Genomic DNA, 115,343 nt, shown 5'->3' with positions numbered 1-115,343 from the left:
TTTTTAATCTAGTCCAATGAAAAAACTAACCATTTTATTTTTAATAGGATAACTCCCTCCTTTTTAATCTGATATTTTAATATTATTTATTATAATTTTAATCCCATTTTCTCATCTCTAAATATTCTTGAATCCATTAATTTCAAATCATCTGCTACTATTGGAGCAAAATCCATCTGAGCTAATATATCCTTTTCTAAATCTACTCCAGGTGCTATCTCTACCAATGTAACTCCCTCTTTTCTCAATTCAAATACTGCTCTTTCAGTTACATAGGTTACTTTTTTACCATTTTCTTTTGCTAGATTTCCACTAAATGTTATTTGTTCTACATCTGATATAAATTTCTTTATTTTCCCTTCGTTTTTTATTACTAATTTTCTATCACTTACTGTAATATCCAATCCTCCTGCAGTAAATGTTCCACAAAATACAACCTCTTTAGCATTTTGAGTAATATTTATAAATCCACCACACCCTGCTATCTTAGGACCAAATTTTGATACATTTATATTTCCATATTTATCACATTGAGCTAATCCTAAAAATGCAGCATCAATTCCTCCACCATCATAAAAATCAAATTGATATGGCTGATCTACTATTGCTCTTGGATAAACTGAAGCTCCAAAATTAGCCCCACCTGCAGGTGTTCCTCCTATTGCTCCTGGTTCTACTGTTGGAACAAAGTATTCTTCTTGCCCTTCTTCATTTAAAACATCTGCAATTACTTCTGGCATCCCTATTCCATAATTTAAAATTTTCTTATCTCTAGTTAAAAGCATTGCACATCTTCTTGCAACAATTTTTCTCTCATCTAGTGCTACACTTTTTCCCTCATGACTTTCTACTTTTTTTCTAGTCACAAACTTTTCATTAAACTCCTCTACTAAAGTTTGTTTATGAAACTCTTTATTTTCTGCAACAACAACATAGTCAACCATTACCCCTGGGATTTTTACATCTTTTGGTTGAACATAACCATCTTCAAGCTTATTTTTTACTTGAACAATTACAATACCACCATTATTTCTTACAGCAGTAGCTATTGATAGCATCTCAAGTGATAATGGCTCCTCTTCTAGAGAGATATTTCCTTCACAATCTGCAGTTGTTCCTTTTAAGAGTGCTATATCTCCTTTTTGCCCTTTGAAAAATAATACATCTCTTCCATTTAAATGCAATTTTTCAACTAAATTCTCTGTTGTTATGCTGTTTATTTTTCCCCCTTGTAATTCTGGGTCTACAAATGTTCCCAATCCAACATGAGATATAGTTCCTGGTTTATTTGCTGCCATATCTCTAAACATTTGAGCTATTACTCCTTGTGGAAAATTATACCCTGTTAGCTCATTTGCATTAGCTAAATTTCCTAATTCTGGAGCTAATCCCCAATGTCCTCCTATTACTCTTCTTATCATTCCTTTATGAGCAAATCTATTTAATCCTGTTCCTGCTTTAGCATTTCCAAAACCTGCAGCAAACATAATTCTTAAATCTTTAGGACTTCCAGTTTCCAAAAAAGATTTTTCTATTTCATAATAGATTTCTTCTGGAACACCAATTGTTACAAATCCATCTAATAACACATCTGCCCCATCTTTTATTAACTTTGGTACTTCATTTGCTTTTATAAATTTAGCCATATTTCTCACTCCTTAATCATTTTTTGAGATTAAGTCTGGCATTTTGTCTTTATCCTTCTCTTTGTCCACAATTTTAGTTTTTTATTTTAGGAATGTCAAGTAAGTTTTTTTTCATTTTTTTTATCTTTTTTATTTTTAGGATTTGAAACTATTACATATTTTGTGATTTTTTTCATAGAATTAAGATTTTTACTTTTCTATAGTAATGTTCTTTTATTTTTTAATATGATTTTTTTTCATATAAAAAATGAGAAAAAAATATCTAAAATACTATCTTTTTTTGTTGTATAATATAATAAAAAATTCTTTTTAGTTGGGAGGGACTTTATGAATATTAAATCTCTAAATTATTTTATCGAAGTAGCAAAAGAAAAAAGTTTTACTAATGCTTCTAAAAATCTTTTTGTTTGTCAATCTGCCTTAAGTAAAGCAATTAAAACTTTTGAAAATGAGTTAGATATAACTTTAATTGATAGAACTTCAAAACACTTTAAACTCACTCCTGAAGGTCAGCTTCTTTATGAAAATGGGGTAATTGCTCTTAAAGTCATAAATGAACAACTTGAGATGCTATTAGATAGTGTTAGTATAGAAAAAGGAAAAATTAAGGTTGGGGTTCCTCCAGTTATAAGTACTATCTACTTTACTTCTATAATAAAAAGTTTTAAAGATAATTTTCATTCTATAAACTTACAAATTATAGAAGCTGGAGCCAATACTGTAAAAGATAAAGTACATAATGGAGAAATTGATATTGGTGTTGTTATTCTTCCTTTTTCTTCTGATGAATTTAATATTACACCTATTTTCTCTGCTGATGTAGTCGTTGTTGCTAATAAATCTCATCCTTTTGCTTCTAGGGAAGAGGTATCTTTACTAGAAATTAAAGATGAACCATTAATCTCATTAAATGAAACCTATATGCTTTACGATAGAATAAAAATCAGATGTAATGAAGCTGGTTTTGAACCTAATATTATTTGTACAAGCTCACAGTGGGACTTTATTGCTGAAATGGTAGCATTGAATCAAGGAATATCTATTTTACCTAAGCCAATTTTAAGCAAATTTCATTCTAAAAATATAAAGGCTATACATATCAAGGAAGGATTTCCTTGGAATATTGCTTTTATAGTTAGAAAAGATAAATATGTATCTAAAGCTATTAAACTTTTTATTGAATTTACTAAAAATTTTGAGCTTTAATATGAGTTAAATAAGATAGTATTCTTGCTACTTTTAACTATAATATGACTTTTTTTCATACTTTTTATGAAATACTAATATTTTACATTAATCTCTTTTTGAAATAAAATTTTATTGTAAGATGTCAATGCATTTTGAACTTTTTTCTTTTCTTTTTTAAAATTTTAATACTTAAGGAGGTTAATTGATGTTAGGTATACTAATTGGATTAATACTTTTAGTTTTTTTATCATATAGGGGATACTCTATTATATGGGTAGCTCCAGTTTCAGCCCTAGTTGTTGCATTATTAGGTTTTGGATTTGATGGAAATAAACTTTTAGATTCATATATTATCAACTATATGGGTTCGTTAGCTGCATTTACACAATCTTGGTTTCCTCTGTTTTTCTTAGGAGCAGTTTTTGGAAAGTTAATGGATGTTACTGGATCGGCTAAAGCTGTTGCCCATCTTCTAGTAAAACTTATCGGAGCAAAAAGAGCTTTATTATCAGTTATAGTAAGTTGTGCTGTTTTAACTTATGGTGGAGTTAGTTTATTCGTAGTTGTATTTGCTATCTATCCTCTTGCAATCTCTTTATTCAGAGAAGCTAATTTACCAAGAAGATTAATCCCTGGAGCTATAGCTCTTGGTGCATTTACTTTTACTATGACAGCTTTTCCTGGAAGTCCACAATTAAATAATATCATTGCTGGAAGATATTTTAACACAACTCCATATGCTGCACCTATATTAGGTATAGTTGGTGGATTAATCATGCTAGGATGTGGATATTTCTATCTTATTTGGCAGCAAAATAAATTAATAAAAAATGGAGAAACATTTACGGAACCTGAAGGAGAAATAGTTGAGCAAAATATAGAATTACCTAATGCTTATCTTTCAATTTTACCTCTTTTAGTAGTAGTAATCTCTTTATATATTTTAAGTAAAATAGGTATGGCTATTACTCCAGCTAGTATTTTATCTTTACTTTGTGGTAATATTGCTGTTGTTATTCTAAATTTAAAAAAATCTAATCTTTTTACAAAAGCTCTTAATGATGGAGCAAATGGAGCTGTTATTGCAATTTTAAATACTGCTGCTGCTGTTGGATTCGGTGGAGTAGTAAAAATAGTCCCTGGGTTCCAAACATTAACAGATTTACTTTTAGGTCTTAAAGCTAGTCCACTTATTTCAGAAGCTTTAGCAGTAACTTTACTTGCTGGAGCAACTGGTTCATCTTCGGGAGGAATGGGAATAGCTCTTGAAGCTCTAGCTCCTCAATATATACAAATAGCTGCTACTAGCGGAATGAATATAGAAGTCTTCCATAGAATAGCGACTATAGCATCTGGAGGATTAGATTCTTTACCACATTGTGGAGCAGTGTTAACATTACTAGCAGTTACTAAAATGACTCATAAAGATTCATATAATGATATTGGTATGGTTACTTGTGTAATCCCTATAATTGCACTAGTTGTTACTATTATTCTTGGTATGATTGGAGTTGTATAATTTTTAACTATTACATAACCTTATTCAAGGCTATTACAACTTTTAGTTGTAGTAGCCTCTTTTATTATTTTTTTAAATTTGATATAATATTTTAAGGAGGTATTTATTTTATGAATGATGGAAAACAATTTGAAACTATTATAAATCTTTTACAAAAAGATATGAAAATTATACAAAGAGCTGATCATTTTTCTTTTTCTATTGATTCTCTTCTTGTTTCAGAGTTTGCAACAATAACAAGAACAACAAAGAATATCATAGATTTAGGAACTGGTAATGGAGTTATTCCACTCTTTCTCTCTAAAAAAACTAAAGCTAAAATTACTGGGATAGAGATACAGAGTATATCTAGTGCTTTAGCTAAAAGAAATATTGAATTAAATAATTTACAAGAACAAATAGAAATAATTAATGACGATATGAAAAATTGGAATAAATATTTTAGAAAGGGATATTTTGATTTAGTTGTAACTAACCCACCTTTTTTTAGGTTTCATGGAGAAGAAAAACAATTAAATGATTTAGATCAACTTTCATTAGCCAGACATGAAATCTCTATAAACTTAAACTCTTTAATAGAAACAGCATCTAATCTTTTAAAGGATAAAGGATATTTTGTTATGGTTCATAGAGTTGATAGGCTTATCGATATTATTGAAACTATGAAAAAATACTCTCTTGAACCTAAAAGAATTCAATTTTGCTATACAAAACTAGAAAAAGAAGGAAAAATCCTCTTAATAGAAGGAGTTAAAAATGGAAACTCTGGACTTAGAGTATTATCTCCTCTCATTGCTCATGATGATGATGGTAATTATTCAAAAGTAGTTTTAGAAATGTTTAAATAAACTATTTTAATTTTGGGGGAAACATGGAAAATGAAAACAAGATTTTAACATTAGCTAATTTAACTGGTAAAATTGCCTTACAAAGCGGGGCTGAGACTTATAGAGTTGAGGATATTATCTCTAGAATATGCAAACATTACGGTCTTAATGCTCAATGTTTTGTATCTATTACTTGCATCATTACCTCTGTTAGAAATTACCAAGGTAAGATTTTCTGCTCTGTTGAAAGAGTCCAATCGAGAACTACAAATTTAAATAAAATACACTCTATAAATCAACTTGTTAGAGATATAAAAAAATATACCTTTGAAGAATTTAGTGAGAAATTACACTGTATAGAGCATGAAGTCCCTTATAAAAATTCTATATATTTCTCTGCTTACTGTGGAGGTGCTTTTTTCTTTGCTCTTTTGGGTGGTGGAAATTTACATGATGCTCTCAGTGCTTCTATTGGTGGAGGAATCATTTTTGTAATATCTAATCTTGCTAACAAGCTACAAGCTAATAACTTTTTTATTAATATATTAGGTGGATTTATTTGTACATTATCATCTTATATAAGCTTTAAGATAGGTTTTACTAATACTGTTTCCTATTCTACAATAGGTACTATTATGCTTCTAGTTCCTGGAATAGCCCTTACCAATGCTGTTAGGGATTTAGTTGCTGGAGATTTATTATCAGGTTTATCTAGAGCTGCTGAAGCTTTTCTAATAGGAGCTGCTCTTGCATCTGGAACAGGAATTGCTCTATTTATTATTTTAAAATTCGGAGGTGTATAATGAATAGAACTTTTATTGAAATATTAGCCTCTGCTGGAAGTACATTTGCTTTTGGAATACTTTTTAACTTAAAAGGGAAAAAATTAATAGCAGCTAGTATTGGTGGAGTTATTGGTTGGGTTATATTTATTTTCTTTAAAGCAAATGGTACTTCTGAACCTGGAGCTTTTTTCTTATCTTCTATTGGAATAACTATATACTCTGAGATAATGGCAAGAGTATTAAAAACTCCTGTTACTTCAACATTAATAGCTAGTCTTATTCCCCTTGTTCCTGGAAGTGGAATATATTTTACTATGTCATATTTTGTTGAAAATAAAATTCCTGAAGCTACTCAAAGAGGAATTGATACACTACTTGTAACTATAGCTATTACTTTAGGAATAGTTATGGTATCAACTTTTTCTCAAATTTATTATAAATTTAGACGTTATCAAAATATTAAAAAGAAAATTAAAATACGAAAAAAAAATTTTCATAGATTTTAGTCTTTTAGAGATAAAACTCCCTTTTAAATTAAAAAGGGAGTTTTTTATTCTTAAATAAATTTTTAAAATTTTTAGCACTCATCTATTGACTTTGCTAATAAAAAAGAGTATAATTAATTTGTAAATGAAGAGAAGGTATTAAAAACATATAATCAAAATTGAAAAATTTTAAATAATATTTATTAAGGAGATGGTATATATGTTAATGCCTAGTATTTTTAGAAAAGGATTTATTGATGATGTTTTTGAAGATGATTTTTTTGGAGATAATTTAAAAAAACAAAGTTCTTTTGGAAAAACTGATATAAAAGAACTTAAAGATAATTATCTTCTTGAAATTGAACTTCCAGGTTTTAATAAAGAAGATATTAAAGCTGAAATCAATAATGGTTACTTAATTGTCACAGCTGCACACAATGAAAATAAAGATGAAAAAGATAAAGAAGGTAAATATATAAGAAAAGAAAGATATACTGGTCAATTTACTAGAAGCTTCTATATTGGAGATAATATTACTCAAGAAGATATTAAAGGAAAATTTGAAAACGGACTACTTAAATTAGAAGTTCTTAAAAAAGAAGCTAAAGAATTAGCAGAAGAAAAAAAATATATTCAAATAGAAGGATAATAAATATTAAAAAATAGAATAAAAGTTTTAGTAAAAATAGGAGTTGACTTTAAATGAAAGAACATAAATATGTAAATTTTAACCAAGAAGCTGATGTACATTATATAATAAATAAATATCATAAAAAAGAGCATGAAGCTGTAAAAGAGTACCTTGAAACATTAAAAGGACAAAAAAATTTAACTCATGAAGCTGTATTTGCTTTAATTGAAAAAAATCTAAAATTTAAAAAAATAGAAAAATAACTCTTAGTAAAATAGCCAATAAATTTGGCTATTTTATTTTTATTAAATATTTAGATATAAAAAATACATCCTCTATAGATTAAAATTTTGGGTATAGTCTTTTTTAGATTTTAAATTTTTATTACTATTCTATTACTACAAGAATTTTTTACCTCTCACAGGTCTTTGGATTATCAAGAGAATACATTAATAAACTTTATCAACTTCAACCACAAGATAGATTATTTCCATATACTAAACATTTATTTGAACATGAAATGAAGAGAATAACTAAAGCTGAAAATATTGAAAAGATAAGATTACATAATCTAAAACATAATCATGTAATCTTACTAATACATTTAGGAATAAATCCAATTGTTATAAGTAAAGACTTGGTCATGAAAAAGTAGAAACTGCTCTAAATACCTATTTACATGTTTATCCTAATGCTAATATTAGTATGATGAACTTGCTCAATAGTGTATCAAATAATAAATAATTACTGGGAGAGATAAACTCTCCTAATACTTTTTTACCATTTATTAGTTAAAACTGGAGTATTGTTTTTAAAAAACTCTTCTTTACTAACATATAAATCAAAATTAAAATATTCTTTTAAAGGAATTCTTAAATGAACAGGATAACTATCAGGAGTATTTAGCAAATAACTTTCATTAAGGGACTATATTTATCATCATTTAAATATTTTATTAATTATTTATAGCTATGCTTTAAGCAATTTACTGTTATTTTAAATTCAGTAATCATAGTTAGCTCTTCAGTTTTAAAGAGAGAAATATTTAGTTTTAAATTAAAAGATATATTATCTGAGTATTTATAAATTAAGTATTTTTCTTATCTTTATAATTGCTAGTTAAATGAATTTGTAATATCTTTGAAAGTAAAAATCAAATGAAAAAGCAACCAATATATTAGTTGCTTTTTCAGAGTTTTGACTTATGAAATAAATTTATATGTAGTGACTTATTTAGCTAATTCTTCTAAAGCTAAGTTAAGTTCTAACACATTAACAATGCCTTTATGAGCTATTTTATTTATTAAAGTTACTACTTCATCTTTAGCAATTCCATTTTCTTTAGCTACTCTGTCAACTTGTATCATTGCCCCTTGTATTGTGATATGTGGGTCAAGTCCAGAACCAGAAGCTGTAAGCATTTCAACAGGAATATCCTCAACTTTTAATCCAGGATTTTCAACTAATAATTTCTCTATATTAGCTTTTATATTCTCTGTATAAGTAGGATTGCTAAGTCCTAAATTAGTACCTCCAGATGCTGGGAGCACTTGAGCTTCCTCCTCTGTGGTATAAGTGTTGTAGTTATATGCTGATGGCCTTCCATGGAAGTACTTAGCATCGGTAAAAATCTGTCCTATATGTTTACTTCCTATTGCTTGTCCATCTTTTATAATGATACTTCCATTAGCACTATGATTGAAAAATATTTGAGCAAAACCATTTATTGCACAAGTATAACCTATTGCTAATATAAATAGTGCAATTGTTATATATACACTTTTTTTCAAAATCTCAGATTTACTTTCCATTTATATATCCTCCTATTATTACATTCCTAAAGCTCTTAGCATTGGAGTAATAATCATATCTATTAATTTAATTCCTACGAATGGAGCTAAAATTCCTCCAACTCCATAGATAGCTAAGTTTTTAAGTAACATAATCTCAATTTTCATTGGTTTATAAGATACACCTCTTAAAGCAATTGGTACAAGTAATGGGATTATAATTGCGTTAAATATAAGAGCTGAAACAATAGCACTTACAGGTGATGAAAGTTTCATAATATTTAAAATTTCCATTTGAGGAATAGCAACTATAAACATAGCTGGAATAATAGCAAAGTATTTAGCTACATCGTTTGCTATACTAAATGTAGTTAAAGCTCCACGAGTTATTAATAACTGTTTTCCAATCTCTACAACTTCTAATATTTTAGTAGGGTCAGAATCTAAGTCGACCATATTAGCTGCCTCTTTAGCTGCTGTTGTACCACTATTCATTGCAATACCAACATCAGCTTGAGCTAGTGCAGGTGCGTCATTTGTTCCGTCCCCTGTCATAGCTATTAATTTACCTTGAGCTTGCTCTCTTTTGATAACTTCTATTTTTGTTCAGGAGTACATTCTGCTACAAACTCATCTATACCAGCTTCTCTAGCAATAGTTTCAGCTGTAAGTGGGTTATCTCCAGTACACATGATAGTTTTGATTCCCATTTTTCTAATGTTATCAAATCTTTCTTTTAAACCAGGTTTTACAGTATCTTTTAAGTAGATTACCCCAAGAACTTTATTGTTCACTGCAAGTACTAATGGAGTTCCTCCAAGTCTTGATACTCTATCTACAATCTCATCTAAGTCTTTTGGCACAGTTCCATTTTGTTCCTCTACAAATTTCTTAATAGATGAACCAGAACCCTTTCTAACTTTTCTACCATCAGTTAAATTAATTCCACTTGTTTTTGTTTGAGCAGAAAACTCTAAAAATTCAGCTTTTTCATAATCTTTCTCATCTAAAATACATTCAAATTTTTTTCCTAACTCTACAATTGAACGTCCCTCTGGAGTTAAATCTTTTAATGAAGAGATAACAGAGTATTCAATAATATCTTTTTTGCTTACTCCCTCAACAGGAATAAATTCACTTGCAAGTCTATTACCAAATGTAATAGTTCCTGTTTTGTCTAAAATAATTGTATTTATATCTCCACAAGTTTCAACAGCTTTACCTGACATAGCAATAACATTAAATTTATTAACTCTATCCATACCAGCTATACCTATTGCTGAAAGTAATCCACCAATTGTAGTAGGAATTAAACATACAAGTAAAGCTATAAGAGTTGATAATGGAAGTTGTACTCCTACATAAAGTCCCATAGGGAATAAAGTAACAATAACAACTAAGAATATCAATGTAAGTCCAACAAGTACTGTATTAAGAGCTATCTCATTAGGAGTTTTCTTTCTTTCAGCACCTTCTACTAAGTTAATCATCTTATCTAAGAATGACTCTCCAGCAGATACAGAAATTTTAACTTTAATTTTATCACTTACTACACGAGTACCACCTGTTACTGAAGAAAAATCTCCTCCTGCTTCTTTAACAACAGGAGCAGACTCCCCTGTGATTGCTGACTCATCAACAGAAGCAATCCCCTCAATTACCACACCATCGCTAGGAATTAATTCTCCAGTATTAACTATAACTATATCTCCCTTTTTAAGAGAACCAGCGTCTACTTGTGTGGTAGTTCCATCAGCTTTTAAAAGATTAGCTACTGTATTTTTTCTAGTCTTTTTTAAACTATCAGCTTGAGCCTTTCCTCTTCCTTCAGCTATTGCCTCAGCAAAGTTAGCAAATAATACTGTAACAAATAAAATAAAACAAATAATAGCATTAAACACTCTTAAATTCGTTTCAGCCTCGCTAAAAATAGCTGGATGAATAGTTAATAAAAGTGTTAAAAAGAATCCTATTTCAACTACAAAGATAACTGGATTTTTAATAAGTATCTTTGGATTTAATTTTTTAAAAGAATCTATAAATGCTTGATGTAAAATGGCACTATCTATACCTTTTACTTTATGTTTACTCATAATTGAATTACCTCCAAATGCTCAAATGTTCTGCAATAGGTCCTAGTGCTAAAGCAGGTAGGAATGTAAGAGCACCTATTATTAATATTATAAAGAATAAGATAAATGAAAATGTTAAGTTATCAGTTCTAAATGTAGTTTCTGTAACAGGTACAGATTTTTTCTTGTATAATGAATATCCAACTACAATCATTAATACCATACTGATATATCTTCCTAAAAACATTACTATACCTGTTGTGATATTCCAGAATGTAGTAGAATCTCCTAATCCTTCAAATCCAGAACCATTGTTAGCAGCACTTGAAGTATATTCATATAATACTTGTGATATTCCATGGAATCCAGGATTTGATAGTCCTCCATATCCTAACTCAGTAACTAATGAGATAGCACTTGGTACAAGTATAATAATTGGGTGTACTAGAATTAAAAAAGTAATAATTTGCATCTCTCTTGCTTCTAATTTTTTTCCAAAGAACTCTGGAGTTCTTCCAACCATTAACCCACATAAGAATACTCCTAAAATCATATACATGATTACATTCATAAATCCTACTCCCTTACCTCCAAAGATGCAGTTAAGCATCATATTCCATAATGGCATCATTCCAGCTATTGGAGTAAGCGAGTCATGCATATTATTTACACTTCCTGTTGTAAACGAAGTAGTTATATCAGTGAAAAGTGCAGAAGCTATTAGTCCAAATCTTACCTCTTTCCCTTCCATATTCATTCCTGTAATTCCAAACTCTTTAAATATAGGAGCACCTTGCTGTTCAAAGTAATATATCATAAAGAAAGAGATTAAGAATAATACAAATATTGATAAGAATACATACCAACCTTGTTTTTTATTCTTAGCAACTATACCAAAAGCAACAGTTGTAGCTCCAGGGAAAATCATCATAGACATCATCTCTATATAGTTAGACCATAATGAAATATTTTCAAAGGGGTGTGTAGAGTTTGATGAAAAAAGACCTCCTCCATTAGTTCCTAAGTGTTTGATTGCTTCCCAAGCTGCTGCTGGTCCTAAGGGTATAACTTGATATTTGTCTTCAACAGTTTTTACTATTATTTGTGTATCAAATGTTTGAGGTAAACCACAAAGTACAAGTCCTACACCCACTATGATAGAAGCTGGAAGTAATAATCTAGTTACAGATTTTACTATATCCTCATAGAAATTACCAAGTCTAATTCCCATAACTCCTCTAATAATTGCCATACATATAGCCATACCACTTGCTGCTGAAGTAAACATTAAGTTTATAAGAGCAAGTCTTGAAGCTATTCCATTTAACCACTCACCAGAGTAGTGTTGTAGATTTGTATTAGTAATAAAACTTATTGCTGTGTTGAAAGCAAGTGAAGGTGAATTCCCTTGCATAGTTAAAATTCCATAGGTTAAACAGTACATTACTAAGTTAACTACTAAGAATGATAGAATATAATTTTTTAAACTCATATTTTCACAAGTACATTTTATTGGTTTGAAAATAGGAGCTTCAATTACCGAGAAAATTTTTTCTCCTATAGTTTTCTCATACATAATTATTTTTGCAAGATGTTTACCAACTGGTATTATCAATAAGATAAATGCCAATAGATAAAGAAATAAATTAAATAAAGTCATAATAAATATTCCTCCTTAAAATTTATCTGGATTAAAAAGTACATAAAATAAATAGATAAATAATAAAAATACAATAGTTCCCAAAATATACATAATTCCTCCCTCAACAAATATCTGTCTCAATATAAATTTATTTTTAAATTTGCTACTAACAGAAAACAACAAATTTAATAATTAAAACTGATAGCAATATAGAAAAAGTTAAAATTTTCATGATAATTTCCTCCTTTGAACTAACTAGTATTAACAGAAAATATTAATTTTAAGAGCAGTAATAAAAATTGCTAAAATAAAACATATTAAAATTTTCATTAATCTCATCTCCTAAATGTTTATTTTTAAGTATTTTTTATATAAAAATACTATTTTTTAGAAAAAAAGGTAAAATAAAAACTGCTTTTCAATACTTTTATATAAAGTATCTAAAACAGTTTATTACTTAGGTATAAATTTTCAGAATAAATCCCCTTCATAAATTAACTCAGATAAATAAATATCAGAATAAACTTAAATTATAATTAATTAGTTTGATAAAATATATCTTAATTAGCTAGAGGTTTGTTTTATGATTTTGAATCCTATCACTTTTTTATATGAATGTCAAGAAAAAATAATTTTTTAAAATATTTTTAAAATAAAATTTATTTATCGTTAAAAAAATCTTGACTTTTTATTCGTTAGTAGTATAATCAGAATTGTAAAAAGAATATTACCATTTGCTTAATCTATTTTTAGGATAAAAATAGAGCGGGGGACCCAACCTTCTTGGGGCGTATTTCTCAATTGAGAATAGGATACTTTTCAATCCGAGCCCGACAGCTAACCTCGTCAGCGTTGAAAAGAGCCATGCATTGTGTATTAACACCATGACTTTTTGTTGTGGTGTTATTTTTTTTACAAGCTAGAGGGAATATTATAACTTAAAACTGTTTTAGAGGGAAGTAAATATGTATATTAAAAGTGTCAAATCTAGGATTTTTTTGATATTTATTGTCTTTTTATTTACTATAAGTATCAATAGTATTTGGTCTGTTATCAATTTTAGAAGACTTAATAATTCGATTGAAAGAATATTAGATTCTAATTATAAAAGTATTGTAGCAGCTCAAAAAATGATTGCATCTATTGAAAGACAAGATAGTTTACAGCTTTCATATTTATTTACTAAAGAAAGAGGGTATATAAAAAATTTTACAATTAATAAAAAAGAATTTTTAGTTGCTTTAAAAGATGCCCAAAATAATATAACTGAACAAGGAGAAAGTAAAATAGTAAATCAAATAGCTAAAGAATATGGGGATTATGTTGAAGAATTTAATAATTTTTTATTTTTAAAGGAAAAACAATCTGAATATTATTTTAAGAAAATTTTTCCAAAATTTGAAAATATAAAAAAATTATCTAAAGATTTAGTAAGTGTTAATCAAAATGCTATGTTAATTAAAAGAGATAAAGCTAGTATTACAGCTCAAAAAGCAGTAATATTTACATTTATAGCATCAATTTCTATAATAATTCTAGGTGTTTTTATAATAAGCTATCTTATTGCTAAAATATTAAAACAATTTGATATTTTTGTAGAAAAAATAGAAGGAGTATCTAGTGAAGATTACTCACAAAGAATCCCTGAAAATTTAGATAAAGAATTTAGTAAAATGGGATTAGCATTCAACCAAATGGCACAAAAGTTGGAAAAATATAAAACTATCAATATAAAAAGACTAATGACTGAAAAAAGAAAAGCTGAAGCTATTGTAGAAAGTATAAGTGATGGAATTATAGTAACTGATATGGAAAATAATATAATTTTAGTAAATAGAGCTGCAGAAGAACTTTTAAATATTGAAGAAAAAGAGCTTTTAAAACAACCTTTCTTACATGCTATAAATAATAAAAAAATTTATGATAGTGTACAGGAAATTCTTAATAATGATGAGATAAAATCTACAATGAAACAATTAGAAATATCTCTAAATAAAGGAGAATTAATTACATATTGTAAGGTATTTATTAATTCTATAATAAGTAAGAATGGAGAAAGACTAGGAATAGTAATTCTTCTTCAAGATATTACAAAAGCTAAAGAATTAGACCAAATGAAAGATAATTTTGTTTCTACTGTTTCTCATGAATTTAGAACTCCACTTACTTCAATAGGTATGGCTGTAGAGCTTTTATCTGATAAAAGTATTGGAGAATTAAATGATATACAAAAAGAACTTGTTACTGCAATTAAATTGGATAACGATAGATTAAAATTACTTATAAAAGATTTATTGGATTTATCAAGACTAGAGTCTAGAAAAACTCCTATGAATTTCCAAGAGTGTGATATTAAAAAAATTATAGATTTTGCTATAAAACCTTTAAGAAATCTTTGTGAAAATAAAAATGTCACTTTAGAATTAGGAAATATAGATAATTCTACACCAGTAATAGCAGATTTTAATAAGATTAGTGTAGTTTTAACTAATTTTATAGGGAATGCTATAAAATATGGAAAGGAAGGAGAACCTAATCATATATTAGTAGAAGCATTTAAAAAAGATGAGAATTTAGTAGTTGCTGTAAAAGATGAAGGAAGAGGTATTCCTCAAGACCAACTTGAAAAAATATTTAATAAATATATTCAAGTTAAAGTATCTAACGACGGTAAAATAGAAGGAACAGGACTTGGACTTTCTATAAGTAAAGAAATTATAAAAAATCATAACGGAGAAATTTGGGTAGATAGTAAATTAGGAAAAGGAAGTACTTTTTATTTTTCTCTTAAATGTAAAAAAAATTAATTTTTTAAATTTTAATATATAACTAATATAAAAAATTATAGAGGTGAAAAAAATGGAAAAGAAAAAAATATTAATAATAGATGATGAAAGAAATATAAGAATGACTCTTACTTATTGTCTTGAATCTGAAGGATATCAGGTAGATACAGCTATTAATGGAGAAGAAGGACTAGATATTCTTTTAAATCAAAAAAAAATATATGATTTAATTCTTTTAGACATTAAAATGCCTGGAAAAACAGGAATGGAAGTTTTAAAAGAATTGAGAGAAAATGAAAATAAAAGTAATGTAATAATGATGACAGCTTATGGAACTATAAAAGAAGCTGTTACTGCTATTAAATTAAATGCTATTGATTTTATTAGTAAACCTTTTACTCCAGACCAAATAAAAGCTTTAGTAGCTAAAGTTTTTTCAAGAGAAAATTTACAAGAGGATAAACTTAATACTTTTGAAGAATACATTGAGTTTGCTAAGCTTAATATTATAGAGAAAAAATTTGATAAAGCCATTGAAGCACTTAGAATAGCAATTAGTAAAGAACCTGGACTTCCAGATACCCATAACCTTTTAGGAGTAATTGAAGAATATAAAGGAAATGTTGATGAAGCACAAAAATATTATAGAGCAGCTTTAGCTTTAGACCCATCATATGAACCAGCTAATAGTAATCTTGATAGAATTACAGAATTAGAATCAATAATAAACGATATTAAATTGGGGTAGAAGAATATGAGTAAAATAGAAAATGATTATGTAATAATAATAGGGTGTGGTCGTTTTGGTTCTAATGTAGCTGAATATCTTTCAAGTAAAAGAAAAAGTGTAGTGATAATAGATAAAAATGAAGATAATTTTAATCTTCTCACTGAAAACTTTAGCGGTTTTACAATAGAAGCTGATGGAATGGATGAAGATACCTTAAAAAGTGCTAACATAGAAAAGGCTGCTATATTATTAGCTGCTACTAATAATGATAATACAAATATTATGATAGCTCAGATAGCTAAGAAAATATATAAAGTTCCAACAGTTATAGCTAGAGTATTTGACCCAACAAAACATAAGATTTATGAAAAATATGGAATAGAAACAATAAGTCCAACTCTTTTATCTGTAGAAAAATTTAAAAATTTAATATAAAAGATTTATAATAAGGAGTTTTGATATGAATATAATAATAGTTGGAGAAGGAAAGGAAGTACATTTTTTAATAAAATCTTTTATATCTAAAGGACATCATGTTACTTTAATTATAAATAATAAAGAAATTTGTAGAAAATTTTCTAAAGAACACGAAGAGATAGAAGTAGTTTACGGAGATGCTACTAAACCAACTATCTTAGAAGATGCTGGAGCAATATATGCAAATATAGTAATAGCTTTAACTCAACATGACCCTGATAATTTAATAATATGTCAAATGGCAAAAGAATTATATGGAGTAGCTAGAACTTTTGCTATAGTAAATGACCCTAAAAATGTAGAAATATTTAAAAAACTTGGACTTGATACAATTATAAGTACAGTTAATATAATCTCTTCTATGATAGAACAAAAGATCTCAATTGAAGAGATTACTAATCTTATTTCATTAGATGAAGGTAAATTATCTATATTTGAAATAAAAATTACAGAAACTTCTCCTGTAATTGGAAAAATGTTAAGTGAAATAAAAATTCCAAATAGTGCTATTATAGGTTGTATAATTAGAAAAGAAGAAGCTGTTATTCCTAGAGGAGATACTAAAATTTATTATGATGATAAATTAATTATTCTCTCATTACCTACTGAACAAAGAAAACTTTTTAGTATATTATCAGGTGATAAATAATGAAAGGAGTAGAGATTTTAAAGAGTAGATATAAATTGATATTAGGATATACAGGGGTAATACTTTTAGGAGTAAGCATAGCAATGCTTACTCCATTACTTACTATTCCTTTTTTTTCATATAAAAAGTTAGAGATTTTCGCCTTTATAGCTACTGCTTTTTTTACTGCTGTAATAGGATTTAATCTAAAAAGATTTGTTGCTAAAGAAACAAATGTTACTATGTCTATTCAAGAAGGAGGAATAGTAGTATTATTATCATGGATTACTACTTTAATTTTATCATCTCTTCCTTTTGTAATATCAGGACAACTTAATTTTGTACAAGCTATGTTTGAAGTGGTAAGTGGATATACTACAACAGGGCTATCAGTTGTGGATGTAAGAGAGACTACCCATATGGTTTTACTTTGGAGAAGTGTTATGCAGTTTCTTGGTGGAGTTGGTCTTGTGGTAATTATGCTCTCTGCTATCATTGGTCCACATGGGGTAGGGCTTTATAATGCAGAGGCTCGTTCAGATAAATTAGTACCAAATATAAGAAAAACTACTAAGATGATAATGATAATCTATGTAAGCTATATTATAGGTGGAATTATTTTATATGTTTTAGCTGGAATGCCTATATTTGATGCTATCAATCATTCTATTGCTGCTGTATCTACAGGAGGATTTTCAACTAAATATGAAAGTATTGGATATTACAATAGTACAACAATAGAGCTTATTACAATTATACTTATGGTGTTAGGAACTATTAACTTTGCTGCTCATGCTATACTTTGGAAAGGAAAAGTTAAAGAGTTTTTAAGAATAGGAGAGTTTAAAACTATGTTATTTATGTTTTCTTTATCTATTCCATTAACATTATTTTTTACTACTAAAGATATGTTTGAAAGTTTATCTAAAAGTATTAGAGTAGCTGTATTTGAAATTATCTCTGCTGTATCTACTACAGGATTTTCTACTGTCGGTTATACCGATTGGAATGATTTTGGAATATTTATATTAGTTTTAATGATGATAATAGGAGGAGGAACTGGTTCTACTGCTGGAGGTATTAAGCAATATAGAGTCTATATTTTATTTAAATCTTTATGGTGGAATATAAAAAGTTATGTGTTTCCTAGAAATGTTGTAAAAGAGTATTCAGTAAATAGAGCTGATGGAAAGTTTTATATTTCTGATAAACATATTATAGAAGTTTGTTCTATAACTACTATATATATGATTATGTTTATTATCTCTGTAATTATTCTTATGGCTCATGGCTATGGTATGAGAGAGAGTATATTTGAAATAGCTTCTTGTTTGAGTACAGTAGGGTTATCAATAGGAATTACGTCTCCAAATGCCCCTAATCTAGTTCTTATTATAGAAACTATAATGATGTTTTTAGGTAGACTTGAATTTATAGTAGTTTTTTATTCTATTTTAAGAATAATTAGAGATTTTAAATTTATTAAATCACAAAATTTAGAAAATTAATAAAAAATTATAACTCAAGAATAGCTTTTATTATATTGTTATTCTTGAGTTTTTATATATTGATTAATAAATTAAAAAATAAAAAAGGAGAAAGAGATATGTCAGAAGAAAAAAAGAGACTTACTCCAGAAGAGGCATTAAAAATCTATAACAAAGAAAAAAGAGGGAAATTAAAAATATATCTAGGATATTCTCCAGGAGTAGGTAAAACTTATACTATGCTTAGAGAAGCTAATATCAGAGTAAAAAGAGGAGAAGATATATGTATAGGTTATATTGAACCTCATGATAGAAAAGCTACTACTGAACAAATAGGTATTTTAGAACAAATTCCTACAAAAGACATTGAATATGCAGGAAAAATATATAGAGAGGTAAATGTAAAAAAAATAATTGAAAGACATCCAGATATTGTTTTAATAGATGAACTTGCCCATACTAATATGAAAGGAAGTAAGAATGAAAAAAGATATCAAGATGTTTTAGAAATTTTAGATGCAGGAATTAATGTACATACTACAGTAAATATTCAACATCTTGAAAGTTTGAATGATGTGGTACAAACTATTACAGGTATTGTAGTAAAAGAAACTATTCCTGATACAGTATTAACACAAGCTGATGAAGTAGAAGTTATAGATATATCTTTTGAAAGTTTAAAAGAAAGATTAGAGAGAGGAGAGATTTATAATCTAAATACTGTTTCACAAGCTTTAAAAAACTTCTTTAGAAAAGGAAATTTAAGTGCTTTAAGAGAAATTGCTCTTCGTCAAATAGCTCAAGAAGTAGATAATAATCTTAACGAATATATGAATAATAAAAATATCAAAACAAACTGGCACACAACAGAGAGAGTTTTAGTATCAATCTCATCAAGTCCTAAAGCTAGTAAAGTAATTAGATATGGAGCAAGAATTGCTCAAAGATATAGATGTGAATTTTATGTAATATGTGTAGAAGAAAAAAGTCTTTTATCAAAAGGTTATTCTTTAGAAGATTGGAAAATTATTGAAAAGCATGAGGAACTAGCTAGAAATTTAGGTGCAGAGACAATAAGATTGCAAGGAAAAAATATAGTAAAAGAAATATTAAAATTCTCAGAAGAGAAAAGAATTACTCAAATAGTTTTAGGACATAGTAAGAGAAATAAATTAACTACATTTTTTAAGGGATCGATTATAAACAAAATTATTGAACATTCAAAAGGAACTGAAATAAGAATTATTCCTTGGGATTTATAATTTATTTTTTCAAATTATTTTAAATTCTATTATAAATTAATAAAATAATTCAAAAATTTATCAATAAGTATATGTTTTGATTATAAATATAGTAATATTTTTTGAATATGGTATAATATAATCATAAAAAATAGAAAGGAGAGTTTATGAAAATAGGAATTTTACAAATAAATATTTGTAAGGATATAAATGAAAATATTATTAAAATTTCAAAAATAATTTCTAATAATAATGCTGATATATTTATTTTACCTGAACTCTCAGATAGGGGATATCTTTATAACAATAGAGAAGAACTTTTTTCTATAGCTACAGAATTAGAAAAAAATATCTTAATAAATAAGTTGAAAAATATAACATTAGAAAATAAAAAATCTGTAATAGTTGGAGTAGCTGAAAAAGATGGAGATAAAATATATAACTCTGCTATTGTAATAGATAAAGGATATTTAATTGGAACATATAGAAAGATTCATTTAACTGATTTTGAAAAGAATTTTTTTGAAACTGGAAAAGAAAATAAAGTTTTTGAAGTTCAAGGAGTAAGTATAGGTCTTCAAGTATGTTTTGATGTATGGTTCCCAGAGATATCAAGAGAACAAATAGACTTAGGAGCTAATTTAATTTTTATTTCGGGTAATTTTGGTGGAGTAACAACATATGAAATTTATAAAATAAGAGCTATTGAGAATTTAACTCCAATTATTCTTTGTAATCGTGTTGGGAAAGAAGTGAATAATAATTTATCGGCTACCTTTTTAGGAAATAGTACTATTTATAATTATGATGGAACTCAATTAATTTTTCCTTTAAAAGAAAAGGAAAGATATTTAGAATTTGATATACAAGAATTTAGAAAAAATTCAAATATAATGTGTAAAGATTTTAATTTTGAGAGAAAAAAAGAGTATTTTTGTAGAAAAGAAAGAAAAAATACTGAAATATCTAAAAAGCAAATATAATCCTATAAGTATATTTATCTATAACACTTTTGATAAAGAAATAAATAATCAAAACAATAATTTTAATTCATTAATTATAGTAAATAAAAAAAGCAGCTTTTTAGGGCTGCTTTTCTATTATACGGCCATTTTGCGGCCAATTTCTTATTTTCACTATCTGGAAGTAGCTATTTTAACTAGTTTCAGCTATTCTAGCTCCTATTCCCATTCGCTACGTTTAAATATATATCAGTTCACAACTTCTCATTTTTTCTACATTCCATTTTATCTATTTTATTTATTTTTAATAATTTTATAAGTTTTTTATGATTTTCATTGTCAAAATATTGTCAAACTTTATGTTATAATTTTAAATATTTAATAATAAAATAAAGTTATTATTTCCTAATTTTAACTCTTGAATAAATATAAGAAAAACTCCACTAAGACAAAGTATTATTGAAATAACTAGAACTTTCTTTTCTAATATTTTTATTTTTTTTTCATCTTCACTCAAACTAAAAAAAGATTTTATTAGCAAAATTAAACTGGATACTCCCATTAATACTACCCCATTTATTAATAAGACCCCTCCAAACTTTGAAAAAATTTTTTCTCCTTTTATTAACTCAAATACAGAAGTGGCATTAATACTAATTAAAGAAAAAATAGCTAAAAATATACCCATTGTAGATATGCTATATAAAGTTGAATCTTTATATTTCTTCTTTAACCCCTCATTTTCTTTCTTTAATTTTTCTAACTCTTCATATCTATTACTTAGCTCTACATTCAGCTCTTTTAAAGTTTGTTCACTTTTATTCAAAGATGTTATAATTTTTGAATGTTTATTATCAATTTTCTTTAAATATTCCATTTCTAAATTTTTCCCTATAACTTCAAGTAATACTTCTGTATCGTTTGATGAATTACAAATTATAGTAGGCTTAATTATTAGATAAACCTCTTCGCAATATTCTTTTAAAAAGTTTCTTAGTTTTAGCTTTTGAATTTTTTCTTCTTTGATAATTCCATCATATATTTTAAAAAGTTCATTTAGCTCTCTTGATAATAAGGAATATTGAAAAGGCTGGTCTAAAATTGGGAATCCAAATTTCTTAAAAAGAAAAATTATTTTAGCTTCATCACTATCAAACAAAATATAATCATTACTATTCCCATTATAAAGAGCTAACATCTTTTTATTTTTTAATACAGAAAATAAAAATTTTTTTAATCTCTCTTCTATAAAACTTTTATTATCATTATCTGGAATTAGTTTAAATTCTTTTATTACATCCTCAGAGAGAGAACTAATAAATTCATCCATTTTAAATATATTCCCATTTAAATCTGTTAAATATTTATCTATTTTAGTATATAATCCCATATTTTCCTCTTTAAAATATTTATTTTACTTTATCTCATATCCTCCAAAAACTTTGGGAGCTGCTACTTCATTTCCACTTTTACTCATAAAAAATACAACTACATTTTCATTATTAGCTGCTTGATAATTTTTTACAGCTAATTCTTTAAAAGCTAACGATAGTTGAGTTACTAATTTCTCTTTTTGAGATAAAGATAAATTATACCATCCATCTCCTACAACTATATTAATTCTTATTGAATAGTTTGTCAATTCTAGTATCTGTATATCATTTACAATACTTTTTGGAACATCTTTAAAAGTATTAATTATTATATAATTAAAATTATCTTTATTTTCAGCTCTTAAAACTTCATAGCTTGGATATGGTATTTGTTTGTATTTTAAAATACCATTATATCCTTTTAAATGATTTTCTTGAATAAAAACTCCTTCCATTTTTTCTCCATGTTCTCCATATAGAGCTTTTATATTTTTAGGCTGGATTATCTCATCAGAATTAAATCTAAACATTGCCATTGCTGAAAGGTAACCATGATTCCAATCACTAATATCTGCTATAAATTCTCCTTTACCATCTTTTATAACAATGTTTTGGACATTAAAAGTTGGCTCTTTTCCCTTGTAACCTACTAGTGTTGTTTCTAATATTGCTCCATCTGGAACATTAGCTGTTATCTCTAACTTTATCTTTCCATCTGATATTTGTGGAGCTATTTTTCCATCAAAACTAGTGCCATATTTCATTTCAAGAATTTTTTCATTACTATTTCTATTTATAAAGATACAACCTAAAAATACTACTAAAAAAGTTAAAATTATTAGCAACCATTTTTTCTTTACTTCTTTTTTGTATCCAGAATCTTTATTAAGTTTTTTTAATTTCTTTTCATCCAAATATTTAATTATACATTCACTTCCATTAAATATTTTTTCTTGATTATCTCCTATTTTATTTTTTAAATTTTTTAAAATTTCATAACATATAATAGTTTTATCTTTATTAGTTGAATCTATTTTTAAATATGTTGCAACATATTTAAGATTATAAGAAGGTATATTCTTATAAATATATCTTACTAGTGATAATAAATCTATAAACTCATGTGAAAAAATAGAGTTTTTATATCGTTTAAAATTAAAACCTATAAATTTACTTACAAATTCAGCATTATAGGCTACTAAAATATCTCCTTTTTTTCTAAAATTTTTAAATTTATCTAAAACATCTTCTATTGATGGGGAATTTTTAACATCTTCAAAAGTTATTCCATTTATTCTACTCGCCTCTTTTGGAATTTCAAACTTTGGTTTTATAAATTCTTTAAAAGTATCTACTATATTACCATTTTCTATTCTTATAGCTTCTATTTTTAAAATTTCATCTACTAAATGATTTAAACCTGTTGTTTCTAAACTAACAATTATATAATTTTCTAGTTTATCCATTACCAATCCCCTTTTATATTAATTACATATCATCTTCATTGATAACACTACCAATATATCTACCTACAATTATAAAATCATCATGTTCTCTTACTCTAATATCTGGGTACTCTCTATTATCACTTCTTAGGAATACACCATTATCAGTTATATAATATCTTTTTAAAAGAGCCTCATTATTCAATAAGAAAGCTCCAATTTTTTTATTCGCAACTTCCGAATCTCTTTTAATAAAAACAATAGAATGATTTTCTATTGTATGTTCCATACTATCTCCATTTACTCTTACGGCAAATACATCTCCAGAAAAAGCATTAACCATCGGTAATGCAATATAGTCAATTACATCTGATTCACAAGCTCCATATCCAGCACTGATAGAACTATATAATGGAACTTTTTTATATTCTAAGTTTAAATCAATATTTCCAATTATCTCATTTTTATCTTCATCCAAGTATCCCACTATTTTGTACAACTCCTTATAGTCAATTTTCAAACCTTCGCCTATTTTTTTTAATAAAAATGGATTTATTTTTAGAACTTTTCCATTTTCTAAACGTGACCACAACGAACTAGCAACACCTGTTTTAACAGATATTTGGTTTAATCCTATTGCTAACTCATCTCTTCTAGCTTTTATGTATGCTCCTAGTTTTTCTCTTATTTCAACTGGAACAACATAGTCATTTATTTTATCTTCCATTTTTCCACCTCTTATTATAATTATAATATCAATATTAACAACTGTAAATAGTTTTATTTTTTTCTATTGACAGATGATAACATTTGTGATATATTATCATTAACAAATGATAATAGTTTTTAGGAGGGATATTGTGAATTTGAAACAAATTAAAATTGAATGTTTAAATAGAAATATCACAATGACAGAATTAGCTAAAAAGTTAAATATTTCAAGAGTTTGGTTATATAATAGAATCCAAAAACAAGATGAAGAAACATTAATAAAAATTAAAAATATTTTTGATTCTGCCGTTATTAAATAATAACACACTTTTATCTATTTGTATCAATCTTTACAAATAATAATACTAGCGAGGTAGTTGACAGAACTCTAAAACTGTTTGTAGGCGAGAGATAGTTGAGCTGTGGAACTGTAAAAAAGATAGCATACCAAATAACGAAAGGAGAATTTTATGGCAAAACAAAGTATTCCTAGTATGGAACTAGAAAGAAGTATGAATCTAATGTGTCATGTTATGACTATTGAAGAAGCTCTAAGAAATAGTGAAGTGATTGATTCGTTAGACGATAAAAGAAGAGATGAACAATGGGAGATACAAGATTATCTTTTTGAGTTAAGAGTAAAACATGTAGAGGGATTATATGAATTTGCAAAAGAATTACCTGCTGATTATCAAGCAAAATTAGTTAAACTAGCTTCCGATTTTAATAAAAAATTTCATCAATATTTCCAAAAATATCATTCTTTAAAAAAGGAAGAAAAAAAATTAGAAGAAATAGATGATAAAAATAGAAACTATTTAATTAATTATGTAAAAGAATGTAGAGGAAAACTAGGAGATGAAAATAGTAAGATAGAAGCTGAAATTATAGCTAAAAGGATTACCAATGATTAGATGTCCAGAATGTAATAAAAAACTAAAGTCTTATTGTAGCAAAATTAAAAATAATAAAAGAATTAGATATTATAAATGTAATATTTGTGGAGCATCATTTAAGACAAGAGTATTTAAATATGAAGTAGAAAAAATAATAAGTGAGGAAATATGAAAAGAATAAAAAAAGAGGTTACTGGGAATAACCTCTCGAAAGAATTTGAAATGTCCATTTTCCAATTCCAATTTTATTTTATCATATTTCTCCAGATAATACAAGGAGGAATATTATGCCATATACAAGACTTACACAATTAATAGAAAAATATGGGAAATTAGCTAAGATACAAGAGGTTATGGAGAAAGAAGGGATAAAAAATAATGGCTAAAAAATACTTTTGGTTAAAGTTAAAAGATAATTTTTTTAAACAAAAGAGTATAAAAAAACTTAGGAAAATGGCTGGAGGAGATACATTTACCATCATCTATCTTAAAATGCAACTTTTATCTCTTACTAATGAAGGAAAGCTATATTATGAAGGGGTAGAAGATAATTTTGTAGAAGAGCTAGCTTTAGAACTAGATGAGAATGTTGAAGATATCCAAATGACAGTACTATATCTTCAAAAAAATAATCTCATAGAGTTTGGAGAGTTACCAGATGAATATATCCTACCAGAAGTAGTAGGAAGTATTGGTAGTGAAACAGCAGCAGCTGAAAGAAAAAGGCAACAAAGAGCAAGAGAAAGAGAAAAACTTTTACTTGAAAATAAAAAGTGTGACAATGTCACAACTAAGTCACAGCTTGTCACAAATAGTCACACAGAGATAGAGAAAGATATAGAGATAGATAAAGAGATAGATATAGAGAGAGAAAAGAAAAATCATCTCCTATCTCTCTCTTATAAAGAAAAACTTACTGAACTTAAAAAAATCATAATGAAAGCTACAAATAGTAATGAACATCAAGTAAATTTAGTTTTTCAGCCTAGTAGATATCAAAATATAATAGATGACTTACTTCTTAATATTTATAACTCTGATTATCTACAAGGAGAAACAGATAAAATCCCACCTTTATCTACTTATACAACGGAATCTCAAATTAATAAAATAATGGCTGGATTTTATAAAACTCATAATAAAGCTAAAGATAAAATAGGAATAGAAACACTTCAATATAAAACTAATAATAGTTTAGATGACATCCTATAAAGGAGAGTGATGAAATGAAATGTAAATATTGTGGAAAAGAGTATATTAAAAATCCAGTTACATTACCAGATTGGATGCCTCTCTCAATGAAAGAGCAAATTAAATTTATTCCAGCTTGCGATTGTTTAGAAAAGCAAAAAATCATTGAAATGGAACAAGCTGAAAAAGAAAGACAACATCAATGTATTTTGAATAAAGTTAAAAAATATAGAGATATTTCAGTAATAGACAATAAATTCTTAAAGAGTAAATTTGAGATAGCTGATATGAACTCTAGTATCATGTCTTTAGCTAATAAATACAGTAAATCATTTCTAAAGGAAAATATTAAGACTGGATTATTTTTATTTGGTAATGTCGGAACAGGAAAAACTTTTGCAAGTGCCTGTATTGCTAATAGACTTATGGAAAATGGAAAGACAGTATTAGTAATGAATTTAGGACTATATATAAATAAGCTCCAAAGAGAATGGGCAGAGGCAGAAAAAGATGTATTAGAATATGTGAAAAATTGTGATTTACTCATCATAGATGATATGGGAGTAGAAAATGTAAAAGAATGGACACAAGATAAGGTATTCTCATTAATTGATACTAGATACAGAGCTGAAAAACCTTTAATTATTACTACTAACTTAGTTTTATTTAATAAAGGATTACCTAAAGAACAGATAGAAGCTAAACTCTCTATTGAAAGTAGATTTAGTTCAAGAATAGCTGATAGGATTAATGAAATGTGTTACCAACATGCTGTCATTGGAGAAAGTAAGAGAAACTTTGATATAGATAATTTTAAAGAGATTTTGAAGAGAGCATAGGAGAATAATGGAAAGAGAAATATTTGATTTATTATTTTGCCTAATTGTATTAGGATTTGTATTTTGGATGTTAGATAGATAGGAGAACTTATGAGTAAAGTTATATTAGTAAAAGCAAATAAAGGGGGAGTAGGCAAAAGCTGGCTCACTCTCCAATTAGCTCATGCAACAGCTTTAAAAGATAAACAGGTATTAATCATCACTTCAGATTCTCAAAATAATATACCTCGTTTTGCTGGAATAAAAGAAAATAATTTTGAAAATGGTTTAGAGTACTGGATAACAAAGAAAAATGGAACATATTTAGAATTAAGAGATAATCTATACTACATACCATTAACTACTATGAATATTCCAGATAAAGATATAGATAATTTTAGAGATTTTATAAAAGTTATCAAAAAGTTATTTGACTACATCTACATAGATGCTACACCAGTTTTAAGCCTAGATGATATTTTCTTAGAAGTAGCAGACCAGATAGTAATACCTACATTCCTAGATTCAGTAACTACTTCAAGTATAACAAATATGTTGAGAAAAGCTGAATATAGTAAGATAAAAGCTATCATACCAAATAGAGCCACTAGATGCAAAGTGGAAAAGGAATATTACAAAAAATTAGTTGAAACTTTAGTAGATACAAGTATCTTTGTATCATGTCCTATATCTCAATCAGCTATTATATCTCGATTGATAGAAGAAGGAAATACACTATTTGATAAAACAAAGTATAATAGTTCAAAATTTAGAGCTATTATAGAGAGAGCTTTGGAGGTATTACTATAATGGCAGATATAGAAATATTTAAGCAATTAAAAAATCAATTAACTGAAAACCAAAATGAAGAAGAATACCATAGTGATTTTAAGTTTGGAGCTTATGTCATCACTGAAGAAGAAAAAAATTATATCATTGAAAGAGAAAAAATCTTATTTAAAGGATTTAAAGCTTATTCAGAAAATTTATATGAAATATGTAAAGCTTTGTATGATGTAAGACAAAAGTTAAAAAAATATGGAGATTATGGAGAAATGACATTTACTGATTGGTATAAGTTCAATGGACTTAATAAAGATAAAGTATCTGAATTGACTAAAAGATTTGAACTGTATATGTTAGCTCCAGATAAAAAAGTCCATATATCATCTTTATCTATTCCAGCAGTTAAATTATTAACTAAAAAAGCAGTTGATGTAGAAGTTAGAGAAAAAATATTAGAATTAGAGTTAAAAAAAGTAGAAGATATGGTTGAGATAATTGGAACTCCTGAAATAGTTGAAAAACCAAAAGAACTACAACCTCATATAAAAAAGACTTGTAATTTTTTTAAAAAAAGAATAGAAAAAGCTACTTCCTTAAAAGAACTAGTAAAAGAAAAAGAGAATATTTCAGTCTTAATAAAAGAGTTAAAGGAATTACAAAAAGAAATAGAACAGGAAGAGAAAGCAAGAGAGAATGAAAATAATTTACAATTACCTACAGATGCTGAGATTATAGAGGAGAAACCTATATCTCATTTTTATAAAGATGAGGATGGGAGTATCTATCTTATAGATTCATGTGATTATGAAGAAGGTTTTTGTATAGTTAGATATCCTAATTTAAAATCTTATTGGAATACCTCAGCTGGAGAGATAACAACTCTTATTCCTATTCAAAAAACATATGATGAAGCACATCAACTATTAATAAAATTGGCGAATGTATTAAATTATACCCCAGTTGATATAAAGGAGAAAACAAATGGGTTTTAATTATATTGTTAAAAGTACCTCTGGAATTGAAATAAATTCCAGAGGGGAGATATTTGAAAAAGCAGAAAAAGCTAGTTTAACCTATCCTCAAGATGCTGTTATTATTTATAATGAACATTTACAAAAAAATCTTTCTCCTATTATCTTAAAAAGAATAGATAAACATTGGGTTGAAATTACATTAGAACAGGCAAAAGCTGATTATAGACCTGTAGGAGTTAAAAAAGCTTATAAAGTGAAGGTGGTTTAATGAAAGTATTTATAGAAATAACTATTCATAAAGGTATTTTTACAAAAGCAATAGATACTATGTTTGAGCTAATAGAGGTGGAAGATGTATAAAGAGATAGATAGTTGTTACACTTGTAAATTTTGTAATAGCATTGGGAATGATGAAGTTCTAATTTGCTGTAATAAAAAAAGTGAGATGTATAATAAAGAAATTTCAAAATTCGGAACTTGCGAATTTTATAAAAAACAATTTTTAGGGGATGATACTAATGGATAAAATAATATACTATTTTAACCAATTAAATATAAAACTATCATTTAAAGAAAAAATGGAGAAACTTGGAATAAAAAAGGACAATTCATCAAGTAGTTCTATAATAAAGATGAGTTTTTATCAAATAGAAAACCATGATTATCTCCTTGGAATAAAAAGAAGTGGTAGACCACAATATATCTTATTTAATAAAAGTATGGAAGTCTTAGTTAATAAATCTAGTCAAACTTCTTTCATCCAAGAGTTAGAAAAGTTCTTTCCCAAGACTGAAGATAACAAAAATATTATAATTGGGCAAGTATTAAGAAAATTAAGACAAAAATTAAAAATACCACAAATAGAATTAAGTAAAAGAATCAATAAAAAATCTACAACTTTAAGAAAATATGAAAATGGACAGCTTAATATTTATCCAGAAAATTTAAAAAATATTTTAAAAAATTTAAATGTAACTCTTGATGAATATAAGAAATTCTTTTGTACATATCTAAAAAAAGAAAATTTGGGGTATAACTTTAATGATTTTATAGTAAATAAAGAAATTTTTTTCTCTAAAGAAAGTACTACTAACAATAATAAATTACTTGGGATTCATCAAGTAATAACTAAATATAAAATCAATATGACTTTAGCATACAGATATATGAAAATAGCTAATGAAGAATTAAGAGAAAATGGAAAAAATATTATTCCTGGAAAAGTAGATGAGAAAAAATTTGAAGAAATATATTGGAGGTTTAACAATGAAAGATAAAGATTTTTTAAGAGTAGAGGATGTTCAAGAAATACTTCAAGTAAAAGAAAATACAGCTTATGCTGTTATAAGAAAATTGAATAAACAATTAAAAGAAAAAGGATTTGAAACATTAAGAGGAAGAGTTAATAAAAAATACTTCTTTGAAAAGTATAATCTAGCATAAGGGGGATAATTATGCCAGCATTTAAAGATGGTAAAACTTGGAGAGCTGTATTTTATTATAGAGATTATACTGGAACTAATATTCAAACTACCAAAAGAGGATTTGCAACTAAAAGAGAAGCTTTAGATTATGAGAGAGAATTTATAATGAAAGCTACTTTCAATAATAGAATGACTTTCCAGAGCTTGTATGAATTATATATGGAAGATATGACACATAGATTAAGAAAACATACTATGATGACTAAGAAAAAAATTATTGAAGATAAAATTTTACCATTCTTTTCTAAACTAAAGCTAGATAGCATTACACCAGTAAAAGTAAGGCAATGGCAAAATACTTTAATAAGTGGGGTATCTATTAAAAATACCCCATACTCTCCTACATATTTAAAAACAATAAATAACCAACTAACAGCTATATTTAATTATGCTGTAAAATATCACAATATGAAAGAAAATCCATGTCATAAAGCAGGGAGCATGGGAAAGAAAAAAGCCGAAGAAATGATAATATGGACACCTGAAGAGTTTGAAAAATTTAGTCAATTTATAAAAAATAAGATGCCTAACTATGTTGGTTTTAATATTTTATTCTGGACTGGTATTAGAATAGGAGAACTACTAGCTTTAACTCTTAAAGATATAGATTTAAGAAATAAAACTATCTCTATATCTAAAAGTTATCAAAGATTAGAGGGAGAAGATGTAATAACAGCTCCTAAAACTACAAAATCAAAAAGAGTAGTAACTATTCCAGATAGTGTAGTAGAACTATTAGAAAGATATTTGAAAATGTTATATAAACCAAGCAAAACTATGAGATTATTCCCATATACTAAGCATCTATTTGAAAATGATTTAAGAATATATAGTGAAAAAGCTGGATTAAAAAAAATAAGAATCCATGATTTAAGACATAGTCATGCTTCTTATCTATTTAATAATGGAGTAGATATTCTAACTATTGCTAAAAGATTAGGACATGAGAATATAGAAACAACTTTAGGAATATATGCTCATACATATACTTCAGCTGATGAGAAATTATTAAAGATATTGAATAAAAAATAAAAATTTTGGAAGGAGGGATTTTTATAAAACTAAAGATAATATCCCAAGAAGTAGATAGCAAGATAATAAAAGATGACATCATAGATGTTGATGAAATAGTAGATAAATATACCTATATTCTAGGTAATTTTAGAATAGTTGGAGAAAAAGAAAAAAGATTTAGTAAAAAAAATAAAGACCTGGAAACACTAGCTACATGGTATATAAATATATTTCTTAACAAATATAATAGAGGTAAACAACCTAAAAGAAAATTTTTAAAGTTTGAGGTGGAAAATGAGAAAAATTAAATTAAAAGATTATGAAAATATAAGTTATTTTGTTTGTGCTGTAAGTAGATTTAAAGATGTTAAATATATACCATCTGATATGGTTGAAGATATAAAAGAATACAAAGAAATGGGATATACAATTTATGGGACTATTCCAGAAGAGGTATTTGATGAAACCTTTATAGAAAGAGATATACAAAGTACTTTTGAAACTCAAGCTGAGGATGAAGGATATGAGGATATGAATGATTTTATAGACTATGATGGAGAGGAATTTAAAAAGGTTAAAGATGCAGTGAGGGAATTTATAAAAAGCTTGGGCTCTACTAATCTAAGATATTGCTGTGATGAAAATACAATAATAGAGGTGGAATAGTGAAAAATAATCAAAAAGATCCAATAATTTTATTAATAATATTACTTACTTTTATATTTGCAATATCATATGGTATTGACTTATTAAACTTTATCATTAAAGTAAAATTATTTAAGTGGTTTATATAGGAGGCAGATAAAATATGTGGGCCTGTAAAGAATGTGGTGGAAAAGTTAAGTTTGAAAGGCATTATAAAGATAGCTTAGATGAAAATGGATTTATCATAGAAGAGGAAAGAGAAGCCGAAGAAATTTATAGATGTCAAGATTGTGGAGAAGAAAACTATTTAATACAACTTATAGCAGATTGGAGAGGATAAAATGGGAGCTTGGGAGTGTAAAAAATGTGGTGGAAAAATAAGAATATCATTAACTAGAGTTATGAGCAGCGATTACAATATAGATAAAAAAGGTAATCCTATTGGAAAGTGTTTAAGAAAATTAGAAGGAGAAACTATAGCTGACAATTTGTATTGCTCAAAGTGTGGGGCATGGTACGAAAGTGAAGAATTTGAACTTGAGGATATAGCAGAGTGGGAGGAATAATGCTTATTATAGTACCTATTAATTATGAAATTCCATTAAAATTTTTAATATTTCCAATTTTAGTATTTATTTTTATAATTTTGGTAGTTATAATTATAAAAATAAAAATTTTTATAGAAAAAAGAAAGAGGTAGAAAATGGAGAACAAATTATTAATAACTTTAGGAATAGCAGCCTTTAGTGTAGCAGTAGTATATTATTTTAAAGTAATCATTCCAGATAAAAAGAGATGTGAAGAAGAATTAAATAAAGAGTTAGAACAAGTTGGGAAAAAGTGTAATAATTGTAAATTTATGAATAGGTTTAAATTGACTTATGACCCTTGGGAATGTTATTGTTCTGATGGAAGCATACACAATAAATTTAATTATTTTTGTGGAAATCATGAGTTCAATGATGAAGAGATAGAAGAAGCTGAATGGAGAGTAAAATTTAGAAAGAGAGAGGAAAACAGATGACTAAAGAAGAATTTAAACAAAAAATTGAAAATAGTATAAAAAAAATAATGGCATATCATATGTTTGAACTCGAAAAAATTACAAAAAAAACTCCTAACAATTTATATGAATTACATCAACAACATAGAGAAATAGAAAAACTATCTTTTAAAACTATTAGTAAAATAACTAAAGAAAATAATGCTGAAATAACATTTGTAAGTCCTAAAACTATCATAGGAGTTGCTAAATTTAATGATTTTGAAAGCGTAGAATTTGAAATAAAATTCAACTAATAAAAAATTTATTTAAGAATAAAAGATAGATGAACTAAATATAATCCAGCAAAAAAAGTGTACTTTTAGAAGTACACTTTTTTATCACAACCCCTTGAAAAAATATTTTTTTATGCTAAACTATATATATCAAGGCAAAAGGGAGGATAGCATATAAAAAAGTGGTTGCTTTTTATTCTGATGTATGCTAATATTTTGATATGAGATTTAAGATTGATTCCAAAAATGACAAAGAATATTTTTGCGAGAAGTGTAATCAATTTTTACTCTCTACCAAGAATGGAGTTCTCAGTTTTCCAAGTCGTGTAAAAAACTTAAAACTAGATGGAGAAAAATGTTATTTTAACTGTTCCCGTTGTGGAGAGGAAATCCAGATTGATTTAAAATAAAATTGAATTTGAATTAGAGCTTGAGGAGCTGCGGTTTACAGAAATGTAAATCTCAGCTCTTTTATTTTTTGTAAAAATTTCAGGAGGTGGTTTAATGCAAGCTTTACTTCATGGAGCAGTTGGATTTGTAGTAGGAGTAGCAGCTACTATTATTGTTACAGCCTATTTTAAATTCAAAAATAATAAATAAAATTTGTAGCTAGTCATTTGGTTGAACTTATATGTGAACACGGGTAGGTTCGGGAAAGGGGATGGCAGATTAGCTCAAATAAAGGAGATGGTTATGAATATTGATTCTAGTAAGCTAGGAGTTATTGGAATAGATAGGATAGTTTTAAGTAATTTCAATATCAAAAACTTCGAGCAACTGGAAAGAAAAGAGATAACAAATAAATTTGAGTACATTGAAAGATTTGAAATCAAAGAGAAAGCATTTCATCTAGTATTTTCAAAAAATTTAAAAGATAGTGGAGAAATATATAGTTATGCCACTCTTGAATTTAATGCTAATAAAATTGTAAATGAACACAATATTTATAATTCCAGCCAAGCTGAAGTTTATAATTGTTTGAATCAAATATTAAAAGTATTGAAAGATGCTGGAGTAGATATAGATATATCAGAAGCAAAAATAAGAGAATTAGAAATTAATATTACTCTTGATAAATCTTATTCAGAATTGAATGAAGTAATCCTATTACTATTAAGAGCTAATTATAAAAAAGCTTTAGGTTTATATAGTGCAACTGATTCCAATATTCCAGATAAGATAAAAAGAGATAGAAGCATATATATTAATTCTAAATTAGATACTAAAAAAGATATTACAGGAAAAGTTATCAAAATATATGATAAAACTTTTGAGATGTTATATAGGAATAATCTTTTTTTAGATAGAGAACTAACTAGAGTAGAAGTTCTCTTTGGAAGAGATTATTATAGAAACATCATGGAAAAAATAAATTGTGATAACTCTCTTAAAACTTTTTTAGAAGTTGATATATTAAAAAAAATATTCTATGAAGCATTGGAGCAAGAATTAAAAGTAAAACCTATCAAGCAACTTGAAATAATTAAAGCTAATTTAACTAAAGATTTCAATAATTTTAGAAGAAATGAAAAAAATAAGAGAATTGAAAGAATGAAGCTGAAAAAACTCTCCAAAAATATTCCAGAGTATTTAAAAGAGGAAAGAGGAGTGTTTGAATACTTAAAAAGAGAGAGTTGGGTATTTGATTATTCCTTCCTACTAGACATAGTAAAGAATAATGTTATATCTAAACATCGGAAAGACTATGAAAATCAAATAAAAAAGAAATACTTATCAATTAAAAATAAACAAATTTATGAGAATTTTTTAAATTCTATTTTTTTTACTGATTAATCTGATATAGTCGGCTATTTTAAAAAGCTCTAAAGCATAAAATTATTAATACTTAAAAATAATTTTATATTAGTTTAAATCAAAGAATATTTCTAATACAGTTAATTACCTAGTTTTCACTCTTTATTATTCTTATCTTTTTTATATCTTTTTAAGAGGTGGTACAAATAGCAGCAATAACTAAGAGAAAAGAATTTGAAATAAGAATGAGATATGAGTTAGGAGAAGATTTAAAAACACTAGCATTTATTTATAAAGTATCATATAACACTTTGAAAAAAATAAAAAAAAGAAGTGAGATAAAAGGAGATGCTTGGATAAAAGGTAGTAGAACTAAAGTAGGATATGAGAGATTTACTGAAGAATCTGAAAAAGCAAAAAAAGAAATTGAAGAAAAAATAAATGAGATAGCTAGAAAAGAGATAAATCAAATTCAAGATTTAACTGATGATAGATATGCTGATGGAGAAGAAATTATAGATGCTGACTTTGAAATAGCAGCTGATACAAGATTAAATAGAATCCAAAAGATGATGACTATTAGAAAAGAGATAGAAAAAATATATCCAGATAAAGAAAAAGCTGAGATAGAAAAGATTAAAGTAGACACAGAATTGAAAAAAGTAGATTTGGAATTTAAAAAAATAGAGCTTGAATTGAAAAAGAAAGAAGCTGAGGAGTATTTGAAATGATAATGAAGTTTTGTCCTAAATGTAGGAGATTGCATCCAGTAGGACAAAAATGTCCAAATGGTTGTGATTCAAGAAAAGAAGAGAATAAGTTATATGATAAATATTTCAGAAAAAACAAAACATTCTATAACTCATCCCACTGGGATAAAGTAAGAAAAGAATGTATGAATAAATTCGATAATATTTGTGTATATACTTTATTTAAATATACTAAAGCTATTCCAGCTAAACTAGTACATCATATCATAGAACTTGAAGAAGATGAATCGCAAGCTTACGAATTAGCTAATCTAATTCCTGTAAGTGATATAGCTCATCGAGAAATACATAAAAGATATAGAGATGAAGATATCAAACTAGTACAGGCAGAGTTAAGAGAATATTTAAAACTATATACTACTCAATTCCTAGAAGGGTAGGGGGGTATAAAAAAGTTTTAGGAGAGAGCTTAAAGACCGCATCTTCCCCTTTCTTTTCACGAAATTCCCAATAGAAAATTTTTATAAAAAATTATGAAAGTAGGTGTAAATATGGGAGCTAGAAAATCATTAAGAGATACAACCAAGCATCTTACCGTTGTAGAAAGACAAGTAAAAGAGCTTGAGGAAGAGAGAGCAAAAACCTTTGTAGGAAGAGAACAGCTAAAGCATCCTCCAGATTGGTTAGTAGATGATGTTGCAATAGCTGAATGGAAAAGACTAGTAAAAGAACTAGAATCAACTCCTATTTTTAATAATTTAGATTATAACAACTTAGGAGCTTACTGTAATGCTGTAGCTAGATATAGTGAGATAGTTAAACAAGTAGGAACTAAATTCAGAATAGGAAAAGAGCTAAATAACTTGGTACAGCTTGAATTGAGATATTCAGATGAGATTAAAAAATATGCAAGTCTATTAGGCTTAACACTAGATGGGAAGCTTAAACTAATAACTGGAGATATTAAGATTGAATCAAATCAGACTAATGAAGAGTTTGGAGATATATGACTATATTAGAAGAACTTATAGATTATTCTAATAAATGTATCTCTGGAGAAATAGTAAGTGGTAAAAAGCATAAATGGGCTTGTATGAGATTTTTAAAGGACATTGAAAATGCTAAATATATTTGGAATGAGTTAGAAGCTGAAAAAATAGTGAAATGGTTTACTTATTTGAGGCACTCAAAAGGAGAGTTAGCTGGACAACCTATTATTTTAACTTCTTGGCAAAAATTCATACTATGTCAAGTATATGGATGGAAAACTAAAGAAGGGAAAAGGAGATTTAGAAAAGCTTTTGTTGAAGTTGCTAGAAAAAATGCTAAAACTCAAATGCAAGCTGGTTCAGTTCTCTATGAGATTTCAGTTATGTCTACTAAAAATCAAGAAACTTTAGAAACCTATTGTGCAGCAACTAAAAAAGACCAGTCAAAACTACTATTTGTAGAGGCTCAAAATATGTTAAGGGGAAGTGTTTTAGCTCCAAAATTCAAAATAATAAGAGATAAAATTATTCATATCAAATCTAATTCCTTTCTAAATCCTCTCAGTAAACAAGATGGGAAAAATGGGGATGGAACTAACCCAGCTGTTCTCATATTAGATGAATATCATCAACACCCTACTACAGAGTTTTATGACTTAGGATTGGGGGCAGCATCTAAAGAACCTTTATTATTTATTATTACCACAGCTGGAATGGATTTAAATGCTCCATGTTTTACTCAGGAATATGCTTATTGCTCTGATTTACTTAATCCAGATGTAGATTTAGATAATGATGAGTATTTTGTAGATATATGTGAAGCTGATGAGGGAGATGATAAAGGAAGTTTAGAAACTTGGAAAAAAGCTAATCCAATAAGAGCTTATTATCAAGAGGGGATAAATAAATTAGCATCTGATTATGAAGTAGCTAAGATGATTCCAGAAAAGATGATAGCCTTTATGACTAAGTGCTTAAATATTTGGGTACAAGCTACTGAGAATGGATATATGGACATAGCTAAATGGAAAGCTTGTGAAGTAAAAAAATTACCCTTTGAAATATCTAATAAAGATGTTTTTGTAGGTTTTGACATGTCAGCTAAGATTGACTTAACATCAGTAGGCTTTGTTATTCCAGTTAAAGATGAAAATGGAGTTACAAAGTATATTGTATTTAGCCATTCTTTTGTACCTAATATTGAAAAACTTAGAGAAAGAGAAATAGTTGATAAGATGCCATATCTTAGCTGGGCTAAGCAAGGATATATCACTATAACTAATTCTCAAGTAGTAGACCAAGGTGTAGTGTGGGAGTATGTAACAAAGTTCTGTACTGAAAATCAATTAAATATAGATACTCTTTGTTTTGACCCAGCAAACTCTTCAAAAATGATGATGGACTTATCTAATCAAGGACATAAATGTGTAGAAGTATATCAATCACATAAATCATTAAATGAGAGTACAGCTGGATTCAGAGAACAGGTATATGAGGGCAATATCATATACCTTCCTAATCCTGTATTAAACTTTGCCATGAAAAATGCAGTAGTAAGACAAAGTAATGGATTAATTAAAATTGATAAAGATGCCACTAGAAAGAGAATTGACCCAGTTGACTCTCTATTAGCAGCATTTAAACTAGCTCAATACTATGAATTTGTATTTGATTATAATAAATATTCAGATTTAATAGAAAGCATCTATGAATAGGAGGTGTTTGAGATTATAAAAAAAATATTAGCTAAGCTTTCAGGAGCTTCAAAGAGTGGTACACCTATAAATACAGATTCAAACTCTCTTTTTGACATCTTAGGACAACTTAATGAAGATACAGAGGTACAACAAGATATATCTGAAACTATATATTTTATTTGCTTAAAGCATCTATCTGAAAGTTTAGGGAAAATGCAATGGGAGAAAAGAGAGATTACTAAGAAAAAAGGAAGAGAAACCATATTTGATAATGATTTAGATTTACTATTAAATATAAGACCTAATCCATATATGAGTGCTATAACATTTTGGCAAACAGTAGAATTAAATCGTAATCATTATGGGAACTCTTATGTCTATATCGAAAGAGATGGGAAAAAAATTAAAAATCTCTGGCAATTACCCAGTAATGAAGTTGAAATTTGGATTGATAACAAAGGCTATTTTGGACTAAAAGATAGTATTTGGTATGTGTGGAATGACAGTAGAAGTGGAAAAAGATATTCATTTTTACAAGATGATATATTACATTTCAAAACTCATATGAGTTGGGATGGACTATCTGGAACAGCAGTTCGTGATATTTTAAAAACTCAACTAAATACTCAAAAGTCAGCTTTGAACTTTTTAAAGAGAATATATTCCAGTTCTACATTAGGAACTAAAGTAGTAGTTCATTATACTGGAGAATTAAATGATGCTAAAGCTAAAAATATGGTGGATAAGATAGCAAATTTTGCTAAAGCTAAAGAGAGTGGAGCTTTTATTCCTTTACCTATGGGATATCAAGCTCAGTTATTAGAAATGAAACTAGCTGATTCTCAGTTCTTTGAAAATAATAAGAATACAGCTCTTCAAATAGCTGCTGCCTTTGGAATAAAACCTAATGTCATAAATGATTATACCAAAAGTTCATATAGTAATAGCGAAACTCAACAGTTAGATTTTTATGTAAATACATTGCAACCTTTATTTTTAATCTACGAACAGGAATTGAGTTATAAGCTACTTCATCCAAGAGATTTAGAAAGAGGGCAAAGGTTAGTTATAAATGAAGATATTCTATTTAAAATGGATAACCAAACTAAAGCTAATGTATATTCAAACTATGTTCAAAACTTCATTATGACACCTAATGAAGTTCGAGAAGCACTAAATTTACCATATGTAAAGGGAGGGGATAAACTTGTAGGAAATGGAAATGCTATCAGCCTAGATAAAGCTGGAGAACAATATACGAAAGGAGGAGATGAAAATAAAAATACAATTACAGAATAATGGTAAAAACACTGGATACTTTGAAATAAAAGCTCAAGATAATATAGCAGAATTATCTATTTATGGAGAAATTAGTTCTGATAAATGGTGGGGAGATGAAGTAACCCCAACAGAAATAAAAGAACTCCTAGACACAGTAAAAAATAAAGATTTAAATATCTTTATTAACTCATCTGGTGGGAATGTATTTGCTGGATTAGCTATTTATCATATGTTAAAAAGACATGAAGGTAAAAAGAAAGTATATGTAGATGGAGTAGCTGCTAGTATTGCTTCAATAATAGCAATGGCTGGAGATGAAATCCATATTCCTAAAAATGCTTATCTTATGATTCATCGTTCTTGGATATGTACAGCTGGAAATAAAAATGATTTATTAGAAACAATTTCTATGTTAGAAAAAATGGATATAAATATGGCTGATATTTATAAGACAAAAGCATTAACTGATATAAGTAATGAAAAAATATTAGAATTAATGGATAATGAAACTTGGTTGACTGGGATAGAGGCTCAAAATTATTTTGATATAGTTGTAGATGGAGAAAATAGAACAGCTGCTTGTCTTGATGGATTAACTCCAAATGATAAGATGCCAGAAATATTTAAAGCAAAGTTAAATAAAATTGAAAAAAGTCAAAGTGAAAATAAAGAAGAATTAAAAAGAATTGAACTAGAAAAAGCAAAGTTAAAATTAAGATTAAAAATGGAGGATTGATTGAATGAAAAGGTCAGATTTAATAAAAGAAGATTTAAGAGCAGCTAAAGAAAATGCAAGAAAAGTACTAGCTAGTGGAACATCAACAATAGATGAAATCAATGCAACAACTTTAAATATTGAAACTTTAGAAGCAAAATTAAACCTAGCTTTAAAAGAAGAAGGAGAAATTCAAGCTAATTTAAAAGGAACTGTATTAGATAATAAAAATATATCTAATGGGATAGATTCGCAAGCTTACGAAAATGCCTTTGTTAGCTTTTTAAAAGGGAATGCTTCATTAGATGAAAAAATGACAATACAAGCAGCTCTATCATCTACTGCAGATGCTGATGGTGGACTATTAATTCCAAAAGACCAAGAAACACAAGTAATAGAATTAGCTAGAGATTATAGTTCTCTTAGAGATTTAGTATATGTAGAACCTGTATCTACTCTTACTGGAACAAGAGTTATAGAAGTTGATGGAGAATATACTCCTTTTGCTGAAGTCACTGAAGGTTCAAAAATTTCAGATATTGAAAATGGAGATTTTAAAGCAATTCCTTACTCTTGTAAAACTTATGGTGGTATTTTACCTATTCCTAATAATTTATTAAAAGATAATAAAGGAAATTTACTATATCATGTAAGTAAATGGTTTGCTAAGAAAAAAGTAGCTACTGAAAATAAATTAATAGGGGATTCATTAAGTACCTTTAGTAAAACAGCAATGAAAGGAATTGATGATATAAAAACAGTTCTTAATAAGACATTAGACCCAGCTATCTCAGCTAATGCTATTGTAGTTACTAACCAAACAGGATTTAATGAATTAGATAAGATGAAAGATACAGATGGGAACTATTTATTACAACCAGACCCTACTAAACCTACTCAAAAATTATTGAAAGGTAGACCAGTAAAAGTATATCCAGATAAAGTATTAGCAAATGATACTACTAAAGCTCCTGTAATAATTGGAGATTTCAAAAGAGCAATTACTCTATTTGATAGACAACTTTTAACTGTTGATTCTACAAATATAGGAGCTGGAGCTTTTGAAACTAATTCAACAAAAGTAAGAGGTTTATTAAGAATGGATGTTCAAAAATTTGATGAAAAAGCTATTGTATTTTTACAATATGATACAGCACCTATTGAATAATTAAAAGGAGTAATATGAGAGTATTAACTTTAGAGAATATAAAAGAATATTTGAGAGTTGATTCTGATGAAGATGATACTCTCATCAATCTCTTTACAGAATATGCTAAAGAGGAGATTGAAGATTCTACTGGAGTAAAATTTAATGAAGAAGGAAATTCTGAAACATATAATATGGCTATGCTTATAGTCATAGCTGATAGATATGAAAATAGAGCCTCTACCGATACAGAGTTTAAAGTAAATAATATATTAAGTAGTATCTATACTAGATTAAAGGCAGGGGTAATAGATGAGTGAGAAGGTATTAGCTAGTAGATTAAATAATAGAGTTGAGATTCATAGAGAGCAGATAGTAGAAGGGAACTTAGGAGATAAGAGGGAATATAAGCTATATAAAAAAGTTTGGGCTGATATCATACCTCTATCAGCTAATTCTATAACTACCTCAGAAGATTTTGAATATACAGATATAAAATTTAAAATTATTATGAGAAAAACTGATATTACTCAAGCTGATATTATCTATTATAAAGGAACTAAATATGAAATATCTCATATTATTCCAGCTTTTAATAAAAATAATTATATTGAAGTACATTGTACTTTAAAAAAGGAGTTCTATGGGGAGCTTTGATGATGTATGTAAAGAACTTAGTAAATTAGCTAGTAGTGCTGATGGAGAAACTAAAAAATTTGTAAAAAAACAAGCTAAAATTTTAAAGAAAAAAACTTTAGAAGTAGCTAAGAAAAGAGTAAAAAAAGATTCTGGATATTATCATAGAAGCATCAAAGATGGAAAACCTTATGAATTTAAAGGAGATTTTGCTTGTAGAGTGTATTCAGCTGCTCCACATGCTCATCTCATTGAAGAGGGGCATAGAATTGTTAGAGGTAAAAATGGAACAGAATTAGGAAGAGTAAAAGGGAAGTTTGTATTTAGAGATACAGCTAATGAATTTACAGAGGAATTTGAAGAAAATTCTCAAAAAATGTTAGAGGATTTATTTGAAAAAAATGGATTTTGAGGTATGAAATGATTAGTTCAAAAGATATTTTAACCATATTAGTAGCTAAATTAAGAAAGGAACTGAAAGATACTCCTATAGAGTGTAGAGATGTTAAAGAAGGATATAGGAGAGGCTCTATTCATATATATTTTGAAAATTTAAAAGCATCTGATTATATGAAAAAATTTAGGGAAACAACTTTAAATGTAAGAATAATCTATCATCCTAAAAAGGATGATGATATTGGAGAACTTTTAGGCATACAAGAAAAACTAATTGAAATATTCTCTGATAATCCAGTAATAGAGTTACTAGATGGACTAGTTACAGAAGTTTTAGAAGTTGATTCAACTGAATCAGATGGAGATTTACTATTCAATTTTGATTTATATGTATTTGAAGAGTATGAAGAAAAAGTATCGGAAATGATGGAAAATTTATATATAGGAGGGGTAGAAGAGTATGTCAACGACTAATACTATGCCACAATTGGATATTATATTTAAGGGGCTAGGAGTTACAGCTGTAAAAAGAGCTGAAAGAGGAGATGCTGTATTAATATTAAATGATACAACACCAGGAGAACCTAAAAAATATTATAAAACTATTGAAGATTTCACAAGTGAAGAGCAAGCAAAATTTACTAAAGATAATGTTAAATTAGTAAAGGATGCACTAGAAGGGATTCCTTTGAAATTATATGTATTTAAAGTAGGAGAAGAGGAGCTAATTACAGATAAGTTGAAAGTTATTGGAGGAGTTATCCCAAGAAACTGTTGGATAGGAACTCCAGATAATTCTTATGCTACTGAATTAGTTACTTGGGTAAAAGCAAAAAGAAAAAATGATAAAAAAAGATATAAGATGGTAGGACATAAACTAACAGCTCCAGATGATATGGGAATAGTAAACTTCACTAATGAAAAAGTTACTTTCTCTGATGATAGAGGAGAGGTTACAGGAAATCAAGCTGTTCCATACTTGCTTGGATTCTTAGCTGGTATTTCATTAAATATGTCTGCCATTGCCTTTGAACTTGGAAAATTCTCAAATGTAATTGAACCTGAAGAGTTAGATACAGCTATTGGGAATGGAGAGTTTGTATTATTCAATGATGAAGGAATAGTAAAAGTAGCTAGAGCTGTAAATAGTTTAAGTACTATTGGACAAGATGTAACAATAGAAATGACTCATATAAATACTGTTGAAAAGATGGATTTAATCTATTGTGATATTTATACAGCTTGGGATAAATCATACAAAGGAAAATATCCTAATATAACTAATAATCAAATGTTACTAATAAGTGCAATTAATAGCTATTTTAAAGGTTTAGCAATAGACTATATCTTAGACCCTAATTTTGAGAATATATCTTTTATTGATTTAGACCAGCAAAGACTTGCTAACTATGCTAAATATGGGCAAGAAGAAGTTGAAAGTTGGGATGATGAAAAAGTAAGACAAATGACAGTAGGAACTAATGTATTCTTAAAAGCTAATATAAAAGTTAGTGGAATTATGGAAGATTTCTTATTCAATATATACATGTAGGAGGAAGTAAATGGCACATAAAAGAAGTGGTTATCATAATGGTAATGCTGGAGAAGTATGGGTAGCTGGAGTTAAAATTGGTACTTGTAATAAGGGAGAAGTAAAAACTAAGTATAATTATGAAGAAGTAGATAATCCAGATGTTCCTGGTGGTAAAATAAGAGTTCTAGTCGGAGAAACTCATGAAATATCATTTACATATAAAAGTACTGGAACTGAAGAAGAAATAGATATGTTTAACCTAGATGAAGATATCACAGTTATTATGAATGATGCTAATATCAATGGTACTAAGAAACAAAGAACTAAATGTGATGGAGTAACTTTTGATGAAAGAACTAGAGCATCTTTTGAAAAAGGAAAAGTAAAGGAGATTCAACTAACTGGACAAGCTGAAACAGTAACAGAATTAAAATAAAAGAGAGGGAGTAATTCCCTCTCAAATAACAGGAGGAAAAATGGTAACATTCCAAGATTTTTTAAATAAAGTAAGAGAAAAAGAGGCTAAAAAAGTAAAAATAGCAAAAGTAGAAGTAGAGGGGATAGGAGAAATAGAATTTCAAAGACCTGATGAATCAGAGTTACTAAGATATAATAATGAAATGATGAGATGTTATAAGGGAACTCTCAAAGATAAAGATAATATCTCTATGGAAAATATGGATATGGAGGGAATGGCTTTAAATGCCTCTGAATTAATATATAATAGTTGCTCTTTCTTTAGAGAAAAAGAACTGAGAGATATGTATAAAGAATATAAATTTCCAGAAATTCCTTTAATAATATTAGGGACAACAGAAGTACTAAGAATAGCTCATAGTATAAATGCTATTTTTAAAGGTTTAAAAGTTAAAAAAGAAACCGAGGAAGAAATAAAAAACTCATAGGAGATAATGAGAATCCAGGAGAATTATATTGGGTATCTTATTATCTCCAAAAAGGACATAGTTTACAATATCTACTTAATTTAACAGAAGAAGAAAAATTATTCTTTATTGAAAGTATGGTAGTAAATAGACAGGAACAAATTGAGTATGACATAAAAAAGATTAAAGCTTCTATGGGAATTGGAGGGGAATAATGAGTAAAACAATAGGTGTAATACTTAGCTTGAAAAATGCTCTTAGTGAGCAAATAAAACCAGCTATTGCCTCTCTAAAAGAGGCTGAAAAGCAAAGTGAACAAGCAAAAGAGCAATTAGAAGTGTATAAACAAGCAGTAGAACAAGCTAAAGCTAATATAGCTCAGTATGTAACAGAGTTAGAAAACTTGAAAAAAAGTGTTGTTGAGCAAAATAGAGAATACCAAAGAGCTAAAGCTAATATTGATTCTCTTAAAAATTCTAATATAGAATTGCAAAATGAAATTACTAAACAAGCTATGGAACTTGATAGGCTTGGGCAAGAGTATGGAAGTAATTCTAAAGAATATAAAAATGCTGCCAAACAACTCCAAGCTTTGAGGCAGCAACATAGAAATAATAATATTTCTATAAAAGAGCAAACCGAAAATCTTAACAGATTGGAAGAAACCATTATTAAAAATAGTGATGCTGTAAATGATATGAAATCTCAGGAAAAAGCTTTAAAAGAAGCTTTAGAACAAGCTGAAAACTCTGTATCAGAACAGCGAAAAGAGATATTGAAACTCGGAAATAGTTTTAGACAGATTGAAAAAGAAGTAGAAGAATCAAAGAAAACTTTTAAAGAATGGGGTAAAACAGTAGGCTCATCTATTGATGGAGCTGTTAAATCAGCTCTAAAATGGGGAGCTTCTATCATAGGATTGACAGGAGGGCTTGGAGCTGGAGGAGCTATCAAAATGGGAATGGAAACTTCTATTAACTTAGAGGCTTATCGAACTATGTTAGAAACAGCTACTAAGGACTTTAAAAAAACAAATAAACTCATGGAAAATGCTGAACTACTATCTATATCTACTCCATTCAGTCCAGAAGAGGTTATTCAAGCTACAGCTACTCTTGAAAGTTATGGGATAGATAGTGAAAAATGGTTAGCTATGATAGCTGATGCTGCTGGAGCTACTAACACAACTATGGAACAAGCAACAGAAGCTGTAAAAGATATACTTTCAAAAAATGAGTTCCAAAGTATGGAAAACTTAGGAGTATCTAAGGAGATGATTATTGAAGCAGCTGAAAAGAAATATGGTAAAAATAAAGTGTTTAATAAGCAAGGGCAAGTAAAAGACCAAGAAAAGCTTCAAATAGTTTTAGAAGAAATCATGGTATCAAAGTTTGATGGAGGAGCTGAAAAATTATCTCAAACTGTAAGAGGATTATGGAGTACAATTACAGGTTCTGTTAATATGGGATTAGCTAAGATATTAGGTATGGAGAATGGACTTATCAAAACAGGTTCTATACTTGATATCATTAAACAAAAAATGACTTTATTAAGAGATATACTAATAAAATGGGAAGAAGATGGAACATTAGATGATTTAGCTAAAGAATTTACAATAGTTTTTACTGAAATAGCTAATTCAGTTATAAGTACCTATAACTTTATTAAAGAAAACCATGAAGTAATTATAGCTTTAACTAAATTTTTAGGAATAATTTATATACTCACAAAAGGAGTTTTTGCTCTAAAAGCAGCTTTTGAAGCTTATCAAATAGCTGTAACAGCCTTGTCAAATATAGGATTTTTAGTAACTATTTTTACAAAACTCAAATTAGCAATAGCATCTTTTAATTTAATGTTAGCATCTACTCCAGTCGGATGGGTAACAGCTGCCATTGGAGCTATAGCTTTTGCTCTGTACATGTTAATATTTGAATTTGACAAAGTCAAATCTTTTGTAGGAAGTCTATGGGATTCTTTGAAATCTTTTGCTGATAATATGCCATGGTGGGCTAGTATTATTGTAGGAGCTTTTATGCCTGTTATAACTATTATAAAAGGATTAGGAAAAGTATGGGAATGGGCTAAAAGTTTATTTAGTGATGAAGATATTGAAAAAAATATAGAGGTAACTGAAAAAACAAAAAAAGACATCCAGGAACTTGCAAAACCACAAGTAGAAAATAAAATACCAAGTCAAAATAAGGTATTTGAAGAAAGTTTTGCAAAAGTAGAAGCTCCTCAGAGTTTAAATTCAGTTAAATCTAATGCTATTACTAGAGCTACTATAAATAATCCAAGACCAGCAGTAACTAATTCTAATAATATATATATTCAAGGAGATATATATGGGTATGATGAGTTTAAAGAAAAAGTAGCTGGTGTAATTGTAGATATAAGTAAAAATAATATGGCTAATGTAACTTAGGAGGATATTATGACTAGAAGGGAAGTATTAAGAGGAGAAATTAAATATTTAAAGAATTTTCTTGGTATTGATACAAATACTGGGAAACTTGACAGTATTGAAGAATGTCGTGGAGCTATTATTAATATTATTAATGAAAAGGCAAGAGTTATTTCAGCTAATGAAAAAGCAGCAACAGATGATATAAAAGGAAAATATTATACATTACTTGCAGAACACAAAATATTACAACAAAACTATACTGATTTATTAGCTATCTTAAAAAATATCCAAGTTCAATCTAAAAAGAAAAGCTTTTTTAAAAGATTATTTGGAGGAAAATAAAATGGAGATATATTTATCTACACTTGATAGGAAAAATATCTTTAAATTTCCTTTTATCGAAAGTAAAAATGTATCATTTAACAATCCTCTAAATAGTGAAACTTTTGAAAATAGCTTAGGCAAAGAACTGACACTTATAGGAGAAGAGAAACTAAAAACAATTTCTATCAACAGTTTTTTCCCTCATAAAAGATATAGATGGCTGCCATTTTTATCATTTTTAGCTCCAGAGTGCTTAGCTTTTCTTACTAAATATAGAAAATCTATTTTAAAAGTTACTGTAATTTTATCAGAAACTTCATTCTCATATCCTTGTATAATTAAAGATTTTACCTGGAAGAAAAAATCTAATCAAGACATTGACTATTCCATCACTATTGAAGAGTATGTGAACAGGTGATTTTATGAATTTATATGTTATAAAAGGAGAAAGAGCAGTTGATATAACTGATATAAGTGGAGCTATTAGTTTAAGTACTTCTATGGATACTTTAGGAGCATCTTTAGCTTTTAACATAGCTAGAAATTATAATGATACTAGTTTTATTTTCTCTGACGAAATAGAAACTGGAGATATAATTATTTTAAATAATACCAAGGAATTATTTAGAGGAGTAATAGTAAATATAACAACTACTAAATTTAATAGGACTATTGAATGTTTAGATTATAGTTTTTATTTAAATAAAAATAAAGTAATTAAACAATTTGAAGATATTAGTGCTAGTGTAGCTATTAAACAACTATTACAGGAAATAGATGCTCCTATTGGAGATATTAGTAATATTTCAACTTCTATCAGTAAATTATATTACTCTAATACTATTGCTGAAATTATTAATGATATTCTCAAACAAGTTAATGAAGAGCTTGGAATTAAATATAAACTTGAATTTATAGATAGTAAATTTAATGTTAATCCTTTTAAAAAGGTAAATGTATCTTTTAGATATAGACAAACTGGGAATGAAAGTATAAGTGAAAGTATCTTAGAAATGAAAAATAGAATACTTGTAACTTCAAATGAACAAGAATCAACTGAAATATTAGCAGTAGCTGAAGATAACACTAATATTGAAAAATATGGGAGCTTACAAGAAATTATCAATGTAGAACCTGATAAAGATGAAGCTAAAGTTCGGAATGTTGCGAAAATGAAATTAAAAGAGTTGAATAAAGTTTTTAAAACTGTATCACTTGAAGGTTTTGGAGATGATGAGTTCAGAGCTGGAAGAGTTATCTACCTTAATAATCCTAAATTAAAACTTTACGGGGAATACTTAATTAATTCTTGTGTCCATACCTGGAGAAAGGGAGAACATATTGTGAACTTGGAGGTGGAATTATTTGAAGAATAGCGAAATAGCAGCTAAATTTTTAAAAGGATTAGAAACTCCTGAAAATTTTCAAGTCTGTATAGGAGAAGTAATTCAAGCTCCTCCAGAACTTACTATATCTATTTTAGATGGAAGATTTATTTTATACCCTCATATGTTATATATGAATGATAGATTATTTGCTGATTATACTAGAACTTATAAACTAGAAGGAATATTAGATGAAATAACTATTAATGCTACTTCGTCAAATAAGCCATGTGGATTAGGAGCAACAAATCCACATGGAACTATTGAAGGAAATGGGGAGTACAAAGCAAATGGAACTTTTATTAATACAGATACATTAAAAATAGGAGATTTAGTAAAAGTTACTCCTACTGAAAAAGGACAAAAATGGATAGTTGATTTTAAAATAAGAAAGATTAAATAAGGGGGAGATATATGAGCATCTTTCCAAAAAGTTTTAATACTATTAGTTCTGTTACAGTTACTAATAGTAAAACTTTAATTAATAAATATAAAGATTTATTATTTGATACCACTACTAAAAAAGTTATAGTAAAAGATGGAAAAACAGAATTTACAGATAAAAAAAAGCAAGTACAGCAATGGATATTTCTTTTACTTCATACAGAAATGGAGAAATATAAAGTATATCAAGATACTGAGTTTGGAATAAGATTTCTCTATGAAATGAGAGGGAATGAATTTTATAGTTCTGGATTTACTATTGCTCAAATAAAAGATGAGCTAGAAGAAAAATTATTACTTAACAAAAATATTCAAAGTGTTGAATCTATCAATATTACTAAAAATTTTAATTCTCTAGTATTTGATATTGTTGTAATTGTTAATGATGAATTAATTAAAAGCGAGGTGGAATTAAATGTCTAGTTACTATACAGCCAAAAGTGCTGATGAAATACTAGAAGAAATGTTAAATAATATTCCAGATGACTATATTAAATCAGTTGGAACATTTACACATGATTTAATTAAAACATATGCTTTAGAAGGAGCTGAATTAGAAAAAAAATTATCAGATATTTGGGATTTCTTTGATATACATAGGCTAACTGGAGAAGAGTTGGATAAAAGGGTATTTCAGCTTCAGGGATTAACTAGAAAACCAGCTACATATTCAATAGGAGAATTAACAGTTAATGGAACAGGAACTATAACAAAAGGAGATATATTTGAAACAATCAATGGAGTTCAATTTAAATCATTAGAAACTAAAAGTATAGTAAATACTGGGATTATAAAAATTCAAGCTGTTATTCCTGGAGATATTAGTAATGTTGGAGCTAAAACTATTACTCAAATGCCTGTTACTATTCAAGGTATAAAAAGTTGTAATAATGAGAAAGCTACCTATGATGGTTTTAATGCTGAAACTGATGAATCGTTATTAAGTAGATATGACATAAAAGTTCAGATGCCAGCAACCTCTGGAAATGTATATCACTATATGCAATGGGCTAGAGAAGTAGCTGGAGTTGGAGATAGTAAAATCTTTCCACTATGGAATGGGAAAAACACTGTAAAAACAGTTATTATAAATGATTTAAAGCAAGTAGCATCTAGCGAATTAGTCAAAAAAGTACAAGAATATATTGACCCAAAAGGAGAAGATGAATCTACTTGGGGATGTGGGTATGGAGAAGCACCTATAGGAGCTTACTGTACTGTGATATCAGCTAGTGCTAAAACTATTAATATTGAGGTTACTTTAACTAAAGAAGAGGGGGTAAATAGTGAAGTATTAAGTGAAAGAATAAAACAGAGCTTAACATCATTTTTACAATCAATAGCATTTAAAAAAAATTATGTATCTTATTCACTTATTTCTAATTCTATATTAGAAACACCTGGAGTAATAGAATGGAGCTCTTTAACATTAAATAATGGAACTAGCAATATTCAAATAGGAGATGAAGAAGTAGCTATATTAGGAGAGGTAACTATCCATGAAAACTAAAGATATTTTAATTAATAATTTACATAAAATAATTAGAAAAGATGAGTTTATTAATGCTATTTTAAATCCAGCTGGATTACATTTAGATGAAGTAAAAGATAAGATGACTTTACTTGGAAAAGAGTTCTTATTCTCTACTATGTCATTAGAGAGGATTCAAGAACTTGAAAAAGAATTAAATTATAAAACTAAATCTACCACTATTGAAGGAAAAAGAATTGAAATAGAAGCAAGATGGAAAACAACAGGTAAATGTGATTTAGAGTTACTCCAAACTATTGCTAATAGCTGGAGAAATGGAGAAATTGATGTTAAATTTATCGATGGAACTATTGAAATAGTTTTTATTTCTTTAATTGGTATTCCAGATGATATTGAAGTTTTAAAAGCATCACTAGGAGAAGCTAAGCCAGCTCATTTAGGAATAAATTTTCAATATAGATATAGATTATGGGGAGATTTACCCCCTAAAACTTGGGAATATTATAGCCAATTTACCTGGGAAGAAGTTATGAAAAAGGAGGGAATTTAATGCCAGAATTAACACCTAATCTTAATTTAAAAAAACCAAATTGGGATACTGAGGTAGCAGATATAAGAGTATTTAATGATAACATGGATATTCTTGATGAAGAGTTGATAAAAAAAGCAACTAAGACAGAATTAGGAAGAATAAAAATAGGAGAAACTATTTCTATTGATGAAAATGGTGTAATTAATATAAATCCTAAAATAACTACTCCTCAAGAAATGACAGCTTTAGTGGAAAAGTATAAGGTTAAGGAGGAGTGATATCTTGAAAGAAATGATTGTATATTGGGATATACTTAGAATTGCAAATTTTTCTCCCATATTTTTCCTCCAAGGCGACTACGGAATAGGAAATATAAAAATAGTTTTAAAAAATTTAAAAGATTTTCAAGGTAATATTAGAGCTGTATTTTGCAGTTCTAATAATCCTACTGAGCCTTATGTAGTTGAGAAGGAAATAGATAGTACAATAACTACTAATATAGATATTGCTATTCCTAATGAAATATTACAGGGATTTGGAAAAGTATTTTGTAGATTAGTATTAAGAAATTCTGATAGAGGAAAGATAGTAGGTAGTATTCAAGAAGTATATTTCCATGTTGTTGAAAAAAAAGATTGGGAATTTCTAGAGCCTTTATTACCTAGTGATGAAAAAGAATATGTAAAAGATATAGTAGATGAGTTATATGAGATTTTAAAAAATTCTAAAAATGAATTAAAAGAGTATGCGGACCAACTTAAAGATGATATGCAAAAGGATATCATTACTTTAGAAGAAGCACAAGCAATAATAAATAAGTATAAAAAATAGGAGTGATGAAATATGGAAAAATTAGTAAATATGCTAGCAAATGGAAAGAAAATAATAGATGAAGTAGCTTATGACCTTTTAGCTAAAGAGATTATAGCATTAATAAAAACAAAAGCAGAATCTTCACATACACATAGTGCTGACCAAGTAACAGAGACAGATAGCAAAAAGTTTGTAAGTCCTCAAGAGAAAAAAACTTGGGGTGATAAAGTATCACAAGAACAATTAACGGCAGCAATAAATACCTTTGCTAGTGGGCTAGCTTGGAAGGGAGTATATGAAACTTTGGAAGCTTTAAAATCTGCTATTCCAGCTCCAAAAGAAGGATACTATGTAATAGTAACTCAAGAACCAACTTATAAAAATAAGAATACTATGTTAATTTATGAAGCTGAAGAAGTTAATGATTGGCAAGCATTAGGAGATTTATTTTTACCTGGAAACGCTACTCAAAGTTCAGATGGTTTAATGAGTAAGGAAGACAAGAAAAAATTAGATGGTATCCAAGCTGGAGCTAATAATTATACTCATCCATCTAGTCATCCAGCTTCTATGATAACTGAGGATACAAGTCATAGATTTGTAACAGATGCAGAAAAAACTAAATGGAATAAAGCAGCTACTGATAGTGCCTCAGCTTTACAACAAGCTGGAACAGCTAGTCAAACAGCTAATACAGCTAAAAGTACAGCTGAGAGTGCTTTATCAAAAGCAACAACAGTAGAAACAGCCTTAAATAATACAATGACGGAAGAAGAAGCTCAAGCCATTATTGATAAATATAAAGGAGCTGGAGCTTAAGGAGTTGATAATATGAGTTTAAAAGAAAGAATAAACTTAGTTAAAGAACAACTTGGTATTAGTGAAGTATATACTCAAGCATTAGAAAAAGCTTTAAAGAAATTAGTAGACTATGAGAGCACTGAAGCTCTCGTAGCTGCTTTAATGGGATATTATAATGGAGAACTAAAGAAAAAAGCTAATACTTCTCATACACATGATTATGCTCCTAAAAGTCATACACATGATGATAGATACTTTACTGAAAGTGAAATTAATGAGAAATTTAAAAATTTCTGTCCATTTAAAGTGGGAGATATCTATTTAACTACTAATTCTACTAACCCATCTAGTATCTTTTTAGGTACCACTTGGCAGAAGATAGAAGGTCGTTTCTTACTTGGTACTTCAGGTAGTGGAGCTAGTAAAGCCACTGGTGGTAGTAATGCTAAAACTATTACTCAAGCTAATCTCCCAGCTGTAAAAATCCAACTTGATAGTTTCTCTCTTTCAAGAGGTACTATGGAAATTACTGGAGATTTTTATACATCAAATTATATAAAATATGCTGGAAGTGGAGCATTTTATACAAAGCAAACTGGATTAGGTGGACACGGTGGAGATAGTGGTTCTGGATATAAAATTGGCTTTCAAGCCTCACGTTCTTGGACAGGAACTACTAATACAGCTCAACCTCAAACAGTGAATTTAGGTAATGGACAAGCCTTGGATATCACACCAGCTTATTATACAGTTCACATGTGGCTAAGACTAACTTAGTCTTTTCCATATATTGACTACCAAGTAAGGTGGCATAATAGAGAAAGCTGTTCCACTTCCTGTTGCTCCTATTGAAGTTACTGGAGATGCACTTCCTGTTGTTTCTCCTCCAGCACTTTCTGTTATTGCATTTTTAGTAGTCTCCCATCCTCCAGCTCCAGCTAAATTAGGACCATCAGCTTGTTCATTATTATATCCTTTTATTTTATGAGTATGAGCTGGCTGAGTATGAGTATGAGCAGCAGTAGTGGCACTATGTGTATGACTAGGTAAGTTAGCAATAGTTAGTTTAACAGTACTAGCTCCTCCAGTAATTCCTAATCCATAAGATGAACTACTACCCAGTAAAAACCTACCTTCTTGCTTAGCCCATGTAGTACCTAACCATAAAGTTGAGGGATTTTCATTACCTAGTGAAAGATATAGTGAATTTACTGGGAAAGGACAGAAATTTTTAAATTACAAGCTATGTTAGAGAGTTATGAGAAAAGAAAACTAAATAGTTATATATATATAATTAATAAGAAAGGAGTTTATAAATGTTATTTTATTTAGATAAAGAGTTAGCAAAACAAGGTATAGCAAAATGTATTGCTGTATCTGAAAAAGAAATAAGCCAAGAAGAGCTTGAAGAAAGAAAAGTATGCTTTAATATTCAAGAAATACTAATTTATGAAGGGATAGATATTCCTCATAAATTCAAATATAATGAAACCTTAAATAATATTGAAGAACTTATTGAGATAGAAGAAATAGCACCTAGAATGTTATCAGAAGAAATTCAAGAAGTAGAAAGTGATTTTGATGAAGAAGTTGAGGTAGACCCTGAAAAACAATATTTTTATCTTGATAAAGCTTATGCTGATAAGTTCCATAAATCTCAAGTAATAGCAGTGTTTCCAAAACCTTTAAAAAATCCTAATCAATATTTTCAAAAAGAGGTATATAGTCATTTTGGAAAAGATATCCCTTTCTATATCTCAATAGATGAGGGAAATATAATTAGAGAAGCAACAGAGTATGAAAAATACCAAAGAGGACAAAGAAAACTCTCTGAAAATGAAGTAATATTCAAAGAAAATATCATTATACTAGAACCAGGACAATATATAGATGAAGAAAAGCAAGAACTTATTACAGTTCCTTGTCCTCCTAAATATCTTGTTAATGACTGGGATAAGGAAAATCATATTTGGATAGACTTAACTACTGATTATGATAGAGTTCAAGCTCAATATAGAGAGTATGAAGGAATGGATACTCCATCAACCATTAAAGAAATGGAATTACAAGACCCAGCTCTTTCAGAAGAGTATGTAACTATGATGATAGAGCTTAGAACTTTGATGTACTCATTACAAGAACAAAAACAAGTAAGAGCTAGAACTATAGCTTTAGTTGAAAAAGAAATAGATATACCACATGCAAGTAAAGCATTAGAAACTTTTAAAAATAAATTTAATTCAAAATAAAAAAAGGAGTGATTTATTATGTTAACAAAAGAAGAAATAAAAGTATTAAGAGGAATTGTAGAAAGAGAAGAAGGAATACAAGGTTTAAGAGAGCAATATGAAGAATATAAAAAACTAGATACTCCAAGAGGAAAAGATAAGATGGAAGATGCTCATGTTTTAGATGATTACAATGAATTTATGGACAATGCTGAAAAAGTATTATTCCCTGAAGAGCAAAAAGAAGAAGTTTTAAAAGTAGCTGCTTTAGAAGAAGTTGGGGAAGAGGAAATAGTTATTCCTAAGCCATCTGATGCCTTAGAAAAATTTAAAAATAGATTCAATAAATTTTTCTAATATCCTAGTCATACTTTAATACCTCTTTTACTTTTGATGTGCCTTAAAAACGATTTTGCGAGGTCGTTTTTTATAAGTTATCAAGTATAACTTATAAAATTACCTAAAATAATATTTTTGTCAGTTATATCTGATAAAAAAGGAGGAATATGATGAAAATAAAAGATATAATTCCTAAAATTAATCCTATCTCTGCTATGCAAGCAATAGCATTAAATGAGGTAGGAGATAATCCAAGAGCTCCATATCGCTTTTCTTATGCTGGAGGAAAGAGTGGTTACAGCTTTGGAAGAAGTCAATTTGATGTAACAGGTAATCCTGCTGCTAGAAATTTCTTAAAAGGAATAGGATTTAGTGATAAGGATATTGAAAGATTACTATCACTAGACCCATCTATAGATGATTTAACAATTAAGCTCCAGGAACACAAAAAAGAAATAGATGATTTAGATTTATCTCATATAAAGAGTAGTATAGAATATCTATCTACTCTCATTCTAGATATTGAAGTACAAGATAGTGAAACATTTATTCATCTACTGGATTACCATAATCAATTATTTTTAAGTTACAATGGCCAGATGCACAAATGGCTTAAAGAAAAAGGAGAGGTAATAACTCCAGAAATGATATTAAAATTTAAACTTAATCAAAAATGGGGACAAATAAATCCCCAAGATGTCAAAAGAAGATACAATAACATTAAAAGTTATTGGAATAAATAAAATAAGGAGGGATTATTTGTGAAAAATAAAAAAATTTAAGTGCTGTAAACATTGAGTTTATCTTGATAAAAAAATTGACAAATAAGGAGAAAATATATGTATAAATTTAGTAAAAGAAGTTTAAATAACTTAGAGGGATTACACCCAAAATTACAAGAATTTGCTACAGAATTAATAAAAGTAACTCCATATGATATCAGTATAACCTGTGGAGTTAGAACAGCAGAAGAGCAGAATAAAATATATCAACAAGGAAGAACTATACCAGGAAAAATTGTAACTAAATGTGATGGTTATAAAATAAAATCTAAACATCAAGTAAAAGCTGATGGATTAGGATATGCTTTTGATATAGCTGTAATTATTGATAATAAAAGTAATTGGAATAAAAAAGTATTTAAAGATGTAGCAGATTCAGCTAGAGAATTAATGAAAAAATATAATATCGAGTGGGGAGGAGATTGGAAAAACTTTAGTGATTATCCTCATTTTCAATATAAAAATTCGTAAGCTTGCGAAAAAGGAGATTAAATGATAAATACTTTGGTTAGTCTAGGAAGTAAATTATTAGATATTATTTTTAAAAGAAGCAAGGATGCAGAAAAACAACAAGATATTGAAATAAAAAAAATAGATGTATTTTCTAAAACATTAGCTTTTATTTTCATAGGAGTATTTTTAATGTGTGTATTAGCATCTCTATTTCCATCCTTAGCTATTACACCTTATTGGTTTAATGTTTTTGACAAATTTATAAATTATTTATTTACAAACTAAAGGAGTGAGTATGGGAGAATTTATTAGAGCAACAGGAGAAACACTATGGGAAATACTTGGGAATTTCATATTACTTATAGTTGATGTCATAAAAATACTTGGAAATGGGATAACAATAGGATTAGGAAGTCTAGTAGCCTTTATTTTTCTTGTTACAGGTGGGCAAGATGATGCCATGAATGTTTTATTAATACTAATGACTGTGGATTACTTATCTGGAGTTATAAAAGCTTTTATTACTTGTACAGCAAATTCTAAAGCTGGGATAATAGGTATTTTAAAAAAAGTTATGATTATCCTGATTATAGTGTTAGCCTATCAATTAGATATTCTTTTTGATGGTAAACTAGCTATTAAAACTCTAGCTGTAGGAGTATTTATTTCAAATGAAGGATTAAGTATTTTAGAAAATGCTTCTATTTGTGGGATTCCAATTCCTGAAAAATTAAAAAAAGTTCTTACTCAATATCAAGAGTATAAGAAAAAATAACATAAAAACCCCTAGTTAAATTACTAGAGGTAAATTTTTAAAACATTGTCATTTTATTGTCAGAGCCTTTTTTTAATCTAAACTAACTCAATAAAATCAATACTTAGATTAAAAATCAGCGATTATTCCCATTCTATTGTTGCAGGTGGCTTAGAAGAGATATCGTAAGTTAATCTGTTAATTCCTTTAACTTCATTTAAAATTCTATTAGATACTCTTTCTAAGAAATCAAATGGTAAATGAGACCAAGTAGCAGTCATAAAATCTATTGTATTAGCAGATCTTAAAACAGCTGTATACTCATAAGTTCTCTCGTCTCCCATTACTCCTACTGATTTTACTGGTAATAGCACTACGAAAGCTTGGCTTACTTTATTATATAAATCAGCTTTTCTTAATTCTTCAATAAATATATCATCAGCTTCTCTTAAAATATCAGCTTTTTCTTTGCTAACTTCTCCTAAGATTCTAATTCCAAGTCCAGGTCCTGGGAATGGATGTCTATCAACCATATGATCAGGAATTCCCAACTCTCTTCCAACTTTCCTTACTTCATCTTTGAAAAGTTCTCTTAATGGCTCAAGAAGTTTAAATTTCATATCTTCAGGAAGTCCACCTACATTATGATGTGACTTAATTGTCATAGAAGGTCCTTTTACAGACATAGATTCAATAACATCCGGATAAATAGTTCCTTGAGCTAGAAATTCTACATCAGTAAGTTTTGCTGCTTCTTCATCAAACACTTCAATAAACTCTTTTCCTATTATTTTTCTTTTAGATTCTGGATCAGATACCCCTGCTAATTTAGAAAGGAATCTCTCTTCTGCATCTACACATTTTATATTCATATGGAAGTTTTCTCCATATACTTCCATTACTTTTTTAGCTTCATCTTTTCTTAAAAGTCCAGTATCAACAAAGATACAAGTTAGTTGATCTCCTATAGCTTTATGAATTAAAGTGGCAGCTACTGATGAGTCAACTCCTCCAGAAAGTCCTAATAATACTTTCTTATCTCCTACTGTCTCTCTAATATTTTTTATAGTTTCTTCTATGTAGTTACCCATAGACCAGTTTTGTTCACAACCAGCTACATTAAATACAAAGTTTCTAAGGATTTGAGTTCCATACTCTGAATGAGTAACTTCAGCATGGAATTGGATACAATAAGTATTGATATCCTTGTTGTAAGTAGCCGCTACACATGAATCTGTATGTCCGATTTGAACAAATCCAGGTGCCATTTTTGTTACATGGTCATTATGACTCATCCAAACTTTAGAGTTATTTGGTACATTTTGGAATAATGGACTGTTTACATCATCAATTATTAACTCAGCTTTACCAAACTCTTGTTTATCCGCTCTAGCTACCTCTCCTCCCATTAAGTGAGTAGTGATTTGCATTCCATAGCAAATACCTAATACTGGAATCCCCTGTTGATATAATTCTTTACTTATTGTTGGAGCTCCTTCTAAATATACAGAAGCAGGTCCTCCTGATAAGATAATTCCCTTAGGCTTTCTAGCAAGTATTTTGTCTAAAGGCTCGAAATAAGGAACAACTTCAGCATAAACACCCATTTCTCTGACTCTTCTAGCAATCAATTGATTGTATTGAGAACCAAAGTCTAGTATAATAATACTATTTTCTTTCATTTTAACCTCCATATTTAAAATAAACGGGCTGATACCCTGTTGAAAACTTTAAAATTTTAATTTTTATATTTATAAATTTTATCATAAATTCAAAAATGTGTCAAAAGAAATATTTTTTTAAAAATTTTGCTACACCATTGTTATCATTAGTGTCAGTTACATAGTTTACTTGTCTTTTCAATTCTATATCAGAGTTTCCCATAGCTACACCATATTTTACTGTAGTCAACATCTCTAAATCATTATTGGCATCTCCAAAAGCTACACACTCTTCTGTTGAGATTCCATATGATTTTAATACTTTTTCTAAAACTAATCCTTTATTTACATTTTTATTTAAGACTTCAAATAAAAAAGATTGAGATTTAGCAGTATAAACATCATTTCCTAAAACATCTTTTATCTCATCACAAAACTCATTAAACTCTTTTGAGTTTTCCATATTTTGTATTGTTATTTTAGTCATAGAATAATCATCAAAACTATCAAAAGATTTTTTCACAGGAGTAAGACCTGTATGATTAGCATAGTGTCTAGTTTCATCATTATCTAACTCTTCAACAAACCATTTATTATTTTGGTATAAATTAACATGAAAACCCTTCTCTTTTGCCATCTTTATAATTTTTTTTGAATATTTCTCTTCTAGTGGCAAATTAAAAATAAGTTCATCATTTTTATAATTTACAACCTTTGCTCCATTATAAGCAATTATAGAACTATCTATTCCCAATTCTTGTGCAAAAGGTTTTGCTGAGATATATGTTCTTCCTGTAACAATAAATATTTTTACTCCTTTATTTTCTAAGTATTTCAAGACCTCTTTATTTATATCAGATATTTTTTTATCAGATGTAAGGAGTGTTCCATCTAAATCAAGGGCTATAGCTTTAATTTTCATAGTTTTTCTCCTTTATCCCTAACTTATTTTTACACTACAATTATACCATAATATATAAAAAAGGAAAAGATACTAATCCTTATTTAGCTCTTTTCCTTCTTTACTTTAAATTAACATTCTATTTCCAAGAATTCATTCTTTCAGCTAGCTTTACTTTTTCTTCTTCTAGCTCTCTCATAAATCCTTCTAATATCTCTTTTGTACTCATAGGTTCATTAACCATTGCTGCTACTTGTCCTGCCATAACACTTCCATTTTCAACATCTCCATCTACAACAGCAAGTCTTAATCTACCTGTTCCTAATTTTTCTATCTCTTCTTTAGGAGTTCCTACTTTTTCCATCTCTAATATTTGTTTAGCAAATTTATTTTCAATAACTCTTACAGGATGTCCAGTATAGTTTCCTGTTGAAACAGTTGATCTATCCTTAGCTTTTAAGATTACTTTTTTATAGTTTTCATGTACTGTACATTCATTAGCTACTAAGAATTTTGTCCCTACTTGGATTCCCTCTGCTCCTAGTGAAAGTGCAGCTAAAAATTGTTTTCCACCAGCTATACCACCAGCTGCTATTACTGGAATGTTTACAGCTTCTACTACTTGAGGCACTAATGACATAGTAGTTAGAGTTCCTATGTGTCCTCCTCCTTCCATTCCTTCAGCTATTACTGCATCTGCTCCTATTTTCTCCATTCTTTTAGCAAGTGCTACTGAAGCAACTACTGGAATTACTTTTATTCCTGCTGCTTTTAATCTCTCCATATAAGGCCCTGGATTTCCTGCACCTGTTGTTACTACTGGTACTCCCTCTTCTATACATACCTCTATTTGCTTTTCAACATCAGCCATCATAAGCATTAAGTTTACACCAAATGGATTAGAAGTAATAGATTTTACTTTTCTTATCTCTTCTCTCAAAATATCTACTGGCATACCTCCACCAGCAATTATTCCTAATCCTCCATCTTTAGATACATGCCCTGCTAAATTTCCATTAGCTATCCAAGCCATAGCTCCTTGAAATATTGGGTATTTTATTCCCAGTAGTTTACAGATTTTGTTATTTTCCATAAATCCTCCTAATTACTCTCTTATTCTTTAAATACTTTTTTAAATCTATTGAATATTTCATGTACAGAAAGAATTTCATTAATTTTCCATGCATCCTTTCCTGCAAAGAAAATTCCACCTTCATAATCTCCATTATGACCCCTTACTAATCTTTCATTTACACAAAATTTATATGTACATTTTTTTAAACATTTTACACAATGTGTTGGTTTATCTGGATTATCGTCTAATATTTTTTGAACAAAAGGACTGATGATGGCATTAGCTGGTAATCCAGCAGAACTCATCATCTCCACTATATCTCCCTCTTTGGCATTCACATACATATTTTTAAAGAAATCGTCTACCTCACACTCTTCTGATGCTACAAATCTACTTCCCATTTGTACACCATCTACTCCAAGTGAAAGCATTCTTTCTGCATCTTCTGGAGTAATTACTCCTCCAGCTCCAAATACAGGTATATCTATATTTTTAGTAATCTCTTCCATTATATCCCAAGAATCTAAATTTGTTCCTAAGTGTCCTCCTGCATTTCCACCCTCTACAACTATTGCATCTGCTCCAAGTTTTTGAGAGATTTTTGCAAGCTTTAATGTAGATACAATTGGAATTACTTTTACTCCTGTTCCTTTTACTACTTCAAATATATCTCTTGAAAATCCAGCTCCAAATATAATTATATCTATTCCAGCTTCTATTGAAGCTTTTACTAAATCCATGAAATTAGTAACAGCAAACATTATATTTACTGCTAAAGCTCCACCTTCATTAGTAATCATATCTCTTGCTTTTTTTATTTCTGCTTTTAATTCATCAGTAGATAAAGTTGTTCCTGCTATTACTCCTACTCCACCTTCATTGGCTACAGCTGCAGCTAATTTTGCCATAGAAACTCTAATAGCCATTCCACCTTGAATTATTGGTACTTTTATCTCTAAATCTCCTATTTTTACCATGTTATAATTTACCTCCTAAATGAAATCTAGATAAATTATAACATGTGTAAGCTTATTAGTAAAGAGTTAAATTACACATGTTTTTTAAATTCTTTTTACTCTCTTATTTTTTCTATTTTTTAAAAACTCTTCAAGATTCTCTATTGAATAATTTATAATTTTTTCAACAGGATAATCTACCTCAGAAATTAATTTTTCAGCTTCTTGGAATTCTCCTATATCATAAGAAATATGTGAATCTGTTCCTAAAGCTACTAAGGCATTATGTTTTTTACAAAACTCTAATATTTTTTTACAATTTTCCCTTGAACCTTTTCTAGAACCTTTTAATGATGAATTATTTATCTCAATAGCTACTCCAGCTTTTACTGCTTCCATTACTACTAATTCATATTCCAATGGAAATTGTGGATTCCCTAAATGTACCATAATATCTACTTTTTGACTTCTAATCATATTGATTACAGCCTCTGTATTTTTTAAGCTATATCCTGGCTCTCCATAGGCTTCAATAGTATGAAGTCCACATAAAATTATATCCATAATATCATATATTCTTTGATTTATATCAAAATTTCCATTTTCATCTATTATATTTGTTTCTACGCCCTTTAAAACTCTTAAGTCTCCTACATACTCAGGAATAACTCTCATGTTTACCAAACTCCACCAATGAGGAGAATCTTGTAATGCTGGTCCATGATTTGTTATAGCTATTACTTTCATATTTTTTTCAGTAGCACTTCTTATATTTTCTTCCAAAGTACTATATGCATGAGGATTAACACTAGTATGTATATGTAAATCAATAGGGTATCTCATCTTTCCCTCCCTTCTCAACTTTTAGTTTTTTAAAATACTATTTTTCTAACAATCTATATTATATCATAACTCTTAAAATAGTTCAAAATAATTACAGTTGTTTTTATTTATTTTTTATATACTTCAATATAATTAAAAAATATAGGAGGCTGTTACAAAATTTAAATTGTACCATCCCCCATATTTTTAAATAAATAAAGCTATTAAAACTAAAATTCCTAAGATTATTCTATATACTCCAAAAAATACAAAATCTTTTTTCTTTATATAACTCATAAACCATTTTATAACTAAGTATGCTACTAAAAAAGAAACTATTGTTCCTACTCCTATAAGTCGCCATTCCTGTGTTGAATAATTCATACCATTTTTTATAAGTTTTAAAAGTGTAGCTCCAAACATTGTAGGTATAGCCAAGAAAAAAGAAAACTCTGTAGCTACTCCTCTAGAAAGTCCTAAAAGTAAACTTCCTATTATTGTAGAGCCTGATCTAGATGTTCCTGGTATCATTGCTAAACATTGAAAAAATCCTATTATAAAAGCTAATTTATAACTTAATTTTCCTAATGTATCTATTTTTCCAGCAGTTTTGTAATATTTTTCTATTAATATAAGAATTATTCCATAAAAGATCAATGTTGTTGCTACTACAAAAACATTATCCATAAAATATGCTGATATATAGTCATCTAATAATAATCCTATAATTGCAGCAGGCAAAACACCTATTATAACTTTTGTCCACAATCTAATTCTTGAAATAAACTGATTTTTTTCCTTTACAAAAGGAGTTAAATCCTTCCAAAAATATATAACAACTGCTAAAATAGCTCCAAGTTGAACAATTATTAGGAAACTTTCCATAAAATTTTTAGAGAGATTTCCATTTCCTATAAACTTCTCTACTAAAATCATATGACCAGTACTACTTACAGGAAGAAACTCCGTCATTCCCTCTACAATTCCAAGTATTACAACTATTAAAAAAGGATTCATCTACCTACCACCTTATAAGTACGAGTCTTCTTTAGCTAAATAGTTTTGAACATAATCTTTTACTCCCTCTTCTAATGAAGTAAACTTCTTAGTGTATCCAGTTCTCTTTAATTTTTCCATTGAAGCTTGTGTAAAATATTGATATCTTCCTCTTAAATCTTCAGGCATAGGAATAAATTCCACTACATCTTCCACTTTTAATTCTGGATTATTAGAAGCAGCTCTCATAGTTGCCATAGATAAATCTAAGAAACTTCTCGCTTCTCCTGTTCCTATATTATATACTCCAGATTCTACTTTTTCAGTTAATAAGAAATACATTACATCTACTACATCTTTTAAATAGACAAAATCTCTAAGTTGTTCTCCATCTTTAAATCCCTCTTTATGAGATTTAAAAAGTTTTACTCCACCATTATCTCTATACTGATTAAATGTGTGGAATACCATAGAAGCCATTCTTCCTTTATGGTACTCTTGCGGTCCATATACGTTGAAGAACTTAAGTCCACACCATTGTTTTGGAGCTATACTTTGTTTAAAAGCCCAGTCATCAAATATTTTTTTAGAGTATCCATATTTATTTAATGGTTGTAATTTTTTTAGTTCCTCTGGAGTTACATCATCATTATATCCTAGCTCTCCAGCTCCATAAGTAGCTGCTGATGAAGCATATACATATGGTATTTGTCTAGCAGCACAAAAATCCCATAACTTTTTACTATATCCATAGTTATTCTCCATTAAGAAATCTCCATCTCTTTCGGTAGTGGCGGAACAAGCTCCCATATGAACTACTCCAGTTATTTTTCCAGCATTTGCTGGATTAGCTAGCCAATTAAATAACTCATCTCTATCTACCCAATCAGCATAATCTCTCTTTCTAAGATTTAACCATTTTTCCTCTGTTCTTAGTTTATCTACAACAATAATGTCATTTCTTCCCATCTCATTAAGTTTCCATACCATTGCACTTCCTATCATTCCAGCTGCACCAGTTACTATTATCATAATTATCCTCCTCTATCTTTTTAAATATTTTTTAATTTTTTCAAACTGAGAGTACTCCAATCCTGCATCTCCTAAATCTACTCCCTCTCTATTTTCACCATGAAAATCAGAACCACCAGTTATTAGTAAACCATATTTTTTAGCAAGTCTTTTATATTTTTGCTTTTCTAATTTTGTAAATGAACTATACTGAGTTTCAAGGGCATCTAATCCACACTCTTTCAATCTTACAATGAGATTATTCAATACTTCATCATTTAAAGTAATTAATTTAGGATGTGCTAGGGATACAAAACCACCATTTTCTTTTATCATTCTTACAGCTCTTTCTGGTGGAAAATTCTCTTTAGGAACATAAGTTAGACCACCATTTCCTAAATATTTGCTAAAGGCTTCATTTTTACTGCTAACTATACCTTTTTCTAAAAGATAATTAGCAAAGTGTAATCGACTTATAATTTTACCAGGAGCAAAAGTTTTAAGTTCCTCTATATCTATTATTATACCAATTTTTTCAAATTTTTCTATAATTTTTCTATTTCTTTTATCTCTAGCCTTTTCCAATTCATCTAACTCTGACAAAAAATTTTTATCATCTAAGTTTAAAAAATATCCCAATATATGTATCTCTAAATTATCTTCATTACAAGATATCTCTATACCTTTTATAAACTCCATTCCATATTTATCAGCTATCTCTTTTCCTTTCTCCACTCCAGATACAGTATCATGGTCTGTTATTGCTAAAGCTATTACATTATTTTTTATTGCTCTAACTATAATCTCCTCTGGAGTATAAGTTCCATCTGACTCTATAGTATGAATATGCATATCTACTTCCATAAAATTCTCCTTTAAATAGTTAAAGGAGAGAAAAAATTTCTCCTCTCCCCCTTAACTTTTTTATCTTAATTAATCATCCCATTTATCTAAAGTAGAAAAATATTCTGGATATGCTATATATAATGCTTTAGCATTTACATTATTTTGCTCTAATGAAGTTGTATTTTCCTTAGCATCTATATTTGTAATTTTTATAACTCTATCTGATATCTCTCTATTGTACCAAGCTCTTTCATCATAGAACTCATTTCTCTTTATAAATTTATTTAAAATCTTTCTTAATTTTTTAGTATCTTTTTCTGATAAGTCATTTTGTTGAGAAAAAGCTACTATTTGCTCCCACTCTTCTTGAGTTGCTACTACATTTTTTATATGGTTAGATGGATTTTCCATTTTTACAAATGATTCTCTTACCATTCTATCAACAAGTCCTTTAGGATTTTTTAGATTTTCATCAGCTAAATAAAACTTTCTCGGTAATTTTTTATTGTATTTATTTACTAAGTCTAAGAAATCACTATACTCTTCATCTGTAATAGTTGTTGCATCTTTTTTCTCTAATGAAGTTAAGAAATTGAAGTCTTTTTCACTCATCTTTCCAGTTTTTCTTAAATAGATAATTGGATTTTCATTTCCATACCAATCCTCTATCAAAGATTCTCCCTCTACAACTTGTATTATTGTTTTGTCCCACTCTTTTGCTGACTCCTTAGTAATAGAGTATTTTTTTTCTAATGAAGCTCCTTTCTCCAACGAACTACATGAAGCAAGTAAAGCCACTACAAAAAGTCCTGCTACTATTTTTTTCATTATTAGCCTCCTTATACTCTTCCACAACAATTTTTATATTTTTTTCCACTTCCACAAGGACAAGGAGAATCTGGTGTTAATTCTCCTTCTTCTACTTCCACACCATTTTCATCTTCAGAAGTATACTCTACACTCTCATTTTCATCTTTCATATTTACCTCTTCCTCTTCATGATTTTTTATTATTACTTTAAATAAGAAAGAAGTAGCTTGCTCTTTTATAGTTTCTACCATTTGCTCATAAAGTTCTCCTGATACTAACTTATATTCTACAACTGGATTTTTTTGACCATAAGCTCTTAAGTAAATTCCCTCTTTTAATCCATCTAAAGCTTTTAAGTGTTCTCTCCATCTAGCATCAATTACTTCAAATAAAATGTATTTTTCAAGTCTTCTCATTAAATCTCTTCCAACTTTAGACTCTTTTTCATCATATTGAGCACAGATAGCATCAAAGATTTTTTTGCTATAATCTTCTATACTCATAGATTTATACTCTGTCATATCTTCTATAATATAACCATAGTTATCTCTTAAGTATTCAGCAAGACCTGACATATCCCAATCTTCTTTGTATTCTCCCACAAATCTCTTTGCTACCTGAGAGTAGATAACTTCATGTAACATCTTAATAATACTATCTTTTAAATCTTCCTTAGCCATTGCTTCATTTCTACTATCATAGATAGCAGTTCTTTGTTTATTCATTACATCATCATACTCTAATAGATTTTTTCTGATTCCAAAGTTTCTTGACTCTATCTTAGTTTGAGCATTTGCAATAGCTTTATTTATCATTGGATGAGTTATAGGTTCTCCCTCTGGAAGTCCTAATTTTTCCATTACAGTTTTTACTCTATCAGAACCAAATAGTCTCATTAAATCATCTTCTAAAGATAGGTAGAATTCTGATTCTCCTGGGTCTCCTTGTCTTCCTGCTCTTCCTCTTAATTGATTATCTATTCTTCTTGATTCATGTCTTTCAGTACCAAGTATAAAAAGTCCACCTATTGATTTTACCTTTTCTCCCTCTTCCTTACATTGAACCTCATATTTTTTCAATACTTCATCATAATTTTCAGCTTCTCTACTTCCTACCTCTGCCACAGCTAAGAACTCTGGATTTCCTCCTAACATAATATCCGTTCCTCTACCTGCCATGTTTGTAGCAATAGTTACAGCTCCAAATCTTCCAGCTTGAGCAACTATCTCAGCTTCTTTTGCATGGTATTTAGCATTTAATACATTATGTTTTATTCCCCTAGCTTTTAATAGCTCAGATAATTCCTCCGAACTTTTAATAGAAATAGTACCTACAAGCACAGGTTGACCTTTAGCATGTAACTCTTCTATTCTTTTTATAATAGCCTCTATCTTCTCTTTACGTGTCTTATAAACTAAGTCAGCATGGTCTATTCTTTGTACTGGTTTATTTGTTGGTATAACTACTATTTGCAATCCATAAGTATGTACAAATTCTGCTGCTTCTGTTTCAGCTGTACCAGTCATACCAGAAAGTTTATTATACATTCTAAAATAGTTTTGTAATGTTATAGTTGCAAGAGTTTGATTTTCTCCAGCTATGTGTACTCCCTCTTTAGCTTCTATCGCTTGGTGAAGTCCATCTGAATATCTTCTTCCTTCCATAGCTCTTCCAGTAAATTCATCTATGATTATTACTTGTCCCTCTCTTACAAGATAATCTCTATCTCTTTTAAATAACTCTTTAGCTTTTAAAGCTTGATTTAAATAGTGAGTTAACTCTACATTTTCTGGAGAATATAGATTTTCTAATTTTAAGAATTTTTCTACTTTAGCTATACCTTTTTCAGTTAAAACTATATTTTTTGCTTTTTCATCTACTTCATAATCTCCAAACTTTTCAGCTGGTAACTCTTTTTTTAATTTTACATCTTTTATTCCCTCTGTTTCATAACTTCTATTTAACATAGAAACTACTTGATAGAAGATTTGATACCATTTAGTAGAGTCTTCTGCTGCTCCAGAAATAATAAGTGGTGTTCTTGCTTCATCTATAAGAATAGAATCAACCTCGTCAACTATACAGTAGTTAAGTGGTCTTTGTACTTTTTCTTCTAAGCTTCCTACCATATTATCTCTTAAATAGTCAAATCCAAATTCAGAGTTAGTACCATATGTGATATCACAATTATAAGCAGCCTTTCTCTCCTCTCCGGAGATACCATTTAAAATAACTCCAGAAGTAAGTCCCAAGAAAGAGTATAATCTACCCATCATCTCTCTATCTCTAGCAGCAAGATAGTCATTTACTGTGATAACATGAACTCCCTTTCCTGCTAAAGCATTTAGGTACACTGGACAAGTAGCAACCAAAGTTTTTCCCTCTCCAGTTTTCATCTCTGTTATTTTTCCTTCATGAAGTACAATTCCTCCAATAAGTTGTACATCATAATGTCTCATACCAAGTACTCTTTTTGATGCCTCTCTTACAGTAGCAAATGCCTCTACCATAATATCATCTAAAGTTTCTCCTTGAGCTAATCTCTTCTTAAAAATTGCTGTTTTTTCTCTTAATTGTTCATCTGTTAATTTTTCGAAATCTGGCTCTAAAGAATTGATAGCAGCAACTATTTTTCTAATTCTTTTTACTTCTCTATCATTTTTAGTTCCAAAAATCTTTTTAAAAATATTTCCTATCATTGATGTTCCTCTCTTTAATTTTTTTAAATACACTTCTTCAGACTATATGCTACCATAAAATGAGTTATTAGTCAAATAAAGGTATATTTTTTAACTCTTTTTTCCACAGATTTTCATAAACTCCTCTTCTGTTATTATCTTTACAGTTCCTAACTCTTGAGCTTTCTTTAGCTTACTTCCTGCCTTTTCTCCCACTATTAAATAATCTAAATTTTTGCTTACAGCAGAAAGATTTTTCCCACCAAGTTTTTCTATCTCTTCTTTTATTTCATTTCTTGTGAAATTTTGTAATGTTCCTGTAAATAAAAATGTTTTTCCTGTGAATACTTTCTCTTCAGCTGGTAACTCCTCTTTTCTCTCTTGAATGAAAGTAAGTCCATGTGCTTTTAACCCCTCTATAAGCTTTTTCTTCTCTTCATCTCTAAAGAAATCAAAGATAGCTTGTGCCATCTTATCTCCTATTCCTTCTATCTCCATTAGTTCCTCTACACTCATACTCATAAGTTTATCAATATTCCCACTTGAATCAGCTAAAAGTTTTGCTGAAGTTTTACCTACAAAAGGTATTCCTAAAGCACATAAAACTTTTGAATACTCTCTTGTTTTACTATTTTCAATAGCTGTAAGAAGATTATCCACACTTTTTTTACCCATTTTTTCTAGTTTTTCTAATTCTTCTCTATGATTTTTTAACTCATATATATCTACAATATTTTTTATAAATCCAAGTCTTAACATATTTTCTACTATTTTACTACCAAAACCAGCTATATTCATAGCATCACGAGATACAAAATAGATCAATTCTCCCTCTATTTTTCCTGGACAACTTATATTTGGACACCTGATATCTACCTGTCCCTCTTCTCTTTCTACCTTTGTATTACATATTGGACAATGAGTAGGCTCTTTTATTATTATTTCATTTCCATCTCTTAACTCCTTTACAGCCTTTACTACTTGAGGTATTATCTCTGCAGCTTTTTCTATAAATACACTATCACCTATTCTGATATCTTTTCTCTCTATCTCTTGATAGTTATGTAAACTTGCTCTTTTTACTCTACTTCCTGATAACTCTACCTCTTCAAGCTCTGCTACTGGAGTAACTTTACCTGTTCTTCCCACTTGCCAAGTAACTCCTAATATCTTTGTTGTAACTTGTTTAGCTGGGAATTTAAAAGCTATTGCCCATCTAGGGCTTTTAGTAGTATTTCCTAACTTATCCCATAGCTCTATATTGTCCACTTTTATTACCATTCCATCTGTTTCATAATCTAAACTTTCTCTCTTTTCTCCCCAATACTCAATTCTAGATATAAGTTCAGAAGAGTTTTTCAATACCTCACATACTCCTGTTGTCTTTATTCCGAGTTTAGCAAGATATTCTATACTTTCACTATGAGTTTTCACTCCATAGTTTTGAGCATCTACTAAAAAATAAAAATAGGCATCCAATCCTCTTTCCTTTATAATACTTGAATCTAATTGTCTTAAAGTTCCAGCAGCAGCATTTCTTGGATTAGCAAAAACTTCTTCCCCATTTTCCATTCTTTTTTTATTTAACTCTTCAAACTTAGATAGAGGTAATACCACTTCTCCCCTTATCTCTATGCTTACTTTCTCTTTTAAAATTTTAGGGATAGATTCTATCTCCAAAATATTTTCTGTAACATCTTCTCCTACTGTTCCATCTCCTCTTGTTACGGCTCTTACAAGTTTTCCCTCTTCATATTGAATACTTAAGGATAAACCGTCTAATTTTAACTCTAAAGCATAGGCTAAGTTTTTCTCTTCTGGTAAAAGTTTTTTTACTCTCTCTATAAAATCAGATATATCTCCCTCATTATATGAGTTAGATAAACTTAACATAGGTTTTTTATGGGCTACCTTTTGAAACTTTGTTTCTTTAAGACTTGTAGCTCCTACTATTTCTGTAGGAGAGTTTTTTTCCTTATACTCTGGATATTTTTCTTCTAACTCCTTTAACTCAACTAACAACTTATCAAACTCTACATCAGATATTAAACTTTCATTATTTGTATAGTAGTAATCACTATATTTTTTTATCTTTTCTCTCAACTCTTTTATATATTTTTCCACAATATTTCTCCTCTCAATTAAACTTTACAATGTAATTATAATATAATTTCTTTAATTTTGTCTAAAGTTTTTTATAAATTTCCTATTCCTAAATTCTAAAAAAAATGGTATGATATGTAAGTAAATATATATTTTTTTAAGGAGGACTTATGAAACAAATTCTTGTTTTTGGACACAAAAATCCAGATACTGATTCTATATGTTCAGCTATATCTTTTGCTGAGTTAAAAAATGCTCAAGGTGTAAATGTTATCCCTTGTAGATTAGGAAATGTTAGTAAAGAAACTCAATTTGCTTTAAACCATTTTGGAGCAGAAGCACCTCTATTTATAGAGAATGTAAATGCTGATGAAAATGGAAAAAAAGAGGTTATCTTAGTTGACCATAACGAAAAAGCTCAAACAGCTGATGGAATTGAATCTGCTAAAATATTAGAAGTAGTAGACCACCACAAATTTGCTCTAACTACTGATGAGCCATTAAAAATAACTGCTGATACAGTTGGATGTACTTGTACTCTAATCTATAGACTATTTAAACAAGCTGGAATCACTCCATCTAAAAAAGCTGCTGGGCTTATGATGAGTGCTATCATATCTGATACATTATTATTTAAATCTCCTACTTGCACACCAGAAGATGTAGAAGCTGTAAAAGAGCTTTCTAAAATCTGTGGAGAGGAAAATTATGAAGATTATGGAATGAAGTTATTAATAGAAGGAACTTCATTATCTGATAAAACTCCAGAAGAGATTATTACAATAGATATGAAAGAGTTTGATATGAATGGTAAAAAAGTAGCAGTTGCTCAAGTTAATACTGTTGATGTTGCTGGACTTTTAAATACTCAAGCTGAATTAGAAGCTGCTATGAACTCTATGAGTGAAAAATCTAACTACGATTTATTTGTATTAGTAATAACTGATATTATAAAAGCTGGTTCTTATGTATTAACTGTTGGAACATGCCCAGAGTTAGTTGAGAAAGCTTTCAATGTAAAATTAGAAAATAAAACAGCTTGGTTAGAGGGAGTAGTTTCTAGAAAGAAACAAGTAGTTCCTTTCATGCTAACAGCTAGTCAAAACCAATAATCTTGACAATATATTTTTCTATTAAATAAAATTCTCCCCTAGTATTAACTAAATATTTCATATTAATACTTAAGGGAGAATTTTTATTTTATCTTATATTTTCAAAAAAGCTTTTTCTAAATCCAAAATAATATCTTCTACATTTTCTAATCCAACTGATAATCTAATCAATCCATCTGTTATTCCAGCCAATTCTCTTTCTTCTTTTGTATAAGGTGAATGTGTCATTGACGCTGGATGTTGTATTAATGTTTCTGCATCTCCTAATGAAACAGCTATTGTTATCATTTCTAAATTATTTAATAATTTTTTACCAGCTTCTAATCCTCCTTTTACCTCAAACGCTAATATTCCACCAAAAGCTTGCATTTGCTTCACCGCTACCTCATATCCTACATGAGTCTTTAATCCTGAATAATAAACTTTTTCTACTTTTTCATTTTGTTCTAAAAATTCTGCTACTTTCATAGCATTTTCACAATGCTTTTGCATTCTTATTTCGAAAGTTTTCAATCCTCTTATTATCAAAAATGCCTCATTTGGTCCCAATACCGCTCCTGTCATATCTTTTAAACCTACTGTTCTAATATCATTTATCATTTCTTGACTTCCAACTACAAATCCTGCTATAACATCCCCATGTCCATTTAAATATTTTGTTGCAGAGTGTACAACAATATCAGCGCCTAGTAAAAGGGGCTTTTGACAAAATGGTGTTGCAAAAGTATTATCTACAACTACTTTTATATTTGAATTTTTATTGTGTGATAGCTCTGATATTTTTTGTATATCTACTATTTTAAGATTTGGATTTGCAGGTGTTTCTAAATATATTACTTTTGTATTATCTTTTAATTTTATTTTTACTTCTTCTAAATCACTCATATCAACAAAATCAACTTCTACACCAAACTTAGTTAAACCATGACTTATATAAGCATAAGTACAACCATATAATGTTTTATCTGCAAGTACATGATCACCTGCCTTTAATAAAGTCCATAGAGTTGCTGAAATAGCTCCCATTCCGGAACTTGTAGCTAATGCTTTTTCTCCATTTTCTAATATCGCTACTTTTTCTTCTGCAACTGTTAAAGTAGGATTAGATAATCTACTATAAATATAACCTTCTTCTTCCCCTAAAAATCTTTTTGCTCCTTCTTCTACATTTTTAAATACAAAAGTTGAAGTCTGATAGATAGGCGTAGCTAATGCTCCATATTTATTTTTTATAACTCCTCCATGAATAGCTTTTGTTCCTATTCCTTTATTTTTTAAATCTTTCATATTACTTACCCTCTCTTAAAATAAATCTTTTCCTTCTTTGATAATTTCTCTATTTTTTATTAATCTTATTCCTATTTCTATAAGTTCTCTTTCTATAACTACTCTTTTTTCTATATTTTCTATTGCTGTTATTTCTAAAACTTTCGAGTCTCCTACAACCCTTCTTATAATTTCAAGCCCTGCCATTCCAATACTATCAGAAAGAATTGTATTCAGATACCAATTTTTAAATTTAGGATTTATATATATTGAATCCTTTACTAGTAAATCATATTTTTTTATAAATTTCTCTTTAAACATATCAAAAATATTTTTTATAGTATCTTTTAACCAATTTATAAATTCATCTTTATTTTCTGATAACATTAAGTGTTTTCTATTCACTAATGCAAAAAATAAATTTCCTATAACATTTCCAATATCATATCCCATAGGTCCATAAAAAGCAAACTCTGGATCTATTACCTTAATTCCTTTTTCATTTATGAAAATAGAACCTGAGTGTAAATCTCCATGTATTAATGCTTGAGCATTATTCATAAAATTATTTTTTAGTTTTCCTACTTCTAAATGTAAATCTAAGTCCGAATAAAGGTATTTTTCTACATATTCTTTATTTTCATCTATAATAATATTTCTATTTCTATCATTTGTATAAGGTTCTGTAAATACTAAACATTCAGATATATCACATAATTCCTTATTTATAAATCTTTGTACTCTTTCTTTTTTCTCTCCTCTATCTAAAACCAAGTCTGTTGTTGGTAATAATGTGTCGACTAAAAAACTACTTATCTCATTTGCAAAATTTGGAAATATTTTTCCTTTCATAAGTTCTAGTCTTAAATTTTTATATTCTGATATATCCTCCATAATTATTGCACACATTACGTCATCATAATGATAAATTTTAGGAATAGAGTTTGGAGAATATTGACTTTGAAGCTGTAATATTTCTGCTTCTATTCTATTTCTATTTAAATCTAAAGTTCTTCCAGAAGAACGTAAAAATTTATCTGCTTGTTTTAATACAACTGATTTTCCTGTTGTCATATTTTTTATTCTGAAAATATAATTTATATTTCCATCACCAATTTCGTCACATTCTAATTCATCTTCATTTCCAAATATTTTTAAAAATTTTATATACTCTTTTGCTGAAGTTGTATCTAATTTGAAATGTTCACTATAATTAGTCATATTTTCACCCCTAGTAATATTGCTCTACTTCATTTTCAAAATAATCTTTTAAATTATAAGGAGAATATACTCCTTGATCTGTTACTATTCCACTTATTAAATAGGGTGGAGTTATATCAAAAGATGGATAGTATCCTTCTACTCCAGATAAAGTATTTTTTACTCCATTACATTCTAATACATCTTTTGGATCTCTTTCTTCAATAATTATATTTTCTAATAATTTGTCTTGATCTGGTATTCCTGTCACAAAATAAGGAATTCCAAAATGCTTAGCTACTATTGCTATTTGTAAAGTTCCTATCTTATTTACAATATGTCCATCCATACATATAGAATCAGCTGCTGAAGTAAATACATCTATTTTTTTCTCTTTCATAGTCCAAGCAGGCATATTATCTGTAATTACAATCACTTTAAAACCTTGATCCTTTAATACACTTGCGGTTAATCGTGCTCCTTGTAGGTATGGCCTTGTTTCAGGACAATAAAATTCAATATCTTTATTTTGATTTTTTATTTCTCTTCCCATACACCCAACAATTGTTTCTCCAAAACATTGTGTCATTACTTTTCCTTTTTTAGGAAACATTTTTACTAAATTCTTAGCAACCTCTGACATTCTTCTATATCTTCTCTCTAAAGAATCTATTGTTCTATTAAAAATAGCCTCAATAGGACATTTATTTTCATCGATAGCTTTTACTCCTACTTCATAACAAGCCATAGTTATTAGTTTCATTCTATTAGCAGTTGTAGGTCTTGCATTTGCAATTTCTATAGCTGCCTGTTTTAAATATTCTTTTCTTTCATCATTCTGCATTCCTTTAGATTGATATGCAGCTAGAGCCATTCCCATTCCTACTGCTGTATATGGTCCTGCACTTTGAGTAACCATATCAGTAACAGCCTGTTTTACTTCTAAATATGTTTTGCATTCAACAAATTTTATCTCTCTCGGATAAATTCTTCTATCTAATATTTTTACTTTCCCATTTTCATACCATGCTATATTTTCATATCTTAGCATAAATGCTAATCCTTCATCCATTCTTTTCATTGACTTCACCTTAATATTTTTATTTTTACTTTTATTTTATTTTAGTGTATAATTATAATGTTATTCATTTGTTGATTTAAAGTTAGGAATACCTGTTATTATCGAAAAAATTCCCATAACTATCATTAACATTGAATACCAAGAATATGGGACTATTGATGCTGGAGATATTTGAGCCATTCCTGCTGCCATAAGTATTTGCCCTGCATATGGCATCAATCCTTGGAAAGCTGAAGAAAATAGATCTAAAAGACCGGCAACTCTTTTACGATCTACATTAAATTCATCTGCTATATCTCTAGCTAATGGTCCTGCTGTAATTATAGAAACAGTATTATTTGTTGTCGCTAAATCTAAAACACTTACTAAAGCTGCTATTCCAAATTCTGCTCCTTTTTTAGATTTTATTCTAGATGTTAAGTTTTCAAGAATAAAGTCTATTCCACCTAGATGTTTCATTAAAGCAACAACCCCACCTACAACCATAGCAATCATAGCCATATCTTCCATCCAACCTAATCCTCTTTGTAATATTCCAAATATTTCAAAGAATGTAAAACTACCATGAACTAATCCTATTACTAATCCTATTCCAATACCCAATCCTAAAACTATAAAAACATTTAATCCTATTAAAGAAAATACTATTATTGATAAATAAGGAATAATATTAATTAAACTATATTCATATACTTTTCCAACAACTCCTTGTCCTCCCATTATTGAAATAGCAATGAGATTTATTATTACAGCTGGTAATACTATTGCAAAGTTAACTTTAAATTTATCTTTCATCCCTACTTCTTGTGTTCTTGTAGCAGCTATTGTAGTATCTGATATAAAAGACATATTATCTCCAAACATTGCTCCACCTATTACAACTCCACAAACTAATGGTAAAGCTATTCCTGTTTCTCTTGCTATTCCCACTGCAACTGGTGTTAAGGCACTTACTGTTCCCATTGAAGTTCCCATTGAAAAACTTAAAGCACATCCAACTAAAAATAATCCTGGTAATAATAATTTAGCTGGTAAAACTGATAATCCAAAATTAACTGTTGAGCTAACAGCTCCCATTGCATCAGCAACTGAATAAAATGCTCCAGCTAATAAAAATATCAGCATCATTAAAATTAATGTAGAATCTCCGGCACCTTTACAAAACATCTCAATTTTTTCATCTAACGTTTTCTTTTCTCTACCTCTATTGAGGAATAATGCTACCCCCATTGTTATCATAAATGCTGTAAGTAGTGGCATTGTTCCAAAATTACCTGTTAAAATAGCTGCTCCTGCATACAATCCCAAAAATACAAATAGTGGAATTAATCCTTTTACACTCCCTTTTTTCTCCATTTTTCTAATCCTCCTTTATATTTATATGTTTAGTTAACCTTAAATTTCTTCATGTTCTTCACTCCTTTTTCCATATTCCTTAAATCTCTCAATCATATCTTCCATCTCTTTTTTAGGTAATATTTTAGGTTCTCCTACCACTTTTGAAATAAAATATAATTCACAGCAAAATTCAACATTTTCAGCAATATTATAAGCTTCAGCTAAATCTTTTCCTCCAGTTAACATTCCATGATTACTTAATAATATTGCTTTTGTTCCTTTCATCGCCTCATAAGCATTTTTTGCTAACTTTACTGTTCCATATGTTGCATACTCAGCACATGGAATTTCAGTTCCTGCTACCGCCAAAAGATAATGTACTGCTGGTAATCCTTGTCCAGTACAAGATAAACCACTAGCATATTTAGAATGTGTATGTACTATAGCTTTTAAATCTTTTCTATATTTATAGAAAATTCTATGCATATCACTTTCACTTGATGGTACTCTTTCTCCTTCAATAACTTTGCCAGTTTCTACATCTAATATTACTATATCTTCTGGATTTAATTTTAAATAGTCAATTCCACTAGGAGTAATTGCCATCAAATTTTTATCTGGTACAAAAATACTTATATTTCCTCCAGTTCCCTTTGTAAGAGAATCTTGTATCATTTTTTTCCCATAAATTATTATTTCTTTTCTTTCCTCTTCAAGTAACATTTTTTCCTCCTATCTTGCTAATTTTAATATATTTACAATATCTAATTTTGATAATTGTTTAAATCTTCCTAAAAATTGATTTCCACACAAAGCTTTTTCTGCCATCAATTCAAAATTTTTATCATCAACTCCAAAATCTTCTAATTTCACCTTTAATCCTAAATCTATAAAAAATTTTTCTAAATTTTCTATTCCATTATTAGAAATTTTTTCATCATCTTCCTCTTTTAATAAAAAAACATTTCTAGCAAATTTTGATAATATTTCTATATTTTCTTCTTTTACATACTTTAACCAAGCTGGAAAAATTATTGCCATTCCTGCTCCATGAGTTATATTGTATAAAGCGCTTATTTCATGTTCTATTCTATGAGAACTCCAATCTGCTATTCTTCCTGAAGAAATCATTCCATTATGAGCTATAGTAGCTGCCCACATTATTTGTTCACAATTATTATAATCATTTGGATTTTCTAAAATTTTCTTTCCATATTTTAAGACAATCCTCATAGTACTTTCAAGTAAAGCATCACTCAATTGCGTTCCTTTACTTTTAGAAAAGTATCTCTCCATAAGATGGGACATTATATCCGCAACTCCACAAGCCATTAAATGTTTAGGAATAGTATAGCAAACTTCTGGATTTAAAATTGAAAACTTAGGAAAATTGTATTCACTATCACACACACTCTTTAATTTTAACTCTTCATTACTTATTATGGAGCTTTCAGACATTTCTGATCCAGCTCTAGGAATCGTTAAAACTACCCCCACTCCTAAAGTTTTATTTGGTTCAGCTTTTCCATTAAAAAAATCCCAAACATCCCCTTCATATACTGTCCCTAAAGATATAGCTTTAGCTGAATCTATAACACTACCTCCTCCTACTGCTAGTATAAATCCTATTTTATTTTCTTTACAGATTTTTATTCCTTCATATACTAATGAAAGTTTTGGATTTGGTACTACTCCTCCTAATTCTATAAACTCTATTCCATATTTTCTTAAAGATTCAACTATTTTTTCATAAATACCTAATTTTTTTATAATTTCTCCATTTCCTTCATAATGCAACATTATTTTTTTACTATATTTTTCAACATAACTCCCTACTTTTTCATAGTACCCTCTTCCAAATAATATTTTTGTTGGATTAGTAAAAATAAAATTTTCCATTTTCCCTCCTAATTATCTATAATATTATCAATTTTCTATATGAGTATAAATTATTTCAACTTTATTTTCTTTTGCTTTTTTTTGCCATTCTTCTGATATCTTTTTATCAGTAATAACTACATCAATATTTTCCAGTTCTGATATCAAATGAGCTTCTAAATTATCAAATTTTGTTCTATCAGCAAGTAAAAATACTTTTAATGAATTTTTTATCATTATTTTTCTTATTTCTGCTTCTCTTTCACTATCATCTGTTATTCCAAAAACTTTATCTATAGCTGTACAGCTTATTAGTGCTTTTGTAGCCCTCAAGTCCTTCAATTGTTCAACCGCTTTGTTTCCAACAAAAGATTTTGTCCTTTTTCTTAAAACACCTCCTATACAAACAACATCAACCCATTTAGAATTTTCAAAAATTTCTACCACTTTTATTGAATTAGTTATAACTTTCAACTTCAATCCCTTTTTTTCTATTTCCTGTGCTACACATATAGCTGTTGTACTGCTATCTATCATAAGCGTTTCCCCATCTTCTATATGGTTTACACATTCTTGAGCTATCTCATGTTTTTCTTCTAAAAAAATTTGTTCTCTTATTTCTAGTGGAACTTGTTTATCATTATCAGATAATAAATACGCTCCTCCTCTTACTCTTTTTAAAATATTCTTCTTTTCTAATTTTTCTAAATCTCTTCTTATTGTCTCTTCTGAAACCTTAAATATTTTACTTAAATTACTTATGATTACACTGCCTTTTTCATTTAAAATTCTTTCTATTTCTTTTAATCTTCCTTCTGCTAACATCTTAACCACATCTTTCAACATTTTATCACATTTATCAACATTTACTAACATAAGAATACAACATTTTCTCACAATTGTCAATATTTTTTATTTATTATGATTTATTTTTTTTAAAAAAGTTTTTTTATTGTTTTTAATAATCTATTTTAAAACATATATATCTTAAAGAAATTTTATGTTATAATATTAACTATAAACTTTTATTAACGGATGTGATTAAAATATGAAGAGAAAAATTTTAATTATAGAAGATGAAAAACCTCTTGCTCAAGTTCTTGAAGATACTTTTTCACAAGAGGGATTTGAAATAATTAAAGCATTTGATGGTGAGAATGGTGTAGATAAATTTTATAATGAAAAACCTGATTTAATACTACTTGATATAAATCTACCTAAAAAATTAGGTTGGGAAGTATGCAAAGAGATACGTGAAACTTCTAATATCCCAATAATTATGATGACAGCTAGGGATTCTGACAGTGATGAATACAATGGTTTAAGTATTGGAGCTGATGATTATATTACTAAACCTTTTAACCTTAAAATTTTATTACTAAAAGTAAAAAAACTTTTAAAGTTAGATGATAATAATATCTACAAGTTTGAAAATTTTTCTTTTGATATAAAAAAGGGTGAGATTACTATCAATGGAGAAAATAGCGAGCTTACTAGAAGAGAGATACAATTTTTAGAATATATGATAAAAAATAAAGGAATCATATTTTCAAGAGATTACCTTTTAAACGAAATTTGGGGATTTGATTTTGAAGGAGATGATAGAGTAGTGGATACTCTAGTCAAAAGAATACGTAAAAAACTAGGAGATTATAGTTTCTTACTTAAAACAATAAGAGGAATGGGGTATAGTTTTGATGAAAATAAAAATTAATCTTTTTCAAAAAATATTTATTTTCTCTATATTTTTAATTATTTTCACTGTTACAGTAAGCTATCTTTTCAGTACTTTCTTAGCTGATTCTTTCTATATTGATAGAAAAAAAAGTGAGATATTAGAAATTGTAAATAACGCTAAAAAGCTTTCAATAGATGAATATATTTTTAAAGATTATGCTTCTGAACTAAAAAACAAAGAGGGTATTAATCTGTATATTCTCTCAGAAAATGACACTGATATCTATGATAAAGATGATACCTATTATAACTATGAAGATAAATACTTTACTCAACTTGAAGATGGATTTCATATAAAAAAATTACCTTTTTCTAATATAATGTTGCTTGTTTATAAAGAAGAACTCCCTAATGGAGAGCTACTTTTTGTTACAACCTCTCTATCTGTTATGAGTAGTCATAGACATGAGGTATATTCATTACATTTAATAACATTTTTTCTAACGATGATTTTAAGTATTTTTCTGTGCAGATTTTTTGCTAAAAAAATTACTAAAAATATTTTTGAGTTAAATAGAGTGGCTAAACAAATTACCAATTTAGATTTTTCTGAAGATGTAAATATTAATACTACTGACGAATTAAACGAGCTAGGAAAAAATATAAATATTATGTCTAAAAGTATTTCCTCCTCTATTGATAATCTAAACAGTTTTGTTTCTAATGCATCCCATGAATTAAAAACTCCAATCACAGTTATAAATACTCATGTACAAGCATTACTCAATGGAACTATTACTGATGAAAAAATAAAAAAAGATTACTATAGAGTCTTGCTAAAGGAAAGTAGAGAGATGACATCCTTAGTTAACGACTTACTTCTCATTTCTAAACTTTCATCTTTAAGAAAAAAAATTAGATAAAGAGGAGTGTAGCTTTTTAAATTTATTAAACGAAAGTATTGAAAAATTTGAATTTTTAGAGCTAAAAAAAGATATTGAATGGGATATCAAAATCAAGAATTTAAATATTTTTGTTAATAATAAACTTTTTAAAGTTGTTTTAGATAATCTTGTTAATAATGCTTTAAAATATTCCCCTGAGAATTCTATTATAAATATCTACCAAGAGGATAATAATATAATTTTTGAAAATCCTATGTACTTAACAGAAAAAGAAAATATTGATAACCTTTTTCAACCATTTTATAGAGGAACATCTGCTAATGAATTAAATATTGAAGGAAGTGGTTTAGGATTATCACTTATCAAAAGAATTTTAGATTTACATTCTATTAGCTATTCTATCAAAATAGAAAAAAAATATTTCAAATTCATTTTGACATATTGAGGACATAATTTCCCTCTATAATTTAATCAAAGAAAAGATAAAATTAGGAAGTGATATATATGAAAAAAATATTTATTGGAACATTAATGATTTTAGCTATTAGCTCAACTGGTTTTGCTAAAATGCATGATTTTCAAAATGAACCTACTCCACCTGTACCACCACATATGATGAAAATGAAAAATAATAACTATAGGGTAAATCCTGAACTTGAAAGAGCTAGAATATTAATCGAAGAAAAAAGACTTGAGGTTAGAAAAGAATTATTAAATGAAAAACCTGATTGGAATAAAATAGAAAAGTTAAATATCGAAATAGCTACACAAGAAGCTAAAAATAGAACTTGTACTATGAGAGAAAGATTTGAAGCTAGATTTAATACTCAAACATCTACTACTCCAATAAACAACTAATTTTTTATAGTAGAGAGTGAATACTCTCTACTTTTTATTTTGTATCTTACGTTTTAAATATGTTATAATATTTGTATATAAACAAACTTAAATTAAGGGGGGAAAATTATGACTAAAGAAGAAAGAAGAGAACTAATAAAAGTCGCTATGGGATATAGTAATGCCACTTTAAAACTAGAAAATGCTAATCTTGTAAATGTTTTCTCAGGAGAAATCTATTTAGCTAATATCTATATCTATAAAAAATATATTGCTGACATTGTAGAAGTTGAAAAAGATAGTTTTAAAAAAGCAGATAAAATTATTGATATTCAAGGAAAATATCTAGTACCTGGATTTATAGACTCACATCTACATATTGAAAGCAGCCATCTTACTCCATATCATTTTGCTGAAGCTATAATACCAAAAGGAACTACTACTATTATAGCTGATCCTCACGAAATTTGTAATGCATTAGGAGAAGAAGGGCTTAACTATATGCTTAAAGCTTCTGAAAATCTTCCAATGAATCAGTATTTCCTTGTGCCATCATGTATTCCATCTGTTATGAAACTTGAAAATACAGGTGCTGAATTTGATGCAGATTTAGTAGATAAACTTTTGGAAAAAGATAGAATCTTAGGACTTGGAGAAGTTATGGATTATATTGGAGTAATTCACAACGATAAAAGAATGGAAGATATAATTGATGTAGCTTATAGAAAAAATATGTTTTTACAAGGACACTCTCCAGAATTGCAAGGTAGTGAACTTTCTGCATATCTTTGTGGTGGTCCTTATACTTGTCATGAAACTAGAGATGGAGTCCATGCTATTGATAAAATAAGAAAAGGTATGACCGTAGATGCTAGAGAAAGTTCTATCTCAAAAAATATAGCATCTATCATTGAAAATATAAAAAGTTTTAAATCTCCTAGAAATCTAACTCTTTGTACCGATGATAGAGAACCTAAAGATATTTTAGAAAAGGGACATATTAATGACTGTGTAAGAGTTGCTATAAAAGCTGGTTTAGAACCAATTGAAGCAATTAGAGCTGTAACTCTTAATACTGCCCAAATATATAGATTAGATAAACGTGGTGCTATTGCTCCTAGCTATTTTGCTGATATGTTAGTAATTGATAACCTAAAAGATATTAATGTTGAAAAGGTATTTTTTGAAGGAGAGCTTGTAGCAGAAAATAATAAACTACTTGTTCAAATTAATAAACCTCATATAGATTTAGAAAATAAAAATACTATCAATATAGATGAACTAAAAGTTGAAGATTTTATGATAAAAGCTCCTATTGAAAATGGAAAATTAGAAATAGTAGGAATGGAATATATTAATAAAATTTCAAGTGTTACTAGAAAGAAAACTTTTACTGTAAATGTAAAAGATGGCTATGTAGATTTAGAAGGAGACGAACTTAACTTTGCAATCTCTATCAATAGATATGGTAAGAAAACAAAAGCTATTGCTGTAGTAGAAAATTTCTATGTAAATAGAGGAGCTATTGCAACTACTTATTCTCATGACTCACATAACTTAACTATTATCTATAAAAAACCTATTGATGCCTTAGTTGCTGCTCAAAGAGTAAAAAATATAGCTGGTGGTATTGTAGTTGTTGAAAATGAAAAAGTTGTTAAAGAACTACCTTTCCCTATAGGTGGAATGTTATCTAAAAACTCTGCTTATGAGTTGGGAAATTATATTGTAGATATGAATAAAGTTTTAAGGGATTATGGGATAGAAAGTGCTAGCCCTATTACTAGACCTAGTACACTCTCTCTTATAGTTATTCCTGAAGTAAAGCTTAGTGATATGGGACTAATTGATGTAGTTAAACAAGAGATTATTAAACAATTCTAAGTTTTTAATTAATAATTGGGGATATTATAAATTTTTAAATTTCAATATCCCCAAAATCTTTTTATTTTAATTCTTCTATTAATTCTCTTATTCCTAAATCTTCAAAAAATTTTTTCTCTGCTATTGAAGGAATTTTATTTTCCATAATAGCCTTAAATATTTTCTTATCAAATGGAATTTTCATAGATATTTTATAACCTAAATTATTTAAATAAGTCTCTATCTTATCTGTCATTTCAATAGAGATATCAAATTTATTTATAACAAAACATGGTTTTACTCTAAATCTCTCTACTAAATTTACTACCCTCTCTAAGTCATGTAAGCCTGAAAGTGTAGGTTCAGTTACTATTACAACTCTCTTTACTCCTGTTAAAGAACTTATTACATTACAAGCTACTCCAGGTGCTCCATCTAAAATTATATACTCTTTTCCATCTAATTGAGCTATCTTTTTAGCTTTTCTTCTTACCTCAGCTACAAGTTTTCCAGAATTTTCCTCTCCAGGTTCCAAACAAGCATGTACCATTGTTCCATACTCTGTTTCCCCTACCATTATATCTCCAACTCTATTTTCTATCATCTCAATAGCTCCTACTGGACAGATATATTCACACACTCCACACCCTTCACATTTTTGCACATTATCCATAGCTTCAAATTTACAGTATTCATAGCATCTATTACAATGAATACATTTTTCACTATCTATTTTTGCTTTTTTCATTCCTAAAAATCCATTTTTCTCTTTCTCTGAAGGATTTAAAAGTATCTTCAAATTTGGAGCATCTACATCACAATCCCCTATTACCAAGCTATCAAAGTATGGAATAATTGAAGAAGTTATTGTAGTTTTTCCTGTTCCACCTTTTCCTGAAATCACTAATATCTCTTTAATCTCCATACTTTTGCACCCTCTTTAAAATTTTTTCAAAACTCTTCCTATACTCTGGTAAAATATCAGCTATAATATTTCCTTCAGAATAATTTTTAGCTATCTTTCTATCAAAAGGAATCTTTTCTAATATCTCTATACCTTCCTCTTGATAATAATTTTCTACTAAATTTTCTTTTGAGTCAGCTTTATTTATTACTATCCCAAAAGGAATTTTTAAATCTCTCAAAAGTTTTAATACCAATTTCATATCACTCAAGCCAAAGGGAGATGGCTCTGTAACAACTATTGCATAATCAGATTTTTCCACTGCTGCTACAGTAGTACATGAAGTTCCAGGAGGGCAATCTATTATTAAATTTTTCTCTATATTTTCTCTATACATATGTTTTATAATTTTTACTCCAGACATCTCTCCTATGTTTAATTTTCCATATTCCATCTTTGAATTAAAATATGTTTTTCCACAAAATATTTTTCCTATTTCTCTAGCTCTCCAAGTAATAGCTCCAAATTTACAAATTATTTCACAACCACCACAGTCGTGACAACTCTCTTCAAAAACAATAACTCTATTTTTAGCTGGGATTATGGCATTAAACCTACAAAACTTTCCACACTCTCCACAAAGGTTGCATTTAGACATATCTACTTCTGGATAGCAAGATTTTACTTTATTCTCTTTAAATTTTTTCCCCTTTAAAAAAAGTTGAGTATTGGGAGCTTCTATATCCATATCTAATATTGGAATCCCACTTATAAAAGCAAGACTAGTACTTACAGTAGTTTTTCCTGTTCCACCCTTTCCACTTAAAACAGCTATTTTCATATTTTCCTCCTATGCCATTCTAAGTCCTTGTGGTTTAGATGAAAAATCAAATCTTTCTAATTTTTTCTCTCTATAAGCTTCTAATACCTCTTTTACAGTTGTTAATTCTCCTAATCTATATACAGGTAAATCAAACTCCTCTATCAAAACAATAGCCTTTGGTCCTACTTCTCCAGCTATTAATTCCTCTACTCCTAAACTAACTAGATTTTTTATAACCTTAAGTCCTGCTCCTGTAACTTCATCTTTGGCTTCATTTTCTATTATTTCATACTCATTAGTTTCTGAATCTACCAAAATAAAATATGATGCTCTTCCAACCCTTCTATCTACATTTGAATCATATCTATTTTCCTCTAATGCTATCGCTATCTTCATACTCTCCTCCAAATTTTGATAAAATATAAAGGGAGTTTCCTCCCTTAATAATTAGTGTTCACACTTATGTCCCTCTTCATGGTGATGATATGCACAAGCAGATCCCTTAGAATATAGACTTCCTTGTAGATATACCTCTAGTACCTCTTTTATTTCTCCACTTGCTCCCAATATAACCTGTCCACCATTAGCTTTGATTAGGTCAATAGCTCTTTGTCCCATTCCACCTGTTATTACTACATTTATATTATTTTCAGCTATAAATTTTGGAAATACTCCTGGAGCATGCTCTGGGGCATCTAATACCTCTTTCTTTACTATTTCTCCCTCTTTTACTGAATATACTACAAATTTTTCACAATGTCCAAAATGCTCCTCTACTGTTACCTCATCATTTGTTGGAAATCCCACTCTTAAAATTTCATTTGCCATCACTTCTCATCTCCTGTATTTTTTAATTTTATTGCTTTTTGATGTAACAAAGCATCCAATATTTTTTTCCTTCCAGAGTTTAGTATTCTTTGAACAGTTCCCCTAGATATCTGCATAAGTTCAGCAGTTTCTATTTGGCTCTTTCCTTCATAATCACAAAGTCTTATTGCTTCTAGTTCATCTATTTCTATCTCTACTGACTCCAGTTCAACCATAGGAATACCAATAGGTTTAAACACTCTTTCATTTTCTAAAATACGACAACATCTCTGTTTTTTACATCTCGGCATAAAATCCTCCTAAAACAATTTTGTGCATATGCACATTTAAAATATACTCCTTTTATTTTATTTTGTCAAGTTTTTCATTTTTTTCTTTCTAATTTTATAATTTTAATGTAAAATAGAATATATTTTTATACGAGGTGATAACTAAATGAAATTTGTTGTATCTGATTTAGATGGAACTCTTTTACATTCTCACAATATTGTAAGTGAATATACTATTAGAACAATTGATAAACTTGTTAAAAAGAATGTAAATTTCGCTATTGCTACTGGGAGAGGACAGCAAGGAGTTCAAGGTATTTTAAAACAACTTGGCATTAATCCCTATCTCATCTGCAATAATGGAGCTAATATCTATACTCCAGAAGGAGAATGTATCCTTGATAAAAGAATACCTAAGAAAATCGTTACAGAGATATTAAAAGAGATTAGAAAAAATAATCTTTTTTACAGTGCCTTTTTAAACGAATTTTATTTTCATAGTAAAGATGAACCTGTTGAAGATTTTACTAGTAGACCTCTTTTTACAGAAGTAGCTGTTGAAAAGGAAGAGGATATTCCCGATTTAAATAAGATAATTGTTTCTGATGATAACCCTAAAGTTTTAATTGAACTTGTTAATATATTAAAAAATAAATTTTCTCACCTTGCTGAGATAATGCTATCACAACCAACTTGTATTGATATTGCACCTAAAAATTGTACTAAAGGAACTGGTATAGAAAATCTTGCTAGAATATTTAACCTAACTCCTGATGATTTTATGGCTTTTGGAGATGGAGAAAATGATTTAGATATGTTAAAAACTGTTGGACATCCAGTTATTATGGAAAATTCACAAGAACTTTTAAAAGATTTTTTTTCTAATGTTACTTTATCTAACAAAGAAGATGGAGTAGCAAGATATTTAGAAAAATTCTTTAACTTATAGAGGTATAAAATGAGAGATAAACAGATAAATAAAGAGGTAATCATAACTTTAATATTATATATTTTTTATTTTGCTTGGTGGTACTATTTTGCATATTTACATACTGATAGTGAAGATGTAGAAAATTTCAAATATATATTTGGACTTCCAGAATGGTTCTTCTACTCTTGCGTACTTGGACTAGTTGTTATTAATATTTTAGTTTTTATTGCTGTAAAACTATTCTTTAAAGATGTACCACTAGAGGAGGAGAAAAAATGTTAACACTTATTCCTGTTTTACTTTACCTTTTACTTATGTTAGGTATTGCTTACAAAGTCAATCAGATAAAACATAGTAAAGATGTAAATTTTACTGAAGAGTATTTTATAGGAAGTAGAAATATGGGAGGCTTTGTCCTTGCTATGACTATAATAGCTTCCTATGTTGGTGCTAGTTCTTTTATAGGAGGACCTGGAATTGCATACAAATTGGGATTGGGATGGGTACTCTTAGCTTGTATCCAAGTTCCTACTGCTTTTTTTACTCTTGGAATTATAGGAAAAAAATTAGCCATTATCTCTAGAAGAATAAATGGAGTAACTATTATAGATTTATTGAGAGCTAGATATAAAAGTGATATTGTAGTAATCTTAGCATCTATCACTATGCTAATATTTTTTATAGGAACTATTGTAGCTCAATTTATTGGTGGAGCTAGACTTTTTGAAGCAGTTACTGGATATCCATATTTTATTGGACTTATTCTTTTCTCATCAGTAGTTATAGCCTATACATCTTTTGGAGGATTTAGGGCAGTAGTCTTAACTGATGCTATTCAAGGAGTAGTGATGTTAATTGCTACAGGAGTTTTATTCTATGTTATCTTAAAAAATGGAAATGGTATGGAAAATATTATGCTTTCTATTGCCAAAACTCATCCTGAAATGTTAACTCCTACTTCCAATGGAAATATTGCCAAACCTTTTATTATGTCCTTTTGGGTATTAGTAGGAATTGGACTTTTAGGCTACCCATCTACTACTGTGAGATGTATGGGATTTAAAGATAGCAATTCTCTTCATAGAGCTATGATAATAGGAACATCAGTTGTAGGACTTTTAATGTTAGGGATGCACTTAGTTGGAGTTATGGGAGTTGCAGTTGCTCCTGGTGTTGATGTTGGAGATAAAATTATCCCTATACTTGCACTAAAAAATCTTCATCCTATACTTGCTGGAGTGTTTATAGGAGGTCCACTTGCAGCCATTATGTCAACTGTAGACTCTCTTCTAATTATGACTTCAGCTACTATTGTAAAAGATTTGTACTCTCACTATGTAAATAAGGAAGCTAGTACAGAAAAAATAAAAAAATTATCCTTTATGGCTTCTCTAGGATTTGGAATAATAGTATTTTTACTATCTTTAAATCCACCTGATTTATTAGTTTGGATTAATCTATTTGCTTTTGCTGGATTGGAGGCTACTTTCTTTTGCCCTATTGTATTTGGTCTTTTCTGGAAAAAAGCAAATTCTACTGGAGCTATTGCTTCTATGATATTTGGATTTATAACTTTTATTTATCTCACTGTATGTAAAATCTCTATTTTAGGAATGCATACTATTGTTCCTGTATTATTCGTTAGTTCTCTTGTTTTCATTATTGGTTCCTATGCTGGAGAACCTAATGATGAAAAAATAATAGATATATTTTTTAATTTTTAATTATTTTTAAACTGGGATTATTATAATAAAATTATTATAATAATCCTATTTTATAATTTAAATAAATACTTTCATATAAAATATGAATTAGCTTTTTTATAATTTTATAGTAATACTATATTATCTATTTTATATGTACATAAGGAGGAAAGTAAAATGACAAATGCAATACTTACAGATTTTTTAAAAAGTCTAGCTTTACTTGGTGTTTTTTTATTACTTGGTGTTTTTATAAGAGCGAAAGTAAAAATATTTCAAAAAACTTTTATCCCAGCTGGAATTATAGGAGGATTTCTACTTTTAATATTAGGACCACAATGTTTTGATTTATTACCAGTTCCAAAAGAGTGGTTTAATATCTATTCACTTTTACCTGGAGTTTTTATAGTTCCTGTTGTTGCTGCTGTTCCTCTAGGTTTATCTATTGGAGCTAAAGGGAAAAATAAGGAAGCTGATTTTTTAAAAAATATTTTTCCTTTAATGGGAATAGGATTAGTAGTTTCATTATTTCAATTTGCAATAGGGTATGGAACTCATGTTTTATTTTCTAATGAAAATTTATATGATGTATTTGGAATAGAACTTGCTATTGGATTTGTAGGAGGACATGGAACTGCTGGTACATTAGGTAATATTTTATCTGGTTTAAATCTACCTTACTGGCAAACTTCACAAGGGGTTGCTACAACAACTGCTACCTTTGGAATAGTGGGAGGAATTTTAATTGGAATTGCCTTAATTAACTGGGCTGCACGTCATGGGCAAACTGCTATGCTAACTAAACCAGCTGATATTCCAGAACCTATTCGTATAGGATTCCAAAAAGATATCTCAAAACAAAATTCAATAGGAAGAGAAACAACTCTATCTTCTTCAATAGATACAGTAGCATTTCATGCTGCACTTATATTTGTAGCTTGTGGAGTGGCATATTTAATCCTGTCAATAACAAAAAAATTCCAAATTCCTGTATTGAGTAGTATCTCTGTTTGGGCATATGCTATGATAGTTATGTTTGGTATTTGGTGGACTATGAATAAATTAAATCTTCAATATTTAGTTGATGATAAAGTGAAAAGTAAAATCTCTGGTTCTTTTACAGAATATGCTGTTATTGCTGCTATAGCAAGCTTACCTATAAAAGCAGTAGCATCCTATATAGTTCCTATACTAGTAATGGTTATTATTGGATATATTGTTACCACTGGGGCTCTTTTCTTTTTCTGCAAAAGATATTTAAAAGGATATTGGTTTGAACAGATGATTGCAACTCTAGGTATGAGCACTGGTGTTTTCTTAACAGGAGTTCTCTTACTTCGTATTTGTGACCCTAATTTAGAAAGTCCTGTACTTGCTAATTACTCTTTATCTTACACAATAACTGGTATAATATATTTTGCTACGTTAAATATGTTTATCTTGATGCCTTTGACTTCTGGAGCTGGTTTTACAGCTATGGTAGCACTCGGAATCGGAATAATCATCTTACTCCTTTCTATAATTAGTAGTCATATATTTTTAGGAAAAGAGTTTAAGGGAAATTAAAAATAATTTTAAATAATAAAAAAGAGTAAGCTAGAAATAAAATTTCTTATCTTACTCTTTTCTTTTATAAATTAAATTTTTTATTAGTTTTATTTAAAAAGAAAAATATAATTCCTGATATAATTAAGTATACTAATGTTACTAATATAAATTTATTTCCTATATTTTCTTTTAGTCCTACTACTCCTATTGGAGAAAGAAGAACATACACATAAACTGTTGTTGTTACAATTAATCCACATACTGGTTTAGCATATTTCCACTCTATTAATGTAACTTCTTCTTTCTCTTGTTGAGTATATGGAACTTTCATTGGAGCTATATATCCTATTATAACCATTATACAAATACATAATATAAATAATCCGCCTAATAAGTGTAAAAAACTTATATTAACTTTATATACAAATTGAAATACCCCATACAAAAACATGAAAACAAATATTGATATTTTAGCTGCAATAGGTGGTATTTTTTTAGAGAAAAAACCAACAAATACAATTACTAAAGTTGGAACATTGAAAAATCCCATAAATTTTTTCATAAAATCAAATAAACCATTTGGAGCATTTGCAATATATGGAGCCATAAATATTGAAATTAATCCCAATACTGTTCCAAATATTTTTCCAACTTTAACTAGTTTTTTATCATCAATATTTGGAGCAAATAACGGTTTAAAGATATCTAAGCAGAAAATTGTTGAAGCTGAGTTTAATGATGAGTTAAAAGAACTTAAAATAGCACCGAATAAAACAGCTCCAAAGAATCCAACTAAATAAGTAGGTAGAACTCTATTTACTAATATTGGATATGCAAAATCTCCTTTTGTTATTTCTGATCCATATAGTTGATAAGCTATAACTCCAGGGATAGCTAAAATTATTGGAGCAAATATTTTTAAAAGTCCTGCATATATTACTCCTTTTTGTCCCTCAGCTAAATTTTGTGCTCCAAAAGCTCTTTGAACTATAACTTGGTTTGTACACCAATAAAATGTATTAATTAATAAAATTCCTGTAAATAGTGTTGAAAAAGGAACTGGATCTGTTGTTCCACCTATTGCATTTAATTTTTCAGGACTATTTATTACAAGTTGTTCTATTCCATTTAAGACACTTCCATCTCCTAAAACTTTAAATCCTAAAATAGGTATTAATAATCCTCCTATTACTAAACCTACTCCATTTATAGTATCTGAAACCGCAACAGCTTTCAATCCTCCAAATATTGCATATATTCCTCCAACTATTCCAATTCCCCATATACTTACTATTAAAGCCGCATTTTCTGAAATATTTAACATATCCGATACATTAAACAAAGCGTTCATAGCGATTCCACCAGAATAAAGGATAATTGGTAAAGATATTACTCCTAAACTTATCAAAAATAGAATTGCTACTAAATTTCTTGTTCCTTTATCATATCTTTCTTCTAAAAATTGAGGTACAGTTGTAAAACCACTTTTCAAATATCTTGGTAAAAAATATAATCCCATAAATATCAAAGTTATACCTGAAGTAACCTCATATCCTATAACTGATAAGCCACCCATAAAAGCATTTCCATTCATTCCAACTAATTGTTCTGTTGATAAATTTGTAAGAAGTAATGAACCTGCTATTACAACTCCACTTAAGCTTCTTCCTCCTAAAAAATAACCTGTATTTGTTTCAAGATTTTCATCTTTTGTAAAATACCAAGAAATTACAGCAACTAAAACTGTAAAAAATATAAATGACCCTATTGCTAATATATTCATTATTATCACCCCGTCTATATTTTAAATTTCCAAATAATTCTTAAGCTTGTTTTATTCTAGGCATCCACATTGGTTCTTTTCCTAATTCTGCCCATATATATTTAAGTAAAAGTTCTGATTTTAGCTCTTTATAATCTTCGTTATCCCAAAGATTATTTATTTCATTTGGGTCTTCTTGTAAGTCATACAACTCTCCATAAGTTTTGTTATAGTAAACAGTTATCTTATATCTTTTATCTACATAAGTTTTTAAATGAATTGTTGTTGGTTCATGATGATTTTCACAAATAGCATGGTCTCTTACTTCTAAATCTGGATTTTCCCAGACTTTTTTCTGGTCTATTCCTGTCATATCATAAGGTATTTTTAAATCACAAAAGCTTAAAAATGTTGGCGCTAAGTCTACTAACGACTGAATAGATGAAGAAACTTTATTTTCAGGAACATGATTTGGATACCTAACAATAAATGGTACTTTTATTAAATCTTCATAATGAAATGGACCTTTTCTAATTAATCCATGTTGTCCTACAAAATGTCCATGGTCTGTTGTGAATACAACTATTGTATCTTCTGCTAAACCAAGTTCATCTAATTTATTTAAAATTTCTCCTATATATTTGTCCATCATTGATACCATTCCATAGTATAAAGCTAAATCTTTCTTTATATCTTCTATTTTTTGAAGGTGAGAGTGCATTCCATGAATTCCAAATCCTGTTTCTTTATATTCATCAAAATTAGGATTCTCTTCTTGTGTTTTTTGAAAATGTGGTGGATTCTTTAAATGTTCTCCTGGAACTAATCCATTTATAGTTAATTTTTCTGGGTCATACATTGAGGCCCATGGCTCGGGAACAAAATATTCAGGATGTGGATCAAAAAAACTTGCCCATAAAAAGAAGCTTTCGTCATTATTTTTATATTCTTCTAACATTTTATTTGTTCTTTCAGCTATCCAAGTATTATAATGGTATTTTTCTGGTATCTCCCATTTACCCCAATTTCTTCTACTATTTAAAATATTTCCTTCTTGTTCAACTAAAATTTCTAATCTAGGATATTCTTTTTCTGACATATTTCCTGTTGACTCTAAATAATAATCTCTCCAATTTTTACATCCTTTTTCTTCTAACCAAAGTGCGTAATGTTGCCCTACATGAGCTTCATTTGTGTGATTTCTAGCAAGTTCTACGTGATCAAACCCATAAAATATACCTTTATAACTTCTCCAAAATTCCAAATCTTGTAGACATGGATAAGCTTCTAAGGATGGAAACTCCAGAGTTGAAGCCAATGGTTGAAAATGTGCTTTTCCTATTAAAGCACTCTTATATCCAGCCTTTCTAAATTCATTACCTATTGTATTTTCTGTTTCTGGTAATTTTACACCTAAAGTCCAAGCACCATGTTGACTTGGATATTTTCCTGTAATTATAGACCCTCTTGTAGGAGTACAAGTTGGATTAGGACAATAGGCTCTATCAAATGTTGTTCCTTCCCTAACAAGTCTATCTAAATTTGGAGTTATAATTTCTTTATTAAAAGCTCCTATTGTATTAAAATGTTGTTGGTCACTTGTTATCAATAGAATATTAGGTCTTTTTTTCATTAAACTTCCTCCTAAATAATTATTTTTTTAATTCGAATTAAATATTGTAATATATTTATACCTCTAACTTATTATTGTGTCAATATTTTTTTAAATATTATATTTTCTGTTTTTTTTATATTATTTTAATACATTTATTTATAAAACATATCTTGGAACAAATTTATAAAAAAATAAAAGAGCTATACTTTTATAGCTCTTTTATTTCAATTTATTTATATATTATAAAATTTTTCTTTAATCACAGGGTATACACTCGATTTTAATTCTTTATCCGTATCAATTTCGCTTACAACTATTATTTTTTTAAAATCTAATATTTGCTTTTGGTGAATATAAGAAAAAAGATAGTTAATAAAAATTTCGTTTTTAAATATTTCTCCACATAATATTATCTTCTTAGGATAAAAAAGAGTAAACATATTTAATAATATTATTCCTAAATATTTAGAAGCTTCTTCCAATAAAATTAATATCTCATTTTCTCCTAAACTTCCAGCTTTTAATATTTTCTTAAAATCAATATTTTTTTCATCTCCTTTCGCTAAATTATATAAAATTGGCATTTTTTCACTATTAAATATTTTTTTTACTTTCTTTATTAGTGCTTTTTCTGAAAAATTATTTTCGAAACAACCACGTCTTTTACAAATTGGACAAATTTCATTATCATCTATTACTATTGAATGTCCTACTTCTCCACTAAATGCAGAATCTTTTTTAAATAATTCTCCTCCAATGACTAAACTTCCTCCTACTCCTATTCCATATTTTAATAGAAAGAAATCATTTAAATCATTATTAATAAACATTTGTTGAATAGCTAAATTTTTAACATTATTACTAACTATAATAGGAACATTTAAATTTTTTTTCAAAAATTTTTTTTTAGAAAAACCTCTTCATTCCAAAATCCTATGAAGTCAATTGTTTTTCCTTCTACTGAATCTACTGCTCCTACAACTCCTATTCCAATTCCTAAAATTTCAGTAAAACTTATTTTAGTGTCTAATAAAAACTTTTCTAAATATTCTAGCAGTTGTTTCAAATATTTTTCTGGTTCTTGGTTTTCTAGTTCTAAAATTATTTTATTTAAAATATCCCCTTTTAAATTTGTTATAATTATTGTTGTTTTATTTTTTTTTATTATCTATTCCTATTACTTTTTTATAATCATAATTTATTTTTAATAAAACTTTTTTTCTTCCTGGTTTATCACTCTCTAACATTCCAATTTCTTCTATAATTTTCTCTTTTAATAAAGGTGCACATAAATCTGTTACTGTACTTGGTGAAAGTTTTATTCCTTCTGATAAATCTTTTTTGGATATTCCTTCATTTTTTCTTAAGTAATTTAGTATTTTAGAGGTATTTTTTTCTTTAATATCTTTTATCTTCATTTTTCCCACTCTTTTCTACATCTTTTCTTTTCTATTATAACATAGGTATTAAATTTTCTCTATAAATTAAATCAAAATTTCATTATAATCAAAAAAGCTATAAACAAATTAACTGTCTACAGCTTCAAAATACTAAAAAACTATAATATTCATTTATAATTTTTTAGATAAATCTAAAAAAATTATATGTACATATTATCAAAATAATCATTAAAACAACTGAAAATATTTTATCTACTCCCTTATTTGATAATCTTTTAGAAATTGTACTTCCTATAAATCCCCCTGCAATTCCTCCAATTATCATAAAAATTAAATCCATAGAATTATAAGTTGGAACTGTTTTAGTTATAAATGTTGTAAGTAAACTTGTTGTCTGTGAAAAGAAAATTATATATATTGAATTTAGTGAACAAGTCTTAGAATTCATATTAAAAAAATAAGCAAGTATAGCTATATTGATAGGTCCACCACCTATTCCTAAAAAAGCTGATATCATTCCTAAAGAAAAACCAATTAAAGCAGCTATCCCTAAATTATTTACATTCTTCATAGTTATTTTCTCTTTATTTTTTATAAACCAAAATACATATAGAGTCATAATTATAAGAATAATTGCTTGTCCAGCTCCTATAAAATTATCATTTTTAAATATTGCTTTTGTTAGCTGAAAAATTTGTTTCCCTATTATTCCACCTACTGCTGCCCCTAATGCCAAAGTAGTACTCTTTACTTTATCTAATTTTACTCCACTATTTCTACTTTTTAAAAGTGAAACTATACTCATGGAAAAAACAGTACATCCAGACATAAAGTTTATTGTAGGGATAGGTAATCCTGAAAATGCATCATACACTGGTTTTATTATTATTCCGCCACCTATCCCACTAATTGCTCCTGTTGTTGTTGCTAATAAAGATACGATTAGATTGAATAAATTTGTCATAATTTTTCCCTTTCTATATTTTTATTTTTCATTTTTATATTATATCACATTTTTATTTTTTATAAATTATCTTTTTTCTATCTTCAATTTTCTATGTATAAAAAAAGGTAGCAAAATCCTTTTCACTTTGCTACCTTTTTTTCTTACATACTTATATAATCATTTTTATCTTTGCTTGAAGCTTTTTCACACTCTACTTTATTTACTTTATATCCTTTTTTTATCTCAAGCTCTCCAGCTAATATAGGATCATTTGTCCTAACTTGTTCTTGATATAATTTTTCTCTTAATTCTTCTAAAATAGATTGAGATTTCTCATCCTCAACTAAGTTATTTCTTTCACTAGGATCATAATAAAGATCAAATAGTCCCTCTCTATATTTTATTTGCTCTTTTAACCCATTTTTCATTAAAAAAGTTTTAGGGTCTGACTCATCTATATTTGAAAGGTTTATTTTATTCCAATTATTGTCATAATATTTAATGTATTTATAACGATTAGTTCTTATACATCTTACAGGTTCATAAGATGTATGAAAATTTATTTCAGAAAAAATAAAATCTCTTATCTCTTCTTTACTATTATCAAAAACTTTTTTAAATGACTTTCCTTCTAAATATTCCGGCTTCTCCAATGATAATAGTTCACACAATGTAGGAAATACATCTATATGTGATACCAGATTATCCATTACCTCTCCATTACTTTTAGCTCCAGGTACTCTTATTATCATAGCTACTCCTATTCCATTATCAGTCAAATTACACTTATTAAATGGAAGAGCTACTCCATGATCTGTTGTATAAATTATAATTGTATCCTCATATAGTTTATTTCTTTTCAAAGCATCTAAAATTAATTTAATATTTTCATCAGCATAATAAGCTGTTGTCATAAATTGAGCATGATCGTGTCTATTCTCTTCATTATTGGTAATAGGGAAAATAGGTTTCACATATCTTTCATCTATTTTATCCAATACCTTTATTGGATATGGACGATGAGTACTATGCATACCATAAGCCATAAAAAATGGTTTTTCTTTATCATAATTATCTAACCACTTCACAACTTCCATAGCATTATCTCTATCCCAAATATGTAAATCCTCTTTTACAAACTCTTTAGATGAAGTTGTTAAAATATTTTCATATCCTAAATCATGTAGTCCATTTTCTTCTAAATCTAGATACCATCCATATTCATGTTGAATTCCTGATAAACATGTTGTATATCCATTATTCTTCAAAAAATTAGCTAAATGATTTTCTGGTTTTGCCAATGAAAATCCTCTTTGAGCTAAACCTAGCATTCCATTTTGATGAGGATATGTCCCAGTTAGAAGCCCTGCTCTACTTGGAGAGCAAGTTGGTCCTACACAATAAGTATTTGTAAAAGTTAAGGCATCTTTTGCAAACTCTTTTAGATTATCAGTAGGAATATCATATCCATAGGGACTTAATACTCTACCACTATCATGAGTATTTATATATATTACGTTCATTTTATTTCTCCTTTTTTATAAATATTGGTGAGCTCCATGCTACTCCACCATCTCTTTGCCATACTCTTACCCTTATATTATTTATATTTTTAGTATTGATCTCTTTTTCTATTCTTCTAGTATATCCAATCTTAGGAACAGCTCTAGAAATTTTTATCTTATAAGCATTATGCCACCATGGATCTGTTCTATAGTATTCTGTAAAATTAAATGTATCTTTTAATAATTTTTTAGCTTCATCTAATAATGGAATAAGTCTTGAATTTTCAAATAACTCTTTTACTTTTAAAGTATACTCCTTTCCATCAACTCTTAGTAATATTTCACTCTCTAATGGAGCTGAAATTTCAAATATAAATCCTTCTGTTGTTACAGCACTTGGTCCCATCCATTTTCCAGTAGCTGTTGTTTTATATGATGTTATATCAAACTCACAACTATTTTCTGTAACATTATATAATTTTTGTCCAAAATTACTCCAACATTTCTCTATTGATAAAATTTTACCAGAAGTTTTTAAGCTTCCATGCCAATTTTTAGAAACTATATCTGGAAATATTCTTCTGTCTGGACCCCAACCTAAATCTAATTTAAACTTAAAAGTTACATTTTCTGGTAATTCTTTTCTTTCCCATGTTGAAGTATGAGGAATATAATCAGTAGTAATATTATCCTCAATTATCTCTATTCTATCTATTGAATTAGAAGCTTCTACATCCAATACTAATTTAGAATTTTCTTTTCCTTCAATTTCTTCTCCCATTACAACACCATCAATAGAAAAATCTAACTTTATTTTATCTTTACTTACTCCATAAACTCTTCTCTTTTCAAAAGCTTCCCATATACTTTCTTTACTATTTTCTTCTGCTAGCACTGCTATATATCCAAATCCATATACTCCTGGTACTGAGTGGTTATCTCCAGAAGCTATTACTCCAAACTTATGTCCTTTTTCCCATCCTTTTTCTACTGCAGTAGCTCCTGTTCTTGGTCCCATATGAACATGTCTATCCATTCCTATTTGACTCTCATCATTTTCACTAGAACCATGTGATGAATATATTTCTACAAATGGAGAAAATTTATCATTGTGAGTTTCCCAATTTTTTCCTCTATGTTCCAATTGATAAGCTAAATGATGAGGTATTCCAATACATTTTTCATCGCTATATTTTTTTACTAACTCTTCATATCTCATAGGAAATACTGGTAAGTTATTATTATTTAAGAAAAATATATTGTGGTCTCCATCTTTCCCAGCTCCTTGCCACTCATATCCCATAAACATAGGAAATCCTTCTGCATTTACCTTTTTAGTAAATTCTCTTATATACTCCCAATCTTTTTCTACTTTTTCATCTGTATATCTATCTTCTACCCCTAATCCACTTTCATCTTTTCTCATATAATATGGATAATATGCAAATGGCCAAAAATCAAATAATTCTTTTACTTGTTCAAACCATTTTGGTAGCTCCTCTATTTTTTCATGATGTAGATTACTATGCATATCACTCCATAATATCTTGTATTTACCCATTTCCCTTCTCTCCTTCTTTAATATTTTAAAGGTATTTTCCTTTGTAACTTATTCATAAGACTTGTAAATTTTAAAGTTGTTATATGCGGTCTTGTTATGGCATTTCCTACCACAACTGCATGTGCTCCTAAATACAAACTTTTTATTGCATCATCTGGAGTCCAAATTTTTCCTTCCATTATAACTACTCCCAAATCTTTACAATACTCTACTATTCTCACTAACTCTTCAAATACTGGAGAGTCTGTTGATTTAGGATTTTCATTAAATCTATATAGAGTAGGTGCTACCATATCAGCTCCTAACTCTAATGCATATTTTGCTTCTTCAGCATTTCTAATATCTGCTAAAATAAGAATATCAGGATATTTCTCTCTTATTTTAGGAATTATATTGTAGGCTTTTTCTCCATTGCTATTTAATCTATCAGTGGCATCTACTGCCACTATATCTGCTCCAGCTTCTATTACAGCATCTACCTCTTTCATAGTTGGAGTTATAAATACATCTTCTGTTTCCATATTTATTTTCCATAATCCTATAATTGGTTTATCTGTGATACCCCTTACCTTTACTATGTTTTCAGGAGTATCTATTCTATAACCACAAGCATCTCCCCATTCTCCACACTCTACCAATTTTTCTATGATTCCTGGTAAATATAATGGATCAGTTTTTTTTACTTGGCAAGAAAGTATCAATCCATTCTTTATTTGGTCTATTATCTTTTTATTTTTAGTATTCATAATCCCCACCTACATTATACTAAAATTTTATATAATTATAAAGTTGAAATATACTCATCAATTTCAGTTCTTATTAGATTCACAGTTGGTCCATATATAACTTGAAGATTTTTTCCTCTAGTAACTACATTATGAGCTCCTGTTTGTTTTAATAACTCTATATTAACTTTATCTAATTTTTTTACTGTTACTCTTAATCTAGTAGCACAGTTATCTAAATCATCTATATTATCTAACCCACCTAATGCTTCTACTATTGTTTTTGCTTGTCCAGCTTGATATTTATTACTTAATTTTTTCTCTGCTTCTTCATCACTTTCTCTACCAGGTGTTTTAGCATTTAATTTTTCTATTAATAATTTAAATAAGAAATAGTTAGCTATAAAAATTGGTATTCCCCAAATAACTATCCAAATCCAATTTGTTTTTGCATTTCCTTGGAATACTCCAAATAATAGAAATTCTACAAGTCCTGCTGAGAATGTTGAACCTATTGTAACTTTTGCCATAGCTGCTATTACAAATGAGATCGCAAATGAAATTGCTTCAGCTACGAATAATAATGGAGAAGCAAATAATAAAGCAAATGATATTGGTTCAGTAACTCCTGTTATAAAAGCTGTTAAAGCTATTGAAAATAAAAATCCAAATGTTGCTTTTCTTTTTGGACCTGCTGGTATAGCTCTATACATAGCTAAACATACAGCTGGCATAGTAAATAACATATGGAAATATCTTCCACTATTATAAAGAGCTATATTTGAAAAATAATGAGTTGTATTTGGATCAGCAAGTTGAGCTAAGAAAATTGTTTGCCATCCTTCTATTACTTTTCCACCTATTTCTAATGTTCCTCCAGCTGCTGTTGTCCAGAAAGGAAGATAGAATACATGGTGTAATCCTATTACATAGAAACTTCTTAAAATAAGTCCATATATAAAAGCTCCAACTAATCCTAAACCTTCAGTAATAGTTCCAAAATAAGATATCATATTTGCTACTGCTGGCCATATAAATACCATTACCAAAGAAATTCCCATAAATACTACTGTATTTACTATTGGAACAAATCTAGCTCCACCAAAGAAAGCTAATACATCTGGTAATTTTGTTTTATAATATTTATTATGAACAACTCCTGTTACTATACCTGCTAATGCTCCTCCAAATACATTCATATTTAAAGTTTTTATTCCAAATTGCATAGCTTGTCCATATAAACGAATATCTGCTCCAGCTGGTGCCTCTTTTCCAAGTATACTCATAAAAGCTCCTGTTCCAGTTAAAAGAACAAAGTATCCAACTACTGCAGATAATCCTGCTGAACCTTTTTCTGCTTTAGCAAGTCCTGCTGCTATTCCTACTGCAAATATTAATGGTAAAGCTCCAAATACCCCATTTCCTACTGCATTCATTAATTTAAATAATCCTTGTAAAAAAGAGTTATCTAAAACCGAATAAGCTTTTATTACTGCTCCAGATGATAGTGCTGCCGCTATCCCTAAAAATAACCCTGCTACAGGTAAAATAGAAATAGGCATCATTATCGCTTTACCTAATTTTTGCCCAATTCCAACAAAACTGTCTTTTAAACTTACTTTTTCTTCCATTTTCAATCCTCCAAATTAATTTTATATCCCTATATGCAGAGTATAATATATTAATTTTCACTTGTCAATACAAATTTTATGTTGTATTATATATATTGTAGAACTTGTATTATTTATTAATAAGTTGTTATTTTATTAAGGAGATTTTTATTATGGAAGAAAAAAAAGTATCTAAATATCAAGTAATTGAAAATTATATCATTGAAAATATTCATTCTAATATTTTTAAGGCTGATGATATTTTACCAACGGAAAGTGAACTAGCAGAAAAATTTTCTTGCTCAAGAGTTACTGTAAGACAAGCTTTGAGTAATCTTACTTATAAGGGAATTATCTATCGTATTCAAGGAAAAGGTTCTTTTGTATCTAAAGAACATACTTTAAAGCGTTCTCCACTACTTAAAAGTTTTACTGAAGATATGATTGAAATGGGGAAAAAACCTTGGTCAATTGTTGAAAAATTTCAAATTATAAAAGCTGGGGAGCATATTGGAAGAATAATGGGATTAAAACCTACTGACAATATTTATTATATTGAAAGACTCAGATTTGCTGATAATGATCCACTTCTTTTTGAAAAAACATATATGGAAGTTAGTAAGCACCCTGAGATGTCTGTAAAAATATTGGAAGGGTCAAAATATGAGTACGCTAAAAAACATGGAATGGAAATATCTATATCTTATCAAAATATAGCCCCTGTATTTGCTCCAGAAAAAATAGCTGAAAAACTGAAAATTTCTTCTAAAACACCAATTTTAAAATTATCAAATATTACCTATCTAAAAAATGGAGAATTATTTGATTACAATGAATTATATATGAATACTGAATTATATCAATTAGACATTGTTAAAAAAGTTGAAAAATAATAAAAAGTTAGTATTAATAAAAAATGGGCTGTACAAAATAAAATTGTAACAGCCCACTTTTTAAATACTTTTTTATATTAAAACCTTAATTGCATATCTATATGTGAAATACCATCTTCATCATATACTTCTGATATAGAAACAAAACCAAGAGATGAATAAAAATCTTTTAAATAATTCTGAGCTCCAATGGTTATCTCTCTTGCTTCAAATTTTTCTTTTGCAACCTCTATAGCTTGAAGTAATATTTTTCTGGCTAATCCCTTTTTTCTATATTTTTCATTGGTTAAAACCCTACCAATAGATACCTCTGGATAAGATAATCCTCTAGGAAGTATTCTACAATAACACATAATTTCATCAGCTATTTCATCTAAAAAATAAAGATGAAGAGACTTAAAATCCTTTCCATCTAAATCTAAATATGGACAATTTTGTTCAACTATGAATACTTGATTTCTAAGTTCTCCTATTTTATAAACTTCTTTTCCACTAAGTTCTTCAAATGATTTTAATACTATTTTCATAATTTTCACCTAATTATATCTCTTATTCTATTCCTCTACATATACAGTGGCAAAGTTATGAAGAGTCACAGGATGAACTCCTAAACCTTTAATATACTTTTGAGCACCAACTGATAAATTTCTATTATAAAGCATAACATCTGGAGCATCATCAACTATTAAAATTTGAGCTTCCTCATATAACTCTTTTCTAGTTTCTGGATTAATCTCTATCTTAGCTTTATCTAATAGTTCATCAACTTTTTTATTCTCATAAAAATCTCTGTTTCCAGCTCCACCTTTAGCAGAAGAATGGTACATAGCATAAAGTCCATAGTCAGCATCTCCTGTTACAACTCCCCATGAACCTAAGAATAAATCATGTCTTCCTTTTTCAGTGATATCCCAATAAGCACTTGTTTCAACTATTTCAACTTTTAAATCTATTCCTATCTCTCTTAAATATGCTTGAACTATCTCAGCTGTTTGAGTATTTGCCTCTCCGCTGAAAACTAAAATACTAGTAGTAAATCCATTTTCATACCCAGCTTCCTTCATAAGCTCCTTTGCTTTCTCTACATTGTACTCATAATTTTTAGTTTTATCAGTAAATCCAAAAACTCCTGGAGCTATTGGAGAAGTTGCTACCTTACCATTCCCATTTAATATTACATCAACAATAGCTTGCTTATCAATAGCATAGTTTATTGCTTTTCTTACTCTTACATCATTTAATGGAGATTTTTGCATATTCATTCCAATATATGAGTAAGATATAGATGGCTTAGTTAAAAGTTGTAACTTAGGATTATTTTTTATATTTTCCTCATCTACTGAACTGATAGCTATTGCTATATCTATCTCTCCAGCTTCTAATCCTATAGCTCTATTTGAAGCTTCTATTACATTTTTAAATACTATGTATTTTAAGCCTTTTTCATTTTTATCATAGAAATCTTCATTTTTTTCTAAAACTATTCTATCTCCATATATCCACTCTTTAAATTTATAGCTTCCTGTTCCAATAGGAGTCTCTTTTAAAGCCTCTGAATTTTCAGTCAATAATTTTTTACTTACTATTCCTAACGCTGGGTGTGATAGATGAGCTAATAATGGTCCAAATGGTGTTTTTGTTACAAGATTAACTGTATAATCATCTACTATTTCTATTTTTTCTATTGGTGGTAAAACAAAGGCTATTCTAGGAGAGTTCATCATTCTTTCAAATGAAAACTTTACATCTTCAGCAGTAAAATCATATCCATTATGGAATTTTACTCCTTTTCTTAGATGAAATTGCATAGTTTTATCATCTATTTGCTCCCAAGATTCTGCAAGTCCTGGATGAATTTGCATATTTTCATCAGATTCTACAAGTCTTGAATAGATAAGTCTATTTGCTCTTAGAGAAAATCCATCATTTCCTTGATGAATATCCAATGATTTAGCCTCTCCATCTTGAGCTATTACAAGTTCCTCTTTTACTTTTTTAGTTTCTGCTTTTTCTCCGCAAGCTGTGAATAAAAATATCATACTTGTTAATACCACTAATAATTTTTTTAACATTTTTCCTCCAAAATCTTTTATAATAATAAAATAAAAAGAGTGAAAAAGTCTATTTCAAACTTTGAACCTTTTCACTCGTACATTAAAAACTAGTATTGTTTCATTAACTCTCTTACTTTATATATCACTTCATCTTTAGAGATTTCAAAAGTTTCTCCTGTCTTTCTTATCTTTAACTCAACAATTCCCTCAGCAGCTTTTTTACCACAAATTACTTTGAATGGGAATCCTATTAAGTCAGCATCTTTAAATTTAAATCCAGGTCTTTCATCTCTATCATCAAGTATAGTATCTATTCCCTCATCTAATAATGAGTTGTATAACTCTTCAGCAAGAGCAACTTGTTCAGCATCTTTCATATTAGCTGGAATTACATCTACTACATATGGAGCTATTGCTGATGGCCAAACAATTCCAAATTCATCATTGTTTTGCTCAATAGCAGAAGCAAGAGTTCTTGAAACTCCTATTCCATAACATCCCATTATTATTGGATGTGTTACACCTTTCTCATCTATAAATGTAGCTTCTAATTTTTCAGAGTATTTAGTTCCTAGTTTGAATATATGTCCAACCTCTATTCCTCTAGCAGAAGCAAGAGTTCCTCCACATTTTTCACAAACGTGTCCAGGTTTTACAGTTTTTACATCTTTTATTATATCAGCTTTGTAATCTCTTCCATAGTTTACATTAATATAGTGAGTATCTATTTTATTTCCTCCAGCTGTGTGATTAGTAATCTCTAATACAGTATCATCAGCTACTACTTTGATATCTCCTAAATCAATTCCAAATGGTCCAATAAATCCTTTTACTAGTCCTAACTTTTCTAATTGCTCATCAGTTAATAACTCAACCTCTATTGCATCTACAGCATTTTTAAGCTTAGTTTCATTAACTTCATAATCTCCTCTGATTAAAACCATATATACTTGGTCAGTTCCCATATCTCTATACATCATAGCTTTTACTGTTCTCTCCACAGGAACTTTTAAGTATTCTACTACATCTTCTATTTTAGATACATTTGGAGTATCTACTAATTCTACAGCTTTTAATTCCTCTTTTTCAGCATGGAAAACTTTACTTACAGCTGTTTCTACGTTTGCTGCGTAATCACAGCTCTCACAGTAGATGATTTCATCTTCTCCAGAATCTGCTAATACGTGGAACTCTTTTGATCCACTTCCTCCTATTGCTCCAGAGTCAGCCTCAACAGGTCTAAATTTTAAACCACAGCTTGAGAAAATTCTCTTATAAGTAGCTTCCATATTATCAAACTCTTCATCTAAAGACTCTCTTGTAGCATGGAAAGAGTAAGCATCTTTCATTATAAACTCTCTTCCTCTCATAAGTCCAAATCTTGGTCTTATCTCATCTCTAAATTTAGTTTGAATTTGGTAAAGGTTTAAAGGTAATTGCTTGTATGAAGCAACATCATTTCTGATAACATCAGTTACTACTTCTTCGTGAGTTGGTCCTAATACGAAATCTCTCTTAGCTCTATCTTGTAATTTCATCATAAGAGGCCCCATTACTTCCCATCTTCCACTCTCTTTCCAAAGTTCAGCTGGTTGTAATACTGGCATGAATATCTCTTGAGCTCCTGCTCTATCCATCTCTCTTCTTACAATATTTTCTACTTTTTTAAGAGCTTTTAATCCTAACGGTAGGTAAGTATACACTCCGCTAGTTAATTTCTTAATCATTCCAGCTCTCAAAAGAAGTTTATGACTTGCTATCTCTGCTTCTTTTGGAGTTTCTTTAAGTGTCTTAATATAACTCTTACTGAATCTCATTTTTTCCTCCATATAAATTTTATTTTACTTTATATTTTATCATATTATCTCTTATTTTGTCTAAAGTTTTTTAATCTTTCTTAACTATTATTTTACCTCTTTAAACTTTTCAGAAATATCTACAAGAAGATATTCATTTTTTATCTCACCATGATTCTCTTTTAAATATTCATAACATATATCTTTAACAAGTTTTATAGTTTTTACATCATGTACTATATCTACAAATTTTAAATCACTTAATCCACTCTGCCTTGTACCAAAAATCTCTCCAGACTTTCTAAGTCTCAAATCCTCTTCGGCTATTTTAAATCCATCTTGTGTCTCTTCCATAACTTGAAGTCTAGCCTTTGAAGTAGCATTATCTGTCTTAGAAACTAAAAAACAGTAAGATTGATACTGCCCTCTTCCAACTCTCCCACGTAGTTGATGTAGAGCAGAGAGTCCAAATCTCTCAGCATTATTGATTACAATTATAGATGAGTTAGGTACGTCCACCCCTACCTCTATAACCGTTGTAGATACTAAGATATCCAATTCTTTATTTTTAAATCTACTCATTATCTCATCTTTTTCAGAGTTTTTCATTTTTCCATGTAAAACTCCTATCTTATAATTTGGTAAAAATTTTTCTACCTCTTCCATAAGCTCTGCTGTTGATTTTGCTGAAAGTTTTTCACTCTCCTCTATAAGTGGAGCTATAAAGTAAGCTTGCCTTCCTTGGGAAAGCTTTTTATCTATAAAATCATACATAGTTTCTATCTCTTCATCTGTGGCTATCCACTTAGTACGAATTGGTTTTCTCCCTGGTGGTAACTCATCTATTACAGATACATCTAAATCTCCATAGATACTCAGTGCTAATGAACGTGGAATAGGTGTAGCACTCATTACCACAAGATTAGCAAGCACTCCTTTATCTCTTAGAGCCTTTCTTTGCAATACTCCAAATCTATGTTGCTCATCTATTATTATCATACCTAATCTATGAAAAACTACACTCTCTTCTATAAGTGCATGTGTTCCTATTACTATCCCTACATCTCCATTTGCTATATCTTCTAAAAGTCTTTGTTTCTTCTTTCCAGTAAAACTTCCTGTAAGTAGTTCTACTCTCACTCCAAGTTTTTCAAATTTATCCTTTACTGAAAGATAATGCTGTACAGCTAATATCTCTGTTGGAGCCATAAGTACCCCTTGATAAGAGTTTTCTAACATATATAGAAGTAACACCATAGATACAGCAGTCTTTCCACTTCCTACATCTCCCTGTACTAACCTATTGACCACTCTTCCATTTGCTAAGTCTTTATATATCTCTGTGATTACTCTCTTTTGTGCATTAGTAAGTTCAAAAGGTAAAGATGATAGATAAGCTTTCACTAAAGTTTTTTTATCCTCAAGATGATACCTCTCTATATTTTGATTATCCACTTCAAACCTTTTCTGGAGTATTCCCATCTCTAAAACTAAAAGTTCTTCTACAGCAAAACGTCTTTTAGCTTCCTCTAAATTTTTACTATTCTTAGGAAAATGTATCTCTCTTAGAGCCTCTTTTCTCCCCATAAGTTTGTATTTTTTTATAATCTCTTCTGGAATATTTTCTTCTATTACAGCAAGAGTTGTATTTAACATCTTCTCCATAAGTTTTCTTAAAGAGTTCTGTGGTAACTCCTTACTTGAACTATATATTGGGAGTATCTCTCCCTCATCTAATCTCTTTTGATTACTACTCAACTTAAACTCTGGATTTACTATCTGAAATATATATCCTCTCTTGACTTGACCAATAAATATATATTCCTCTCCTATCTTAAGAGTTTTTCTAAGATATGGCATCTGAAACCATACCAACTCTATTATCCCACTTCCATCTGTGGCAGTAGCTTTTACCATCTTAAGTCCTGAACGAGTAGGGGGAGCTGTTACAGTCATAAGTGTAGCTTTTAAAACTACATACTCCTCCCCTCTCAACTCTCCTATTTTTTTTATATTAGTTCTATCATCATAGGCTCTTGGAAAGTAGTAGAGCATATCAGCTATTGATTTTATTCCCAGCTTCTCTAACTTTTTTAAATTTTTAGCATCTATACCGATGTCTATGTTTTCCAATGGCCAATATATTGTGTTATATCTTCCCACTTTCTCACTCCTTTCCTTTTCAATATCTTTTATTATATCATAGATATTATTAACTTTCTAAAGAAATATCTTTAAAAAAATGATATAATTAAGATAAAAAATTATCGGAGGTAAAGATGAGTAATCCAAAGACAGCTCTTGAACTTATGAAAGCTAGATATGAAGCTTATACTAAGGGAGATATTGAATTTATAAAAAATACACACGACCCTAAAACAGCTAAAGGAATAGATTGGAAAGAAGCAGAAGAATGGTCTAAAAATTCTAAATGGTTAGGTCTTGAAATTGTAGAAACCATAGCTGGAACTCAATTTGATAAAGAGGGGATAGTAGAGTTTAAAGCTAAGTATATAGATTTAATTAGTGGAGAAGAAGTAGTACATCATGAGAGAAGCTACTTTGTAAAAAAAGGTAGACATTGGTACTATAAAGGTTGGTTACCTATAAATAATTCATAAAAAACTAAATATATTTCTTGCATTTATTATAAAAAAGTAAATAGATAATTTTAATATTTTCTTTATTTTTATCAATTTTATTAACAATAATTAGTAAATAAATAAAATAACGTATGTATTTTTTATTTTTTTATCTCCTAGAAGACCCTTTAATTCAAGGTTAGAGCTTCAGCTAAAAACACTATTTTAGAAGCTTAAAACACTATATTTTTTAACCATATAATTAGTCCAAAATAAAAAAATAGGAGGCTTAAAACCGATTTTACAAAGTCGTTTCTCAAGCTCCCTATTTTTCATATTTTGTATTAACTGATTTTTTTAATCAATTAATAATTTCCTTGCATAAGCATAGTATCAGCAACTTTTTTAAATCCAGCTATATTAGCTCCAGCTGCTAATGTAACACCATACTCTTCACTCATCTCTTTAGCTTTTTGATAGATGCCTTTCATTATCTCTTGTAATTTTTTATCTACTTCCTCTTCACTCCATTGATATCTCATACTATTTTGTGACATCTCAAGAGCTGATACAGCAACTCCACCAGCATTAGCTGCCTTAGCTGCTCCAAATTTTACTCCACTTTTTTCAAATAGATCTATTGCCTCATTAGAGCATGGCATATTAGCTCCTTCACAAACCACTTTTACTCCATTAGCTACTAATAATTTTGCATCCTCTAATACAATCTCATTTTGAATTGCACAAGGGGCAGCTATATCCACTTTTACTCCCCAAGGTTTTTGTCCAGGAAAATATTCCAATCCAAATTTCTCAGCAAAATCTTTTAAAGTTACATCTTTATTAGCTCTTAAAACTAGCATATAATCTATTTGCTCTTTAGTAAGTCCATCTTTAGCATATACATATCCTTTTGACCCAGAGATAGTAACTACTTTTGCTCCTAATTCTGTCATCTTCTCAGCAGTTCCCCAAGCTACGTTTCCATATCCAGATACTGCTACAGTTTTTCCTTCAAAAGTTTCTCCCATATCTTTTAATATCTCTTGTGTAAAGTAAGTAAGTCCATATCCAGTTGCTTCAGGTCTAATTTTGCTTCCACCATAGTTTAAATGTTTCCCTGTAAGTACTCCATTTTCATATGCTCCCTTTATTCTTCTATAGTGTCCAAATAGATATCCTATCTCTTTTCCAGAAACTCCAATATCTCCAGCTGGGACATCTTTATCTGGACCTATATGACGATATAGCTCAGTCATAAAACTTTCACAGAATCTTTTTATCTCTCTCTCAGATTTATCAGTAGAGTTAAAGTCACTTCCTCCTTTTCCTCCACCTATTGGTAACCCTGTAAGTGAATTTTTAAAAGTTTGTTCAAATCCTAAAAATTTCATAGCCCCTAAAGTAACTGTTGGATGGAATCTAAGTCCTCCTTTGTATGGTCCAATTACTCCATTGAATTCTACTCTATATCCTCTGTTTACTTGAATATTTCCATTGTCATCTTCCCAAGGAACTTTAAACATTATTATTCTTTCTGGTTCAACTATTCTCTCTAATATATTTGCTTCTATGTATTGTGGATTTTTTTCTATAAATGGAGTAAGACTTGTCAATACTTCTTCTACAGCTTGTATAAATTCATCTTCTCCTTTATTTTGTCTTTTTACTTTTTCAATTACATTTTCAACATATTGCTTTGCTGATATACTCATTTTTCTCCTCCTTAACCAGTAGTTATTATTTATAATAAAAAATGATGATACAAATTAATAGCCTTAAAATCTATTTTTAGATTATATCATCATTCTCTTTAAATTAAAAGTATTTTTTATTTATATTAAAAATGAAATTTTTTTATTATTCGATTATTCCCATATAATAAGCTATATTTGCATTTTTATCTATTTTTCCCTTTATCTTAGAAGTAGTACAACTCATGATAGCAGTAACTCCTGGTCCATGTCCAGCTTTTATACAATCACTATGAACTATTACTCCAATTGTTACTGAACCTTTTAGATAATCTCTTCCATAGCAGTTATTACAATCTTGAAGTAAAACTATATCTCCAAATCTAAGATTGTTTATCCCATACTTCTCATTTGCTTCCTTATCTCCAGTCATTATATCGTAATCTCCAGAAAAAGCTGTAGAACTTCCTACACCAGAACCCATAAGAAATGGTGGTATCTCTGTTACTACTGGAACTTCTAAACAACCATCCTCTGTAATTTTTATATCCATTTTTTCTAAAAGTTCTGGATCTATATTCATACAAGTTACATCTTCAAATCCCTCTATCTCTAATCCTTGTCCAAAAGCTTTCACCATAATTTTATCATCTAAAGTAAGCTTATCTAAAGTTTCTTCATCAAAATATACAAGAGTATGTTCTATTCCACCATGTCCTCCTGTTACAAATCCCTCTGCTCCCTTAGCATCTCCAGAAACAACTCTAGCTCTATTTCCTATACAACCTAATACCATAAGTGCAGTATTTTCAACTGTATTTTCATTTCTCACACTAACTCCTGGCTCCACATGGTCTCCTACCCATTTCATACATGAATCTCCCACTTTTACATTGTAAGAAATTCCACCAGTAGCTGGTAATATCATAGGTTTCCCATCTCTACTTATTCTATATGGTGATGATATTATTGGGCTATGTACTTTTCCTCCAACAGATTGCATAACTAAATTTTCTTTATTTGTCTTTATCATGAAATACCTCCCTCAAAATGTTTTATTTCCTATATCTTAATATATTTTTTCATTCAAGTAAATAGTAAAATCTATATAATATTTTTTAATGTTTGATATTTATCACGTTTTATGATAAAATTTTCATATAATAATTATTTTAGGAGGATCTTATGAAATGTATTATTACTGTTCTAGGAACAGATAAAGTTGGAATTATTGCTAAAGTTTGTACTTATCTATCAGAGGTAAATATCAATATTCTTGATATATCTCAAACTATTGTAAGTGGGTATTTTAATATGATGATGATCGTAGATGCTGATAAAGCTTCTAAATCTCTTGAAGCTTTTACAGATGATTTAATAGAAATTGGAAATAATCTTGGAGTAAAAATTACAGTTCAACATGAAGATATATTCAACTGTATGCACCGTATATAAAATTAAGGAGGAATTTTGATGATTTCCAGAGTAGAAATTCAAGAAACTAATAAGATGATTGCTGAGTCTAATCTAGATGTACGTACTATAACTATGGGTATTAGTCTTTTAGATTGTGCTGACCCAGATGTAGATAAATTCAATGAAAAAATATATAAAAAAATCACAACTTATGCTAAAGATTTAGTAAAAGTTGGAGATGATATAGCTAGACAATATGGGATACCTGTTGTAAATAAAAGAATATCTGTTACTCCTATTGCTATTGCTGCTGCTGGTTGTAAAACTGATTCTTATGTAAGTATAGCAAAGACTTTAGATAGAGCGGCTAAAGATTGTGGTGTAAACTTTATCGGTGGTTTTTCTGCCCTTGTTCATAAGGGATGTACCCCTGCTGATAAGATACTTATTGACTCTATTCCAGAAGCTATGAAAGTTACTGAAAGAGTTTGTTCATCAATTAATGTTGGAACTTCAAGAAATGGAATTAATATGGATGCTGTAAAAAGAATGGGAGAAATTATTGTAGAAACTGCTGAACTTACAAAAGATATTGATTGTTTAGGTTGTGCAAAACTTGTAGTATTCTGTAATGCTGTTGAAGATAATCCATTTATGGCTGGAGCTTTCCATGGAGTTGGAGAAGCTGATTGCGTAATAAATGTTGGAGTAAGTGGACCTGGAGTTGTAAAAAGAGCTCTTGTTGAAGCTAAAGGTGCTGACTTTGAAACTCTTTGTGAAGTAGTTAAAAAGACTGCTTTTAAAATAACTAGAGCTGGACAAATAGTTGCTCAAGAAGCTGCTAAAAGGTTAAATGTTCCTTTTGGAATTATAGATCTATCTCTTGCTCCTACTCCTGCTGTGGGAGATAGTATAGCCGAGATTTTCCAAGAGATGGGACTAGAACATGCTGGTGCTCCTGGAACTACTGCTGCTCTTGCTATATTAAATGACAACGTTAAAAAAGGTGGAGTAATGGCTTCATCATATGTTGGAGGATTGAGTGGTGCTTTCATTCCTGTAAGTGAAGACCACGCTATGATAGAAGCTGCTAAAATTGGTGCACTTACTTTAGAAAAATTGGAGGCTATGACTTGTGTATGTTCAGTTGGACTTGATATGATAGCCATTCCTGGAGATACATCTGCTTATACTATCTCTGGTATAATAGCTGATGAATCTGCTATTGGAATGGTAAATAATAAGACTACTGCTGTGAGAATTATTCCTGTAATTGGAAAAGGTGTAGGAGAGATGGTAGAGTTTGGTGGACTACTTGGATATGCTCCTATTATGGCTGTAAATAAATTTAAGTGTGATGACTTTATTAAAAGGGGAGGAAGAATTCCTGCTCCTATCCACAGCTTTAAAAACTAATTGAAAAAATTAGATATCTGAACTTATATTATGATTATAAATAAGATGTGAACCTCTCCCACTTAAAATTACTTTGTAATTTTTGAAGTGGGAGCTTCTTCTTGGGAAGTAGTTGCTTTTGTTAGCCAACTATATTTACCAAGCTAACCCCGTAGTTCCTACGGTTCTTTTTATTTTTAGACTGCTTGTTTTATTCTTAGACCTTCAGTCAATATATTTTTAGCTGCGTTTATATCTCTATCGTGATGAGTATGACAAACTGAACAAGTCCACTCTCTTACATCAAGAGTTTTTCTTGCCATTCTTTTAATAACCACATACAGAGCATATTTGA

General features: G+C 28.7%; 125 protein-coding genes, 2 pseudogenes and 1 riboswitch. Of the genes and pseudogenes, 78 read left to right on the top strand and 49 right to left on the bottom strand.

Going from position 1 to position 115,343, the window contains the following annotated elements:
* Positions 1-89 precede the first annotated feature (89 nt).
* Positions 90-1,646, bottom strand: a complete 1,557-nt coding sequence (locus tag FMAG_RS04145) for an acyl CoA:acetate/3-ketoacid CoA transferase (RefSeq protein ID WP_005884328.1) — start codon at positions 1,644-1,646, stop codon at positions 90-92.
* Between the two features lie 327 nt (positions 1,647-1,973).
* Between FMAG_RS04145 and FMAG_RS04140 the strand changes: the two genes are divergently transcribed.
* The 7 genes from FMAG_RS04140 (at position 1,974) to FMAG_RS04110 (ending at position 7,344) form a co-directional block, all read left to right on the top strand.
* Complete coding sequence (locus FMAG_RS04140; RefSeq protein ID WP_005884326.1) at positions 1,974-2,852, top strand: LysR family transcriptional regulator; 879 nt, start codon at positions 1,974-1,976, stop codon at positions 2,850-2,852.
* A 187-nt stretch (positions 2,853-3,039) separates the two neighbouring features.
* Positions 3,040-4,353: a GntP family permease gene (locus tag FMAG_RS04135; protein ID WP_005884324.1), complete on the top strand. Its 1,314-nt coding sequence runs from the start codon at positions 3,040-3,042 to the stop codon at positions 4,351-4,353.
* Positions 4,354-4,463: 110 nt separating this feature from the next.
* Complete coding sequence (locus tag FMAG_RS04130; protein ID WP_005884322.1) at positions 4,464-5,201, top strand: tRNA1(Val) (adenine(37)-N6)-methyltransferase; 738 nt, start codon at positions 4,464-4,466, stop codon at positions 5,199-5,201.
* 23 nt (positions 5,202-5,224) lie between these two features.
* Positions 5,225-5,983 carry a threonine/serine exporter family protein gene (locus FMAG_RS04125; RefSeq protein ID WP_005884320.1) on the top strand — a complete coding sequence of 253 codons (759 nt, stop codon included), beginning with the start codon at positions 5,225-5,227 and terminating at the stop codon, positions 5,981-5,983.
* Positions 5,983-6,471, top strand: coding sequence for a threonine/serine exporter family protein (locus tag FMAG_RS04120; RefSeq protein ID WP_005884318.1), 489 nt, complete (start codon positions 5,983-5,985; stop codon positions 6,469-6,471). The genes FMAG_RS04125 and FMAG_RS04120 overlap by 1 nt, the downstream gene beginning before the upstream one ends.
* Positions 6,472-6,670: 199 nt before the next feature.
* Positions 6,671-7,099, top strand: a complete 429-nt coding sequence (locus FMAG_RS04115) for an Hsp20/alpha crystallin family protein (protein ID WP_005884316.1) — start codon at positions 6,671-6,673, stop codon at positions 7,097-7,099.
* Positions 7,100-7,152: 53 nt separating this feature from the next.
* Complete coding sequence (locus tag FMAG_RS04110) at positions 7,153-7,344, top strand: hypothetical protein (RefSeq protein ID WP_005884314.1); 192 nt, start codon at positions 7,153-7,155, stop codon at positions 7,342-7,344.
* A 966-nt stretch (positions 7,345-8,310) separates the two neighbouring features.
* Here FMAG_RS04110 and FMAG_RS04105 read toward each other — a convergent pair.
* The 4 genes and pseudogenes from FMAG_RS04105 to kdpF form a co-directional block, all read right to left on the bottom strand.
* Positions 8,311-8,892, bottom strand: coding sequence for a potassium-transporting ATPase subunit C (locus FMAG_RS04105; RefSeq protein WP_005884312.1), 582 nt, complete (start codon positions 8,890-8,892; stop codon positions 8,311-8,313).
* Between the two features lie 18 nt (positions 8,893-8,910).
* Positions 8,911-10,964 (bottom strand): annotated as a pseudogene (gene kdpB, locus FMAG_RS04100) (potassium-transporting ATPase subunit KdpB).
* A gap of 7 nt (positions 10,965-10,971) precedes the next feature.
* Complete coding sequence (kdpA, locus tag FMAG_RS04095; protein ID WP_005884310.1) at positions 10,972-12,603, bottom strand: potassium-transporting ATPase subunit KdpA; 1,632 nt, start codon at positions 12,601-12,603, stop codon at positions 10,972-10,974.
* 15 nt (positions 12,604-12,618) lie between these two features.
* The gene (gene kdpF, locus FMAG_RS14255) at positions 12,619-12,696 is read right to left on the bottom strand and encodes a K(+)-transporting ATPase subunit F (RefSeq protein WP_367268623.1); all 78 of its coding nucleotides are present in this window, start codon (positions 12,694-12,696) and stop codon (positions 12,619-12,621) included.
* Positions 12,697-13,310: 614 nt separating this feature from the next.
* A riboswitch (cyclic di-AMP (ydaO/yuaA leader) is annotated at positions 13,311-13,452 on the top strand.
* A gap of 98 nt (positions 13,453-13,550) precedes the next feature.
* Between kdpF and FMAG_RS04090 the strand changes: the two genes are divergently transcribed.
* From FMAG_RS04090 to FMAG_RS04060, 7 genes are all read left to right on the top strand, one after another.
* A complete protein-coding gene (locus FMAG_RS04090) occupies positions 13,551-15,392 on the top strand; it encodes a HAMP domain-containing sensor histidine kinase (RefSeq protein ID WP_005884308.1) in 1,842 nt (613 codons plus the stop codon).
* Between the two features lie 52 nt (positions 15,393-15,444).
* Complete coding sequence (locus FMAG_RS04085) at positions 15,445-16,119, top strand: response regulator (RefSeq protein WP_005884307.1); 675 nt, start codon at positions 15,445-15,447, stop codon at positions 16,117-16,119.
* Between the two features lie 6 nt (positions 16,120-16,125).
* Complete coding sequence (locus tag FMAG_RS04080) at positions 16,126-16,536, top strand: potassium channel family protein (protein WP_005884306.1); 411 nt, start codon at positions 16,126-16,128, stop codon at positions 16,534-16,536.
* 25 nt (positions 16,537-16,561) lie between these two features.
* Positions 16,562-17,227, top strand: coding sequence for a potassium channel family protein (locus FMAG_RS04075; protein ID WP_005884305.1), 666 nt, complete (start codon positions 16,562-16,564; stop codon positions 17,225-17,227).
* A complete protein-coding gene (locus FMAG_RS04070) occupies positions 17,227-18,714 on the top strand; it encodes a TrkH family potassium uptake protein (RefSeq protein ID WP_005884304.1) in 1,488 nt (495 codons plus the stop codon). Before FMAG_RS04075 ends, FMAG_RS04070 begins: the two co-directional genes overlap by 1 nt.
* Positions 18,715-18,812: 98 nt before the next feature.
* On the top strand, positions 18,813-19,955 hold the full coding sequence (locus FMAG_RS04065; RefSeq protein ID WP_005884303.1) for a sensor protein KdpD: 1,143 nt from the start codon (positions 18,813-18,815) through the stop codon (positions 19,953-19,955).
* A gap of 146 nt (positions 19,956-20,101) precedes the next feature.
* Positions 20,102-20,917: a carbon-nitrogen hydrolase family protein gene (locus tag FMAG_RS04060; protein ID WP_005884302.1), complete on the top strand. Its 816-nt coding sequence runs from the start codon at positions 20,102-20,104 to the stop codon at positions 20,915-20,917.
* A gap of 349 nt (positions 20,918-21,266) precedes the next feature.
* Here the strand turns inward: FMAG_RS04060 and FMAG_RS04055 are convergent, their stop codons facing one another.
* The 3 genes from FMAG_RS04055 to FMAG_RS04045 are packed head-to-tail and all read right to left on the bottom strand — an operon-like array spanning position 21,267 to position 24,441.
* Positions 21,267-22,286, bottom strand: coding sequence for a hypothetical protein (locus FMAG_RS04055; protein WP_005884301.1), 1,020 nt, complete (start codon positions 22,284-22,286; stop codon positions 21,267-21,269).
* 24 nt (positions 22,287-22,310) lie between these two features.
* Entirely contained in the window at positions 22,311-23,735 is a 1,425-nt protein-coding gene (locus FMAG_RS13230; RefSeq protein ID WP_005884300.1) for a 3'-5' exonuclease, read from the bottom strand.
* 22 nt (positions 23,736-23,757) lie between these two features.
* Positions 23,758-24,441, bottom strand: a complete 684-nt coding sequence (locus FMAG_RS04045) for a helix-turn-helix domain-containing protein (RefSeq protein ID WP_005884298.1) — start codon at positions 24,439-24,441, stop codon at positions 23,758-23,760.
* A gap of 133 nt (positions 24,442-24,574) precedes the next feature.
* Here FMAG_RS04045 and FMAG_RS13545 point away from each other — a divergent pair, with 133 nt between their 5' ends.
* The 44 genes from FMAG_RS13545 to FMAG_RS03840 all read left to right on the top strand — a co-directional run bounded on the left by FMAG_RS13545 (position 24,575) and on the right by FMAG_RS03840 (position 54,233).
* On the top strand, positions 24,575-24,745 hold the full coding sequence (locus FMAG_RS13545) for an HTH domain-containing protein (RefSeq protein ID WP_005884296.1): 171 nt from the start codon (positions 24,575-24,577) through the stop codon (positions 24,743-24,745).
* A 150-nt stretch (positions 24,746-24,895) separates the two neighbouring features.
* The gene (locus FMAG_RS04040; RefSeq protein ID WP_005884294.1) at positions 24,896-25,339 is read left to right on the top strand and encodes a hypothetical protein; all 444 of its coding nucleotides are present in this window, start codon (positions 24,896-24,898) and stop codon (positions 25,337-25,339) included.
* A 360-nt stretch (positions 25,340-25,699) separates the two neighbouring features.
* Positions 25,700-26,533 carry a phage replisome organizer N-terminal domain-containing protein gene (locus FMAG_RS04035; protein WP_005884288.1) on the top strand — a complete coding sequence of 278 codons (834 nt, stop codon included), beginning with the start codon at positions 25,700-25,702 and terminating at the stop codon, positions 26,531-26,533.
* A gap of 14 nt (positions 26,534-26,547) precedes the next feature.
* On the top strand, positions 26,548-27,351 hold the full coding sequence (locus tag FMAG_RS04030) for an ATP-binding protein (RefSeq protein ID WP_005884286.1): 804 nt from the start codon (positions 26,548-26,550) through the stop codon (positions 27,349-27,351).
* A gap of 90 nt (positions 27,352-27,441) precedes the next feature.
* Positions 27,442-28,140 (top strand): ParA family protein, encoded by a 699-nt coding sequence (locus tag FMAG_RS04025; protein ID WP_005884284.1) that lies wholly within the window; start codon positions 27,442-27,444, stop codon positions 28,138-28,140.
* Positions 28,140-29,108, top strand: a complete 969-nt coding sequence (locus FMAG_RS04020; RefSeq protein WP_005884282.1) for a hypothetical protein — start codon at positions 28,140-28,142, stop codon at positions 29,106-29,108. Before FMAG_RS04025 ends, FMAG_RS04020 begins: the two co-directional genes overlap by 1 nt.
* Positions 29,098-29,358: a hypothetical protein gene (locus tag FMAG_RS04015; protein ID WP_005884280.1), complete on the top strand. Its 261-nt coding sequence runs from the start codon at positions 29,098-29,100 to the stop codon at positions 29,356-29,358. Before FMAG_RS04020 ends, FMAG_RS04015 begins: the two co-directional genes overlap by 11 nt.
* An 84-nt stretch (positions 29,359-29,442) precedes the next feature.
* Complete coding sequence (locus tag FMAG_RS13745; RefSeq protein ID WP_005884276.1) at positions 29,443-29,616, top strand: hypothetical protein; 174 nt, start codon at positions 29,443-29,445, stop codon at positions 29,614-29,616.
* Entirely contained in the window at positions 29,609-30,367 is a 759-nt protein-coding gene (locus FMAG_RS04010; RefSeq protein ID WP_005884274.1) for a helix-turn-helix domain-containing protein, read from the top strand. The genes FMAG_RS13745 and FMAG_RS04010 overlap by 8 nt, the downstream gene beginning before the upstream one ends.
* Positions 30,357-30,533: a hypothetical protein gene (locus tag FMAG_RS04005; RefSeq protein WP_005884272.1), complete on the top strand. Its 177-nt coding sequence runs from the start codon at positions 30,357-30,359 to the stop codon at positions 30,531-30,533. The genes FMAG_RS04010 and FMAG_RS04005 overlap by 11 nt, the downstream gene beginning before the upstream one ends.
* An 11-nt stretch (positions 30,534-30,544) precedes the next feature.
* Entirely contained in the window at positions 30,545-31,606 is a 1,062-nt protein-coding gene (locus FMAG_RS04000; RefSeq protein ID WP_005884270.1) for a site-specific integrase, read from the top strand.
* 5 nt (positions 31,607-31,611) lie between these two features.
* Positions 31,612-31,896: a hypothetical protein gene (locus tag FMAG_RS03995; RefSeq protein WP_005884268.1), complete on the top strand. Its 285-nt coding sequence runs from the start codon at positions 31,612-31,614 to the stop codon at positions 31,894-31,896.
* On the top strand, positions 31,883-32,254 hold the full coding sequence (locus FMAG_RS03990; protein WP_005884266.1) for a hypothetical protein: 372 nt from the start codon (positions 31,883-31,885) through the stop codon (positions 32,252-32,254). Before FMAG_RS03995 ends, FMAG_RS03990 begins: the two co-directional genes overlap by 14 nt.
* A gap of 142 nt (positions 32,255-32,396) precedes the next feature.
* Positions 32,397-32,573 (top strand): hypothetical protein, encoded by a 177-nt coding sequence (locus FMAG_RS13740; RefSeq protein WP_005884264.1) that lies wholly within the window; start codon positions 32,397-32,399, stop codon positions 32,571-32,573.
* Position 32,574: 1 nt separating this feature from the next.
* Positions 32,575-32,799: a hypothetical protein gene (locus tag FMAG_RS03985; RefSeq protein WP_005884262.1), complete on the top strand. Its 225-nt coding sequence runs from the start codon at positions 32,575-32,577 to the stop codon at positions 32,797-32,799.
* Between the two features lie 137 nt (positions 32,800-32,936).
* Positions 32,937-33,257 carry a hypothetical protein gene (locus FMAG_RS03980; RefSeq protein WP_005884258.1) on the top strand — a complete coding sequence of 107 codons (321 nt, stop codon included), beginning with the start codon at positions 32,937-32,939 and terminating at the stop codon, positions 33,255-33,257.
* The gene (locus tag FMAG_RS03975; RefSeq protein ID WP_005884256.1) at positions 33,254-33,532 is read left to right on the top strand and encodes a hypothetical protein; all 279 of its coding nucleotides are present in this window, start codon (positions 33,254-33,256) and stop codon (positions 33,530-33,532) included. Before FMAG_RS03980 ends, FMAG_RS03975 begins: the two co-directional genes overlap by 4 nt.
* Before the next feature lie 672 nt (positions 33,533-34,204).
* Complete coding sequence (locus tag FMAG_RS03970; protein ID WP_005884252.1) at positions 34,205-35,305, top strand: hypothetical protein; 1,101 nt, start codon at positions 34,205-34,207, stop codon at positions 35,303-35,305.
* 158 nt (positions 35,306-35,463) lie between these two features.
* The gene (locus FMAG_RS03965) at positions 35,464-35,997 is read left to right on the top strand and encodes a hypothetical protein (RefSeq protein WP_005884250.1); all 534 of its coding nucleotides are present in this window, start codon (positions 35,464-35,466) and stop codon (positions 35,995-35,997) included.
* Positions 35,994-36,416, top strand: a complete 423-nt coding sequence (locus FMAG_RS03960; protein WP_005884248.1) for a hypothetical protein — start codon at positions 35,994-35,996, stop codon at positions 36,414-36,416. Before FMAG_RS03965 ends, FMAG_RS03960 begins: the two co-directional genes overlap by 4 nt.
* Positions 36,417-36,527: 111 nt before the next feature.
* The gene (locus tag FMAG_RS03955; RefSeq protein ID WP_005884246.1) at positions 36,528-36,986 is read left to right on the top strand and encodes a P27 family phage terminase small subunit; all 459 of its coding nucleotides are present in this window, start codon (positions 36,528-36,530) and stop codon (positions 36,984-36,986) included.
* Complete coding sequence (locus tag FMAG_RS03950; RefSeq protein ID WP_005884244.1) at positions 36,983-38,680, top strand: terminase large subunit; 1,698 nt, start codon at positions 36,983-36,985, stop codon at positions 38,678-38,680. The genes FMAG_RS03955 and FMAG_RS03950 overlap by 4 nt, the downstream gene beginning before the upstream one ends.
* 3 nt (positions 38,681-38,683) lie before the next feature.
* Positions 38,684-39,961 carry a phage portal protein gene (locus tag FMAG_RS03945; protein ID WP_005884242.1) on the top strand — a complete coding sequence of 426 codons (1,278 nt, stop codon included), beginning with the start codon at positions 38,684-38,686 and terminating at the stop codon, positions 39,959-39,961.
* Positions 39,933-40,679, top strand: coding sequence for a head maturation protease, ClpP-related (locus FMAG_RS03940; protein ID WP_005884240.1), 747 nt, complete (start codon positions 39,933-39,935; stop codon positions 40,677-40,679). The genes FMAG_RS03945 and FMAG_RS03940 overlap by 29 nt, the downstream gene beginning before the upstream one ends.
* Before the next feature lie 4 nt (positions 40,680-40,683).
* The gene (locus tag FMAG_RS03935; protein ID WP_005884238.1) at positions 40,684-41,826 is read left to right on the top strand and encodes a phage major capsid protein; all 1,143 of its coding nucleotides are present in this window, start codon (positions 40,684-40,686) and stop codon (positions 41,824-41,826) included.
* A 14-nt stretch (positions 41,827-41,840) separates the two neighbouring features.
* The gene (locus tag FMAG_RS03930) at positions 41,841-42,125 is read left to right on the top strand and encodes a head-tail connector protein (protein ID WP_005884236.1); all 285 of its coding nucleotides are present in this window, start codon (positions 41,841-41,843) and stop codon (positions 42,123-42,125) included.
* Positions 42,118-42,462 carry a head-tail adaptor protein gene (locus FMAG_RS03925; RefSeq protein ID WP_005884234.1) on the top strand — a complete coding sequence of 115 codons (345 nt, stop codon included), beginning with the start codon at positions 42,118-42,120 and terminating at the stop codon, positions 42,460-42,462. Before FMAG_RS03930 ends, FMAG_RS03925 begins: the two co-directional genes overlap by 8 nt.
* Positions 42,449-42,853, top strand: a complete 405-nt coding sequence (locus FMAG_RS03920) for an HK97 gp10 family phage protein (protein ID WP_005884232.1) — start codon at positions 42,449-42,451, stop codon at positions 42,851-42,853. Before FMAG_RS03925 ends, FMAG_RS03920 begins: the two co-directional genes overlap by 14 nt.
* 8 nt (positions 42,854-42,861) lie before the next feature.
* On the top strand, positions 42,862-43,311 hold the full coding sequence (locus FMAG_RS03915; RefSeq protein ID WP_005884230.1) for a phage tail terminator family protein: 450 nt from the start codon (positions 42,862-42,864) through the stop codon (positions 43,309-43,311).
* Complete coding sequence (locus FMAG_RS03910) at positions 43,298-44,389, top strand: phage tail sheath C-terminal domain-containing protein (RefSeq protein WP_005884228.1); 1,092 nt, start codon at positions 43,298-43,300, stop codon at positions 44,387-44,389. Before FMAG_RS03915 ends, FMAG_RS03910 begins: the two co-directional genes overlap by 14 nt.
* Before the next feature lie 10 nt (positions 44,390-44,399).
* Positions 44,400-44,807 carry a hypothetical protein gene (locus FMAG_RS03905; protein WP_005884225.1) on the top strand — a complete coding sequence of 136 codons (408 nt, stop codon included), beginning with the start codon at positions 44,400-44,402 and terminating at the stop codon, positions 44,805-44,807.
* A gap of 40 nt (positions 44,808-44,847) precedes the next feature.
* Complete coding sequence (locus FMAG_RS03900; RefSeq protein WP_005884223.1) at positions 44,848-45,276, top strand: hypothetical protein; 429 nt, start codon at positions 44,848-44,850, stop codon at positions 45,274-45,276.
* Between the two features lie 193 nt (positions 45,277-45,469).
* The gene (locus FMAG_RS03895; protein WP_005884221.1) at positions 45,470-47,683 is read left to right on the top strand and encodes a phage tail tape measure protein; all 2,214 of its coding nucleotides are present in this window, start codon (positions 45,470-45,472) and stop codon (positions 47,681-47,683) included.
* 9 nt (positions 47,684-47,692) lie between these two features.
* Entirely contained in the window at positions 47,693-48,007 is a 315-nt protein-coding gene (locus FMAG_RS03890) for a hypothetical protein (protein WP_005884219.1), read from the top strand.
* A 1-nt stretch (position 48,008) separates the two neighbouring features.
* Positions 48,009-48,407, top strand: coding sequence for a hypothetical protein (locus FMAG_RS03885; protein WP_005884217.1), 399 nt, complete (start codon positions 48,009-48,011; stop codon positions 48,405-48,407).
* Positions 48,408-48,411: 4 nt separating this feature from the next.
* Entirely contained in the window at positions 48,412-49,365 is a 954-nt protein-coding gene (locus tag FMAG_RS03880; RefSeq protein WP_005884215.1) for an XkdQ/YqbQ family protein, read from the top strand.
* Positions 49,355-49,777: a DUF2577 family protein gene (locus FMAG_RS03875; RefSeq protein WP_005884213.1), complete on the top strand. Its 423-nt coding sequence runs from the start codon at positions 49,355-49,357 to the stop codon at positions 49,775-49,777. Before FMAG_RS03880 ends, FMAG_RS03875 begins: the two co-directional genes overlap by 11 nt.
* An 11-nt stretch (positions 49,778-49,788) precedes the next feature.
* Positions 49,789-50,241, top strand: coding sequence for a DUF2634 domain-containing protein (locus FMAG_RS03870; protein WP_005884211.1), 453 nt, complete (start codon positions 49,789-49,791; stop codon positions 50,239-50,241).
* On the top strand, positions 50,234-51,328 hold the full coding sequence (locus FMAG_RS03865; protein ID WP_005884209.1) for a baseplate J/gp47 family protein: 1,095 nt from the start codon (positions 50,234-50,236) through the stop codon (positions 51,326-51,328). The genes FMAG_RS03870 and FMAG_RS03865 overlap by 8 nt, the downstream gene beginning before the upstream one ends.
* On the top strand, positions 51,318-51,860 hold the full coding sequence (locus tag FMAG_RS03860; RefSeq protein WP_005884207.1) for a putative phage tail protein: 543 nt from the start codon (positions 51,318-51,320) through the stop codon (positions 51,858-51,860). The genes FMAG_RS03865 and FMAG_RS03860 overlap by 11 nt, the downstream gene beginning before the upstream one ends.
* Positions 51,860-52,120 (top strand): hypothetical protein, encoded by a 261-nt coding sequence (locus tag FMAG_RS03855; RefSeq protein ID WP_005884205.1) that lies wholly within the window; start codon positions 51,860-51,862, stop codon positions 52,118-52,120. Before FMAG_RS03860 ends, FMAG_RS03855 begins: the two co-directional genes overlap by 1 nt.
* A 13-nt stretch (positions 52,121-52,133) precedes the next feature.
* Positions 52,134-52,673, top strand: coding sequence for a hypothetical protein (locus FMAG_RS03850; RefSeq protein ID WP_261660747.1), 540 nt, complete (start codon positions 52,134-52,136; stop codon positions 52,671-52,673).
* 12 nt (positions 52,674-52,685) lie between these two features.
* Positions 52,686-53,474, top strand: a complete 789-nt coding sequence (locus tag FMAG_RS03845) for a hypothetical protein (RefSeq protein WP_005884201.1) — start codon at positions 52,686-52,688, stop codon at positions 53,472-53,474.
* A gap of 12 nt (positions 53,475-53,486) precedes the next feature.
* Positions 53,487-54,233, top strand: a complete 747-nt coding sequence (locus tag FMAG_RS03840) for a phage baseplate protein (protein WP_005884199.1) — start codon at positions 53,487-53,489, stop codon at positions 54,231-54,233.
* Here FMAG_RS03840 and FMAG_RS14250 read toward each other — a convergent pair.
* Positions 54,225-54,662, bottom strand: a pseudogene (locus FMAG_RS14250) (phage baseplate protein); the annotation flags it as partial. The gene FMAG_RS03840 and the pseudogene FMAG_RS14250 overlap by 9 nt on opposite strands.
* A gap of 110 nt (positions 54,663-54,772) precedes the next feature.
* On the opposite strand from FMAG_RS14250, the gene FMAG_RS03835 reads away from it, so the two are divergent.
* The 6 genes from FMAG_RS03835 to FMAG_RS03810 all read left to right on the top strand — a co-directional run bounded on the left by FMAG_RS03835 (position 54,773) and on the right by FMAG_RS03810 (position 58,033).
* Positions 54,773-55,705: a hypothetical protein gene (locus FMAG_RS03835; RefSeq protein WP_005884197.1), complete on the top strand. Its 933-nt coding sequence runs from the start codon at positions 54,773-54,775 to the stop codon at positions 55,703-55,705.
* 18 nt (positions 55,706-55,723) lie between these two features.
* The gene (locus FMAG_RS03830; RefSeq protein ID WP_005884195.1) at positions 55,724-56,041 is read left to right on the top strand and encodes a hypothetical protein; all 318 of its coding nucleotides are present in this window, start codon (positions 55,724-55,726) and stop codon (positions 56,039-56,041) included.
* A 152-nt stretch (positions 56,042-56,193) separates the two neighbouring features.
* Entirely contained in the window at positions 56,194-56,766 is a 573-nt protein-coding gene (locus tag FMAG_RS03825; protein WP_005884192.1) for a hypothetical protein, read from the top strand.
* A gap of 96 nt (positions 56,767-56,862) precedes the next feature.
* Positions 56,863-57,276, top strand: coding sequence for a M15 family metallopeptidase (locus FMAG_RS03820; protein WP_005884190.1), 414 nt, complete (start codon positions 56,863-56,865; stop codon positions 57,274-57,276).
* Between the two features lie 21 nt (positions 57,277-57,297).
* On the top strand, positions 57,298-57,543 hold the full coding sequence (locus FMAG_RS03815) for a hypothetical protein (RefSeq protein ID WP_005884188.1): 246 nt from the start codon (positions 57,298-57,300) through the stop codon (positions 57,541-57,543).
* 10 nt (positions 57,544-57,553) lie between these two features.
* Positions 57,554-58,033, top strand: a complete 480-nt coding sequence (locus FMAG_RS03810; protein WP_005884185.1) for a phage holin family protein — start codon at positions 57,554-57,556, stop codon at positions 58,031-58,033.
* 122 nt (positions 58,034-58,155) lie between these two features.
* Here FMAG_RS03810 and guaA read toward each other — a convergent pair whose 3' ends face one another.
* The 11 genes from guaA to ligA all read right to left on the bottom strand — a co-directional run bounded on the left by guaA (position 58,156) and on the right by ligA (position 71,910).
* Complete coding sequence (guaA, locus tag FMAG_RS03805; protein WP_005884183.1) at positions 58,156-59,694, bottom strand: glutamine-hydrolyzing GMP synthase; 1,539 nt, start codon at positions 59,692-59,694, stop codon at positions 58,156-58,158.
* 100 nt (positions 59,695-59,794) lie between these two features.
* Positions 59,795-60,595 carry a Cof-type HAD-IIB family hydrolase gene (locus FMAG_RS03800; protein ID WP_005884181.1) on the bottom strand — a complete coding sequence of 267 codons (801 nt, stop codon included), beginning with the start codon at positions 60,593-60,595 and terminating at the stop codon, positions 59,795-59,797.
* A 118-nt stretch (positions 60,596-60,713) separates the two neighbouring features.
* On the bottom strand, positions 60,714-61,667 hold the full coding sequence (gene fabK / locus FMAG_RS03795; protein WP_005884179.1) for an enoyl-[acyl-carrier-protein] reductase FabK: 954 nt from the start codon (positions 61,665-61,667) through the stop codon (positions 60,714-60,716).
* Between the two features lie 20 nt (positions 61,668-61,687).
* Complete coding sequence (locus tag FMAG_RS03790) at positions 61,688-62,626, bottom strand: NAD(P)H-dependent flavin oxidoreductase (protein ID WP_005884178.1); 939 nt, start codon at positions 62,624-62,626, stop codon at positions 61,688-61,690.
* An 84-nt stretch (positions 62,627-62,710) separates the two neighbouring features.
* Positions 62,711-63,448 (bottom strand): phosphatase, encoded by a 738-nt coding sequence (locus FMAG_RS03785; protein WP_005884176.1) that lies wholly within the window; start codon positions 63,446-63,448, stop codon positions 62,711-62,713.
* Positions 63,449-63,634: 186 nt separating this feature from the next.
* A complete protein-coding gene (locus tag FMAG_RS03780) occupies positions 63,635-64,444 on the bottom strand; it encodes an undecaprenyl-diphosphate phosphatase (protein WP_005884175.1) in 810 nt (269 codons plus the stop codon).
* Between the two features lie 12 nt (positions 64,445-64,456).
* Positions 64,457-65,455, bottom strand: a complete 999-nt coding sequence (gene rfaD / locus FMAG_RS03775) for an ADP-glyceromanno-heptose 6-epimerase (RefSeq protein ID WP_005884173.1) — start codon at positions 65,453-65,455, stop codon at positions 64,457-64,459.
* A 12-nt stretch (positions 65,456-65,467) separates the two neighbouring features.
* Positions 65,468-66,298 (bottom strand): PHP domain-containing protein, encoded by an 831-nt coding sequence (locus FMAG_RS03770; RefSeq protein ID WP_005884171.1) that lies wholly within the window; start codon positions 66,296-66,298, stop codon positions 65,468-65,470.
* Positions 66,299-66,367: 69 nt separating this feature from the next.
* Entirely contained in the window at positions 66,368-67,108 is a 741-nt protein-coding gene (locus FMAG_RS03765; RefSeq protein WP_005884169.1) for a hypothetical protein, read from the bottom strand.
* Between the two features lie 11 nt (positions 67,109-67,119).
* Positions 67,120-69,789, bottom strand: a complete 2,670-nt coding sequence (gene secA / locus FMAG_RS03760) for a preprotein translocase subunit SecA (protein ID WP_005884167.1) — start codon at positions 69,787-69,789, stop codon at positions 67,120-67,122.
* A gap of 90 nt (positions 69,790-69,879) precedes the next feature.
* Positions 69,880-71,910: an NAD-dependent DNA ligase LigA gene (gene ligA, locus FMAG_RS03755; RefSeq protein ID WP_040493592.1), complete on the bottom strand. Its 2,031-nt coding sequence runs from the start codon at positions 71,908-71,910 to the stop codon at positions 69,880-69,882.
* Positions 71,911-72,041: 131 nt separating this feature from the next.
* Between ligA and FMAG_RS03750 the strand changes: the two genes are divergently transcribed.
* On the top strand, positions 72,042-72,983 hold the full coding sequence (locus tag FMAG_RS03750) for a manganese-dependent inorganic pyrophosphatase (protein WP_005884163.1): 942 nt from the start codon (positions 72,042-72,044) through the stop codon (positions 72,981-72,983).
* 93 nt (positions 72,984-73,076) lie between these two features.
* Here the strand turns inward: FMAG_RS03750 and megL are convergent, their stop codons facing one another.
* Genes megL through FMAG_RS03715 form a run of 7 tightly spaced genes read right to left on the bottom strand, consistent with a single transcriptional unit; the run spans position 73,077 to position 80,622 of the window.
* Complete coding sequence (gene megL / locus FMAG_RS03745; protein WP_005884161.1) at positions 73,077-74,270, bottom strand: methionine gamma-lyase; 1,194 nt, start codon at positions 74,268-74,270, stop codon at positions 73,077-73,079.
* Between the two features lie 15 nt (positions 74,271-74,285).
* Positions 74,286-75,470, bottom strand: a complete 1,185-nt coding sequence (gene mtnK / locus FMAG_RS03740) for an S-methyl-5-thioribose kinase (RefSeq protein WP_005884159.1) — start codon at positions 75,468-75,470, stop codon at positions 74,286-74,288.
* Between the two features lie 10 nt (positions 75,471-75,480).
* On the bottom strand, positions 75,481-76,530 hold the full coding sequence (locus FMAG_RS03735) for an S-methyl-5-thioribose-1-phosphate isomerase (RefSeq protein ID WP_005884157.1): 1,050 nt from the start codon (positions 76,528-76,530) through the stop codon (positions 75,481-75,483).
* A gap of 60 nt (positions 76,531-76,590) precedes the next feature.
* Complete coding sequence (locus tag FMAG_RS03730; protein ID WP_005884155.1) at positions 76,591-77,886, bottom strand: Na+/H+ antiporter NhaC family protein; 1,296 nt, start codon at positions 77,884-77,886, stop codon at positions 76,591-76,593.
* A gap of 39 nt (positions 77,887-77,925) precedes the next feature.
* Entirely contained in the window at positions 77,926-78,591 is a 666-nt protein-coding gene (locus FMAG_RS03725) for an L-fuculose-phosphate aldolase (protein ID WP_005884152.1), read from the bottom strand.
* A 9-nt stretch (positions 78,592-78,600) separates the two neighbouring features.
* Positions 78,601-79,767 carry an iron-containing alcohol dehydrogenase gene (locus FMAG_RS03720; protein ID WP_005884151.1) on the bottom strand — a complete coding sequence of 389 codons (1,167 nt, stop codon included), beginning with the start codon at positions 79,765-79,767 and terminating at the stop codon, positions 78,601-78,603.
* 27 nt (positions 79,768-79,794) lie between these two features.
* The gene (locus tag FMAG_RS03715) at positions 79,795-80,622 is read right to left on the bottom strand and encodes a DeoR/GlpR family DNA-binding transcription regulator (RefSeq protein ID WP_005884149.1); all 828 of its coding nucleotides are present in this window, start codon (positions 80,620-80,622) and stop codon (positions 79,795-79,797) included.
* 172 nt (positions 80,623-80,794) lie between these two features.
* Here FMAG_RS03715 and FMAG_RS03710 point away from each other — a divergent pair, with 172 nt between their 5' ends.
* The 5 genes from FMAG_RS03710 to ade all read left to right on the top strand — a co-directional run bounded on the left by FMAG_RS03710 (position 80,795) and on the right by ade (position 85,049).
* On the top strand, positions 80,795-81,460 hold the full coding sequence (locus tag FMAG_RS03710; RefSeq protein ID WP_005884147.1) for a response regulator transcription factor: 666 nt from the start codon (positions 80,795-80,797) through the stop codon (positions 81,458-81,460).
* On the top strand, positions 81,444-82,346 hold the full coding sequence (locus FMAG_RS03705) for a histidine kinase dimerization/phospho-acceptor domain-containing protein (RefSeq protein WP_050795422.1): 903 nt from the start codon (positions 81,444-81,446) through the stop codon (positions 82,344-82,346). The genes FMAG_RS03710 and FMAG_RS03705 overlap by 17 nt, the downstream gene beginning before the upstream one ends.
* A gap of 37 nt (positions 82,347-82,383) precedes the next feature.
* Positions 82,384-82,773 carry an ATP-binding protein gene (locus tag FMAG_RS13540; RefSeq protein ID WP_081462350.1) on the top strand — a complete coding sequence of 130 codons (390 nt, stop codon included), beginning with the start codon at positions 82,384-82,386 and terminating at the stop codon, positions 82,771-82,773.
* A gap of 59 nt (positions 82,774-82,832) precedes the next feature.
* Positions 82,833-83,186, top strand: coding sequence for a hypothetical protein (locus FMAG_RS03700; RefSeq protein WP_005884146.1), 354 nt, complete (start codon positions 82,833-82,835; stop codon positions 83,184-83,186).
* Between the two features lie 108 nt (positions 83,187-83,294).
* Positions 83,295-85,049: an adenine deaminase gene (gene ade / locus FMAG_RS03695; RefSeq protein ID WP_005884144.1), complete on the top strand. Its 1,755-nt coding sequence runs from the start codon at positions 83,295-83,297 to the stop codon at positions 85,047-85,049.
* A gap of 61 nt (positions 85,050-85,110) precedes the next feature.
* On the opposite strand, the gene FMAG_RS03690 is transcribed toward ade, so the two are convergent.
* The 5 genes from FMAG_RS03690 to FMAG_RS03670 are packed head-to-tail and all read right to left on the bottom strand — an operon-like array spanning position 85,111 to position 87,873.
* Positions 85,111-85,953, bottom strand: a complete 843-nt coding sequence (locus tag FMAG_RS03690) for an ATP-binding protein (RefSeq protein ID WP_005884143.1) — start codon at positions 85,951-85,953, stop codon at positions 85,111-85,113.
* Complete coding sequence (locus FMAG_RS03685) at positions 85,943-86,773, bottom strand: P-loop NTPase (RefSeq protein WP_005884141.1); 831 nt, start codon at positions 86,771-86,773, stop codon at positions 85,943-85,945. The genes FMAG_RS03690 and FMAG_RS03685 overlap by 11 nt, the downstream gene beginning before the upstream one ends.
* Before the next feature lie 9 nt (positions 86,774-86,782).
* The gene (locus FMAG_RS03680) at positions 86,783-87,151 is read right to left on the bottom strand and encodes a NifB/NifX family molybdenum-iron cluster-binding protein (protein WP_005884139.1); all 369 of its coding nucleotides are present in this window, start codon (positions 87,149-87,151) and stop codon (positions 86,783-86,785) included.
* Between the two features lie 51 nt (positions 87,152-87,202).
* Positions 87,203-87,583 carry a NifB/NifX family molybdenum-iron cluster-binding protein gene (locus FMAG_RS03675; protein ID WP_005884137.1) on the bottom strand — a complete coding sequence of 127 codons (381 nt, stop codon included), beginning with the start codon at positions 87,581-87,583 and terminating at the stop codon, positions 87,203-87,205.
* Positions 87,583-87,873 (bottom strand): DUF134 domain-containing protein, encoded by a 291-nt coding sequence (locus FMAG_RS03670; RefSeq protein ID WP_005884135.1) that lies wholly within the window; start codon positions 87,871-87,873, stop codon positions 87,583-87,585. The genes FMAG_RS03675 and FMAG_RS03670 overlap by 1 nt, the downstream gene beginning before the upstream one ends.
* A gap of 145 nt (positions 87,874-88,018) precedes the next feature.
* Here FMAG_RS03670 and FMAG_RS03665 point away from each other — a divergent pair, with 145 nt between their 5' ends.
* From FMAG_RS03665 to FMAG_RS03650, 4 genes are all read left to right on the top strand, one after another.
* Positions 88,019-88,801: a Cof-type HAD-IIB family hydrolase gene (locus FMAG_RS03665; protein WP_005884133.1), complete on the top strand. Its 783-nt coding sequence runs from the start codon at positions 88,019-88,021 to the stop codon at positions 88,799-88,801.
* A gap of 9 nt (positions 88,802-88,810) precedes the next feature.
* Positions 88,811-89,065 carry a YhdT family protein gene (locus tag FMAG_RS13655; protein WP_005884131.1) on the top strand — a complete coding sequence of 85 codons (255 nt, stop codon included), beginning with the start codon at positions 88,811-88,813 and terminating at the stop codon, positions 89,063-89,065.
* A complete protein-coding gene (panF, locus tag FMAG_RS03655; protein ID WP_005884128.1) occupies positions 89,059-90,507 on the top strand; it encodes a sodium/pantothenate symporter in 1,449 nt (482 codons plus the stop codon). The genes FMAG_RS13655 and panF overlap by 7 nt, the downstream gene beginning before the upstream one ends.
* A gap of 156 nt (positions 90,508-90,663) precedes the next feature.
* Complete coding sequence (locus tag FMAG_RS03650) at positions 90,664-92,052, top strand: sodium/glutamate symporter (protein WP_005884127.1); 1,389 nt, start codon at positions 90,664-90,666, stop codon at positions 92,050-92,052.
* A 64-nt stretch (positions 92,053-92,116) separates the two neighbouring features.
* Here the strand turns inward: FMAG_RS03650 and FMAG_RS03645 are convergent, their stop codons facing one another.
* From FMAG_RS03645 to FMAG_RS03610, 10 genes are all read right to left on the bottom strand, one after another.
* Positions 92,117-93,817 carry a solute:sodium symporter family transporter gene (locus tag FMAG_RS03645; protein ID WP_005884125.1) on the bottom strand — a complete coding sequence of 567 codons (1,701 nt, stop codon included), beginning with the start codon at positions 93,815-93,817 and terminating at the stop codon, positions 92,117-92,119.
* A gap of 40 nt (positions 93,818-93,857) precedes the next feature.
* The gene (locus FMAG_RS03640) at positions 93,858-95,429 is read right to left on the bottom strand and encodes a sulfatase family protein (protein WP_005884123.1); all 1,572 of its coding nucleotides are present in this window, start codon (positions 95,427-95,429) and stop codon (positions 93,858-93,860) included.
* Positions 95,430-95,644: 215 nt separating this feature from the next.
* Positions 95,645-96,307 carry an ROK family protein gene (locus tag FMAG_RS14010; RefSeq protein WP_261660706.1) on the bottom strand — a complete coding sequence of 221 codons (663 nt, stop codon included), beginning with the start codon at positions 96,305-96,307 and terminating at the stop codon, positions 95,645-95,647.
* Positions 96,304-96,477 carry a hypothetical protein gene (locus FMAG_RS14005; RefSeq protein ID WP_261660705.1) on the bottom strand — a complete coding sequence of 58 codons (174 nt, stop codon included), beginning with the start codon at positions 96,475-96,477 and terminating at the stop codon, positions 96,304-96,306. The genes FMAG_RS14010 and FMAG_RS14005 overlap by 4 nt, the downstream gene beginning before the upstream one ends.
* An 85-nt stretch (positions 96,478-96,562) precedes the next feature.
* Positions 96,563-96,829: a winged helix-turn-helix domain-containing protein gene (locus FMAG_RS14000; RefSeq protein WP_261660704.1), complete on the bottom strand. Its 267-nt coding sequence runs from the start codon at positions 96,827-96,829 to the stop codon at positions 96,563-96,565.
* Positions 96,830-96,992: 163 nt separating this feature from the next.
* Complete coding sequence (locus tag FMAG_RS03630) at positions 96,993-97,775, bottom strand: sulfite exporter TauE/SafE family protein (protein WP_005884121.1); 783 nt, start codon at positions 97,773-97,775, stop codon at positions 96,993-96,995.
* A 143-nt stretch (positions 97,776-97,918) separates the two neighbouring features.
* The gene (locus tag FMAG_RS03625) at positions 97,919-99,280 is read right to left on the bottom strand and encodes an N-sulfoglucosamine sulfohydrolase (RefSeq protein ID WP_005884119.1); all 1,362 of its coding nucleotides are present in this window, start codon (positions 99,278-99,280) and stop codon (positions 97,919-97,921) included.
* 1 nt (position 99,281) lies between these two features.
* A complete protein-coding gene (locus tag FMAG_RS03620; protein WP_005884117.1) occupies positions 99,282-100,823 on the bottom strand; it encodes a DUF3604 domain-containing protein in 1,542 nt (513 codons plus the stop codon).
* Positions 100,824-100,840: 17 nt separating this feature from the next.
* On the bottom strand, positions 100,841-101,569 hold the full coding sequence (locus FMAG_RS03615; RefSeq protein ID WP_005884115.1) for an N-acetylmannosamine-6-phosphate 2-epimerase: 729 nt from the start codon (positions 101,567-101,569) through the stop codon (positions 100,841-100,843).
* A gap of 35 nt (positions 101,570-101,604) precedes the next feature.
* Positions 101,605-103,179: a PTS transporter subunit EIIC gene (locus FMAG_RS03610; protein WP_005884113.1), complete on the bottom strand. Its 1,575-nt coding sequence runs from the start codon at positions 103,177-103,179 to the stop codon at positions 101,605-101,607.
* A gap of 152 nt (positions 103,180-103,331) precedes the next feature.
* Between FMAG_RS03610 and FMAG_RS03605 the strand changes: the two genes are divergently transcribed.
* Positions 103,332-104,051, top strand: coding sequence for a GntR family transcriptional regulator (locus FMAG_RS03605; RefSeq protein ID WP_005884112.1), 720 nt, complete (start codon positions 103,332-103,334; stop codon positions 104,049-104,051).
* Positions 104,052-104,128: 77 nt separating this feature from the next.
* Here FMAG_RS03605 and FMAG_RS03600 read toward each other — a convergent pair whose 3' ends face one another.
* From FMAG_RS03600 to recG, 4 genes are all read right to left on the bottom strand, one after another.
* Positions 104,129-104,578: a GNAT family N-acetyltransferase gene (locus FMAG_RS03600; RefSeq protein ID WP_005884111.1), complete on the bottom strand. Its 450-nt coding sequence runs from the start codon at positions 104,576-104,578 to the stop codon at positions 104,129-104,131.
* A gap of 27 nt (positions 104,579-104,605) precedes the next feature.
* Complete coding sequence (locus FMAG_RS03595; RefSeq protein WP_005884110.1) at positions 104,606-106,123, bottom strand: glutathione ABC transporter substrate-binding protein; 1,518 nt, start codon at positions 106,121-106,123, stop codon at positions 104,606-104,608.
* 89 nt (positions 106,124-106,212) lie between these two features.
* On the bottom strand, positions 106,213-107,922 hold the full coding sequence (locus tag FMAG_RS03590; RefSeq protein ID WP_005884109.1) for a proline--tRNA ligase: 1,710 nt from the start codon (positions 107,920-107,922) through the stop codon (positions 106,213-106,215).
* An 87-nt stretch (positions 107,923-108,009) separates the two neighbouring features.
* Entirely contained in the window at positions 108,010-110,064 is a 2,055-nt protein-coding gene (gene recG, locus FMAG_RS03585; protein WP_005884108.1) for an ATP-dependent DNA helicase RecG, read from the bottom strand.
* Between the two features lie 116 nt (positions 110,065-110,180).
* Between recG and FMAG_RS03580 the strand changes: the two genes are divergently transcribed.
* The gene (locus tag FMAG_RS03580; RefSeq protein ID WP_005884107.1) at positions 110,181-110,522 is read left to right on the top strand and encodes a YchJ family protein; all 342 of its coding nucleotides are present in this window, start codon (positions 110,181-110,183) and stop codon (positions 110,520-110,522) included.
* A 326-nt stretch (positions 110,523-110,848) separates the two neighbouring features.
* Here the strand turns inward: FMAG_RS03580 and gdhA are convergent, their stop codons facing one another.
* The gene (gene gdhA / locus FMAG_RS03575) at positions 110,849-112,198 is read right to left on the bottom strand and encodes an NADP-specific glutamate dehydrogenase (RefSeq protein ID WP_005884106.1); all 1,350 of its coding nucleotides are present in this window, start codon (positions 112,196-112,198) and stop codon (positions 110,849-110,851) included.
* A gap of 145 nt (positions 112,199-112,343) precedes the next feature.
* The gene (locus tag FMAG_RS03570; RefSeq protein ID WP_005884105.1) at positions 112,344-113,210 is read right to left on the bottom strand and encodes a DUF4438 domain-containing protein; all 867 of its coding nucleotides are present in this window, start codon (positions 113,208-113,210) and stop codon (positions 112,344-112,346) included.
* A gap of 152 nt (positions 113,211-113,362) precedes the next feature.
* Here FMAG_RS03570 and FMAG_RS03565 point away from each other — a divergent pair, with 152 nt between their 5' ends.
* Positions 113,363-113,632, top strand: a complete 270-nt coding sequence (locus FMAG_RS03565; RefSeq protein WP_005884104.1) for an ACT domain-containing protein — start codon at positions 113,363-113,365, stop codon at positions 113,630-113,632.
* An 18-nt stretch (positions 113,633-113,650) separates the two neighbouring features.
* A complete protein-coding gene (locus tag FMAG_RS03560; protein WP_005884103.1) occupies positions 113,651-115,009 on the top strand; it encodes a PFL family protein in 1,359 nt (452 codons plus the stop codon).
* Positions 115,010-115,185: 176 nt separating this feature from the next.
* Here FMAG_RS03560 and FMAG_RS13735 read toward each other — a convergent pair whose 3' ends face one another.
* Positions 115,186-115,311: a zinc ribbon domain-containing protein gene (locus FMAG_RS13735; RefSeq protein WP_081462349.1), complete on the bottom strand. Its 126-nt coding sequence runs from the start codon at positions 115,309-115,311 to the stop codon at positions 115,186-115,188.
* Positions 115,312-115,343 lie beyond the last annotated feature (32 nt).

Source organism: Fusobacterium mortiferum ATCC 9817 (assembly GCF_000158195.2).
Lineage (GTDB): Bacteria > Fusobacteriota > Fusobacteriia > Fusobacteriales > Fusobacteriaceae > Fusobacterium_A > Fusobacterium_A mortiferum.
Note: the sequence above shows the minus strand (reverse complement) of the source record. Positions and strands in the feature narration are given on the sequence as shown.

Coding starts and splice junctions, on each gene's coding strand:
- FMAG_RS04145 (WP_005884328.1), bottom strand. CDS start 1,646: ATGGCTAAATTTATAAAAGCAAATGAAGTACCAAAGTTAATAAAAGAT.
- FMAG_RS04140 (WP_005884326.1), top strand. CDS start 1,974: ATGAATATTAAATCTCTAAATTATTTTATCGAAGTAGCAAAAGAAAAA.
- FMAG_RS04135 (WP_005884324.1), top strand. CDS start 3,040: ATGTTAGGTATACTAATTGGATTAATACTTTTAGTTTTTTTATCATAT.
- FMAG_RS04130 (WP_005884322.1), top strand. CDS start 4,464: ATGAATGATGGAAAACAATTTGAAACTATTATAAATCTTTTACAAAAA.
- FMAG_RS04125 (WP_005884320.1), top strand. CDS start 5,225: ATGGAAAATGAAAACAAGATTTTAACATTAGCTAATTTAACTGGTAAA.
- FMAG_RS04120 (WP_005884318.1), top strand. CDS start 5,983: ATGAATAGAACTTTTATTGAAATATTAGCCTCTGCTGGAAGTACATTT.
- FMAG_RS04115 (WP_005884316.1), top strand. CDS start 6,671: ATGTTAATGCCTAGTATTTTTAGAAAAGGATTTATTGATGATGTTTTT.
- FMAG_RS04110 (WP_005884314.1), top strand. CDS start 7,153: ATGAAAGAACATAAATATGTAAATTTTAACCAAGAAGCTGATGTACAT.
- FMAG_RS04105 (WP_005884312.1), bottom strand. CDS start 8,892: ATGGAAAGTAAATCTGAGATTTTGAAAAAAAGTGTATATATAACAATT.
- kdpA (WP_005884310.1), bottom strand. CDS start 12,603: ATGACTTTATTTAATTTATTTCTTTATCTATTGGCATTTATCTTATTG.
- kdpF (WP_367268623.1), bottom strand. CDS start 12,696: ATGTATATTTTGGGAACTATTGTATTTTTATTATTTATCTATTTATTT.
- FMAG_RS04090 (WP_005884308.1), top strand. CDS start 13,551: ATGTATATTAAAAGTGTCAAATCTAGGATTTTTTTGATATTTATTGTC.
- FMAG_RS04085 (WP_005884307.1), top strand. CDS start 15,445: ATGGAAAAGAAAAAAATATTAATAATAGATGATGAAAGAAATATAAGA.
- FMAG_RS04080 (WP_005884306.1), top strand. CDS start 16,126: ATGAGTAAAATAGAAAATGATTATGTAATAATAATAGGGTGTGGTCGT.
- FMAG_RS04075 (WP_005884305.1), top strand. CDS start 16,562: ATGAATATAATAATAGTTGGAGAAGGAAAGGAAGTACATTTTTTAATA.
- FMAG_RS04070 (WP_005884304.1), top strand. CDS start 17,227: ATGAAAGGAGTAGAGATTTTAAAGAGTAGATATAAATTGATATTAGGA.
- FMAG_RS04065 (WP_005884303.1), top strand. CDS start 18,813: ATGTCAGAAGAAAAAAAGAGACTTACTCCAGAAGAGGCATTAAAAATC.
- FMAG_RS04060 (WP_005884302.1), top strand. CDS start 20,102: ATGAAAATAGGAATTTTACAAATAAATATTTGTAAGGATATAAATGAA.
- FMAG_RS04055 (WP_005884301.1), bottom strand. CDS start 22,286: ATGGGATTATATACTAAAATAGATAAATATTTAACAGATTTAAATGGG.
- FMAG_RS13230 (WP_005884300.1), bottom strand. CDS start 23,735: ATGGATAAACTAGAAAATTATATAATTGTTAGTTTAGAAACAACAGGT.
- FMAG_RS04045 (WP_005884298.1), bottom strand. CDS start 24,441: ATGGAAGATAAAATAAATGACTATGTTGTTCCAGTTGAAATAAGAGAA.
- FMAG_RS04040 (WP_005884294.1), top strand. CDS start 24,896: ATGGCAAAACAAAGTATTCCTAGTATGGAACTAGAAAGAAGTATGAAT.
- FMAG_RS04035 (WP_005884288.1), top strand. CDS start 25,700: ATGGCTAAAAAATACTTTTGGTTAAAGTTAAAAGATAATTTTTTTAAA.
- FMAG_RS04030 (WP_005884286.1), top strand. CDS start 26,548: ATGAAATGTAAATATTGTGGAAAAGAGTATATTAAAAATCCAGTTACA.
- FMAG_RS04025 (WP_005884284.1), top strand. CDS start 27,442: ATGAGTAAAGTTATATTAGTAAAAGCAAATAAAGGGGGAGTAGGCAAA.
- FMAG_RS04020 (WP_005884282.1), top strand. CDS start 28,140: ATGGCAGATATAGAAATATTTAAGCAATTAAAAAATCAATTAACTGAA.
- FMAG_RS04015 (WP_005884280.1), top strand. CDS start 29,098: ATGGGTTTTAATTATATTGTTAAAAGTACCTCTGGAATTGAAATAAAT.
- FMAG_RS13745 (WP_005884276.1), top strand. CDS start 29,443: ATGTATAAAGAGATAGATAGTTGTTACACTTGTAAATTTTGTAATAGC.
- FMAG_RS04010 (WP_005884274.1), top strand. CDS start 29,609: ATGGATAAAATAATATACTATTTTAACCAATTAAATATAAAACTATCA.
- FMAG_RS04005 (WP_005884272.1), top strand. CDS start 30,357: ATGAAAGATAAAGATTTTTTAAGAGTAGAGGATGTTCAAGAAATACTT.
- FMAG_RS04000 (WP_005884270.1), top strand. CDS start 30,545: ATGCCAGCATTTAAAGATGGTAAAACTTGGAGAGCTGTATTTTATTAT.
- FMAG_RS03990 (WP_005884266.1), top strand. CDS start 31,883: ATGAGAAAAATTAAATTAAAAGATTATGAAAATATAAGTTATTTTGTT.
- FMAG_RS13740 (WP_005884264.1), top strand. CDS start 32,397: ATGTGGGCCTGTAAAGAATGTGGTGGAAAAGTTAAGTTTGAAAGGCAT.
- FMAG_RS03985 (WP_005884262.1), top strand. CDS start 32,575: ATGGGAGCTTGGGAGTGTAAAAAATGTGGTGGAAAAATAAGAATATCA.
- FMAG_RS03980 (WP_005884258.1), top strand. CDS start 32,937: ATGGAGAACAAATTATTAATAACTTTAGGAATAGCAGCCTTTAGTGTA.
- FMAG_RS03975 (WP_005884256.1), top strand. CDS start 33,254: ATGACTAAAGAAGAATTTAAACAAAAAATTGAAAATAGTATAAAAAAA.
- FMAG_RS03970 (WP_005884252.1), top strand. CDS start 34,205: ATGAATATTGATTCTAGTAAGCTAGGAGTTATTGGAATAGATAGGATA.
- FMAG_RS03960 (WP_005884248.1), top strand. CDS start 35,994: ATGATAATGAAGTTTTGTCCTAAATGTAGGAGATTGCATCCAGTAGGA.
- FMAG_RS03955 (WP_005884246.1), top strand. CDS start 36,528: ATGGGAGCTAGAAAATCATTAAGAGATACAACCAAGCATCTTACCGTT.
- FMAG_RS03950 (WP_005884244.1), top strand. CDS start 36,983: ATGACTATATTAGAAGAACTTATAGATTATTCTAATAAATGTATCTCT.
- FMAG_RS03940 (WP_005884240.1), top strand. CDS start 39,933: ATGAAAATAAAAATACAATTACAGAATAATGGTAAAAACACTGGATAC.
- FMAG_RS03935 (WP_005884238.1), top strand. CDS start 40,684: ATGAAAAGGTCAGATTTAATAAAAGAAGATTTAAGAGCAGCTAAAGAA.
- FMAG_RS03930 (WP_005884236.1), top strand. CDS start 41,841: ATGAGAGTATTAACTTTAGAGAATATAAAAGAATATTTGAGAGTTGAT.
- FMAG_RS03925 (WP_005884234.1), top strand. CDS start 42,118: ATGAGTGAGAAGGTATTAGCTAGTAGATTAAATAATAGAGTTGAGATT.
- FMAG_RS03920 (WP_005884232.1), top strand. CDS start 42,449: ATGGGGAGCTTTGATGATGTATGTAAAGAACTTAGTAAATTAGCTAGT.
- FMAG_RS03915 (WP_005884230.1), top strand. CDS start 42,862: ATGATTAGTTCAAAAGATATTTTAACCATATTAGTAGCTAAATTAAGA.
- FMAG_RS03910 (WP_005884228.1), top strand. CDS start 43,298: ATGTCAACGACTAATACTATGCCACAATTGGATATTATATTTAAGGGG.
- FMAG_RS03905 (WP_005884225.1), top strand. CDS start 44,400: ATGGCACATAAAAGAAGTGGTTATCATAATGGTAATGCTGGAGAAGTA.
- FMAG_RS03900 (WP_005884223.1), top strand. CDS start 44,848: ATGGTAACATTCCAAGATTTTTTAAATAAAGTAAGAGAAAAAGAGGCT.
- FMAG_RS03895 (WP_005884221.1), top strand. CDS start 45,470: ATGAGTAAAACAATAGGTGTAATACTTAGCTTGAAAAATGCTCTTAGT.
- FMAG_RS03890 (WP_005884219.1), top strand. CDS start 47,693: ATGACTAGAAGGGAAGTATTAAGAGGAGAAATTAAATATTTAAAGAAT.
- FMAG_RS03885 (WP_005884217.1), top strand. CDS start 48,009: ATGGAGATATATTTATCTACACTTGATAGGAAAAATATCTTTAAATTT.
- FMAG_RS03880 (WP_005884215.1), top strand. CDS start 48,412: ATGAATTTATATGTTATAAAAGGAGAAAGAGCAGTTGATATAACTGAT.
- FMAG_RS03870 (WP_005884211.1), top strand. CDS start 49,789: ATGAGCATCTTTCCAAAAAGTTTTAATACTATTAGTTCTGTTACAGTT.
- FMAG_RS03865 (WP_005884209.1), top strand. CDS start 50,234: ATGTCTAGTTACTATACAGCCAAAAGTGCTGATGAAATACTAGAAGAA.
- FMAG_RS03860 (WP_005884207.1), top strand. CDS start 51,318: ATGAAAACTAAAGATATTTTAATTAATAATTTACATAAAATAATTAGA.
- FMAG_RS03855 (WP_005884205.1), top strand. CDS start 51,860: ATGCCAGAATTAACACCTAATCTTAATTTAAAAAAACCAAATTGGGAT.
- FMAG_RS03850 (WP_261660747.1), top strand. CDS start 52,134: ATGATTGTATATTGGGATATACTTAGAATTGCAAATTTTTCTCCCATA.
- FMAG_RS03845 (WP_005884201.1), top strand. CDS start 52,686: ATGGAAAAATTAGTAAATATGCTAGCAAATGGAAAGAAAATAATAGAT.
- FMAG_RS03840 (WP_005884199.1), top strand. CDS start 53,487: ATGAGTTTAAAAGAAAGAATAAACTTAGTTAAAGAACAACTTGGTATT.
- FMAG_RS03835 (WP_005884197.1), top strand. CDS start 54,773: ATGTTATTTTATTTAGATAAAGAGTTAGCAAAACAAGGTATAGCAAAA.
- FMAG_RS03830 (WP_005884195.1), top strand. CDS start 55,724: ATGTTAACAAAAGAAGAAATAAAAGTATTAAGAGGAATTGTAGAAAGA.
- FMAG_RS03825 (WP_005884192.1), top strand. CDS start 56,194: ATGAAAATAAAAGATATAATTCCTAAAATTAATCCTATCTCTGCTATG.
- FMAG_RS03820 (WP_005884190.1), top strand. CDS start 56,863: ATGTATAAATTTAGTAAAAGAAGTTTAAATAACTTAGAGGGATTACAC.
- FMAG_RS03815 (WP_005884188.1), top strand. CDS start 57,298: ATGATAAATACTTTGGTTAGTCTAGGAAGTAAATTATTAGATATTATT.
- FMAG_RS03810 (WP_005884185.1), top strand. CDS start 57,554: ATGGGAGAATTTATTAGAGCAACAGGAGAAACACTATGGGAAATACTT.
- guaA (WP_005884183.1), bottom strand. CDS start 59,694: ATGAAAGAAAATAGTATTATTATACTAGACTTTGGTTCTCAATACAAT.
- FMAG_RS03800 (WP_005884181.1), bottom strand. CDS start 60,595: ATGAAAATTAAAGCTATAGCCCTTGATTTAGATGGAACACTCCTTACA.
- fabK (WP_005884179.1), bottom strand. CDS start 61,667: ATGGAAAATAACAAAATCTGTAAACTACTGGGAATAAAATACCCAATA.
- FMAG_RS03790 (WP_005884178.1), bottom strand. CDS start 62,626: ATGGTAAAAATAGGAGATTTAGAGATAAAAGTACCAATAATTCAAGGT.
- FMAG_RS03785 (WP_005884176.1), bottom strand. CDS start 63,448: ATGAGATACCCTATTGATTTACATATACATACTAGTGTTAATCCTCAT.
- FMAG_RS03780 (WP_005884175.1), bottom strand. CDS start 64,444: ATGAATCCTTTTTTAATAGTTGTAATACTTGGAATTGTAGAGGGAATG.
- rfaD (WP_005884173.1), bottom strand. CDS start 65,455: ATGATAATAGTAACTGGTGCAGCTGGAATGATAGGAAGTGCAATGGTA.
- FMAG_RS03770 (WP_005884171.1), bottom strand. CDS start 66,298: ATGGAAGTAGATATGCATATTCATACTATAGAGTCAGATGGAACTTAT.
- FMAG_RS03765 (WP_005884169.1), bottom strand. CDS start 67,108: ATGAAAAAAATAGTAGCAGGACTTTTTGTAGTGGCTTTACTTGCTTCA.
- secA (WP_005884167.1), bottom strand. CDS start 69,789: ATGATAGGAAATATTTTTAAAAAGATTTTTGGAACTAAAAATGATAGA.
- FMAG_RS03750 (WP_005884163.1), top strand. CDS start 72,042: ATGAAACAAATTCTTGTTTTTGGACACAAAAATCCAGATACTGATTCT.
- megL (WP_005884161.1), bottom strand. CDS start 74,270: ATGAAAGATTTAAAAAATAAAGGAATAGGAACAAAAGCTATTCATGGA.
- mtnK (WP_005884159.1), bottom strand. CDS start 75,470: ATGACTAATTATAGTGAACATTTCAAATTAGATACAACTTCAGCAAAA.
- FMAG_RS03735 (WP_005884157.1), bottom strand. CDS start 76,530: ATGAAAAGAATGGATGAAGGATTAGCATTTATGCTAAGATATGAAAAT.
- FMAG_RS03730 (WP_005884155.1), bottom strand. CDS start 77,886: ATGGAGAAAAAAGGGAGTGTAAAAGGATTAATTCCACTATTTGTATTT.
- FMAG_RS03725 (WP_005884152.1), bottom strand. CDS start 78,591: ATGTTACTTGAAGAGGAAAGAAAAGAAATAATAATTTATGGGAAAAAA.
- FMAG_RS03720 (WP_005884151.1), bottom strand. CDS start 79,767: ATGGAAAATTTTATTTTTACTAATCCAACAAAAATATTATTTGGAAGA.
- FMAG_RS03715 (WP_005884149.1), bottom strand. CDS start 80,622: ATGTTAGTAAATGTTGATAAATGTGATAAAATGTTGAAAGATGTGGTT.
- FMAG_RS03710 (WP_005884147.1), top strand. CDS start 80,795: ATGAAGAGAAAAATTTTAATTATAGAAGATGAAAAACCTCTTGCTCAA.
- FMAG_RS03705 (WP_050795422.1), top strand. CDS start 81,444: ATGAAAATAAAAATTAATCTTTTTCAAAAAATATTTATTTTCTCTATA.
- FMAG_RS03700 (WP_005884146.1), top strand. CDS start 82,833: ATGAAAAAAATATTTATTGGAACATTAATGATTTTAGCTATTAGCTCA.
- ade (WP_005884144.1), top strand. CDS start 83,295: ATGACTAAAGAAGAAAGAAGAGAACTAATAAAAGTCGCTATGGGATAT.
- FMAG_RS03690 (WP_005884143.1), bottom strand. CDS start 85,953: ATGGAGATTAAAGAGATATTAGTGATTTCAGGAAAAGGTGGAACAGGA.
- FMAG_RS03685 (WP_005884141.1), bottom strand. CDS start 86,773: ATGAAAATAGCTGTTTTAAGTGGAAAGGGTGGAACAGGAAAAACTACT.
- FMAG_RS03680 (WP_005884139.1), bottom strand. CDS start 87,151: ATGAAGATAGCGATAGCATTAGAGGAAAATAGATATGATTCAAATGTA.
- FMAG_RS03675 (WP_005884137.1), bottom strand. CDS start 87,583: ATGGCAAATGAAATTTTAAGAGTGGGATTTCCAACAAATGATGAGGTA.
- FMAG_RS03670 (WP_005884135.1), bottom strand. CDS start 87,873: ATGCCGAGATGTAAAAAACAGAGATGTTGTCGTATTTTAGAAAATGAA.
- FMAG_RS03665 (WP_005884133.1), top strand. CDS start 88,019: ATGAAATTTGTTGTATCTGATTTAGATGGAACTCTTTTACATTCTCAC.
- FMAG_RS13655 (WP_005884131.1), top strand. CDS start 88,811: ATGAGAGATAAACAGATAAATAAAGAGGTAATCATAACTTTAATATTA.
- panF (WP_005884128.1), top strand. CDS start 89,059: ATGTTAACACTTATTCCTGTTTTACTTTACCTTTTACTTATGTTAGGT.
- FMAG_RS03650 (WP_005884127.1), top strand. CDS start 90,664: ATGACAAATGCAATACTTACAGATTTTTTAAAAAGTCTAGCTTTACTT.
- FMAG_RS03645 (WP_005884125.1), bottom strand. CDS start 93,817: ATGAATATATTAGCAATAGGGTCATTTATATTTTTTACAGTTTTAGTT.
- FMAG_RS03640 (WP_005884123.1), bottom strand. CDS start 95,429: ATGAAAAAAAGACCTAATATTCTATTGATAACAAGTGACCAACAACAT.
- FMAG_RS14000 (WP_261660704.1), bottom strand. CDS start 96,829: ATGAAGATAAAAGATATTAAAGAAAAAAATACCTCTAAAATACTAAAT.
- FMAG_RS03630 (WP_005884121.1), bottom strand. CDS start 97,775: ATGACAAATTTATTCAATCTAATCGTATCTTTATTAGCAACAACAACA.
- FMAG_RS03625 (WP_005884119.1), bottom strand. CDS start 99,280: ATGAACGTAATATATATAAATACTCATGATAGTGGTAGAGTATTAAGT.
- FMAG_RS03620 (WP_005884117.1), bottom strand. CDS start 100,823: ATGGGTAAATACAAGATATTATGGAGTGATATGCATAGTAATCTACAT.
- FMAG_RS03615 (WP_005884115.1), bottom strand. CDS start 101,569: ATGAATACTAAAAATAAAAAGATAATAGACCAAATAAAGAATGGATTG.
- FMAG_RS03610 (WP_005884113.1), bottom strand. CDS start 103,179: ATGGAAGAAAAAGTAAGTTTAAAAGACAGTTTTGTTGGAATTGGGCAA.
- FMAG_RS03605 (WP_005884112.1), top strand. CDS start 103,332: ATGGAAGAAAAAAAAGTATCTAAATATCAAGTAATTGAAAATTATATC.
- FMAG_RS03600 (WP_005884111.1), bottom strand. CDS start 104,578: ATGAAAATAGTATTAAAATCATTTGAAGAACTTAGTGGAAAAGAAGTT.
- FMAG_RS03595 (WP_005884110.1), bottom strand. CDS start 106,123: ATGTTAAAAAAATTATTAGTGGTATTAACAAGTATGATATTTTTATTC.
- FMAG_RS03590 (WP_005884109.1), bottom strand. CDS start 107,922: ATGAGATTCAGTAAGAGTTATATTAAGACACTTAAAGAAACTCCAAAA.
- FMAG_RS03580 (WP_005884107.1), top strand. CDS start 110,181: ATGAGTAATCCAAAGACAGCTCTTGAACTTATGAAAGCTAGATATGAA.
- gdhA (WP_005884106.1), bottom strand. CDS start 112,198: ATGAGTATATCAGCAAAGCAATATGTTGAAAATGTAATTGAAAAAGTA.
- FMAG_RS03570 (WP_005884105.1), bottom strand. CDS start 113,210: ATGATAAAGACAAATAAAGAAAATTTAGTTATGCAATCTGTTGGAGGA.
- FMAG_RS03565 (WP_005884104.1), top strand. CDS start 113,363: ATGAAATGTATTATTACTGTTCTAGGAACAGATAAAGTTGGAATTATT.
- FMAG_RS03560 (WP_005884103.1), top strand. CDS start 113,651: ATGATTTCCAGAGTAGAAATTCAAGAAACTAATAAGATGATTGCTGAG.
- FMAG_RS13735 (WP_081462349.1), bottom strand. CDS start 115,311: ATGGCAAGAAAAACTCTTGATGTAAGAGAGTGGACTTGTTCAGTTTGT.